The sequence below is a fragment of the Streptomyces sp. NPDC048191 genome (assembly GCF_040652655.1).
Classification (GTDB): Bacteria; Actinomycetota; Actinomycetes; order Streptomycetales; family Streptomycetaceae; genus Streptomyces.
Map to the genome: position 1 here is coordinate 37,867 of NZ_JBEZMO010000010.1, position 115,343 is coordinate 153,209.

Annotated in this window: 100 protein-coding genes and 2 pseudogenes (1 of these 102 running past the window's edge); 59 read left to right on the top strand and 43 right to left on the bottom strand. The window is 71.2% G+C overall.

The features are described from left to right. Positions 1-584: 584 nt before the first annotated feature. Entirely contained in the window at positions 585-851 is a 267-nt protein-coding gene (rpsT, locus tag AB0D93_RS18405) for a 30S ribosomal protein S20 (protein WP_061922887.1), read from the bottom strand. A gap of 227 nt (positions 852-1,078) precedes the next feature. Between rpsT and lepA the strand changes: the two genes are divergently transcribed. The 5 genes from lepA (at position 1,079) to AB0D93_RS18430 (ending at position 9,030) form a co-directional block, all read left to right on the top strand. Then, positions 1,079-2,953, top strand: coding sequence for a translation elongation factor 4 (gene lepA, locus AB0D93_RS18410; RefSeq protein WP_362120453.1), 1,875 nt, complete (start codon positions 1,079-1,081; stop codon positions 2,951-2,953). A 261-nt stretch (positions 2,954-3,214) separates the two neighbouring features. Next, a complete protein-coding gene (locus tag AB0D93_RS18415; protein WP_362120455.1) occupies positions 3,215-5,089 on the top strand; it encodes an AMP-dependent synthetase/ligase in 1,875 nt (624 codons plus the stop codon). Between the two features lie 165 nt (positions 5,090-5,254). Beyond that, entirely contained in the window at positions 5,255-7,075 is a 1,821-nt protein-coding gene (locus tag AB0D93_RS18420; RefSeq protein ID WP_362120824.1) for a SpoIIE family protein phosphatase, read from the top strand. Between the two features lie 27 nt (positions 7,076-7,102). Then, complete coding sequence (gene hemW / locus AB0D93_RS18425; protein WP_362120457.1) at positions 7,103-8,335, top strand: radical SAM family heme chaperone HemW; 1,233 nt, start codon at positions 7,103-7,105, stop codon at positions 8,333-8,335. A gap of 104 nt (positions 8,336-8,439) precedes the next feature. Beyond that, a complete protein-coding gene (locus tag AB0D93_RS18430; RefSeq protein ID WP_362120459.1) occupies positions 8,440-9,030 on the top strand; it encodes a Uma2 family endonuclease in 591 nt (196 codons plus the stop codon). Here AB0D93_RS18430 and AB0D93_RS18435 read toward each other — a convergent pair. Both AB0D93_RS18435 and AB0D93_RS18440 read right to left on the bottom strand, forming a co-directional pair. Continuing rightward, the gene (locus AB0D93_RS18435) at positions 9,008-9,880 is read right to left on the bottom strand and encodes a DUF3097 domain-containing protein (RefSeq protein ID WP_362120461.1); all 873 of its coding nucleotides are present in this window, start codon (positions 9,878-9,880) and stop codon (positions 9,008-9,010) included. The genes AB0D93_RS18430 and AB0D93_RS18435 overlap by 23 nt on opposite strands. A 34-nt stretch (positions 9,881-9,914) precedes the next feature. Next, positions 9,915-10,637, bottom strand: coding sequence for an MBL fold metallo-hydrolase (locus tag AB0D93_RS18440; protein ID WP_362120463.1), 723 nt, complete (start codon positions 10,635-10,637; stop codon positions 9,915-9,917). Between the two features lie 165 nt (positions 10,638-10,802). Here AB0D93_RS18440 and hrcA point away from each other — a divergent pair, with 165 nt between their 5' ends. The 10 genes from hrcA to AB0D93_RS18490 all read left to right on the top strand — a co-directional run bounded on the left by hrcA (position 10,803) and on the right by AB0D93_RS18490 (position 21,691). Beyond that, on the top strand, positions 10,803-11,819 hold the full coding sequence (gene hrcA / locus AB0D93_RS18445; RefSeq protein ID WP_270083888.1) for a heat-inducible transcriptional repressor HrcA: 1,017 nt from the start codon (positions 10,803-10,805) through the stop codon (positions 11,817-11,819). Continuing rightward, positions 11,820-12,956 (top strand): molecular chaperone DnaJ, encoded by a 1,137-nt coding sequence (gene dnaJ / locus AB0D93_RS18450; RefSeq protein ID WP_362120466.1) that lies wholly within the window; start codon positions 11,820-11,822, stop codon positions 12,954-12,956. Positions 12,957-13,144: 188 nt separating this feature from the next. After that, positions 13,145-14,221 (top strand): nitronate monooxygenase, encoded by a 1,077-nt coding sequence (locus AB0D93_RS18455; RefSeq protein WP_362120468.1) that lies wholly within the window; start codon positions 13,145-13,147, stop codon positions 14,219-14,221. Beyond that, positions 14,218-14,970, top strand: coding sequence for a 16S rRNA (uracil(1498)-N(3))-methyltransferase (locus AB0D93_RS18460; RefSeq protein WP_362120470.1), 753 nt, complete (start codon positions 14,218-14,220; stop codon positions 14,968-14,970). The genes AB0D93_RS18455 and AB0D93_RS18460 overlap by 4 nt, the downstream gene beginning before the upstream one ends. Positions 14,971-14,985: 15 nt before the next feature. Continuing rightward, entirely contained in the window at positions 14,986-15,378 is a 393-nt protein-coding gene (locus AB0D93_RS18465) for a VOC family protein (protein ID WP_362120472.1), read from the top strand. 157 nt (positions 15,379-15,535) lie between these two features. Continuing rightward, positions 15,536-16,084: a hypothetical protein gene (locus AB0D93_RS18470; protein WP_362120474.1), complete on the top strand. Its 549-nt coding sequence runs from the start codon at positions 15,536-15,538 to the stop codon at positions 16,082-16,084. A gap of 46 nt (positions 16,085-16,130) precedes the next feature. Then, entirely contained in the window at positions 16,131-19,349 is a 3,219-nt protein-coding gene (locus AB0D93_RS18475; protein WP_362120476.1) for a PDZ domain-containing protein, read from the top strand. 48 nt (positions 19,350-19,397) lie between these two features. After that, the gene (locus tag AB0D93_RS18480; protein WP_362120478.1) at positions 19,398-19,751 is read left to right on the top strand and encodes a histidine triad nucleotide-binding protein; all 354 of its coding nucleotides are present in this window, start codon (positions 19,398-19,400) and stop codon (positions 19,749-19,751) included. A gap of 6 nt (positions 19,752-19,757) precedes the next feature. Beyond that, a complete protein-coding gene (locus AB0D93_RS18485; protein WP_362120480.1) occupies positions 19,758-20,663 on the top strand; it encodes a ribonuclease Z in 906 nt (301 codons plus the stop codon). A gap of 20 nt (positions 20,664-20,683) precedes the next feature. Continuing rightward, on the top strand, positions 20,684-21,691 hold the full coding sequence (locus AB0D93_RS18490; protein ID WP_362120482.1) for an adenosine deaminase: 1,008 nt from the start codon (positions 20,684-20,686) through the stop codon (positions 21,689-21,691). On the opposite strand, the gene AB0D93_RS18495 is transcribed toward AB0D93_RS18490, so the two are convergent. Next, a complete protein-coding gene (locus AB0D93_RS18495; protein ID WP_362120484.1) occupies positions 21,640-22,869 on the bottom strand; it encodes an MFS transporter in 1,230 nt (409 codons plus the stop codon). The genes AB0D93_RS18490 and AB0D93_RS18495 overlap by 52 nt on opposite strands. A 277-nt stretch (positions 22,870-23,146) precedes the next feature. Here AB0D93_RS18495 and AB0D93_RS18500 point away from each other — a divergent pair, with 277 nt between their 5' ends. From AB0D93_RS18500 to AB0D93_RS18530, 7 genes are all read left to right on the top strand, one after another. Beyond that, positions 23,147-24,043: a 5-dehydro-4-deoxyglucarate dehydratase gene (locus AB0D93_RS18500; protein ID WP_362120826.1), complete on the top strand. Its 897-nt coding sequence runs from the start codon at positions 23,147-23,149 to the stop codon at positions 24,041-24,043. Beyond that, positions 24,040-25,329 (top strand): glucarate dehydratase family protein, encoded by a 1,290-nt coding sequence (locus AB0D93_RS18505; RefSeq protein ID WP_362120486.1) that lies wholly within the window; start codon positions 24,040-24,042, stop codon positions 25,327-25,329. The genes AB0D93_RS18500 and AB0D93_RS18505 overlap by 4 nt, the downstream gene beginning before the upstream one ends. An 82-nt stretch (positions 25,330-25,411) precedes the next feature. Further along, on the top strand, positions 25,412-26,536 hold the full coding sequence (locus tag AB0D93_RS18510; protein ID WP_362120828.1) for a PfkB family carbohydrate kinase: 1,125 nt from the start codon (positions 25,412-25,414) through the stop codon (positions 26,534-26,536). Between the two features lie 150 nt (positions 26,537-26,686). After that, positions 26,687-27,766: a PhoH family protein gene (locus AB0D93_RS18515; protein WP_362120488.1), complete on the top strand. Its 1,080-nt coding sequence runs from the start codon at positions 26,687-26,689 to the stop codon at positions 27,764-27,766. 12 nt (positions 27,767-27,778) lie between these two features. Continuing rightward, positions 27,779-28,276, top strand: a complete 498-nt coding sequence (ybeY, locus tag AB0D93_RS18520) for an rRNA maturation RNase YbeY (RefSeq protein WP_362120490.1) — start codon at positions 27,779-27,781, stop codon at positions 28,274-28,276. Between the two features lie 9 nt (positions 28,277-28,285). Further along, a complete protein-coding gene (locus AB0D93_RS18525) occupies positions 28,286-29,587 on the top strand; it encodes a hemolysin family protein (protein ID WP_362120492.1) in 1,302 nt (433 codons plus the stop codon). After that, positions 29,584-29,943 (top strand): MmcQ/YjbR family DNA-binding protein, encoded by a 360-nt coding sequence (locus AB0D93_RS18530; protein WP_362120494.1) that lies wholly within the window; start codon positions 29,584-29,586, stop codon positions 29,941-29,943. Before AB0D93_RS18525 ends, AB0D93_RS18530 begins: the two co-directional genes overlap by 4 nt. Before the next feature lie 48 nt (positions 29,944-29,991). On the opposite strand, the gene AB0D93_RS18535 is transcribed toward AB0D93_RS18530, so the two are convergent. After that, positions 29,992-31,434, bottom strand: coding sequence for an MFS transporter (locus AB0D93_RS18535; RefSeq protein ID WP_362120496.1), 1,443 nt, complete (start codon positions 31,432-31,434; stop codon positions 29,992-29,994). 148 nt (positions 31,435-31,582) lie between these two features. Here AB0D93_RS18535 and AB0D93_RS18540 point away from each other — a divergent pair, with 148 nt between their 5' ends. The 5 genes from AB0D93_RS18540 to AB0D93_RS18560 all read left to right on the top strand — a co-directional run bounded on the left by AB0D93_RS18540 (position 31,583) and on the right by AB0D93_RS18560 (position 36,033). Beyond that, positions 31,583-32,407 carry a helix-turn-helix transcriptional regulator gene (locus tag AB0D93_RS18540; protein WP_362120830.1) on the top strand — a complete coding sequence of 275 codons (825 nt, stop codon included), beginning with the start codon at positions 31,583-31,585 and terminating at the stop codon, positions 32,405-32,407. Between the two features lie 28 nt (positions 32,408-32,435). Next, entirely contained in the window at positions 32,436-32,789 is a 354-nt protein-coding gene (locus AB0D93_RS18545) for a cytidine deaminase (protein ID WP_362120498.1), read from the top strand. A gap of 203 nt (positions 32,790-32,992) precedes the next feature. Next, on the top strand, positions 32,993-33,469 hold the full coding sequence (locus AB0D93_RS18550; RefSeq protein ID WP_362120500.1) for a hypothetical protein: 477 nt from the start codon (positions 32,993-32,995) through the stop codon (positions 33,467-33,469). A 153-nt stretch (positions 33,470-33,622) separates the two neighbouring features. Next, positions 33,623-34,960, top strand: a complete 1,338-nt coding sequence (locus AB0D93_RS18555) for a beta-xylosidase (protein WP_362120502.1) — start codon at positions 33,623-33,625, stop codon at positions 34,958-34,960. A gap of 59 nt (positions 34,961-35,019) precedes the next feature. Continuing rightward, complete coding sequence (locus AB0D93_RS18560) at positions 35,020-36,033, top strand: DUF916 domain-containing protein (RefSeq protein ID WP_362120504.1); 1,014 nt, start codon at positions 35,020-35,022, stop codon at positions 36,031-36,033. On the opposite strand, the gene AB0D93_RS18565 is transcribed toward AB0D93_RS18560, so the two are convergent. Together AB0D93_RS18565 and AB0D93_RS18570 are read right to left on the bottom strand one after the other, a co-directional pair. Then, positions 35,927-36,265: a P-II family nitrogen regulator gene (locus tag AB0D93_RS18565; protein ID WP_351203089.1), complete on the bottom strand. Its 339-nt coding sequence runs from the start codon at positions 36,263-36,265 to the stop codon at positions 35,927-35,929. The genes AB0D93_RS18560 and AB0D93_RS18565 overlap by 107 nt on opposite strands. Next, on the bottom strand, positions 36,262-37,578 hold the full coding sequence (locus AB0D93_RS18570) for an ammonium transporter (protein WP_362120507.1): 1,317 nt from the start codon (positions 37,576-37,578) through the stop codon (positions 36,262-36,264). The genes AB0D93_RS18565 and AB0D93_RS18570 overlap by 4 nt, the downstream gene beginning before the upstream one ends. A gap of 151 nt (positions 37,579-37,729) precedes the next feature. On the opposite strand from AB0D93_RS18570, the gene era reads away from it, so the two are divergent. Both era and AB0D93_RS18580 read left to right on the top strand, forming a co-directional pair. Further along, the gene (gene era, locus AB0D93_RS18575) at positions 37,730-38,683 is read left to right on the top strand and encodes a GTPase Era (RefSeq protein ID WP_362120510.1); all 954 of its coding nucleotides are present in this window, start codon (positions 37,730-37,732) and stop codon (positions 38,681-38,683) included. Positions 38,684-38,773: 90 nt separating this feature from the next. Further along, positions 38,774-40,441: a helix-turn-helix domain-containing protein gene (locus tag AB0D93_RS18580; RefSeq protein WP_362120512.1), complete on the top strand. Its 1,668-nt coding sequence runs from the start codon at positions 38,774-38,776 to the stop codon at positions 40,439-40,441. A gap of 56 nt (positions 40,442-40,497) precedes the next feature. Here the strand turns inward: AB0D93_RS18580 and AB0D93_RS18585 are convergent, their stop codons facing one another. The 4 genes from AB0D93_RS18585 to AB0D93_RS18600 form a co-directional block, all read right to left on the bottom strand. Further along, entirely contained in the window at positions 40,498-41,778 is a 1,281-nt protein-coding gene (locus tag AB0D93_RS18585; RefSeq protein WP_362120514.1) for an MFS transporter, read from the bottom strand. Then, entirely contained in the window at positions 41,775-43,088 is a 1,314-nt protein-coding gene (locus AB0D93_RS18590) for a GH1 family beta-glucosidase (RefSeq protein WP_362120516.1), read from the bottom strand. The genes AB0D93_RS18585 and AB0D93_RS18590 overlap by 4 nt, the downstream gene beginning before the upstream one ends. 147 nt (positions 43,089-43,235) lie before the next feature. After that, positions 43,236-44,630: a glycosyltransferase gene (locus AB0D93_RS18595; RefSeq protein ID WP_362120519.1), complete on the bottom strand. Its 1,395-nt coding sequence runs from the start codon at positions 44,628-44,630 to the stop codon at positions 43,236-43,238. Further along, entirely contained in the window at positions 44,627-44,815 is a 189-nt protein-coding gene (locus tag AB0D93_RS18600; protein ID WP_362120521.1) for a hypothetical protein, read from the bottom strand. The genes AB0D93_RS18595 and AB0D93_RS18600 overlap by 4 nt, the downstream gene beginning before the upstream one ends. A 266-nt stretch (positions 44,816-45,081) precedes the next feature. Between AB0D93_RS18600 and AB0D93_RS18605 the strand changes: the two genes are divergently transcribed. Continuing rightward, positions 45,082-46,386, top strand: coding sequence for a UDP-glucose/GDP-mannose dehydrogenase family protein (locus tag AB0D93_RS18605; protein ID WP_362120523.1), 1,305 nt, complete (start codon positions 45,082-45,084; stop codon positions 46,384-46,386). A gap of 31 nt (positions 46,387-46,417) precedes the next feature. On the opposite strand, the gene AB0D93_RS18610 is transcribed toward AB0D93_RS18605, so the two are convergent. Continuing rightward, on the bottom strand, positions 46,418-46,684 hold the full coding sequence (locus AB0D93_RS18610) for a protealysin inhibitor emfourin (RefSeq protein WP_362120525.1): 267 nt from the start codon (positions 46,682-46,684) through the stop codon (positions 46,418-46,420). Positions 46,685-46,704: 20 nt separating this feature from the next. Next, positions 46,705-47,775, bottom strand: a complete 1,071-nt coding sequence (locus tag AB0D93_RS18615) for a M4 family metallopeptidase (RefSeq protein ID WP_362120527.1) — start codon at positions 47,773-47,775, stop codon at positions 46,705-46,707. Between the two features lie 339 nt (positions 47,776-48,114). Here AB0D93_RS18615 and leuA point away from each other — a divergent pair, with 339 nt between their 5' ends. From leuA to AB0D93_RS18645, 6 genes are all read left to right on the top strand, one after another. Further along, positions 48,115-49,836 (top strand): 2-isopropylmalate synthase, encoded by a 1,722-nt coding sequence (gene leuA, locus AB0D93_RS18620; RefSeq protein ID WP_362120529.1) that lies wholly within the window; start codon positions 48,115-48,117, stop codon positions 49,834-49,836. A 184-nt stretch (positions 49,837-50,020) separates the two neighbouring features. Then, the gene (locus AB0D93_RS18625; RefSeq protein ID WP_362120531.1) at positions 50,021-50,707 is read left to right on the top strand and encodes a TerB family tellurite resistance protein; all 687 of its coding nucleotides are present in this window, start codon (positions 50,021-50,023) and stop codon (positions 50,705-50,707) included. A 238-nt stretch (positions 50,708-50,945) separates the two neighbouring features. Continuing rightward, a complete protein-coding gene (locus AB0D93_RS18630; RefSeq protein WP_362120533.1) occupies positions 50,946-53,024 on the top strand; it encodes an MMPL family transporter in 2,079 nt (692 codons plus the stop codon). Positions 53,025-53,030: 6 nt separating this feature from the next. Next, positions 53,031-54,218, top strand: a complete 1,188-nt coding sequence (locus AB0D93_RS18635; RefSeq protein ID WP_362120535.1) for a histidine kinase — start codon at positions 53,031-53,033, stop codon at positions 54,216-54,218. A gap of 50 nt (positions 54,219-54,268) precedes the next feature. Further along, positions 54,269-54,880, top strand: a complete 612-nt coding sequence (locus AB0D93_RS18640; RefSeq protein WP_362120832.1) for a response regulator transcription factor — start codon at positions 54,269-54,271, stop codon at positions 54,878-54,880. 92 nt (positions 54,881-54,972) lie between these two features. Beyond that, a complete protein-coding gene (locus tag AB0D93_RS18645) occupies positions 54,973-56,109 on the top strand; it encodes a sialidase family protein (protein WP_362120834.1) in 1,137 nt (378 codons plus the stop codon). Here AB0D93_RS18645 and AB0D93_RS18650 read toward each other — a convergent pair. The 6 genes from AB0D93_RS18650 to AB0D93_RS18675 all read right to left on the bottom strand — a co-directional run bounded on the left by AB0D93_RS18650 (position 56,106) and on the right by AB0D93_RS18675 (position 64,186). Next, positions 56,106-57,032, bottom strand: a complete 927-nt coding sequence (locus tag AB0D93_RS18650; protein ID WP_362120537.1) for a dihydrodipicolinate synthase family protein — start codon at positions 57,030-57,032, stop codon at positions 56,106-56,108. The two genes, AB0D93_RS18645 and AB0D93_RS18650, sit on opposite strands and share 4 nt — an antisense overlap. A 1-nt stretch (position 57,033) precedes the next feature. Then, a complete protein-coding gene (locus AB0D93_RS18655) occupies positions 57,034-58,038 on the bottom strand; it encodes an ABC transporter ATP-binding protein (RefSeq protein WP_362120539.1) in 1,005 nt (334 codons plus the stop codon). After that, on the bottom strand, positions 58,035-60,011 hold the full coding sequence (locus tag AB0D93_RS18660; RefSeq protein WP_362120541.1) for a dipeptide/oligopeptide/nickel ABC transporter permease/ATP-binding protein: 1,977 nt from the start codon (positions 60,009-60,011) through the stop codon (positions 58,035-58,037). Before AB0D93_RS18660 ends, AB0D93_RS18655 begins: the two co-directional genes overlap by 4 nt. Further along, positions 60,011-60,967, bottom strand: a complete 957-nt coding sequence (locus AB0D93_RS18665; RefSeq protein WP_362120543.1) for an ABC transporter permease — start codon at positions 60,965-60,967, stop codon at positions 60,011-60,013. The genes AB0D93_RS18660 and AB0D93_RS18665 overlap by 1 nt, the downstream gene beginning before the upstream one ends. A gap of 4 nt (positions 60,968-60,971) precedes the next feature. Further along, complete coding sequence (locus AB0D93_RS18670; RefSeq protein WP_362120545.1) at positions 60,972-62,606, bottom strand: ABC transporter substrate-binding protein; 1,635 nt, start codon at positions 62,604-62,606, stop codon at positions 60,972-60,974. A gap of 218 nt (positions 62,607-62,824) precedes the next feature. Next, entirely contained in the window at positions 62,825-64,186 is a 1,362-nt protein-coding gene (locus tag AB0D93_RS18675) for an AMP-binding protein (protein WP_362120547.1), read from the bottom strand. A gap of 103 nt (positions 64,187-64,289) precedes the next feature. On the opposite strand from AB0D93_RS18675, the gene recO reads away from it, so the two are divergent. Genes recO through AB0D93_RS18690 form a run of 3 tightly spaced genes read left to right on the top strand, consistent with a single transcriptional unit; the run spans position 64,290 to position 66,500 of the window. After that, positions 64,290-65,039, top strand: coding sequence for a DNA repair protein RecO (gene recO, locus AB0D93_RS18680; protein ID WP_362120549.1), 750 nt, complete (start codon positions 64,290-64,292; stop codon positions 65,037-65,039). A gap of 17 nt (positions 65,040-65,056) precedes the next feature. After that, a complete protein-coding gene (locus AB0D93_RS18685; protein WP_362120551.1) occupies positions 65,057-65,905 on the top strand; it encodes an isoprenyl transferase in 849 nt (282 codons plus the stop codon). A 58-nt stretch (positions 65,906-65,963) separates the two neighbouring features. Further along, complete coding sequence (locus AB0D93_RS18690; RefSeq protein WP_362120553.1) at positions 65,964-66,500, top strand: YcxB family protein; 537 nt, start codon at positions 65,964-65,966, stop codon at positions 66,498-66,500. Positions 66,501-66,505: 5 nt separating this feature from the next. Here the strand turns inward: AB0D93_RS18690 and AB0D93_RS18695 are convergent, their stop codons facing one another. The 4 genes from AB0D93_RS18695 to AB0D93_RS18710 all read right to left on the bottom strand — a co-directional run bounded on the left by AB0D93_RS18695 (position 66,506) and on the right by AB0D93_RS18710 (position 69,629). After that, positions 66,506-66,922 (bottom strand): transcriptional repressor, encoded by a 417-nt coding sequence (locus AB0D93_RS18695; RefSeq protein ID WP_362120555.1) that lies wholly within the window; start codon positions 66,920-66,922, stop codon positions 66,506-66,508. Between the two features lie 63 nt (positions 66,923-66,985). Beyond that, positions 66,986-67,888, bottom strand: a complete 903-nt coding sequence (locus AB0D93_RS18700) for a metal ABC transporter permease (protein WP_362120557.1) — start codon at positions 67,886-67,888, stop codon at positions 66,986-66,988. Beyond that, on the bottom strand, positions 67,888-68,658 hold the full coding sequence (locus AB0D93_RS18705) for a metal ABC transporter ATP-binding protein (protein ID WP_362120559.1): 771 nt from the start codon (positions 68,656-68,658) through the stop codon (positions 67,888-67,890). The genes AB0D93_RS18700 and AB0D93_RS18705 overlap by 1 nt, the downstream gene beginning before the upstream one ends. A gap of 11 nt (positions 68,659-68,669) precedes the next feature. Continuing rightward, positions 68,670-69,629, bottom strand: coding sequence for a metal ABC transporter substrate-binding protein (locus tag AB0D93_RS18710; RefSeq protein WP_362120561.1), 960 nt, complete (start codon positions 69,627-69,629; stop codon positions 68,670-68,672). Positions 69,630-69,814: 185 nt separating this feature from the next. Between AB0D93_RS18710 and AB0D93_RS18715 the strand changes: the two genes are divergently transcribed. Next, positions 69,815-71,197 (top strand): glycine--tRNA ligase, encoded by a 1,383-nt coding sequence (locus AB0D93_RS18715; protein ID WP_362120563.1) that lies wholly within the window; start codon positions 69,815-69,817, stop codon positions 71,195-71,197. A 77-nt stretch (positions 71,198-71,274) separates the two neighbouring features. On the opposite strand, the gene AB0D93_RS18720 is transcribed toward AB0D93_RS18715, so the two are convergent. After that, a complete protein-coding gene (locus tag AB0D93_RS18720; RefSeq protein ID WP_362120565.1) occupies positions 71,275-71,697 on the bottom strand; it encodes a nuclear transport factor 2 family protein in 423 nt (140 codons plus the stop codon). A gap of 87 nt (positions 71,698-71,784) precedes the next feature. Between AB0D93_RS18720 and AB0D93_RS18725 the strand changes: the two genes are divergently transcribed. Further along, positions 71,785-72,351, top strand: a complete 567-nt coding sequence (locus AB0D93_RS18725; protein ID WP_362120567.1) for a TetR family transcriptional regulator — start codon at positions 71,785-71,787, stop codon at positions 72,349-72,351. Between the two features lie 13 nt (positions 72,352-72,364). Here AB0D93_RS18725 and AB0D93_RS18730 read toward each other — a convergent pair whose 3' ends face one another. After that, positions 72,365-73,411 carry a chitinase gene (locus AB0D93_RS18730; RefSeq protein WP_362120569.1) on the bottom strand — a complete coding sequence of 349 codons (1,047 nt, stop codon included), beginning with the start codon at positions 73,409-73,411 and terminating at the stop codon, positions 72,365-72,367. A gap of 175 nt (positions 73,412-73,586) precedes the next feature. On the opposite strand from AB0D93_RS18730, the gene AB0D93_RS18735 reads away from it, so the two are divergent. Then, a complete protein-coding gene (locus tag AB0D93_RS18735; protein WP_362120571.1) occupies positions 73,587-74,597 on the top strand; it encodes an aldo/keto reductase in 1,011 nt (336 codons plus the stop codon). A 26-nt stretch (positions 74,598-74,623) separates the two neighbouring features. Further along, positions 74,624-75,220, top strand: a complete 597-nt coding sequence (locus tag AB0D93_RS18740; RefSeq protein WP_362120573.1) for a TetR family transcriptional regulator — start codon at positions 74,624-74,626, stop codon at positions 75,218-75,220. On the opposite strand, the gene AB0D93_RS18745 is transcribed toward AB0D93_RS18740, so the two are convergent. From AB0D93_RS18745 to AB0D93_RS18755, 3 genes are all read right to left on the bottom strand, one after another. Continuing rightward, positions 75,201-75,635, bottom strand: coding sequence for a hypothetical protein (locus AB0D93_RS18745; protein WP_362120575.1), 435 nt, complete (start codon positions 75,633-75,635; stop codon positions 75,201-75,203). The two genes, AB0D93_RS18740 and AB0D93_RS18745, sit on opposite strands and share 20 nt — an antisense overlap. Positions 75,636-75,746: 111 nt before the next feature. Then, positions 75,747-75,968: a hypothetical protein gene (locus AB0D93_RS18750; protein WP_362120577.1), complete on the bottom strand. Its 222-nt coding sequence runs from the start codon at positions 75,966-75,968 to the stop codon at positions 75,747-75,749. A gap of 133 nt (positions 75,969-76,101) precedes the next feature. Next, on the bottom strand, positions 76,102-77,529 hold the full coding sequence (locus AB0D93_RS18755; RefSeq protein ID WP_362120579.1) for an MFS transporter: 1,428 nt from the start codon (positions 77,527-77,529) through the stop codon (positions 76,102-76,104). A 102-nt stretch (positions 77,530-77,631) separates the two neighbouring features. Here AB0D93_RS18755 and AB0D93_RS18760 point away from each other — a divergent pair, with 102 nt between their 5' ends. Continuing rightward, positions 77,632-78,522 carry a helix-turn-helix transcriptional regulator gene (locus AB0D93_RS18760; RefSeq protein WP_362120581.1) on the top strand — a complete coding sequence of 297 codons (891 nt, stop codon included), beginning with the start codon at positions 77,632-77,634 and terminating at the stop codon, positions 78,520-78,522. A gap of 52 nt (positions 78,523-78,574) precedes the next feature. On the opposite strand, the gene AB0D93_RS18765 is transcribed toward AB0D93_RS18760, so the two are convergent. Beyond that, complete coding sequence (locus tag AB0D93_RS18765; RefSeq protein WP_362120583.1) at positions 78,575-80,026, bottom strand: MFS transporter; 1,452 nt, start codon at positions 80,024-80,026, stop codon at positions 78,575-78,577. 117 nt (positions 80,027-80,143) lie between these two features. Here AB0D93_RS18765 and dusB point away from each other — a divergent pair, with 117 nt between their 5' ends. Next, positions 80,144-81,331 carry a tRNA dihydrouridine synthase DusB gene (gene dusB / locus AB0D93_RS18770; RefSeq protein ID WP_362120585.1) on the top strand — a complete coding sequence of 396 codons (1,188 nt, stop codon included), beginning with the start codon at positions 80,144-80,146 and terminating at the stop codon, positions 81,329-81,331. Here the strand turns inward: dusB and AB0D93_RS18775 are convergent, their stop codons facing one another. From AB0D93_RS18775 to AB0D93_RS18785, 3 genes are all read right to left on the bottom strand, one after another. After that, positions 81,332-82,900 (bottom strand): CDP-alcohol phosphatidyltransferase, encoded by a 1,569-nt coding sequence (locus tag AB0D93_RS18775; protein ID WP_362120836.1) that lies wholly within the window; start codon positions 82,898-82,900, stop codon positions 81,332-81,334. It abuts the gene before it with no gap. 348 nt (positions 82,901-83,248) lie between these two features. After that, on the bottom strand, positions 83,249-85,186 hold the full coding sequence (locus tag AB0D93_RS18780) for a glycogen debranching N-terminal domain-containing protein (protein WP_362120587.1): 1,938 nt from the start codon (positions 85,184-85,186) through the stop codon (positions 83,249-83,251). Further along, complete coding sequence (locus AB0D93_RS18785; RefSeq protein WP_362120589.1) at positions 85,183-86,721, bottom strand: hypothetical protein; 1,539 nt, start codon at positions 86,719-86,721, stop codon at positions 85,183-85,185. The genes AB0D93_RS18780 and AB0D93_RS18785 overlap by 4 nt, the downstream gene beginning before the upstream one ends. Positions 86,722-86,852: 131 nt before the next feature. Between AB0D93_RS18785 and AB0D93_RS18790 the strand changes: the two genes are divergently transcribed. Beyond that, positions 86,853-88,073 (top strand): ROK family protein, encoded by a 1,221-nt coding sequence (locus AB0D93_RS18790; protein WP_362120591.1) that lies wholly within the window; start codon positions 86,853-86,855, stop codon positions 88,071-88,073. Between the two features lie 422 nt (positions 88,074-88,495). Beyond that, positions 88,496-91,216, top strand: coding sequence for a pyruvate, phosphate dikinase (ppdK, locus tag AB0D93_RS18795; RefSeq protein ID WP_362120593.1), 2,721 nt, complete (start codon positions 88,496-88,498; stop codon positions 91,214-91,216). A 1,221-nt stretch (positions 91,217-92,437) separates the two neighbouring features. On the opposite strand, the gene AB0D93_RS18800 is transcribed toward ppdK, so the two are convergent. Further along, complete coding sequence (locus tag AB0D93_RS18800; protein ID WP_362120595.1) at positions 92,438-93,781, bottom strand: beta-propeller fold lactonase family protein; 1,344 nt, start codon at positions 93,779-93,781, stop codon at positions 92,438-92,440. Positions 93,782-94,473: 692 nt separating this feature from the next. Here AB0D93_RS18800 and AB0D93_RS18805 point away from each other — a divergent pair. From AB0D93_RS18805 to AB0D93_RS18855, 11 genes and pseudogenes are all read left to right on the top strand, one after another. Further along, a complete protein-coding gene (locus AB0D93_RS18805) occupies positions 94,474-94,662 on the top strand; it encodes a helix-turn-helix domain-containing protein (RefSeq protein WP_362120597.1) in 189 nt (62 codons plus the stop codon). Further along, positions 94,659-94,787, top strand: coding sequence for a hypothetical protein (locus tag AB0D93_RS18810; protein WP_362120599.1), 129 nt, complete (start codon positions 94,659-94,661; stop codon positions 94,785-94,787). The genes AB0D93_RS18805 and AB0D93_RS18810 overlap by 4 nt, the downstream gene beginning before the upstream one ends. Before the next feature lie 60 nt (positions 94,788-94,847). Continuing rightward, the gene (locus tag AB0D93_RS18815) at positions 94,848-95,087 is read left to right on the top strand and encodes a hypothetical protein (RefSeq protein ID WP_362120839.1); all 240 of its coding nucleotides are present in this window, start codon (positions 94,848-94,850) and stop codon (positions 95,085-95,087) included. Between the two features lie 265 nt (positions 95,088-95,352). Next, positions 95,353-95,727 carry a tyrosine-type recombinase/integrase gene (locus AB0D93_RS18820; protein WP_362120601.1) on the top strand — a complete coding sequence of 125 codons (375 nt, stop codon included), beginning with the start codon at positions 95,353-95,355 and terminating at the stop codon, positions 95,725-95,727. A 391-nt stretch (positions 95,728-96,118) separates the two neighbouring features. Then, entirely contained in the window at positions 96,119-96,757 is a 639-nt protein-coding gene (locus AB0D93_RS18825; RefSeq protein WP_362120603.1) for a hypothetical protein, read from the top strand. A gap of 372 nt (positions 96,758-97,129) precedes the next feature. Further along, positions 97,130-97,373, top strand: a pseudogene (locus AB0D93_RS18830) (transposase); the annotation flags it as partial. 134 nt (positions 97,374-97,507) lie between these two features. Further along, positions 97,508-101,092 carry a hypothetical protein gene (locus AB0D93_RS18835; protein ID WP_362120605.1) on the top strand — a complete coding sequence of 1,195 codons (3,585 nt, stop codon included), beginning with the start codon at positions 97,508-97,510 and terminating at the stop codon, positions 101,090-101,092. Between the two features lie 67 nt (positions 101,093-101,159). Then, positions 101,160-101,288, top strand: a pseudogene (locus AB0D93_RS18840) (transposase); the annotation flags it as partial. Positions 101,289-101,526: 238 nt separating this feature from the next. Then, on the top strand, positions 101,527-102,789 hold the full coding sequence (locus AB0D93_RS18845) for a sugar ABC transporter substrate-binding protein (protein WP_362120607.1): 1,263 nt from the start codon (positions 101,527-101,529) through the stop codon (positions 102,787-102,789). Then, a complete protein-coding gene (locus AB0D93_RS18850) occupies positions 102,786-103,688 on the top strand; it encodes a sugar ABC transporter permease (RefSeq protein ID WP_362120609.1) in 903 nt (300 codons plus the stop codon). Before AB0D93_RS18845 ends, AB0D93_RS18850 begins: the two co-directional genes overlap by 4 nt. Next, entirely contained in the window at positions 103,681-104,514 is an 834-nt protein-coding gene (locus AB0D93_RS18855; protein ID WP_362120612.1) for a carbohydrate ABC transporter permease, read from the top strand. Before AB0D93_RS18850 ends, AB0D93_RS18855 begins: the two co-directional genes overlap by 8 nt. Before the next feature lie 6 nt (positions 104,515-104,520). Here AB0D93_RS18855 and AB0D93_RS18860 read toward each other — a convergent pair whose 3' ends face one another. From AB0D93_RS18860 to AB0D93_RS18895, 8 genes are all read right to left on the bottom strand, one after another. Then, on the bottom strand, positions 104,521-105,288 hold the full coding sequence (locus tag AB0D93_RS18860) for a glucose 1-dehydrogenase (RefSeq protein WP_362120614.1): 768 nt from the start codon (positions 105,286-105,288) through the stop codon (positions 104,521-104,523). An 84-nt stretch (positions 105,289-105,372) separates the two neighbouring features. Beyond that, positions 105,373-105,957, bottom strand: a complete 585-nt coding sequence (locus AB0D93_RS18865; protein ID WP_362120616.1) for a TetR family transcriptional regulator — start codon at positions 105,955-105,957, stop codon at positions 105,373-105,375. 43 nt (positions 105,958-106,000) lie between these two features. Continuing rightward, a complete protein-coding gene (nirD, locus tag AB0D93_RS18870) occupies positions 106,001-106,354 on the bottom strand; it encodes a nitrite reductase small subunit NirD (protein WP_362120618.1) in 354 nt (117 codons plus the stop codon). Beyond that, positions 106,351-108,957 (bottom strand): nitrite reductase large subunit NirB, encoded by a 2,607-nt coding sequence (gene nirB, locus AB0D93_RS18875; protein ID WP_362120620.1) that lies wholly within the window; start codon positions 108,955-108,957, stop codon positions 106,351-106,353. The genes nirD and nirB overlap by 4 nt, the downstream gene beginning before the upstream one ends. Then, positions 108,957-110,171, bottom strand: coding sequence for an FAD-dependent oxidoreductase (locus tag AB0D93_RS18880; protein ID WP_362120622.1), 1,215 nt, complete (start codon positions 110,169-110,171; stop codon positions 108,957-108,959). The genes nirB and AB0D93_RS18880 overlap by 1 nt, the downstream gene beginning before the upstream one ends. A 191-nt stretch (positions 110,172-110,362) precedes the next feature. Continuing rightward, positions 110,363-111,001: a class F sortase gene (locus tag AB0D93_RS18885; RefSeq protein WP_362120624.1), complete on the bottom strand. Its 639-nt coding sequence runs from the start codon at positions 110,999-111,001 to the stop codon at positions 110,363-110,365. 166 nt (positions 111,002-111,167) lie between these two features. Beyond that, positions 111,168-111,674, bottom strand: a complete 507-nt coding sequence (locus tag AB0D93_RS18890; protein WP_362120626.1) for a hypothetical protein — start codon at positions 111,672-111,674, stop codon at positions 111,168-111,170. A 293-nt stretch (positions 111,675-111,967) separates the two neighbouring features. After that, a complete protein-coding gene (locus tag AB0D93_RS18895) occupies positions 111,968-113,620 on the bottom strand; it encodes a M4 family metallopeptidase (protein WP_362120628.1) in 1,653 nt (550 codons plus the stop codon). Positions 113,621-113,760: 140 nt separating this feature from the next. On the opposite strand from AB0D93_RS18895, the gene AB0D93_RS18900 reads away from it, so the two are divergent. Then, positions 113,761-114,195 carry a gamma-glutamylcyclotransferase family protein gene (locus AB0D93_RS18900; RefSeq protein ID WP_362120631.1) on the top strand — a complete coding sequence of 145 codons (435 nt, stop codon included), beginning with the start codon at positions 113,761-113,763 and terminating at the stop codon, positions 114,193-114,195. 1 nt (position 114,196) lies between these two features. Here AB0D93_RS18900 and AB0D93_RS18905 read toward each other — a convergent pair whose 3' ends face one another. Further along, positions 114,197-115,027, bottom strand: coding sequence for an arylamine N-acetyltransferase (locus AB0D93_RS18905; protein WP_362120633.1), 831 nt, complete (start codon positions 115,025-115,027; stop codon positions 114,197-114,199). A 56-nt stretch (positions 115,028-115,083) separates the two neighbouring features. Next, on the bottom strand, positions 115,084-115,343 hold the final stretch of the coding sequence (locus AB0D93_RS18910) for a molybdopterin oxidoreductase family protein (RefSeq protein ID WP_362120635.1). The gene runs 1,885 nt beyond the window's last position; only the last 260 of its 2,145 coding nucleotides appear in the window; its start codon lies beyond the right edge, outside the window — the gene reads right to left on this strand; the stop codon is at positions 115,084-115,086.

Sequence of the window (115,343 nt, forward strand, 5' to 3'; positions counted from 1 at the left end):
GCACTCCGCCCGGGGCGCCGTCCAGCGCTCTCTCCGGCCCCCGCTCAGCGCATGCTCCGCCCCCGCTCAGCGCTCTGCTCCGGCCCCCGCTCAGCACTCCGTCCCGCCCGGATCCCGTCCAGTGCTCTCTCCGGCCCCCGCTCAGCACTCCGTCCCGCACGGATCCCGCTCAGCACTCCGCCCGGGGCGCCGTCCAGCGCTCTCTCCGGCCCCCGCTCAGCGCATGCTCCGCCCCCGCTCAGCGCTCTGCTCCGGCCCCCGCTCAGCGCTCTGCTCCGGGCCCCCGCCCAGCGCTCCGTCCCTGGCTCCCACCTCCTCAGATCCCGTCCGGAAGCGGCCGGCGGAAGGGTGCGGTCCTGAAGCGGCCGGGCGGAAGGGTGCGGGCCGTGGCCGTATGCCGTGCTCATGCCGAAGGCCCCGGCGCTCTCCCTGGGGAAGGGGGAGCACCGAGGCCCTGGGTTCAAGCTGATGAGCCCGTACCCGCGTGGCGAACGCAGGCCGCGTACAGGCTCGGGGTGCCGGTCGGGAGCGGATGAGAGAGGGCCCGCTCTGGGTCCTTCCGGCGGTCAGATCAGAAAGGGGGTTCAGCCCTTGAGGGTCGCGACCTTGGAAGCAAGCGCCGACTTCTTGTTGGCGGCCTGGTTCTTGTGGATGACGCCCTTCGAGACGGCCTTGTCGAGCGCACGCGCGGCAGCGCGCTGCAGCTCGGTGGCCTTCTCGACGTCACCCGCGGCAGCGGCCTCACGGGCCTTGCGGATCGCGGTCTTCAGGGAGGACTTGACGGCCTTGTTGCGCAGCCGGGCCTTCTCGTTGGTCTTGATCCGCTTGATCTGGGACTTGATGTTCGCCACGAAGGAGCCTTTTCAGGTTCAGGTACCGGGCCGGGAAAGGTCCCGTACCGGTGATCCAAAATTTCTCTGACGCGCCTCGCGCTGAGAGGGCATGAGGCACAGCCATCTACAGTACCAGTGGCCCTGCGAGCGGCCCAAAACGGTCCCCGGTCGTTCCCCGTGGGACCATGGAGACTACGTATCGATCCGACCCGAGGCATAAGGCGCCTCAAGAGACAGGACCCTGCGTGCCCGCGACCCCTAACCATGTGCCCGAGCCGAGCCGTACCGACCCGGCTCAGATCCGCAATTTCTGCATCATCGCGCACATCGACCACGGCAAGTCCACGCTCGCCGACCGGATGCTCCAGCTGACCGGTGTGGTCGAGCAGCGGCAGATGCGTGCTCAGTACCTCGACCGGATGGACATCGAGCGCGAGCGCGGCATCACGATCAAGTCCCAGGCGGTGCGTCTGCCCTGGGCCCCCACTGAGGGCCCCGACCAGGGCACGACGCACATCCTCAACATGATCGACACCCCGGGGCACGTCGACTTCACCTACGAGGTCTCGCGGTCGCTCGCCGCCTGTGAGGGGACCATCCTCCTCGTCGACGCCGCCCAGGGCATCGAGGCGCAGACCCTCGCCAACCTCTACCTGGCGATGGAGAACGACCTCACGATCATCCCCGTGCTGAACAAGATCGACCTGCCGGCCGCCCAGCCGGAGAAGTTCGCCGAGGAGCTGGCGAACCTGGTCGGCTGCGACCCGGACGACGTGCTCAAGGTCTCCGCCAAGACCGGTCTCGGCGTGGACGCGCTGCTGAACAAGGTGGTCAAGGAGATCCCGGCCCCGGTCGGTGTCGCCGACGCGCCCGCCCGCGCGATGATCTTCGACTCGGTCTACGACTCCTACCGCGGTGTCGTGACGTACGTCCGTGTCATCGACGGTCAGCTCAACAGGCGTGAGCGCATCAGGATGATGTCCACCGGCGCCACGCACGAGCTGCTGGAGATCGGCGTCAACTCGCCCGAGATGCTGCCGGCCGACGGCCTCGGCGTCGGCGAGGTGGGCTATCTCATCACCGGTGTGAAGGACGTCCGGCAGTCCAAGGTCGGTGACACCGTCACCAGCCAGAGCAAGGGTGCGACCGAGGCGCTCGGCGGCTACAAGGACCCGAAGCCGATGGTCTTCTCGGGTCTGTATCCGCTGGACGGCTCCGACTACCCCGAGCTGCGCGAGGCCCTGGACAAGCTGCAGCTCAACGACGCCGCGCTGGTCTACGAGCCGGAGACGTCCGCCGCCCTCGGCTTCGGCTTCCGCGTCGGCTTCCTCGGCCTGCTGCACCTGGACGTGATCCGGGAGCGCCTGGAGCGCGAGTTCGGTCTCGACCTGATCGCCACCGCCCCCAACGTGGTCTACCGCGTGATCATGGAGGACGGCAGCGAGGCCACCGTCACCAACCCGAGCGAGTTCCCCGAGGGCAAGATCGACGAGGTCTTCGAGCCGGTCGTACGGGCCACGATCCTCGCGCCGACCGAGTTCATCGGCGCGATCATGGAGCTGTGCCAGACCCGGCGCGGCACCCTGCTCGGCATGGACTACCTCTCCGAGGACCGGGTCGAGATCCGCTACACGCTGCCGCTCGCGGAGATCGTCTTCGACTTCTTCGACCAGCTGAAGTCCAAGACCCGCGGTTACGCCTCCCTGGACTACGAGCCCACGGGGGAGCAGAGCAGCTCCCTCGTCAAGGTCGACATCCTGCTGCACGGCGACAAGGTCGACGCCTTCTCGGCGATCACGCACAAGGACCAGGCGTACGCGTACGGTGTGCGGCTCGTCGCCAAGCTCAAGGAGCTGATCCCGCGGCAGAACTTCGAGGTGCCGGTGCAGGCCGCCATCGGCTCGAGGGTCATCGCCCGCGAGACCATCCGCGCCATCCGCAAGGACGTCCTCGCCAAGTGCTACGGCGGCGACATCTCCCGTAAGCGCAAGCTGCTGGAGAAGCAGAAGGAAGGCAAGAAGCGGATGAAGATGGTGGGTTCCGTGGAGGTTCCGCAGGAGGCCTTCATCGCCGTCCTGTCCAGCGATGACAGCGCGGGGTCGGCCAAGAGCAAGAAGTAACCATCGGTAACAGCTGGCTGTGTCCGTAAACCGGACACACGGGGGCCTGTCATGCGAAAGCGTGGTGGGCCCCTACGCGTGCGTAGTGTCGCTCTCCGTGGAAAGTGACAGGCCGATGCCCCTTACGCAGCGGCCGGTCGCGGCTTACCCTGATCCCTGCTCGATAGTTACTCGCGAGTTAAACAACAGCACGAACCCCCACCGTGAGTTAACCCAGCCGCACCGAGTCAGCCGCACCGTCGCGGGCCCCCGGAGGATGTCGTGAGCGACACACAGACCTTGATCGAGAACCGTCCGCCGTCCGTGGCGGCCCTCTTCCTGGAGCGCGTGGCGGCCACACCGGACGCCGAGGCCTACCGCTATCCGGTGCCGCCCGCGTCCGGCCAGGGCCCCGACGACTGGAAGTCGCTCAGCTGGGCGCAGGCGGCCGAGCGGGTGTACGCGATCGCGGCCGGCCTCATCGAACTGGGCGTGCAGCCCGAGCAGCGGGTGGCGCTCGCCTCCTCGACCCGCGTCGAGTGGCTCCTCGCCGACCTCGGCATCATGTGCGCCGGCGGTGCGACGACCACCATCTACCCGCAGACCAACGCGGACGAGTCGGCCTTCATCCTCTCCGACTCCGAGAGCCGTGTGCTGATCGCCGAGGACGCCGCCCAGGTCGCCAAGGCCGTCGAGAAGCGCGCGGAGCTGCCCGACCTCCTCAAGGTCGTCGTCATCGACCCGGCCGGCGTGGAGACGGACGACTGGGTGACCACGCTCACCGAGCTGGAGCAGCGCGGCGCCGCCTTCCTGGACAAGCACCCCGAGCTGATCAAGGAGCGCGTCGGCGCCATCACCCGGGAGCAGCTCGCCACCCTCATCTACACCTCCGGCACCACCGGCCGCCCCAAGGGTGTGCGCCTGCCGCACGACAACTGGGCGTACATGGCGCGGGCGATCGCCGCGACCGGCCTGATCACCAGCGAGGACGTGCAGTACCTGTGGCTGCCGCTCGCGCACGTCTTCGGCAAGGTCCTCACCTCCGGGCAGATCGAGGTCGGCCACGTCACCGCCGTGGACGGCCGTGTCGACAAGATCATCGAGAACCTCCCGGTGGTGCAGCCGACGTACATGGCGGCCGTGCCGCGCATCTTCGAGAAGGTCTACAACGGCGTCGCCGCCAAGGCGCGCGAGGGCGGACCGGCCAAGTACAAGATCTTCCAGTGGGCCGCCGACGTGGCCCGCGAGTACGCCAAGGTCAGCCAGGACAACTTCCGCCGCACCGGTACCGCCGCCGTGCCCTTCGGCCTGGGCGCCAAGCACAAGGTCGCCGACACCCTCGTCTACGCCAAGCTCCGTGAGGCGTTCGGCGGCCGGCTGCGCGCCTGTGTCTCCGGCGCCTCCGCGCTCGCACCCGAGATCGGCTACTTCTTCGCCGGCGCCGGCATCCACATCCTGGAGGGCTACGGCCTCACCGAGTCCTCCGCCGCCTCCTTCGTCAACCCCGGCGAGGCCTACCGCACCGGCACGGTCGGCAAGCCGCTGCCCGGCACGGAGGTGCGCATCGCCGACGACGGCGAGATCCTGCTGCGCGGCCCCGGCATCATGGAGGGCTACCACGGGCTGCCCGAGAAGACCGCCGAGGTGCTGGAGAGCGACGGCTGGTTCCACACCGGCGACATCGGCGAGCTCTCGCCCGACGGCTACCTGCGCATCACCGACCGCAAGAAGGACCTCATCAAGACCTCCGGCGGCAAGTACGTCGCCCCGGCCGAGGTCGAGGGGCAGTTCAAGGGGGTGTGCCCGTACGTCTCCAACATCCTGGTGCACGGCGCCGACCGGAACTACTGCACCGCCCTCATCGCCCTGGACGAGCTCGCCCTCCTGGACTGGGCGAAGGAGAACGGGCTGGAGGGCAGGGCGTACGCGGAGATCGTCGCCGCGCCGCAGACGGTCGAGATGGTGGACGGGTACGTGCAGCAGCTCAACGCCGGGCTGCAGAAGTGGCAGACCATCAAGAAGTTCCGCCTGCTGCCCAGGGATCTCGACGTGGAGCACGGGGAGATCACGCCGAGCCTGAAGCTGAAGCGGCCCGTGGTCGAGCGGGAGTACAAGCACCTCATCGACGAGATGTACGCCGGGACGAGGGAGAAGTAGGGGTTCGGTGACCGGGGGCTGCGGGCCGTTCGCGGCTTGTCGCGCGGTTCCCCGCGCCCCCGGGTCAGTTGCGCCCACCGGCGTTCGAAAGTGGCCTTCTTCTGCCCACTTCCGTGACCCAGTGCTTATAGGCGCTCCCGGTCTGTCACCCTGGGCCGCATGGACATGGCGGCCATACCGACGCAGCGGGAGGGTGAGCCCCGGGCCAGGGAGGTCCGGGGGCAGGCCGCGCTGCCCGGAAGCCCTCTCGCGCCCGGCTCGGCCCGTGCGCTGGTGCGGGCCGCGCTGGCCGATGCCCCCGAGGTGACCGCCCGGCTCGCCGACGACGCCATGGCCGTCGTCAGCGAGCTGGTCACCAACGCCGTCGTACATGCCGGCACGGACGTGCAGGTCGACTGGCGGCTGGAGGAGAGCGGCGCGTTCGTCGTGGAGGTGAGCGACCGGCACCCCTCCCGCGCCCCGCGCGACGCCCTCGGCGGGGAGGGGATGTACGACACCCCCGAGTACGGGCGTGGCCTGCGCCTGGTCACCACGCTCGCCGAGTCCTGGGGCGTCACCTACCGCGCCGGCGCCAAGACGGTCTGGGCGCGGCTGCCCCCGGGCGGCATCGGGAACGCGGACGCGCCCGCGCCGGAAGCGGCTCTGGGGGTCGCCGAGGATCTGGCCCCGCAGCCGCACCGCGTCGGCGGCGACCGGGACTGGCTCGGCCGGGGCGCGCTGTCCTTCCTCGCCGAGGCCTCCGACCTGCTCGCCGGACAGCTGGACGAGAACCTGGTCACCGCCCTCACCGGCCAGCTCATCGTGCCCCGGCTTGCCGACTGGTGCGCGGTGTGGCTGGAGGACGAGGCCAGTCTGCGCGGCGGCGCCGGCGGCGGTCCCGACCGGGTCTGGCACGCCAGCGAGAATCACATCGAGGAGCTGCGCTGCGCCCTGGAGAAGGAACCGCCCTGCCCGGGCGAGGGGCTGCGCTCCGGCCCCGAGCCCTACCCGTGGCCCGGTCACGCCCTCGGCCCGCAGGGCGCCGACGGCACGGCGCTGGCGTACCGGCTGATCGCGGGCGGCCGGCCGCTCGGCACGCTGGTCATCGGCCGCTGCGGGCTCACCCGCTTCCCCGACGAGGTCACCGGGCTCGTGGAGGACCTCGGGCGCCGGGTGGCCCTCGCCATCGGCGCGGCCCGTCAGTACGCCCGCCAGGCCACCATCAGCGCCGTGCTCCAGCGCGGACTGCTGCCCGGCGCGGTCGCCGAGATCCCGGGCGTGCGCAGCGCGCTCGTCTACGAACCCTGCGACAAGGGCGGCCCCAGCGGCGACTTCTACGACCTGTTCCCGGCGGGCGACGGCAGGTGGTGCTTCGCGGTCGGCGACGTCCAGGGCAAGGGCCCGGAGGCGGCGGTCGTGATCGGTCTGGCCCGCCCCTGGCTCCGTCTCCTCGCCCGCGAGGGCTACCGCGTCGCCGACGTCCTCGACCGCCTCAACCAGCTGCTCCTGGACGACGCCACCGAGGCCGCCGACGCGGCCGCCCGCGCACTGGTCGCCGCGGGCGGCAGGCCGGTGGCCCCCGGCGACGGCCCGCAGACCCGCTTCCTGTCCCTCCTGTACGGCGAGCTGACCCCGCACGACGGCGGCGTCCGCTGCACGCTGGCCTCCGCCGGCCACCCGCTCCCGCTCGTCCTGAGCCCCGACGGCACGGTGCGCACCGCCGCCCGCCCGCAGACCCTGCTGGGCGTGGTCGAGGACGAGACCTACACCAGCGAGACCCTCGACCTCCGCCCCGGCGACAGCCTGCTGTGCGTCACCGACGGGGTGACCGAGCGGCGCTCCGGCTCCCGCCAGTTCGACGACGGCGACGGCCTCGCGCACGCCCTGTCGGGCTGCGCCGGGCTCGGCGCCGAGCTGATCGCGGAAAGGATCCGCCGCCTGGTGCACGACTTCGGCGGGGGCCTGCCCGAGGACGATCTCGCCCTGCTGGTGCTGCAGGCGGAGTAACCGCGCCGGTGCTGGACAATGGAGGGCATGCCTTCCGCACTCCCCGACGGCGAGCCCGTCCCCGCCGACGGCGCGCTGCCCGCGTCCGCGCTCGCCGGGGCCGCCGGACGCCCGCTCGGCTTCTACCTGCACGTCCCGTACTGCGCGACCCGCTGCGGCTACTGCGACTTCAACACCTACACCGCGACCGAGCTGCGCGGCACGGGCGGTGTGCTGGCGTCCCGCGACAACTACGCGGACACGCTGACGGACGAGATCAGGCTCGCCCGGAAGGTGCTCGGCGACGACCCGCGCCAGGTCCGCACGGTGTTCGTCGGCGGCGGTACGCCCACGCTGCTGGCCGCCGACGACCTCGTACGGATGCTGGGGGCCGTCCGCGACGAGTTCGGCCTGGCGCCGGACGCGGAGATCACGACGGAGGCGAACCCGGAGTCGGTGGACCCGGCGTACCTCGCCACGCTCCGGGAGGGCGGCTTCAACCGGATCTCCTTCGGCATGCAGAGCGCGAAGCGGCACGTGCTGCGCGTGCTCGACCGGACGCACACCCCCGGCCGCCCCGAGGCGTGCGTCGCCGAGGCGCGGGCGGCGGGCTTCGAGCACGTGAACCTGGACCTGATCTACGGCACCCCGGGCGAGAGCGACGACGACTGGCGGGCCTCGCTGGACGCGGCGATCGGAGCGGGGCCCGACCACGTCAGCGCGTACGCGTTGATCGTCGAGGAGGGCACGCAGCTGGCCCGCCGGATCCGCCGGGGCGAGGTCCCGATGACCGACGACGACGTGCACGCGGACCGGTACCTGATCGCGGAGGAGACCCTGTCCGCGGCGGGCTTCGACTGGTACGAGGTCTCCAACTGGGCCACCTCGGAGGCGGGCCGCTGCCTGCACAACGAGCTGTACTGGCGCGGCGCCGACTGGTGGGGCGCGGGGCCCGGGGCGCACTCGCACGTGGGCGGGGTGCGCTGGTGGAACGTCAAGCATCCGGGGGCGTACGCGGCGGCGCTGGCGGCGGGGAAGTCGCCGGGGGCGGGTCGTGAGCTGCTGTCCGACGAGGACCGGCGCGTGGAGCGGATCCTGCTGGAGCTGCGGCTGCGGGAGGGGGCGCCGCTGTCCTTGCTGAAGGTGGAGGGGCTTGCGGCGTCCCGGCGCGCGCTGGGGGAGGGGCTCCTTCAGGACGGGCCGTACGAGGAGGGGCGGGCCGTGCTGACGCTGCGGGGGCGGCTGCTGGCGGACGCGGTGGTGCGGGACCTGGTGGACTGATCACTCCCGCGAGTGAATCCCTCCGGAACGCCGGTTCGGTCCCTAACCTGGTTCGTAGGCTGCCGCCGTAATTGCACGGTGGCGGAAACCGGAGGGCTGCGGAGATGACCGCTGTGGACGACCGACCGATGACCACCGGCATGGTGAAGATCTTCGAGGAGCTTGAGCCTCCTGAGGGCGTCAAGATGGAGCTTCTCCGGGGGGTAATCGTGATGATGGCCAGCCCTGACATCGTGCACAACATGATCGTCGCCGATGTACAGGACCAGATCCCGCGCCAGCGTTGGTCTCGCCTTCAGACTCAGGACGTGGACATCCTGGACGAGGCCAGCGAGCCCGTACCGGACCTGGTGGTCGTGGCGCGAGACGCGCTACCCGATTCGGGCCGTCTGCTGCCCTCCAAGCTGGTCACGATGGTCATGGAGGTCGTCTCCAAGTCCAGCATCCATCAGGACTACGTGGTCAAGCGCTCGATCTACGCGGCAGGAAGGATCCCTGCCTACCTCGTCCTGGACCCGATCATGGCGCACTGCGTCCTGCTGACGAAGCCTGCGGGCCAGGGCGAGGACGCCGACTACCTGAGCCAGGAGATCGTCAAATTCGGCGATCCAGTCCCGGTGGACGCTCTGGGATTTGAACTGGACACCACCGAGTTCGGAACGTTCCCCAACGTCAGGCCCCACCGCTACCCGTGACGAAGTCGATCAGCTCCTCCACCCGCCCCAGCAGCTCCGGCTCCAGGTCCCGGTAGGACCCCACCCGCTTCAGGATCGCCTGCCACACCGCCCCGGTGTTCTCCGACGGCCAGCCCAGCGCCCGGCACACCCCCGTCTTCCAGTCCTGCCCCCGCGGAACCGTCGGCCAGGCCTCGATCCCCAGCGCCGCCGGCTTCACCGCCTGCCAGATGTCGATGTACGGGTGGCCGACCACCAGCGCGTGCTCACTGGTCACCGACTCCGCGATCCGCCACTCCTTCGTGCCCGGCACCAGGTGGTCCACCAGGACGCCCAGCCGCGCGTCCGGACCCGGTGCGAACGACGACACGATCGACGGCAGGTCGTCCACGCCCTCCAGGTACTCCACGACCACGCCCTCGATGCGCAGGTCGTCGCCCCAGACCTTCTCGACCAGCTCGGCGTCGTGCCGGCCCTCCACGTAGATGCGCCCGGCGCGGGCCACGCGGGCGCGGGCGCCGGGGACGGCGACCGAGCCGGAAGCCGTACGGGTGGGCCGTACCGGAGCCGACGAGGACGGTCGTACGAGCGTCACCACCCGGCCCTCCAGCAGGAAGCCCCGGGGCTCCAGCGGGAACACCCGGTGCTTGCCGAAGCGGTCCTCCAGCGTCACCGTGCCGGCCTCGCAGCGGATCACCGCCCCGCAGAACCCGGTGCCGGGCTCCTCCACCACCAGGCCCGGCTCCGCCGGCACCTCCGGCACGGACTTCGGCTCCTTCCACGGCGGGGTCAGGTCGGGGGAGTACGAACGAGGGCGCGGGCCCGAGGGGCCCCCGTTGGAAGGGCGGTGGCGGGAGACGGGTGGGCGCATTCGAGTGACGATAGGAGAAGCCGTACGGCCGCGCCTACGACACGCCGAAACGCGCCGCCAGCTCATCGCGCTGCCGCCGCACGAACGCCGCGTCCACCACCGCTCCGTGACCGGGCACGTACAGCGCGTCCTCGCCGCCCAGCGAGAGGAGCCGGTCCAGGGCGTCCGGCCAGCGGGACGGGAGCGCGTCCGGGCCGGCCTGGGGCTCGCCGGACTCCTCGACCAGGTCGCCGCAGAAGACCACCTCCGGGGAGCCGGGGACCAGGACCGCGAGGTCGTGTGCCGTGTGACCCGGGCCCACGTTCGCCAGCAGCGCCTGGCGGCCGGTGCCGAGGTCCAGTGTCCACTCGCCGGAGACCAGGTGGCGGGGCGGCACCAGCGCGTCCACCGCCTCGTCGGCGTCCGCCACCGGGAGCCCGTTGCGCATCGCGTCCAGGCGCAGCTCGGCGCGTTCGCGGGCGAACACCGCGTCGACGCCCACCGCCGCGTACACCTCCGCCCCCGCGAGGACGGGCGCCCCGAAGACGTGGTCGAAATGGGGATGCGTGAGCGCGAGATGGGTCACACGGCCGTCGGCCAGTTCCTCGGCCTGCGCCCGTAGCCGCGCGCCCTCGGCCAGGCTGGAGCCGGCGTCCACCATCAGCGCCGTACCCTCCCCGAGGACCAGCCCGACCGTGCAGTCCCAGCCGGGCAGCCGGCACCGGCCGGCCCCGGCGGCCAGCCGCTCCCACCCCAGCTCTTCCCAAGTCACCGTCATACCGCGACGCTAGCCCCAAGTGCCGCCGCGACCGCACCGACCTTGCCCTGGGTGTACCCGACAGCCGTACACTGGGCCCGGGAACGCTGGCACTCGCATGCGAAGAGTGCCAAGCGGACGAATCGCGGGACAGAGGGGACGACGACGTGCTGGAGGTGCGCGCGAATGCTGAGTGAACGCAGGCTCCAGGTACTGCGCGCCATCGTCCAGGACTACGTCGGCACCGAGGAGCCGGTCGGGTCGAAGGCCCTGACCGAGCGGCACAACCTCGGGGTGTCCCCGGCGACGGTCCGCAACGACATGGCGGCCCTGGAGGACGAGGGGTTCATCGCGCAGCCGCACACCAGTGCCGGGCGCATCCCCACCGACAAGGGCTACCGGCTGTTCGTGGACAAGCTGGCGGGCGTCAAGCCGATGACGGCGCCCGAGCGGCGGGCGATCCAGAACTTCCTGGAGGGCGCCGTCGACCTCGACGACGTCGTGGCGCGGACCGTGCGGCTGCTCGCGCAGCTCACGCGGCAGGTCGCCGTCGTGCAGTACCCCTCCCTGACCCGGTCCACCGTCCGGCACGTGGAACTGCTCTCACTCGCCCCCGCGCGCGTGATGCTCGTGCTGATCACGGACACCGGCCGGGTCGAGCAGCGGATGGTGGACTGCCCGGCGCCGTTCGGGGAGGCGTCGCTCGCGGATCTTCGCGCTCGGCTGAACAGCCGGGTCGCGGGGCGCCGCTTCACGGACGTGCCGAAGCTGGTCGAGGACCTCCCGGACGCCTTCGAGCCGGAGGACCGCGGTACGGTCTCCACGGTGCTCTCCACACTCCTGGAGACACTCGTGGAGGAGAACGAGGAGCGGCTGATGATCGGCGGTACCGCCAATCTCACCCGCTTCGGACATGACTTTCCCCTCACGATCCGGCCCGTCCTGGAGGCACTGGAGGAGCACGTCGTGCTCCTCAAGCTCCTCGGCGAGGCGAAGGATCCGGGCGTGATGGTGCGCATCGGGCACGAGAACGCCCACGAGGGACTCAACTCCACCTCCGTCGTGTCGGTCGGCTACGGTTCGGGCGGCGAGGCGGTTGCCAAGCTCGGCGTGGTCGGACCGACCCGCATGGACTACCCGGGAACGATGGGAGCGGTACGCGCAGTGGCACGGTACGTCGGACAGATCCTGGCGGAGTCGTAAGTGGCCACGGACTACTACGCCGTTCTCGGCGTGCGCCGCGACGCGTCGCAGGATGAGATCAAGAAGGCGTTCCGTCGGCTCGCGCGCGAGCTGCACCCGGACGTCAACCCGGACCCGAAGACCCAGGAGCGGTTCAAGGAGATCAACGCCGCTTACGAGGTGCTGTCGGACCCGCAGAAGAAGCAGGTCTACGACCTCGGCGGCGACCCGCTCTCGCAGGCGGGCGGCGCCGGCGCGGGCGGCTTCGGGGCCGGCGGCTTCGGCAACTTCTCCGACATCATGGACGCGTTCTTCGGTACGGCGTCGCAGCGCGGCCCGCGCTCGCGCACCCGGCGCGGCCAGGACGCGATGATCCGCATCGAGGTCGAACTGGACGAGGCGGCCTTCGGGACCACCAAGGACATCCAGGTCGACACGGCCGTCGTCTGCAACACCTGCAACGGCGAGGGCGCGGCTCCGGGGACGACCGCGCAGACGTGTGACATGTGCCGGGGCCGCGGTGAGGTCTCGCAGGTCACCCGGTCCTTCCTCGGCCAGGTCATGACGTCGCGCCCCTGCCCCCAGTGCCAGGGCTTCGGCACCGTGGTCCCGACCCCGTGCCCGGAGTGCGCCGGCGACGGCCGCGTCCGCTCCCGGCGCACGCTCACCGTCAAGATCCCGGCCGGTGTCGACAACGGCACCCGGATCCAGCTCGCCGGTGAGGGCGAGGTCGGCCCCGGTGGCGGTCCCGCCGGTGACCTGTACGTCGAGATCCACGAGTTGCCGCACCCGACCTTCCAGCGGCGCGGCGACGACCTGCACTGCACGGTGACGATCCCGATGACGGCGGCGGCGCTCGGCACCAAGGTGCCGCTGGAGACGCTGGACGGCATGGAGGAGGTCGACATCCGGCCCGGTACCCAGTCCGGCCAGTCGATCCCGCTGCACAACCGTGGTGTCACGCATCTGCGCGGCGGCGGCCGGGGTGACCTGATCGTGCACGTCGAGGTGCAGACCCCGTCCAAGCTGGACCCGGAGCAGGAACGGCTCCTGCGCGAGCTGGCCAAGCTGCGCGGCGAGGAACGCCCGCAGGGTCAGTTCCAGCCGGGGCAGCAGGGGCTGTTCTCGCGGCTGAAGGACGCCTTCAACGGACGCTGACGTCCGCTGGCGGGTGACCGGGGGTCCGGGGGGTGGCCCCCGGGCGGGCACGGTCAGCCGGGGCGGCAGGGGCTGTTCTCGCGGCTGAAGGACGCCTTCAACGGACGCTGATCTCGGGTATTGCACCTGGCATAGGCCGGGGGAAGCCCGGATTCGGACTTGTTCGGAGGACGTGACAACATGCGGTCATGTCCTCCGCACTGACCGATCTCTTCCCCCACCCGATCGTGCAGGCCCCCATGGCGGGCGGTGTCTCCGTCCCGCAGCTCGCCGCCGCCGTCTCCGAGGCCGGCGGCCTCGGGTTCCTCGCCGCCGGATACAAGACCGCCGACGGCATGTACCAGGAGATCAAGCAGCTGCGGGGGCTCACCGGCCGCCCCTTCGGCGTGAACGTGTTCATGCCCCAGCCCGAGTATGCCGAGTCGGGGGCCGTCGAGGTCTACGCCCACCAGCTGGCCGGCGAGGCCGCCTGGTACGAGACCGAGCTGGGCGACCCCGACAGCGGCCGGGACGACGGCTACGAGGCGAAGCTCGCCGTGCTCCTCGACAACCCGGTGCCGGTGGTCTCCTTCCACTTCGGAGTGCCGAGCCGGGAGGTGTTCGACAAGCTGCGCAGGGCCGGCACCCTGACCCTGGTCACCGCAACCACCGCCGAGGAGGCCCGCGCCGTCGAGCAGGCCGGGGCGGACGCCGTGATCGCGCAGGGCGTGGAGGCCGGCGGCCACCAGGGCACCCACCGCGACCTGGCCGAGAACGACGGTTCCGGTATCGGACTGCTGTCGCTGGTCGCGCAGATCCGCGAGGCCGTGGGCATCCCGGTCGTCGCCGCCGGCGGCATCATGCGCGGCGGCCAGATCGCCGCGGTCCTCGCCGCCGGCGCGAGCGCGGCCCAGCTGGGCACCGCCTTCCTCGCCACCTCCGAGTCCGGCGCCCAGGCCGTGCACAAGCAGGCGCTGACCAACCCCCTGTTCGCGCGCACCGAGTTGACCCGCGCCTTCTCCGGCCGCCCGGCGCGCGGACTGGTCAACCGCTTCCTGCGCGAGCACGGGCCGTACGCCCCCGCCGCCTACCCGGAGATCCACCACCTCACCTCGCCGCTGCGCAAGGCCGCCGCCAAGGCCGGCGACGCGCAGGGCATGGCGCTGTGGGCGGGCCAGGGACACCGGCTGGCCCGGGAGCTGCCGGCCGGGGAGCTCGTGGCGGTGCTGGCCGCCGAACTCGACGCCGCCCGGACAGCGTTGTCGGCCAAGGGCGGCCCGCGATGACCGCGCCGGTGTTCGTCGTCGACTCGCTCGAGGGCGTGGGCCCCGGCTCGCTGGTCGACGTGCGGGGCCCCGAGGGGCGGCACGCGGTCTCCGTACGGCGGTTGCAGCCCGGGGAGAACGTGGTGCTGACGGACGGCAGGGGGCGGGGCGCGGCCGGCGTCGTCGTGGGTGTGCCGGGCAAGGACCATCTGGTGGTCGAGCCGTTCGAGTTCCCGGTGGAGCCCGAGCCCAGTCCCCGGATCACCGTCGTCCAGGCCCTGCCCAAGGGGGACCGCGGCGAGCTGGCCGTGGAGACGATGACGGAGACCGGCGTCGACGCGATCGTGCCCTGGCAGGCCGCCCGGTGCATCACCCAGTGGAAGGGCGAGCGGGGCCTGAAGGCGCTCGCCAAGTGGCGGGCCACCGCGCGCGAGGCCGGCAAACAGTCCCGCCGGCTGCGCTTCCCGGAGGTCGCGGACGCCGCGACCACCAAACAGGTTGCCGCACTTCTCGCCAAAGCCGACTTCGCCGCGGTGCTGCACTCCGACTTCGCGCACGAGAGCCTGCCGCTGGCGAGCGCCGAACTCCCTTCCGAGGGCGAGATCGTGCTGGTCGTCGGGCCCGAAGGGGGCGTCGCCCGGGACGAGTTGACGCTGTTCGAGGAGGCGGGCGCGCGGGCGTACGTGCTCGGTCCTACCGTGTTGCGCACATCAACCGCCGGCACCGCCGCGGCGGCCCTGCTGCTGGGCCGTACCGGCCGCTGGTCCTGACACCTGGGGGACACCGTGGAACTCGCCCAAGTCCGGCTCCTGGTCACCGACTTCGCCGCCTGCTACCGCTTCTACGCCGACGTCCTCGGCCTCAAGCCGCAGTCCGGGGCGACCGAGGGACCGTACGAGAAGTTCAGCCCGCACACCGGCTCCGCCGGGATCGCGCTGCAGGACCGTTCGATGATGGCCGAGGTCCTGGACGAGCTGGGCGAGACCGCCACCGGGCACCGCTCCCTGGTCGTCCTGCGCGTCGACGACCTGGACGCCTACTGCGCACGGATCACCTCCCGCGGCGCGACCCTGCTGCACGGCCCGGCCCCCATGACCGACCGCATGCGCGTGGCCCACCTCAAGGACCCGGAGGGCAACCTGGTCGAACTCCAGCAGTGGCTGCTGCTGCGAGGGTGACGGCGAAGGCCCTTACGACGCCGGGCCGGTGCGGATCGACGGCAGTCCCGTCGCGGTCGGCGGCCAGGCGCTCCGCGGGGTGCCGCCCCGTGCCCGAACGGATGAGTGGCCGTAAGCGGCCTTCCCCGCCGTCCGGTCCGGTGGCACTCTGCCCTGCATGGGGGTTTTGAGGCGGAATCGTCGTGGGGTGCGGCGCGTGGTCGTCGCGGGACTGGTCGGTGTCGCCGGGGCGGCCGTGGTCGCGTGCCAACCCGGTGATCTCAGTACCGCCGGGGCCGCCTACACCACCGACACCACCGCGACGGCGGAGCTCGAGCGGCAGCACGTCGACGTCAGTTGGCTCACCTGCACCGGCGCCTACGGCAGCGCCGGCAGGGCGGCGGGCAGGACGCCCTCGCCGAGCGAGACCACCGTCGTCTCCGTCGACTGCCGGGGCGAGACCAAGGACGGGCGGAAGATCACCGTCACCGGGAGGGTGACCAAGGCCGTCGACGGGGCCTGTGTGCGCGGGGACCTGACCGCCAGGGTCGGCGGCAGACAGGTGTTCCACGTCGACGGGCTCGGGGACTGCGATGCCACGCCCGGGCCCACGTACCGGCCGCCCACCCACCACCCCGGGGGCGGGCAGCCGGCCGTGACCGTCACCGTCACCCGGACCCTGTGGTGCAAGGGCGACCCGACCTGCTGGCCCGTCCAGGGCAAGTGATCGGAACCGGGAGCGGGGCACACCCGTCGCTGCGTACAGTGACGGGGTGACTCAGGCCGCTGCGACGCGAACCACGACGTCTTCCGCCTATCTCCGGTTCCCCCATGTTCACGGCGACCTGGTGGCGTTCGTCGCCGAGGACGACGTGTGGCTCGCGCCGCTCGACGGCGGCCGGGCCTGGCGGGTCAGCGCCGACAACATGCCGGTGACCACGCCCCGGATATCCCCGGACGGACGGTTCCTCGCCTGGACCTCCACCCGCGACGGCGCGCCCGAGGTGCATGTCGCCCCCGTCGACGGCGGCCCGGCCGACCGGCTGACCTACTGGGGCAACCGCCGTACCGAGGTGCGCGGCTGGACCGCCGACGGCCGGGTGCTGGCGCTCGGCGCGCACGGCCAGGCCAGCTTCCGGCGCACCTGGGCGCACGCCGTCCCGCTGGACGGCGGCCCCGCCGAGACCCTGCCGTACGGCCCGGTGGGCGCTGTGGCCCACGGCCCGGCCACCGTGCTGCTGTCCGCGCCGATGGGCCGTGAGGCCGCCCACTGGAAGCGCTACCGGGGCGGCACGGCGGGCAAGCTGTGGATCGACCGGGAGGGGAGCGGGGAGTTCGTCCGGCTGCACGACGACGTCGACGGGAACATCGAGTGCCCGGTGTGGGCCGGCGACCGGATCGCCTTCCTCTGTGACCACGAGGGCACGGGCGCGCTCTACTCCTCCCTCGCCGACGGCTCCGACCTGCGCCGGCACACCCCGATCGACGGCTTCTACGCCCGCCACGCCTCCGGTGACGGCACCCGGGTCGTCTACGGCTGTGCCGGTGAACTGTGGCTGCTGGACGACCTGGAGGGCGCCGAACCGCGTCGGCTGGACGTACGCCTCGGCGGGCCACGGGTCGATCTGCGCCCCCGTCCGGTGAACGCCGCCCGCTGGTTCGGCGAGGCGTCCCCCGACCACGCCGCGCGCGGCAGCGCCGTCTGTGTGCGCGGCGGAATCCACTGGGTCACCCACCGCTCCGGCCCCGCCCGCGCCCTCGCAGCCACGCCGGGCGTCCGTGCCCGGATGCCGCGCGCCTTCCGCGCCGACGGCGAGGAATGGGTGGTGTGGGTGACGGACGCGGAGGGCGAGGACGCCCTGGAGTTCGCCCCGGCCACCGGCACCGTGCCCGGTGCGCCCCCGCGCCGGCTCGCCGCCGGACAGCTGGGCCGGGTCCTGGAACTGGCCGTGGCCCCCGACGGCAGCAGGGCCGCCGTCGCCGCGCACGACGGACGCCTGCTGCTCGTCGAGCGCGAGACCGGCGAGGTCCGTGAGGTCGACAGCAGCGACGACGGCGAGGTCTCCGGCCTCGCCTTCTCACCCGACTCCGCCTGGCTCGCCTGGGCCCACCCCGGCCCCCGCCCGCTCTCGCAGCTGCGCGTCGCCCACACCACCGACCTGTCGGTCACCGAGGCGACCCCCCTGCGCTTCCAGGACTACGCCCCCGCCTTCACCCTCGACGGCAAACACCTCGCCTTCCTCTCCAACCGCGCCTTCGACCCGGTCTACGACGAGCACGTCTTCGACCTCGCGTTCGTGGTCGGCGCCCGCCCGCACCTGATCACCCTGGCCGCCACCACACCCTCGCCCTTCGGCCCGCAACGGCACGGCCGTCCCTTCGAGACCTCCGACAAGGACGAGACCCCGGACGGCGAGGGCACCCCCGCGACCCGTATCGACCTCGAAGGCCTCGCCGACCGCATCGTGCCCTTCCCGGTGGAGGCCGGCCGGTACTCCGCCCTCCGTGCCGCCAAGGACGGCGTGCTCTGGCTGCGCCATCCCGTGCACGGGGTCCTCGGCACGGCCCGCGCCCACCCCGAGGACCCCGATCCGCACACCGAGCTGGAGCGCTACGACCTCGCCCAGCGGCGCCTGGAGCACCTGGCCTCCGACGCCGACCACTTCGAGGTCAGCGGCGACGGCAAACGCGTGCTGCTGTGGACCGACGGCCGGCTCCGGGTCGTCCCCAGCGACCGCCGTACCGGCACCGACGACGATGGTGACACCAGCGTCTCCGTCGACCTCGCCCGGATCCGGCAGACCCTCGACCCGGCCGCCGAGTGGCGGCAGATGTACGACGAGACCGGGCGCCTCATGCGCGACCACTTCTGGCGTCCCGACCTCGGCGGCGCGAACTGGGCGGGCGTCCTCGACCGCTACCGCCCCCTCCTGGCCCGCCTCGCCACCCACAGCGACCTCGTCGACCTGCTGTGGGAGGTGCACGGCGAACTCGGCACCTCGCACGCCTATGTCATCCCCGCCGGCGGCTCCGGCGGCGGCGCCCGGCACGGACTGCTGGGCGCGGACATCTCCCGGCACCCGGACGGCAGTTGGCGGATCGACCGCATCCTGCCCGCGGAGACCTCCGACCCGGACGCCCGCTCCCCGCTGGCCGCACCCGGTGTCGCCGTCCGCCCGGGCGACGCGATCATCGCCGTCGCCGGGCATCCCGTCGACCCGGTGACGGGACCGGGTCCGTTGCTCGTCGGCACGGCCGGCCACCCGGTGGAACTGACCGTCTCCCCGGCGGGCGGCGGCGAACCCCGGCACACGGTCGTCATCCCGGTCGCCGACGAGGAACCCCTGCGGTACCACGCCTGGGTGGCCGACCGGCGCGCCCACGTCCACGCCGCCTCGGACGGCCGGCTCGGTTACCTGCACGTGCCCGACATGCAGGCGCCCGGCTGGGCGCAGATCCACCGGGACCTGCGCGTCGAGGTCGCCCGCGAGGGGCTCGTGGTCGACGTCCGGGAGAACCGCGGCGGCCACACCTCCCAGCTGGTCGTGGAGAAACTCGCCCGCCGCGTCATCGGCTGGGACCTCCCGCGTGGCATGCGCCCCACCAGCTACCCGCTCGACGCCCCGCGCGGCCCGGTCGTCGCCGTCGCCAACGAGTTCTCCGGCTCCGACGGCGACATCGTCAACGCGGCGATCAAGGCCCTCGGCATCGGCCCGGTCGTGGGCACCCGCACCTGGGGCGGCGTCATCGGCATCGACAGCCGCTACCACCTGGTCGACGGCACCCTGGTCACCCAGCCGAAGTACGCGATGTGGCTGGAAGGCGTGGGGTGGGACGTGGAGAACCACGGGGTGGATCCCGACGTGGAGGTCGTACAGCGCCCGCAGGACTGGGCGGAGGGCCGCGACACCCAGCTGGACGAGGCGATCCGGCTCGCGCTGGAGGCCCTGGCGTCGGTGCCCGCGAAGACACCGCCGGGTATGCCGACTTGAGCGACTACGATGCACCGGTACTGATCACCAGCGTGAGGAGGCACACGCATGGCCGGCGAACCGCAGGACGACTGCCTGTTCTGCAAGATCGTCGCAGGGCACATCCCGGCGACCATCGTCCGTGAGACGGACACCACCGTCGCCTTCCGGGACATAAACCCCCAGGCCCCCACCCACATCCTGGTGATCCCCAAGGCCCACTACGAGAACGCGGCCGCACTCGGCGCCGGCGCCCCCCAGCTCGCCGCCGACGTCCTCGCCGAGACCCAGGCCGTGGCCGACGAGGAGAAGCTCGACAGCTACCGCGTCGTCTTCAACACGGGCAGCGGCGCCGGCCAGACCGTCTGGCACGCCCACGCGCACGTCCTCGGCGGCCGTGGCCTGGAATGGCCTCCCGGTTAAGTCACCATGTCGGTCCGCGAATTCGTCGTACTCGGCACCGCCAGTCAGGTCCCGACCAGGCACCGCAACCACAACGGCTATCTGCTGCGGTGGGACGGCGAGGGCGTGCTGTTCGACCCCGGCGAGGGCACCCAGCGGCAGATGGTGCGCGCCGGGGTCGCCGCCCACGACCTGAACCGGATCTGTGTCACGCACTTCCACGGTGACCACAGCCTGGGTCTCGCCGGTGTCATCCAGCGGATCAACCTGGACCAGGTGCCGCACGAGGTCACCGCGCACTACCCGCGCTCCGGGCAGCGCTTCTTCGACCGCCTGCGGTACGCGACGGCGTACCGGGAGACGGTCGGCATCACCGAGGCGCCGGTCGCCGCCGACGGCATCCTCGCCGTGACGCCGGCGTACATCCTGGAGGCGCGCAGGCTCTCGCATCCGGTGGAGTCCTACGGCTACCGCCTGATCGAACCCGACGGCCGCCGGATGCTGCCCGACCGGCTCGCCGCGCACGGGATCAAGGGCCCGGACGTCGGCCGGCTGCAGCGCGAGGGCCGGCTGGGGGACGTCACGCTGGAGGACGTCAGCGAGGTGCGGCGCGGGCAGCGGTTCGCGTTCGTCATGGACACCCGGCTCTGCGCCGGCGTACACGCGCTCGCCGAGGGCTGCGATCTGCTGGTCATCGAGTCGACCTTCCTGGACGACGACGTCGAACTGGCCGTGGAACACGGTCACCTGACCGCGGGGCAGGCCGCCGCCGTCGCCCGGGAGGCGGGCGTACGCCATCTCGTCCTCACCCACTTCAGCCAGCGCTACTCGGAGCCCGAGGAGTTCGAGCGGCAGGCGCGGGCGGCCGGCTTCGAGGGTGAGCTGACCGTGGCACACGACCTGCAGCGGGTGCCGGTTCCGAAACGGCGGTGAAAGATCCGTACGATGCTTTGATGCCCCTCCCGAAAGCAGAACTGCACCTCCACATCGAAGGCACCCTGGAGCCGGAGCTGGCGTTCGAGCTGGCCGCCCGCAACGGCGTGACCCTCCCGTACGCGGACACCGACGAGCTCCGCAAGGCGTACGACTTCGAGGACCTCCAGTCCTTCCTGAACCTGTACTACGAGCTCATGGCCGTCCTGCGCACCGAGCGGGACTTCGCCGACCTGGCCGACGCCTACCTGACCCGGGCCGCCGCGCAGGGCGTCCGGCACGCCGAGATCTTCTTCGACCCGCAGGCCCACCTCGCACGGGGCGTGTCCATGGGCACGGTCGTGGAGGGGCTGTGGGGGGCGTTGGGAAACAGCCGGCGCAGCCACGGGATCTCCACCAGGCTGATCCTCTGCTTCCTGCGGGACGAGTCGGCCGAGTCGGCCATGGAGACCCTGGAGGCCGCCCGGCCCTACCTCGACCGGATCACCGGCGTCGGCCTGGACTCCGCCGAGGTCGGGCATCCGCCGGTGAAGTTCCGCGAGGTGTACGAGGCGGCCGCCGCGCTCGGGCTGCGCCGCGTCGCGCACGCCGGTGAGGAGGGGCCGCCGGAGTACATCGGCGAGGCGCTGGACGTGCTCGGCGTCGAGCGCGTGGACCACGGGCTGCGCTGCATGGAGGACCCGGCACTGGTCGAGCGGCTGGTCCGGGAGCGGGTCCCGCTGACGCTCTGCCCGCTGTCCAACGTCCGGCTGCGGACCGTGGACACCCTCGCCGACCACCCGCTGCCGGACATGCTCGACGCCGGACTGCTGTGCACGGTCAACTCCGACGACCCCGCGTACTTCGGGGGGTACGCGGGCGACAACTTCGCGGCCGTGCACCGGACCCTGGGCCTGACCGAGGACCGGCTGCGCGAGCTGGCCCGCAACTCCTTCCTCGCCTCCTTCCTGGAGGACGACGAGGAGCTGCGGGCGCGTTACCTCGCCGAGGTCGACGCGTACGAGTTCGCCGGCGACGCGGTGTCGTAGTCGCTCTGCGCGGGCACGGCGGGCGTCTCCACCGGGAGTTCCACGACCGGGAGGGGCCGCCTGCCCGCCCGCAGCGCCACCGCCGTCATCGGTACGGCGATCAGCAGCAGCCCGGCGCCGAGGACCGTCCCCATCGTGGGGAAGCCCGCCCACCCCGCCAGCACGCTCCCCGTCAGCGGTCCCGCCGCCGTTCCCAGCGAGGACGCCGAGCCGACCAGCACCGCCCAGCGGCCGCGCGGGTCCAGGGAGGCGGCGAGGCCGATGACGTACGACAGGACGACCGGGTAGAGCAGGTTCCAGGAGATCTCGCCCGCCGCGAAGGCCCGCAGACCGGTTGCCGAGGCGCTGAGCGCGATGCAGCCCGCGATCAGGGCCGTACCGGCACCGATGGGCAGGGCGAGGCCCAGCCGGGGGCCGAGCGCGCCCGCGCCGAGGACCCCGACGAGCCCGGCGCCGAGCGCGAGGGCGAACACCGCGCCGACGGTGACCTCGGTCAGGTGGGCCTGGTCGAGTCCGATCCGGCCGCTGACGCCCCACAGGGAGTTCTGCGCGAGCGACCAGCAGGGCATGGCGGCGGCCAGCAGCAGTCCGGCGCGCGGGCGGGGGAGGCGGCCGCGGACGGCGGCCGTGCGGGCCGGTGCGGTACGGCCGGACAGGCGGCCGGTGAGCGGGAGGACGGCGAGCGCGGTGAGCGCGATGGCCGCCAGGGGCAGGCCGTGGCCGGGGCCGAGGTGCGGGATCGTCAGGTACAGGGCGCCGGCGAGGGCGGAGACGCCGAGCAGGCCGAGCGTGGTGACCCGGTGCGGGTCGGGCTGTGCGGCGATGCCGCTCGCGGCGACCGCGGTGACCGTGCCGGACCCGAACCCGCCGACGACGGCGCCCGCGACGACGGCGGGCACGAAACCGGTGAGGGCGGCACCGCCGTAGCCGAGGACGGCGAGGGCGAGACCGAGCCGGGCGAGCGCGCGGGGGCCGAGGCGGTCGACCCGGGAGGCCAGCAGGAAACCCGCCGTCGCCGAACTCAGCAGCAGGGCACTGCCGATGGCCCCGGCCTGCGTGGCGGTGAGCGGAAGCGCGGAATCGAGCCGGCCGACGGTGGTCGGCAGCAGATAGGGCGCGAGGTACCCGGCCGTGAAAAGGGCGACGAGGGGCCAGGGCAGGGGGCGGGGGGCGGACACGGGCGTTCCCAGGGCAGGCGAAAGGAAGGGTGCGGAGAAGGGGGGAGGGGCGACGACCGTCGACGGACAGGAACGCGCAAGGAAGTTGTACCAAGCACGCGGATTCCGGAAGAAGGTCACCAGGTGCGATCTGCGTCACTTTTCGGTTTGCGTCGTGGGCGCTCGGGTAGGAGGCGCTAAGCTGCGTTCGCATATGTAGACGCCATTCACAAGAGGAGATGATGAAGTGGGCGGCGATCCGAGTCCCGGGGATGTGGTGCGGCGGCTGCGCGAGGGCATGGAACGCGGTGTGCTGTCCTTTCCGCTCACCGCCTTCCGGGACGACGGCTCCCTCGACCCCGACGGCCTGCGCTCCCATGTCGCGGGCCGGCTGGCCGCCGGGCCCGGCGCCGTCTTCCCGGCCTGCGGCACCGGCGAGTTCTTCTCGCTGGACGAGGAGGAGTACCGGACCGTCGTCCGGATCACCGCCGAGGAGGTCGCCGGCCGGGTGCCGGTCGTGGCCGGGACCGGATACGGCTGGGCGCAGGCCGCCCGGTTCGCGCGGATCGCCGAGGAGGCCGGCGCCGACGCCCTGCTCGTGCTGCCGCACTATCTGGTCGACGCCCCGCAGGACGGTCTCGCCGCCCAGCTGGAGCGGCTCGCCGAGCGCACCCGGCTGCCGCTGATCGCCTACCAGCGCGGCCAAGTCGCTTATGGCGCGGACACCTTGCAGCGCATCGCGCGCATCCCGAACGTCGTCGGCCTCAAGGACGGCCACAGCGACCTCGACCGGCTCCAGCGCCTCACCCTCGCCGCCCCCGACGGCTTCCTCTTCTTCAATGGCGCCGCCACCGCCGAGATCCAGGCCCGCGCCTACGCCACCGTCGGCGTCCCCGCCTACTCCTCCGCCGTGCACGCCTTCGCACCCGAGATCGCCGGCGCCTTCTTCACCGCCCTCCGCGACGGGGCGCAGGGAACGCTCGACAAGCTGCTCCGGGACTTCTACGTCCCCTTCGTTGAGCTCCGCGACCGCGCGCCCGGGTACGCCGTGTCCCTGGTGAAGGCGGCGGCCCGGCTGCGCGGACAGCGCGTCGGACCCGTGCGCGCCCCGCTCGCCGACCCCGGGCCGGCCGACCTCGCCGACCTCAAGGCCCTGCTCACCGCCGGACTCGACCTCGTAGGAGCCTCCCTGTGACCCGTGACCTGACCATCGCCGAGGTGCGGCTGACACCGATCCTGGTCGCCGACGCGCCGCTGCTCAACACCCAGGGCGTGCACCAGCCGTACACCCCGCGGCTGATCGTGGAGATCGTCACCGCCGACGGGACCACCGGCCTCGGCGAGACCTACGGCGACACCAAGTACCTGGAACTGGCCGGCCCGCTGGCCGAGCGGCTCCCCGGCCGGTCGGTCATGGACGTGAACGGACTGTTCGCGATCGACCTCGGCGTCGACGAGTCGCGGGTCCAGGGACAGGTGGACGCCGGCGGGCTGCGCGGTGTGCAGAGCGCCGACAAGCTGCGGTTGTCCGTGCTGTCCGCCTTCGAGGTCGCCTGTCTCGACGCCCAGGGCAAGGCGCTCGGACTGCCCGTGCACGCGCTGCTCGGCGGCAAGCTGCGGGACACCGTCGAGTACAGCGCCTACCTGTTCTACAAGTGGGCAGGACACCCCGCGGGCGTCCCGGCCGAGCCCGACGACTGGGGAGCCGCCCTCGACCCGGCCGGAGTGGTGGAGCAGGCACGGAGGTTCAAGGAGCGGTACGGCTTCACGTCCTTCAAGCTCAAGGGCGGCGTCTTCCCGCCCGACCAGGAGATCGCGGCCGTACGGGCCCTCGCCGAGGCCTTCCCCGGGCACCCGCTGCGCCTCGACCCCAACGGCGCCTGGTCCGTCGGGACCTCGCTGAAGGTGGCGAAGGAACTCGGGGACGTCCTCGAGTACCTGGAGGACCCGGCGCTGGGCACACCCGCGATGGCGGAGGTGTCGGCGGGGACCGACGTGCCGCTCGCCACCAACATGTGCGTGACCACCTTCGGGGAGATCAGGGAGGCGTTCACCCGCGACGCCGTGCAGGTCGTGCTCTCCGACCACCACTACTGGGGCGGGCTGCGCAACACCCGCGAACTCGCCGCGATCTGCGCCGCGTTCGGGGTCGGGATCTCGATGCACTCCAACACGCACCTGGGGATCAGCCTCGCCGCGATGACCCAGGTCGCGGCCACCGTCCCCGGCCTTCACCACGCCTGCGACTCCCACTATCCCTGGCAGTCCGAGGACGTCCTCACCGAGCGGCTCGCATTCCGGGACGGCAGGGTCGCGGTCTCCGACGCACCCGGCCTCGGCGTCGAGCTCGACCGGGACGAACTGGCCCGGCTGCACCGGCGGTGGGCCGAGGACGACGGCTCGCTGCGGGACCGCGACGACGCGGCGGCGATGCGGGCCGGCGAACCGGGCTGGCGGCAACCGGTGATGCCCCGCTGGTAAGCCCCTGCGCGACGGGCCGATTGGTGCACACTGGCCAGACCCGCACCACGCCAGGGAGCGCACCGTGACCCCGTCGCACACGATCCTCGGAGAGGAACCGGAACACCTCACCACCGCCGCGCGCTGTCAGGCCCAGGTCGACCCGCTCGCCGCGCTGCGCGCGCCCGGTGATCCGCCCTGGGACGTCTATCTGACGGGCACGGTCTTCCTCGACATCATCTTCACCGGCCTGGACTCGGCGCCCGTGCGCGGCACCGAGTCCTGGGCCCGGGGCATGGGATCCAGCCCCGGCGGGGTCGCCAACATGGCCACCGCTCTGGCCCGGCTCGGCCTGAGGACCTCCCTCGCGGCGGCCTTCGGGGACGACCACTACGGCGAGTACTGCTGGGACGCGCTCGAACAGGGCGAGGGCATCGATCTGGCGGCGTCACGGACCGTGCCCGGGTGGCACTCCCCGGTGACGGTGTCCATGGCCTACGAGGGCGAGCGGACGATGGTGTCCCACGGGCACGAGCCGCCGCCGGAGGAGACGGCCCCGGACTGCCCGCCCCGCGCGCGTGCGGCCGTGGCCTCGCTGACGCCGGGCACGCGTGCGCCGTGGATCGCCCAGGCCGCGCGGGACGGGGCCCGGATCTTCGCGGACGTCGGCTGGGACGACACCGGGGCGTGGGATCTGGCCGGGCTCGCCGACCTGGAGCACTGCGAGGCGTTTCTGCCGAACGCGGAGGAGGCGAAGCGGTACACCGGGGCCGACTGTCCGCGGGTCGCCGCGCATGCCCTGACCGAGTACGTGCCGGTGGCCGTCGTGACCCTGGGGCCGGAGGGGGCGTACGCGGTGGACCGGCGGACGGGGGAGGCGGCCGAGGTGCCGGCGATCGCCGTGGAGGCGCTGGATCCGACGGGCGCGGGGGACGTGTTCGTCGCCGGGTTCGTGACGGGGTCGCTGGCGGGGTGGCCGCTGGCGGACCGGCTGGCCTTCGCCGGGCTCACGGCGGCCCTGTCGGTGCAGGAGTTCGGGGGGTCGCTGTCGGCGCCGGGGTGGTCGGAGATCGGGGCGTGGTGGCGGCGGGTGCAGGCCCTTCCGGGGCAGGAGCCGATGGCATTGCGGCGGTACGAGTTCCTCGAGGGGCTGGTGCCGGAGGAACTGGACCGGCCGTGGCCGTTGCGGCGGGCCGTGCCGACCATCGGTTTCCGCCGCTCCGGCTGAACCACGGGCGTCGGCCCGGGACCGGCCCGGAGGCCGCCCCTGGAAAAGTCCTACGGGCTTGTCAGTGCACCGTCGTACTCTGGAATCGCGAGGCCGCCCTCAGCTACGCGGCCGTGACGAGGAGGAAGCGCAGGCCTTCAGCGCCGGCCCATGACACAGACACCCACAGCTCACACCCCCGCGCAGGAGCAGGCGAGAGCGCAGTTCACCGTCCCCGCCCAGCACCCCATGGTGACCGTGCTGGGTTCCGGCGACTCCCTCCTGCGTGTGATCGAGAGGGCCTTCCCGGCGGCCGACATCCATGTCCGGGGCAATGAGATCAGCGCGGTCGGCGACCCCAGCGACGTCGCCCTCATTTCGCGCGTGTTCGACGAGATGATGCTGGTGCTCCGCACCGGGCAGCCGATGACGGAGGACGCAGTGGAACGCTCGATCGCCATGCTCAAGGCGAGCGAGAACGGGACGAGCGACGGCCCGGAGACCCCGGCGCAGGTGCTGACGCAGAACATCCTGTCCTCGCGGGGCCGGACCATCCGCCCCAAGACGCTCAACCAGAAGCGGTACGTCGACGCGATCGACAAGCACACCATCGTGTTCGGCATCGGCCCGGCCGGTACCGGAAAGACCTACCTGGCCATGGCCAAGGCCGTCCAGGCCCTGCAGTCCAAGCAGGTCAACCGGATCATCCTGACCCGGCCGGCGGTGGAGGCGGGGGAGCGGCTCGGGTTCCTGCCGGGCACGCTCTACGAGAAGATCGACCCCTACCTGCGCCCGCTGTACGACGCGCTGCACGACATGCTCGACCCGGACTCCATCCCGCGGCTCATGGCCGCCGGGACCATCGAGGTCGCGCCGCTCGCGTACATGCGTGGCCGCACGCTCAACGACGCCTTCATCATCCTGGACGAGGCCCAGAACACGAGCCCCGAGCAGATGAAGATGTTCCTCACCCGCCTCGGCTTCGACTCGAAGATCGTGATCACCGGTGACGTGACGCAGGTCGACCTGCCGAACGGCACCAAGAGCGGTCTGCGGCAGGTGCAGGAGATCCTCGAAGGGGTCGAGGACGTCCACTTCTCCCGGCTGTCCTCCCACGATGTCGTACGGCACAAGCTGGTGGGCCGTATCGTCGACGCGTACGAGTTGTACGACAGCAAGCACGGCACCGAGAACGGCACCCACAAGGGCGGCCACGGCAAGCCCGGTGCCAAGGGCTCCAAGGGGAAGTAGACCAGCACGACCATGTCGATCGACGTCAACAACGAGTCCGGCACCGAGGTCGACGAGCAGGCGATCCTCGACATCGCCCGCTACGCACTCGCGCGGATGCGCATCCACCCGCTCTCCGAGCTCTCGGTGATCGTCGTGGACGCCGACGCCATGGAGCAGCTGCACATCCAGTGGATGGACCTGCCGGGCCCCACCGATGTCATGTCGTTCCCGATGGACGAGCTGCGGCCGCCGTCGAAGGACGACGACGAGCCGCCGCAGGGGCTGCTCGGCGACATCGTGCTGTGCCCGGAGGTCGCCGCCAAGCAGGGCGCCGAGGCCGAGACTCAGCACTCCATGGACGAGGAGCTTCAGCTGCTCACCGTCCATGGCGTGCTGCACCTGCTCGGCTACGACCACGAGGAGCCCGACGAGAAGGCCGAGATGTTCGGGCTCCAGGCCGCCATCGTCGACGGGTGGCGGGCCGACCGCGGGCTGACCGGGCCCTCGCCGGCGCCGACCGTCTCGTAAGCGGCCGGCATGTCCCCGCAGATCGTGGTCGGCGCGATCGCGCTGGTCGTCGTCGCCTGGCTCGCCGCCTGCGCGGAGGCGGGCCTCGCCCGGGTCTCCAGCTTCCGCGCCGAGGAGGCCGCCAAGTCCGGCCGGCGCGGCAGTGCGAAGCTCGCGCAGATCGCCGCCGACCCCACCCGCTACCTGAACGTGGCCCTGCTGGTCCGCGTCGCCTGCGAGATGGCGGCCGCGGCCCTGGTGACCTACGCCTGCCTGGAGGAGTTCACCGACACCTGGCAGGCCCTGCTGGTCGCCATCGGGGTCATGGTCCTGGTGTCCTACGTCGCCGTGGGGGTCTCGCCGCGCACCATCGGCCGGCAGCACCCGCTCAACACGGCGACCGCGGCGGCCTACGTCCTGCTGCCGCTGGCCCGCATCATGGGGCCGATCCCCTCGCTGCTGATCCTCATCGGCAACGCGCTCACGCCCGGCAAGGGCTTCAGGCGCGGACCGTTCGCCTCCGAGGCCGAGCTGCGCGCGCTGGTGGACCTCGCCGAGCAGGAGTCGCTGATCGAGGACGAGGAGCGCCGCATGGTGCACTCGGTCTTCGAGCTGGGCGACACGCTGGTGCGCGAGGTCATGGTGCCGCGCACCGACCTGGTCACCATCGAGCGTTTCAAGACCATCCGGCAGGCCCTCACCCTCGCCCTGCGCTCCGGGTTCTCCCGGATCCCGGTCACCGGCGAGAGCGAGGACGACATCGTCGGGATCGTGTATCTGAAGGACCTGGTCCGCAAGACGCACATCAGCAGGGACGCCGAGAGCGAACTGGTCTCGACCGCCATGCGGCCCGCCGTCTTCGTGCCCGACACCAAGAACGCCGGCGACCTGCTGCGCGAGATGCAGAAGGAACGCAACCACGTCGCCGTCGTCATCGACGAGTACGGCGGCACGGCCGGGATCGTCACGATCGAGGACATCCTGGAGGAGATCGTCGGCGAGATCACCGACGAGTACGACCGCGAACTCCCGCCCGTCGTCGACCTCGGCGACGACCGCTTCCGGGTCACCGCCCGCCTCGACATCACCGACCTCGGCGAGCTGTACGGCCTGGAGGAGTACGACGACGAGGACGTGGAGACCGTCGGCGGACTGCTCGCCAAGGCCCTCGGCCGCGTGCCCATCGCGGGCGCCTCGGCCGAGGTCGAACTGCCCGACGAGCGCCGGCTGAAGCTGACCGCGGAGGCCGCGGCCGGACGCCGGAACAAGATCGTGACGGTGCTGGTGGAGCCCGTCCCCGTGCCGGCCGCCGAGGAGGCGAACCCCGAGTGACCCCCGAGGAGCTGCGCGCCTTCTGCCTGTCCTTCAACGCGGCCGTGGAGGACTTCCCGTTCAACCCCGAGACCTCGGTCTTCAAGGTGCTGGGCAAGATGTTCGCCCTGACGAACCTGGGCGCACGGCCTCTCACGGTCAACCTCAAGTGCGACCCGGAGGACGCGGTCCGGCTGCGCGGCGAGCACGACGGCCTGATCATCCCCGGGTACCACATGAACAAGCGGCACTGGAACACGGTGACGGTGGACGGCGGGCTGCCGGCGCGGCTGGTCCGCGAGCTGGTCGAGGACTCGTACGACCTCGTGGTCGCGGGGCTGCCCCGGGCGGAGCGGCTGCGGCTGGACCGGCCGTAACGGCGCGCGCGGCCGTGTGGTGCACACGGCCGCGCGGGGCGAGATCGTTCAGGCCTCGGACCGGACCCGGCTCCGGCCCTGGCGCAGGCCCAGTGCGACCAGGACCGCGGCGGCCAGGACGATCGCGGCGTCCAGGGCGAGGACCGTGTGGACGCCGGCCATCAGGTCGTGCGAGGTGGTGGCCAGCACGCCCAGCAGCGGGATGCCGACCGTGATGCCGACCTGCTGGGTGGAGGTCACCAGGCCGGTGGCCAGGCCCTGCTCCTCGTCCGGGACACCGGAGGTGACGGTCAGGCCGTAGGAGATGATCGCGCCCAGGTGGCACATGCTGGCCAGGGAGACCGCGGCCGTGGCGATCCAGACCGACCAGACGTGCGAGTTCAGCAGGAGCAGCGTCGCGATCAGCGCGCCCTGGCCGGTCAGCGAGCCGACCAGGGTGCGGCGGGCGCCGAAGCGGCCGATCACCTTCGGGGCGAGCGTGCCGGCGACGGCCGACAGCACGCCCTGCACGCCGAAGACCAGACCCGTCTCGAAGGCCGACAGGCGCAGGATCTCCTGCAGGTACAGGGTCAGCACGAAGATCACCGTCGACATCATCGAGAAGGTGACCAGACCGCCCACGTTGCCCCAGGCCACCGTGCGGCGGCGCAGCATGGGCAGGGAGACGAGCGGGGCGGCCGTGCGGGACTCGACGAGTGCGAACGCGGCCAGCAGGAGCAGGCCGGCGACCAGGGTGACGAGGACGTCCGGGCGGCCGAAACCGTGGTCGGCGGCCGTGGACAGGGCGTAGATCAGCGACAGCAGACCGGTGGTGACGGTGACCGCGCCGGGCACGTCCAGGCGTGGCCGCTCCGGGGTGCGCGACTCCGGCAGCAGGCCCGGGGCCAGCGGCAGCACGAGCAGCGCGAACACCGACAGCAGGGCCATCGTGGAGCGCCAGCCGAGCGCGTCCGTCAGCACGCCGCCCGCGACCATGCCGACGGTGAAGCCCAGCGACAGCAGGGTGCCGGAGATGCCGAGGGCGCGGTCGCGGGCCGGGCCCTCCGGGAAGGTCGTGGTCAGCAGGGACATGCCCGTCGGGACGATCGCCGCCGCACCGAGGCCCTGCAGGGCGCGTCCGGCGAGGAACGACGCCGGGTCCCAGGCCAGGGTCGCCAGCAGCGAGGCCGTGCCGAACAGGGTCAGGCCGGCCAGGAACAGCTTCCGGCGGCCGTACAGGTCGCCGACGCGGCCGAAGAGCAGCAGGAATCCGCCGGACGGGAGCGCGAACGCGGTGACCGCCCACTGCAGGGCCGAGCGGCTCATGCCGAGGTCGGAACCGAGCTCGGGCAGGGCCACGTTCAGGACGGAGAAGTCCAGCGCGACCATGAACTGGGCCGCGCACAGCACGAAGAGGACGAGCTTGTCACGCGTCGACAACCGGGGTGCGCTGGTGTTGTCGAGTGGTGTGCCCGTGGAGGTGGTGGTCTGGGTGGTGGTGTCGATCGCCATGCCTCGAGCTTCGGGTCGGCGGAATACCGGTGGGGAGTCGGAACTTATGGTGGTGGTGGCACCACCAGACACGACGGGGGAGGAGCGGTACGTGCCTGCTGCTGAGGCGACGAGGAGTCAACGGCGCGAGGAACTGCGGGAGTTCCTGATGAGCCGGCGGGCCCGGGTCAGTCCCGAGGAGGCCGGGCTGCCGGTCGGGGGCGGCCGGCGCCGCACGCCGGGACTGCGCCGGGAGGAGGTCGCCGTGCTCGCCGGTGTGGGCGCCTCCTGGTACCAGTGGCTGGAACAGGGGCGGGAGATCTCCGTGTCCCCGCAGGTGCTGGACGCCGTGGGCCGGGTGCTGCGGCTGAGCGACGCCGAGCGCCGGCACCTGTACCTGCTGGCCGGGATGAACCCGCCGGCGCCCGAGGTCGCGCCCGAACAGAAGCGGGCGAACTGCGAGGGGCTGCGGCGGCTGATCGACACTTGGATGCCGTATCCGGCGCACATCATGGACCCGTACTACAACTGCGTGATGTACAACGACGCGGCCGCGATCGTGCTCGGCATGCGGCCGGACATCACCCAGAACTGTCTCATCGACTTCTTCGTCGACCCGCTGTACCGGTCGCGCAGCCACAGCTGGGAGCGGAACGCGCGTACGGTCGTCGCGCAGTTCCGGGCGGCGTGTGCGGCGCGGCCGGACGACGAGGGGTTCCGGGCGGTGCTCGCCGAGGTGAGCGAGGCCAGCGCCGAGTTCCGGGACATGTGGGCGGAGCGGGACATCGAGGACCAGGGGCAGATCCGCAAGGAGCTGGAGCATCCGCTGGTCGGGCTGCTGGTCGTGGAGTCGACGGTGATGAAGGTGCCGGCCCGGCCCGATCTGATGATCGTGCTGCACACTCCGCTGGACGAGGCGAACACCGCGGCGAAGCTGGAGTGGCTGGCGTCTCCGGAGGGGCGGCGGGGCGCGATGTACCCCGTGGCGGGGTGAACGGGCCCGGGCTTCGTATGCTCGGGGCATGACCGAGAGCAACGCGCTTGATCCCGAGGACCGCAAGATCGTGACCCTGGCCCGTTCCGCACGGGCCCGCAACGGTGTGCCGGAGGGGGCGGCCGTACGGGACGAGACCGGGCGCACGTATGTCGCCGGGTCGGTCTCGCTGCCCTCGCTGCGGCTGAGCGCGCTCCGTACCGCCGTCGCCATGGCGGTGGCGTCGGGGGCGGCCTCGCTGGAGGCGGCGGCGGTCGTGAGCGAGGCGGAGTCCGTGACCGGCGAGGACCTGGCTGCCGTCGCCGACCTCGGCGGTGCGGGGACGCCGGTGCTGCTGGCCGGACCCGACGGGGTCGTGCGGGTCACCGTTCCCGCCGGCTGAGGGCCGGCACCGGCCGAACGAAAGGTCGGCCGGAATTCAACCTTGTTGTGTTCCTGCCCTTGCGCATCAATGAAGCCGTACGTTCCGACGGGCCGTCAGATCCGCACCGCCGACGCAGGTGTCCGCACCCGCCCGCCCAGGCCTCCCCGCCCGTCGGCGTCCCCCCACACGGCACTCCCCACACGAAAGGGAAGCGGATCCCCATGAGAGGCAAGCGCACGGCAACAGGTGCGGCGCTGGTCGCCGGGGCCCTCGCGGTCACCGGACTCGCCCTCGCACCCTCCGCGGCCGCCGTCACCCCACAGTCGGCGACCATCACCGCGAGCTGCGGCATCTTCGGCGGCGGTACGGCCGCCCTCACCGCCACCCAGAGCGGTACCTCGGCCACCATCACCCTCACCTCGTCCGCGATCACCGCGCCGGTCGCGGTGGCGCAGGACACCATCTCCTCCACCCTCACCCTGGCCAAGGCCGGCGGCGGCTCCGTGGTGTTCAGCGGGACCAAGAACCCCGCCATGAACACCGGCGACGCCGTCAGCGTCGGCCCGCTCCCCGGCACCGTCGCCTCCGGCGACAGCCTGGACGCCTACGGCGGCTCGCTGAAGATGGTGATCTTCGGGGTCACCGTCACCTGCACGGCGAGCGGTCCGCAGGCGCCCGGCCCGTTCGTGTTCGACTGAGCGATCTGTTCCGGATGCCGTGGAAAGCGACGGGATCTGATGATCCGTCAGTTTTCTGCGGCATCTCCATTGACTTCTCACCCCCGCTCCACATCAATGCCCCCTGTCGGCGCAGATGAGCCGCTGCGCCCGCAACCCTCAGGAGGGGGCCCCATGGGTTCGACACCCCCAAGACCACGAAGATCCCGACGGTGGCGCTGGGCGTCCCTGTTCGGGGCGACCGCGCTCGCGGTCACCGCGGGCGGCGCGCTGGCCTGCCCGGCCGGCGCCGCCGGCACCGCCGTGGACTTCGCCACGCACTGCATCCCGCCCGCCGTCGCGGGCATACCGCCGATCGACGGCACCACCACCGCGAGCGTGTCGGTGGACAACGCCAGCCCGAAGGTCGGCGACACCGTCACCGTGACCTACACCGTGGTCACGGCCGCCGCGTCCAACCCCACCGACCTCGCCCTGCCGGCCGACATCATGACCCCGACCGGCAAGGTCACCCTCGGCGGCGCCCAGACGGGGGACGTGACCGTCGCCGGACCGAAGAAGAACCCGCCGGTGCCCGGAAAGGCCGCCTTCCCGTCCTTCTCGATGACCGGCACGTTCACCGTCACCAAGGCCGGGCAGATCACCCTCTCGCCCGGCGACTACAACATCCACACCAGCTACATCCTGGAGCTGGACACCCCCTGCACGGTCACCAACCCGCCGGCCCCGGTGTCGCAGACCGTCACCGCGAGCGACGGTACACCCGCCAACACCCGGGCCATCTCGCTGGGTTCGGCCTCGGGAGACCCCGGTGCCGGCGTCACGGTCAACGGCACGAACTTCACGCCGGGCGCCACCGTCACGCTGGCCGGCCGGTCCGGCGGCACCCAGACCGCGGACACCGCCACCGTGACCGCGAACGCCCAGGGGTCCTTCAGCGGTTCGCTGGTCGTCAACGACAAGACGACGACCGGGATCGTGGCCTACGAGGGCGGCTCCTGGAGCGCGGACAAGGGCGCGGGGCCCGCGGCCTACGCCGTCAACGACAACACCCCCGTCCCGCCCGGCAGCCAGAAACTGACGGCCACCGTCAAGGCGGGCACGCTGTCCATGTCCCAGGCCGGGGACTCCGTCGCGCTGTCGTCGGTGGACTTCGGCAAGGGCGGGGCCTCGACGGGCAAGCTGCAGACCGTGACGGTCCAGGACTTCCGCGGCGGGCCCGCGGGCTGGTCCCTGACCGGCAAGGTCACCGACTTCACCGGCCCCGGCGGCAGGATCGACGCCGGGAAGCTGGGCTGGACCCCCGCGTGCGCGACCAAGGCGGGCAGCCCCAGCACCTGCAAGGCCGGGTCGGCGGGCACCGTGGGCGCCTCGGGAGCGACGCTCGCGTCGACCTCCGATGGCACGCTCACCGGCGGTCAGTTCACCGTCGACGCCGGACTCTCCCTGGACGTACCGGCGTTCACGCCTCCGGGCTCGTACTCCGGCGTGCTCACGCTGACGCTCACCTGAGCGTGCGGGCGTCCGCACCCGCCCGTTCCCTCGTCTCTCCTCCGTGGGGGTCCGCACCCATGCGCAAGCCGTACGTCCTCCTCCTGGGCCTGCTGCTGGCATGGCCGGCCACACCGGCCCGCGCCGCCGACAACGGCAGCTGGTCCGTCTACCCGGTCGCCTCGAAGATCGCCGCCCGGCCCTACTTCTACCTCTCCGCCGACCCCGGCCAGACCCTCACCGACAAGGTCGCCGTCCAGAACAAGACCGGCAAGCCGCTCACCTTCCGCCTCTACGCGGCCGACGCCTACAACACCGCGCGGGACGGCGGATTCGCCGTACGCACGCTGCAGGAACCGATGCGCGGGGTCGGCGCCTGGGCGAAGCCCGCGAAGTCCCGGATCAGCGTCCCGGCGCACACAACCGTCACCGTGCCCTTCACCCTGCACGTCCCGGACGGGGCCGGACCGGGTGATCACCCCGGCGCCATCGTGGCCCTGGACATGCGGAGGGTCGCGCCCGGCAGCGGACGGCTCGCGCTCGGGGTGCGGCAGGCCGTCGGCGCCCGGGTCTATCTGCGGGTCAGCGGGCCCACGCTGCCCGCGCTCTCCGTCGGGCAGCTGCACATCAGCCACCACCAGCCCCTGATCCCGGGGCTCGGCACCGGCACGGCGACCGTCACCTACACCCTGCGCAACACCGGCAACGTCACCCTCGACCCGAAGGTCGAGCTGAAGGCGCGCGGGCTGTTCGGCCGTACGCTGCTCGACCGCGAGCTGAGCCGGGTGCCGTCCGAGCTGCTGCCGGGACAGCGGGTCCGGCTCACCGAGACCTGGCGCGGGTCGCCCCAGCTGGACCGGGCGGACGTGACGCTGACCGCGAGCGCGCCCGGCACCCGGCAGTCGGCGAGCGCCTCCTTCGTCGCGCTGCCCTGGCTGGTCGCGGCGCTGGTGTTCGTCGCGGGCGTGGCGAGTGGGGTACTGCTGGTCAGAGCGCGTCGGGGCCGCGTTCGCCGGTCCGCACGCGTACGACCGTCTCCACGGGTACGGCCCACACCTTCCCGTCCCCGATCTTCCCCGTCTGCGCGGCCCTGACGATCGCGTCGATCACGGGCTCGGCGTCCGCGTCCTCCACCACGACCTCGATCCGCGCCTTCGGCACCAGGTCGACCCGGTACTCGGCCCCCCGGTACACCTCGGTGTGGCCGCGCTGCCGGCCGTAGCCGCTCGCCTCGGTCACGGTCAGACCGTGCACACCCAGTTCCTGCAGGGCGGTCTTGACCGCGTCCAGACGGTACGGCTTGACGATCGCGGTGATGAGCTTCATGCCTGGGTGTCGACCTTCTGCGTGCTGGTGGCGGTGAGGACGGAGTGGGAGACCGGGGCGCCGTGGCCCAGGACGCCGTGATCGTATGCCGTCTCGGCGTGCACCGTAAGGTCCAGGCCGGTGTGCTCCTGCTCCTCGCTCGCGCGCAGGCCCAGCGTCCTGTCGAGCAGTTTGCCGAGACCGTACGTCACCGCGAAGGCGTACAGCGCGACGACCACCACGGCGAGCAGCTGCCTGCCGAGCGGGGCGAGTCCGCCGCCGTAGAAGAGGCCCTCCGTGCCGCCGGTCATCGCCTTCTCGGCGAACAGGCCGATCAGCAGGGTGCCGATGATCCCGCCGACCAGGTGGACGCCGACGACGTCCAGGGAGTCGTCGTAGTTCAGCTTGAACTTCCAGCCCACCGCGTAGGAGCAGACGACACCGGCGGCGAGGCCGACGACGAGCGCGCCGAGCAGGGAGACCGTGCCGCAGGAGGGCGTGATCGCGACGAGACCGGCCACGGCGCCGGAGGCGGCGCCCAGCGTGGTGGGGTGGCCGTCGCGCTTCTGCTCGACGAAGAGCCAGCCGAGCAGGCCGGTGCAGCCGGCGGCGAGGGTGTTGAGGAAGGCGGCCGCGGCGAGGCCGTTCGCGCCGAGCGCGCTGCCCGCGTTGAAGCCGAACCAGCCGAACCAGAGCAGACCGGCGCCGAGGATCACCATGGGCAGGTTGTGCGGCCGCATGGCGTCCTTCTTGAAGCCGAGGCGCGGGCCGAGGACCAGGCACAGGGCGAGCCCGGAGGCGCCGGAGGTGATCTCGACGGGCAGACCGCCGGCGAAGTCGAGCGCGCCGAGCCCGTCCGCGATCCAGCCACCCGGGCCCCACACCCAGTGGGCGACCGGAACGTATACGAGGAGCGTCCAGACCGGCACGAAGACCAGCCACGCCGAGAATTTCGTCCGGTCGGCCACGGCGCCGCTGACCAGCGCGGCCGTGATGATCGCGAAGGTGAGCTGGAAGGTGGCGAAGAGGAGGGTGGGGACCGTGCCGTGCACGCTGTCCGGCCCGAGCCCGCTCATACCGGCGTGCCGCAGCCCGCCGAGGAGACCGCCGCCGATGTCGTCGCCGAAGGCGAGGGAGTAGCCGGCCGCCAGCCACACCACAGTGACCAGGGCGATCGACACGAAGCTCATCATCAGCATGTTGAGGACGCTCTTCGTGCGGACCATGCCGCCGTAGAACAGGGCCAGGCCCGGGGTCATCAGCAGGACGAGGGCGGTGGCGGCGAGCAGCCAGGCGGTGTCGCCGGTGTTCAGGTGCGCGGCGGCGAGGGTCACGGGCGTCTCCAACGGTGTGGGGGCTCGTCAGAGGGTCACCGGTGTGCGTTTCCGTCCGTGTACGGGTGTGTTTCCGTGACGTTTCATTGCCTGAGGGTTACCGGAACCTCACGGTGCGGGCGGGCTCCGTGGATCAGGGACAATGAACGGCATGAGCGTTCGTACCCCGTCATCCGAAGAGTCGGCCGAGTCCGTCCACCGCGCCGGCTTCGCCTGCTTCGTGGGCCGCCCCAACGCCGGCAAGTCCACCCTCACGAACGCTCTGGTCGGGCAGAAGGTGGCGATCACCGCCAACCAGCCGCAGACGACGCGGCACACGGTCCGCGGGATCGTGCACCGGCCGGACGCCCAGCTGATCCTGGTGGACACGCCGGGACTGCACAAGCCGCGCACGCTGCTCGGTGAGCGGCTCAACGACGTCGTACGGACGACGTGGGCCGAGGTCGACGTGATCGGCTTCTGCCTGCCGGCGAACGAGAAGATCGGTCCCGGCGACCGCTTCATCGCCAAGGAACTGGCCGGGATCCGCAAGACCCCCAAGGTCGCCGTCGTCACCAAGACCGACCTGGTCGACTCCAAGACCCTGGCCGAGCAGCTGATCGCCATCGACCAGCTGGGCAAGGACCTGGGCATCGAGTGGGCGGAGATCGTGCCGGTCTCGGCGGTCGGCGCCAAGCAGGTCGACCTCCTGGCCGACCTCCTGATCCCGCTGCTGCCCGAGGGCCCGGCCCTCTACCCCGAGGGCGACCTCACGGACGAGCCCGAGCAGGTCATGATCGCGGAGCTCATCCGCGAGGCCGCCCTGGAGGGGGTCCGGGACGAACTGCCGCACTCCATCGCCGTGGTCGTGGAGGAGATGCTCCCGCGCGAGGACCGTCCGGCGGACCGTCCCCTGCTGGACATCCACGCCAACGTCTACATCGAGCGCCCCAGCCAGAAGGGCATCATCATCGGGCCCAAGGGCAAGCGGCTGAAGGAGGTCGGGATCAAGTCACGCAAGCAGATCGAGGCGCTGCTCGGTACCCCCGTCTTCCTCGACCTGCACGTCAAGGTGGCCAAGGACTGGCAGCGGGACCCGAAGCAGCTGCGCAAGCTCGGCTTCTAGTTCTTCCCCTCCCCGCCTGCCCGAGGCGTCCTTCCCGCGTCCCGGACGCCGTGGGATGCTGACGGGCGGGGCGAGACATACGGGGAAGTCATGGACAAGTCGGGGGACTTGAGCCGGTTGGCCGTCATGCTGTCCGCGCTGAAGGAACGCAGCGGGCTGAGCTACGCCGAGCTGGCCCGGCGGTCGTACACCACCAGTTCGTCGCTGCACCGGTACTGCACGGGGAGATCCGTCCCCCGCGACTACGGCACGGTGACCGCCGTCGCCCGGGCCTGCGGGGCCGACGCCGAGGAACTGCGGCAGCTGGCCGTGTGCTGGGCCGGCGCGGCGGCCGACGCCCACGGCACCTCCTCGGACGCCCACGGCACCTCCTCGGACTCCCGCGGCGACGGCCCCGGCGCCGCGGTTCCGGTACCGCGTCCGCGGCGCCTTCGCCCGCGGGGCTGGTCCTGGTACGGGGCCGCGGGGCTGGTCGCGCTGGTGCTCGCCTGGGTGCTCTTCGCCGACACGGGCGGGCCGGGTGCGGGGTCGCCGTCCGCGGGGGCGACGGCGGCCGACGGCGGCGACACCTGGACGTGGGCTCCCTGGCCCGTGGGCACCGCGGAGTTCGGGGTCACCGTGAACAGCAACACCGGGGCGATGCCCGGGTTCACGGTGGGCAGGGTGCGGCTCTGGGACAGCGGCACCCGGTGGGCGGACCTGGAGCCGCGCCGGGGAAGGTACGACTGGAGCGCCCTGGACCGGCTGGTCGCCGGGGCCCGGCGGGCCGGCCGTCCGGCCCTGCTGACCCTCGGCGGCACCCCCGCCTGGGCCGCCCCGGACGGCCCCAAGTCGCTGTACGCCGACGAGTCCCGCACCGCGCCCCCGGACCGTCCGGCCGACTGGGACGCCTTCGTGCGCGCCCTCGCGACCCGCTACCGGCGTCGCCTGGAGGCGTACGAGCTGTGGGACACCGTCACCGACCGGCACTTCTACTCCGGTTCGGCGCGCACGATGGCGGAGATGGCGCGCCGGGCGGGCCGGATCATCCACGCCGTGGACCCGGGCGCACGGGTGGTGTGCCCCGCCATGGGCCGGCTGCGTACCCCGGGTGGCCCGGCGTTCCTGCGGGACTTCGCGCGGTCCGGCGGCTACCAGGAGTGCGACGTGGCCGCGGTGAAGGTACGTCAGGCACCCGCCGCGCAGGTGCCGGAGGCGATGGACGCCGAGGTGGAGAACGCGAGCCGGGCGCTCCACACCGCCGGTGTCGGCGAACCGGTGTGGATCACCGGGCCGGACTACGACGTCAGCACCCAGCCACAGCTGCACGGCGACCGGGCCCGCGACTACGCCGTCCGCTCCTACCTCGTGGCACTGTACGAGCGGCGGTTGCACGTCGACCGGTTCTACTTCTACGACTGGGGCGGTACGCGCGTCCCCGTCGTGCTGCAGCCGGAAGGGCAGGCACCGACGGCGGCGGCCCGCGGGATCGAACTGCTGCAGCGCTGGCTGGCCGGGTCCCGGATCGCGGGCTGCGACCGTGGGGCCGCGGCCGGGCTGCCCGGCGCCGTCTGGCAGTGCCGGTTCACCGGGGTGCGCGGCGCGGCCCCCGGCGGGCGGGCGGTGATCGTCTGGACCGCGGCCGGTACCGCCTCCGTGCCCGCGGGCACGGGCGGTGCCGTCGTCCGCCGGCTCGACGGCACGAGGCTGACCGTGCCCGGCGGCGGTTCGGTGCCGGTCACCGGCCGGCCGGAGCTCGTGGCCCGGCGTGGCGGCTGAGACGTACGGGAGCGGGCGCCAATCGTCCGCGCCGTGGGACGCGGGAGCCCCGTGTCCTACTCGACGCCCCGGATCCGCCTCACCAGCACCGCTCCCGCCAACCCGATCACCGCCGACACCAGGTACAGCACCCGGTAGCCGCCCAGGTACGTCACGATCGGGGCGGCCAGGGCGGGGGCGGCCACCTGGGGGAGGGCGTTGGCCACGTTGATCACACCGAGGTCCTTGCCCCGGTCCAGCGCCTTCGGCAGGACGTCCGTCATCAGGGCGAAGTCGACGGAGGTGAACACGCCGAAGCCGACGCCGAGGACGGCCGCCGCCACGATCGCGCCGGGCCAGGTCTGCCAGCCGGCCAGGGCCGCCGTCGCCACCGCCATCAGCACGCCCGACCAGACGACGAACGGCTTGCGCCGGCCCACCCGGTCCGACCAGACGCCGCCCGCCACGACGGTCGCCATCAGCGTCAGGCTGTTGACGGCCGTCAGGACCAGCACACCCCGGTCGGGGTCGGGGCGGTGGAGCCGGTCGCGGAGGTAGTAGAGGAGGTACAGCAGGACGAGGGAGTTGCTGAGGTTGATCAGGAACCGGGTCAGCCAGGCCCAGCCGAGGTCGGGATGGCGGCGCGGGCTGAGCCAGAAGCCCGCCAGGAAGCCGCGCCAGGACCAGGGCGGGCGGTCCTCCGGGGGCAGCCGCAGATCCTCGTAGTGCAGGACGTACGGCAGCACGCCGACCGCCGTGAACACGGCGCACGCCGCATACCCGGCCCCGGTCCCGCCCGCCACGGTGGCGAGGCCGGTGCCGCCGACGACGCCCAGGATCTGCGCGGCCCCCAACCAGCCGCCCACCGCGCCCCGTTGGAGCCGGGGCACCCGGTCCGGCACGGCCGCCGTCACCGCCGCGAACGCCGCGTTCAGCGTGAGCTGCACCAGGCACCACCCCGCCGCCATGGACCACACCCCGCCCGCCCGCGCGAGCAGCAGCAGGGACAGCGCCCCGCCCGCCGACCCGGCCACGATCCACGGCGTACGGCGGCCGGGAAGGGCCGTCGTACGGTCGGACAGGGCGCCGAAGAACGGGTTGGCGAACAGCGAGACCACCGCGCCGGCGCCGGTCACCCAGGCCAGCATCGCCTCCTTGGACATCCCGGAACCGGGTGCGAAGTCCCCCGCCTGGGAGGCGAGCAGGATCTGCAGCGGGCCGAACCAGCCCACCCAGATCGCCCCGTTGGCCAGGGCGAGGGCCGCCGTCCAGCCCCGGCCCACCGGTTCGACGGGGTCGGCCAGCGCGGCGGGGGCGCGGGCCGTGACGCGCTCCGTACCGTCGTCCCGCGCCGTCATCCCTGGGCCCGGAGCATGTCCCGGAACCAGTGGTAGGAGGCCTTCGGGGTGCGCTTCAGCGAGGCGTAGTCGACGTGCACCAGACCGAAGCGGCGCCGATAGCCCTCGGCCCACTCGAAGTTGTCCATGAGGGACCACACGAAGTAGCCGCGCACGTCCACGCCGGCCTCCAGCGCGGTGTGCAGGGCGCGGAGGTGGGCGTCCAGATAGGCGATGCGGTCCTGGTCGTCGAGGCCCTCGTAGGAGCAGCCGTTCTCGGTGATGACGATCGGCGGGAGCTTGTCGCCGTACGTCTCGCGGAAGCCGCACAGCAGCTCGGTGAGGCCCTCCGGGACGATCGGCCAGCCGAAGTCGGTGACCGGACGGCCCTCGATCTCCCGCACGGAGAAGGGGAGTTCGGCGGGCAGGGCGAGACCGCCGTACTCGGTGTCGGTGCCGCCGGGCGCTCCCACCCGGGTCGGCGCGTAGTAGTTGATCCCGTACCAGTCGACGGGCTCGGCGATGACCTTCAGGTCCTCCTCCACGTCGCCCGGCATCAACGCGCCCATCCCCTCCGGGTACGCGCCGAGGATGACCGGCTCGGCGAACAGGCGGTTGAGCAGGACGTCGTAGAAGCCGGCCGCCTCCACGTCCGCCGGTTCGGCGGAGGCGGGCCAGGTGGGGCCGTGGGAGTTGGCGATGCCGACGTCCGTCGCACCGGCGGCGCGCAGCGCCCGTACCGCGAGGCCGTGGGCGAGGAGCTGGTGGTGGGCGACCGGGAGCGCGTCGAAGAGCAGTTGTCTGCCGGGGGCGTGGGCGCCGAGGGCGTGGCCGAGGAGGGTGTGCTCCGCGGGCTCGTTGAGGGTGATCCACTTGGTCACGCGGTCGCCGAGCCGCGCGGCCACCACGGACACGTGGTCGGCGAACCGGGCCGCGGTGTCTCGCTGGAGCCAGTCGAGCGAGGCCGGCAGGTCCCAGTGGAAGAGGGTGGGCACGGGCCGTACGCCCGCCGCGCAGAGCTCGTCCACCAGGCGGTCGTAGAAGTCCAGGCCGCCGGGGGAGTTGACACGGGGCCAGGAGACGGAGAAGCGGTAGGCGTCCACGCCGAGGCCGGCCAGGAGGGCGACGTCCTCCTGGTAGCGGTGGTAGTGGTCACAGGCCACCGCCGCCGTCGAACCGTCCTTCACCCGCCCCGGTTCGGCCGTGAACACGTCCCACACGGATTGCTCGCGCTCCCCGGCGGCCCCTTCGATCTGGTGGGCCGAGGTCGAGACACCCCACACGAAGTCGTCCGGGAAGCGGGGCATCTGCTCGCCTGTGTCAGTCGCCATGGCCGGATCATCCTTACCCGCGGTAACCGAAGTCAATGGTCGGTTGAGGGGAGGTTCGACCGGCGCCCGCGCCGTCGCTTCGGTCAGTACGCCGGGACGCCCGTCCCGCGTGGGACGGGCGTCAGGCGGCCCTTTGGGACGACGAGGTCACGCCGAGCCGGTCGGCACGGCGTCGGCGAGGGTGACCTCGGCGCCGTTCTGCCGGGTCCCCCATCCGGTCTTGGCACAGGTGAGGATGCCGTACCAGCGCAGCCAGCGCAGGACGGTCCAGGCCAGGACGATGGCGGCAGGCATGGCGAGCCAGGTCAGGGCGCGGGAACGGATGCGCTCGTCGGACCTGATGATGCTGAGGTAACGCAGCCCCTGGGCCCAGCCGATGAGGAACGGCACGACCAGCATGCTTCTGGGCGGCAGGTTGCCGTAGGCGAGCGGCTCGACGACGAGCATCCAGAGGGTGACCATCTGGGTGAGGACCATCTGGATCCAGCGCATGGTGTGCAGCCAGAACGCTGGGCGACCGGGGGTGAGGTAGCGCATGCGCCAGATGGAACGGATGGTGGAGCCGCGCATCCACCGCAGGTACATGCGGTTGAAGTGGGACCACTTCTCCGGCATGGCGGTGAAACAGATGGCCGAGGGTTGCTGGACGGTCAGTCCACGTTCCTGGGCGTAGAGGGTGAGCATGCTGTCGTCGGAGAAGTTCACGGGCCGCCCCATGAACGTCTCGTTCAGGTAGCCGTCCAGGTTGTCGCGGATGATGTCCGCCCGGTAGGCCGCCAGCGGACCGGAGTTGACCATGACGGCGCCGACCGCGGACTGACCGGAACGGTCGACGAGTTGGCAGACGACGAACCACAGGTCGGTGATGCGTACGAGCCAGTTCGCGCGGTTGTTGGTCGCGATGACGATGCCTGCCACCGACTGGACCCGCGGCCTGGAGAAGGGGACGAGGACTTGCTCCAGAGCGGCGGGCGCGAAGCAACTGTCGCTGTCGCAGGTGATGTAGATGTCGGCTTCGGGGCTGACCCGGACGGCGTGCGCCTGGGCGTGGCGCTTCCCGCCGTTCGGCACGCGCTGCCAGGTGGTGGCGATACCGGCGTGCTGTGCGGCCCGCTCCCACCAGAGGCGGACATCGGCGTAGTCGGTGTTGGTGGAGCCGTCGTCGACGATGTGCACGGAGTCGGGCCTGCGGGTCTGGCGCAGGAAGGACTCGAGGCCCAGCCGGAGGTAACCTGGGTCCTCGTTGTAGACCGGCACCAGAATGGCCACGTGCAGGGCATCCAGCTGCCGGGCGATACGCGGGCTGAGCTTGCGCGGACGCTCGAGGTGATACATGAACGTCTGCAACAGGAAGATCAGGAACAGCGACACCCATACGACGGTCAGCCGATTCTGGCTCCGGCCGTCGCGCGCGAACGTGCCGAGCGCGTGGTAACCCGCCCAGGCGGCGGCCGCGAGCATGACGACGATCCCCATCAGGATCGTTGCGGACCGGTGCTGATGGGCCGACAGCACCGGTTCCGTGGTGTGGCGAGCGCTCACCGGTCGCGACGAGAGGAACGATTCTGCATCGCGCCTCCCTGCCCGACGGCGCCCTGACCGGCCGCCAGGTCGCGGCGATAGCGGACGCGCACCACGAGGATGGCGCCGACCACCACGGCGACGGCGGCGGCGACCATCCAGCCCCCCAATGGATAGGTGATGCCGCCGATGACGAGGGCGGGCATACCAGTCTGCGCAAGCTGACCGTGTCCGGACATAACTCCCCCCAAGGAGACGAGAGAACATCAGTGCAGGAGGTGTGAAGATCCTGTAAGAGATGTGTATAGCATGTAAGTAATTGAAAGTGGTACTTGGTCACGGGGAGATCACGCGGAGACAAGCCCGCAGGTAACGGCGATGTGAGTATCCGTAAGCTCCATCGCCACGTGTCCGAGACGTCCGGCCTCCCCGCCTCAGCCGTACCGCCCTCTTACTGTTCTGGAGCCTGATCATGCAGGGCAGCGCCCGCAACATCGCCGTCTTCGGCGCCGGTTACATCGGCCTGGTCACCGCCGCCTGCCTCGCCCGTCTGGGGCACCGCGTCACCGTTCGCGACATCCAGCCCGAACGTGTACGGCTGCTGCAGGCCGGGGACGTGCCCATCTACGAGCCCGGCCTCGGCGAACTGCTCGCCGACAACAAGGAGTCGCTGACGTACACCCTGGACGCGGAGGAAGCGGTCCGCGACGCGCACGTCGCGTACATCTGCGTCGACACGCCTCCTACCGCTTCGGGCGACGCCGACCTGTCCCGCGTCTGGTCCGTCATCGACAGCCTTCGCGGCGCCACCCATCTGGCGGCGGTGGTGGTGAAGTCCACCGTTCCCGTCGGCACCGGAGCCCGCATCCGCACCGCACTGGACAACGCGGGCCTGCCGCACGTGGGCTACGCCTCGAACCCCGAGTTCACCGCGGAAGGCCGGGCCGTCACCGACTTCCTCCGACCGGACCGCATCGTCATCGGCGCCGACGATCCCGGCACCGCCGAGCTGGTCGCCGGCCTGCACATCGGCATCGACGGGCCTGTGCAGACGATGGACGTCGCCTCTGCCGAGATGGTCAAGCTCGCCTCCAACGCCCTGCTGGCCACGAAGATCACATTCATCAACGAGATCGCCACGGTCTGCGAGGCGACGGGAGCCGACGTCACGCGAGTCGCCGACGCCGTCGGCCTGGACCATCGCCTGGGCCGCCACTTCCTCAACGCCGGTCTCGGGTACGGGGGCTCCTGCTTCCCCAAGGACTCCCGCGCCCTGCGCGCCATGGCCAGCAACTCCGGCTACTCCTTCCAGCTCCTCAACGCCGTCATCGAGGTCAACGACCTCCAGCCCCGCCGCGCCGTCCAGCGCTTGAAGACCGAACTCGGAACCCTGCGCGACAAGCGTGTGGCCCTGCTCGGCATGACCTTCAAGCCGGGCACCGACGACATGCGAGAAGCCCCCAGCACGGTCCTCGCGTCCCGCCTCCTCGCCGAGGGGGCCACGCTCACCTGCTGGGACCCGATGGCCCGGCCGGCCGACACCGCACCCTGGAACCAGGCCGAGCGCCGGCCCAGCGTTCTTGAAGCCCTCACCGGCGCCGACGCCGCCGTCATCGTCACGGAATGGCGCGACCTGCTCGACACCGACTGGGCAGCGGCCCGAAGCCTCATGTGCACCCCCGTCCTCTTCGACGGACGCAATCTGCTCGACCCTTACACCCTGGGGCAGCTCGGTTACACCTGCATGAGCGTGGGGCGCGCCACGATCCGGCCGTGAAAGGGTCCCGGTCGCCCGTCCGGGACGGCCGCTAGGCCCCCTCCTTCAGCACCCGGGACACCAACTCCCGCTGTTCCTCGGTCAGCCGGGGGTCGGCCGCGTACACCGTGCGGCCGTCCACGGTGATCTCGTACCGGAAGCCGTCCGGGACGCCGACGGGCGGGGTGCCCTGGCCGGACGCGAGGACGCGTTCGGCCAGGGCGTGCCACGTGGAGGCGTCGGGCCGGCCCGAGGTGTCCACCTCGGCCCGGCGCTCGATGCCCGCGAAACCGCCCGTGCGCCGTACTTGGATACGCATGGGGACTGTCTAGTACGGAACTACAGCGTCCGCACCCCGACCTGTTCCCATGCCTTCTGCACGGCCTGGGGCTCGTCGCCGGCGCCGTACCGCTCCCGTGCCGCCTTCACCGTCAGCGTGGCGAAGTCGGCGAACAGCGCGTCCGACTTCAGCGCGCCCCCGGTCAGCACGTCGTACCAGATCTGCCCGGCCTTCTCCCAGGAGTTCCCGCCGATGGCCGTCGCCACCAGGTAGAAGGCGTGGTTCGGGATGCCCGAGTTGATGTGCACGCCGCCGTTGTCGCGGCCGGTGCGGACGTAGTGGTCCATGGACGCCGGCTGCGGGTCCTTGCCGAGGTTCGGGTCGTCGTACGCCGTTCCCGGCGCCTTCATCGAGCGCAGCGCGGTGCCGTGGACGTGGGGGGCGAGGAGGCCCGCGCCGATCAGCCAGTCGGCCTCGGCGGCGGTCTGGCCGAGCGTGTACTGCTTGATCAGCGAGCCGAAGACATCGGAGACCGACTCGTTCAGCGCGCCGGACTGCCCGAAGTACTCCAGGTTCGCGGTGTGCTGGGTGACGCCGTGGGTGAGCTCGTGGCCGATGACGTCGACCGGGATGGTGAAGTCGAGGAAGATCTCGCCGTCGCCGTCGCCGAACACCATCTGCTCGCCGTTCCAGAAGGCGTTGTCGTAGTTCTGGTCGTAGTGCACGGTGGCGTCCAGCGGCAGCCCGTTGTCGTCGATGGAGTGCCGGCCGTACGCCTTCAGGTACAGCTCGAAGGTGGCGCCGAGACCCGCGTAGGCGCGGTTGACGGTGGCGTCGGAGACCGGGTCGGCGCCCTCCGCGCGGACCTGTGTGCCGGGCAGGTCCTGGGTGTGGTGGGCGTCGTAGATCGTGCGGTGCGGCTGGTCGGCGGCGGCGCCTGCCGGAGCGGCGACGGAGGGCGCGCCGATCACCGTGGTCAGACGGCGCTTGGTGCGCTGGAGGGCGTCGTGTTCCAGGGACCGGCGGGCCGGGCCGGAGAGCGCGGGGTCCTCGGCGCGGGCGAGCTTGTCGAGGACGTGCGGCGGCACGATCGTGCAGAAGACGGGCTCGAAGCCCCCGTTGGTCGTCATGCCCCGCACCATTGCACTCCGTGATGCCGGTGTCACTAGGGGCCACCATGATTGGTGAAATACCGGGACAGGGAACGCCACGCTCCGTGACGATGTGGTACGGCGCACTTTTTGTCCCTTTTGCTCCCACGGTCCCGCATACTGGAACGCGTCCCCGCGTCCGGGGCGGCTCGGCTAGGCTGCGACGCATCATGCGTTTCGGGCTGCTTCTTCTTAGCTGCCGCGGCGAGGGCCTGTAGTCACGAGGCCGACTCCCTCCCCGCGGAGCTTTGGCGTTGTGTCGTCGGCCGTCCACCCGGACATCCGGATCTCCGGACACCCCAAGGAGCCCACGCCCTCATGGCCAACCGCCAGCAGCCCAGTTCCATGCCGATCCACAAGTACGGCCGCTACGAGCAGGTGGACATCCCGGACCGCACCTGGCCGGACCAGCGGATCACCGCCGCCCCCCGCTGGCTCTCCACCGACCTGCGCGACGGCAACCAGGCACTGATCGACCCGATGTCGCCCGAGCGCAAGCGCCGGATGTTCGACCAGCTGGTCAAGATGGGCTACAAGGAGATCGAGGTCGGCTTCCCCGCCTCGGGCCAGACCGACTTCGACTTCGTGCGCTCGATCATCGAGGAAGAGGGCGCGATCCCGGACGACGTCACGATCTCCGTGCTGACCCAGGCCCGCGAGGACCTGATCGAGCGGACCGTGGAGTCCCTGAAGGGCGCCAAGCGCGCCACGGTCCACCTGTACAACGCGACGGCTCCCGTGTTCCGCCGGGTGGTCTTCCGCGGCTCCAAGGACGACATCAAGCAGATCGCGGTGGACGGCACCCGCCTGGTGATGGAGTACGCCGAGAAGCTGCTGGGCCCCGAGACCGAGTTCGGCTACCAGTACAGCCCCGAGATCTTCACCGACACCGAGCTGGACTTCGCGCTGGAGGTCTGCGAGGCGGTCATGGACGTCTACCAGCCGGGCCCCGGCCGCGAGATCATCCTCAACCTGCCCGCCACCGTGGAGCGTTCGACCCCGTCCACGCACGCGGACCGCTTCGAGTGGATGAGCCGCAACCTCTCCCGCCGCGAGCACGTCTGCATCTCCGTCCACCCGCACAACGACCGCGGTACGGCCGTGGCCGCGGCCGAGCTGGCCCTGATGGCCGGCGCCGACCGCGTCGAGGGCTGTCTGTTCGGGCAGGGCGAGCGCACCGGCAACGTCGACCTGGTCACCCTGGGCATGAACCTGTTCTCCCAGGGCGTCGACCCGCAGATCGACTTCTCCGACATCGACGAGATCCGTCGTACGTGGGAGTACTGCAACCAGATGGAGGTCCACCCGCGCCACCCGTACGTGGGCGACCTGGTCTACACGTCCTTCTCCGGCTCCCACCAGGACGCCATCAAGAAGGGCTTCGACGCCATGGAGGCCGACGCGAAGGCCAAGGGCGTCACGGTCGACGACATCGAGTGGGCGGTGCCGTACCTGCCGATCGACCCGAAGGACGTCGGCCGCTCCTACGAGGCCGTCATCCGCGTCAACTCGCAGTCCGGCAAGGGCGGTGTCTCCTACGTCCTGAAGAACGACCACAAGCTGGACCTGCCGCGCCGGATGCAGATCGAGTTCTCCAAGCTCATCCAGGCGAAGACGGACGCCGAGGGCGGCGAGATCACGCCGAAGGAGATCTGGGCGGTCTTCCAGGACGAGTACCTGCCGAACCCGGACAACCCGTGGGGCCGCATCCAGGTCAGGACGGGTCAGTCGACGACGGACACCGACGGCGTCGACAGCCTCACGGTCGAGGCGACGGTCGACGGCGAGGACACGGTCCTGACCGGTACCGGCAACGGGCCGATCTCGGCCTTCTTCGACGCCCTGCAGTCCATCGGCATCGACGTACGCCTGCTGGACTACCAGGAGCACACGATGAGCGAGGGCGCCTCCGCGCAGGCCGCCTCCTACATCGAATGCGCGATCGACGGCAAGGTCCTGTGGGGGATCGGCATCGACGCGAACACGACGCGTGCGTCGCTGAAGGCGGTCGTCTCCGCGGTGAACCGCGCGACCCGCTGACCTCTCTGACCGGGCATTTCGCCGCCCTGGCCGCTGCGTACGGCGGCCAGGGCGGCGTCGTTTCTCGGCCATCGAACGCCCGAGGTCACGGAAAGGTCTCTTACGAGGTACTGACTCAGCCTTGGTGATGTGGCTAACATCACGCCAATGCGGCGATGTTGCCGCGCGGTTACGGAGGTGCGACGTGCTGCCAGTACGGGGACGAGACGGCCGGGCCCTGCGCTTCCTGGGTGCGCGTACCGCATGGACACCCGTCGGGGACGGGGAGTTCTACTGCCCCGGTTGCGGAGGCGACCGCAACTACCAGCGGCTCACCGGCCGCCGACGGCTCACCCTGCTCGGGGTGCCACTGTTGTCGCGCGGAACGGCCGGACCGGTCGTGGAGTGCGCCTCCTGCCGCCACCACTACGGCACCGACGTCCTGGACCACCCCACCACCCGCCGCTTCTCCGCGATGCTCCGCGACGCCGTGCACACCGTCGCCCTCGCCGTGCTCGCCGCGGGCGGCACCTCCTCCCGTACGGTCCTGGAGACCGCCGCCGGCGCCGTGCGCGCGGCCGGCTTCGACGGCTGCACCGAGGAACAACTGGCCGCTCTGGTCGACGCGCTCGCCGCCGACACCGGCCGGGTCCTCGGCGCCGAGTGCGGCACGAGCCTGACCATAGAGCTGCACGAGGCCCTGGACCCGCTCGCCCCGCACCTCGCCCCCGCCGGCCGCGAGTCCCTCCTCCTCCAGGCCGCCCGCATCGCGCTCGCCGACGGCCCCTACACCCCGGCCGAACACGACGCCCTCGCCACGGTCGGCGCGGCCCTGACGATCCGCGCCGACGACGTCTCCCGCCTCCTGGCAGCGGCCCGGACGCCGTCCTGATCCGCGGGGCCGCCGGGCGCGAGTCACTGCTGTCCGGTGTGTGTCCCGCCCGTGGCGGGGTGGTGTGAGGGCGGGCGCCTCCAGACGTGCGCCCCGGTACTCCCCGGGGAGTAACGCCAACCCGACACCGCCTCGGGCAGTACCCGTGAACTCGCTCCCGCGTCCGACGTTTTCCGGCCACTTCGCCGGAAGTCTGGAAGCCGATCCAGACATCCGCAGCGGAGGGGAGGCCCGATCCATGGGATCCGTGGGGGCCGTGACAACACGGAGGGGCCGGGGGCTGCCCTGGCTGGTCGTCGGACTGTGGGCGGTGCTGCTGGCCGTCGCCGGGCCGTTCGCCGTCAAGCTGGGCGACGTCCAGCACGACCGGGCCACCGACTACCTGCCGGCTTCCGCCGACTCCACCCAGGTCGCCGAGCTGCAGGACCGGCTGCCCGGCGGCGAGACCACCGAGCTGGTCCTCGTCTACCACCGGGCGTCCGGTCTCACCGCCGCCGACCGGACCACCGCACGGACCCAGCTCGCCGGGATCGCCGAGCACCACCGCCTCACCGCCCGCACCCCGCGGGGCGTCCCGTCCGCCGACGGCACCACCCTGATGTACCCCGTCTCCAGCAACGAGCCCGGCACGGACGAGAAGAAGCGGAACGACTTCGTCGACGACGTACGCCGCCTCGCCCACGGCCAGGGAGGGCTGAGCGTACGGGTCGGCGGGCCGGCCGCCCTCGCCACCGACGCCTCCGGCGTCTACGCCTCGCTCGGCGGGCCCCTGCTCTACACCACGGTCGCCGTGGTCGCGATCCTGCTCGTCCTCATCTACCGCAGCCCCCTGCTGTGGCTGGTCCCGCTCGTCGTCGCGGGCCTCTCCGACTTCCTCGCCCGCGCCGCCGCCTACGGCCTCAACCAGGCCTTCGGCACCACCGTCTCCGGCCAGAGCGCCGGCATCATGACCATCCTCGTCTTCGGCGCCGGCACCGACTACGCCCTGCTCCTCGTCTCCCGCCACCGCGAGGAACTGCGCCGGCACGAGCGCCCGTACGACGCGATGCGCGCCGCCCTGCGCGGCTGCGGGCCCGCCGTCCTCGCCTCCTCCGGCACGGTCGCCGCCGGACTGCTCTGCCTGCTCGCCGCCGACCTCAACTCCAGCCGGGGCATGGGCCCGCTCGGCACGGTGGGCGTGCTGTGCGCGCTCGCCGCGATGCTGACCCTGCTCCCGGCCGTCCTCGTCCTGCTCGGCCGCCGCGTCTTCTGGCCGCTCGTACCCGCCCACGGCAGCACGCCCAAGGCCCGCCGTTCCCTGTTCGCGGCGATGGGCTCCTCCGCCGGGCGCCGCCCGCTGACCGTCCTCGCCTCCGGCACCGTGCTGCTCGGCGCGCTCGCGCTGGGCGCCCTCGGCCTGCCCGGCGCGATCAAGCAGCTGGACACCTTCGTGGACCGGCCCGAGTCCGTGACCGCGATGGAGACCGTGGCCAGGGCCTACGCGGAGCGGTCCGCGCAGCCCATCGAGATCATGACCCCGGCCGGGCGGGCCGACGCCACCCTGGCCGAGGCCAAGGGCACCAGGGGCGTGGCGGACGCCCGCGCGGGCCGTACCGGCGGGGGCTGGACCGAGATCACGGTGTCCGCGTCCGCCCCGCCCCAGTCCGCCGCCGAGACCGCCACCATCGAGGCGCTCCGGCACCGGTTGCCCGGCTCCCACGTCGGCGGACCCAGCGCCCAGCAACTCGACCTGAGGGACACCGGCGCCCGGGACCGCGTGGTCGTGGTCCCGCTCGTCCTCGCCGCCGTCCTGCTGATCCTGGTCGTCCTGCTGCGCTCCCTCGTCGCCCCGCTGCTGCTGGTGGCCGCCGTGGTCGCCGTCTGGGGCGCCGCGCTCGGCCTCGGCGGGCTCGCCTTCGGGCCGCTGTTCGGCTTCCACGGCACCGACCCCGGCCTCGGCCTGCTGTCCTTCGTCTTCCTGGTCGCCCTCGGCGTCGACTACGGCATCTTCCTGATGCACCGGATGCGGGAGGAGGCACTGCGCGGGGCGGCGCCCGGCGACGCCGCCCTCACCGCCCTGCGCACCACCGGCGGGGTCATCGCCTCCGCCGGGCTGGTGCTCGCGGCCACCTTCGCGGTGCTGACGAACATGGGCCTGGTGCCGCTGGTCGAGCTGGGCTTCGTCATCGCCGTCGGCGTCCTGCTGGACACCTTCCTGGTCCGCACCTACCTGGTGACCAGCGCGAGCGTCGCGCTCGGGCGCAGGGTGTGGTGGCCCGGCCGGCTGTCCCGCCCGGTCCCGGACCCGGCCCGCGTGCCCGAGCCCGTGGACGCGTAGCGGAAGATGAGTCCCGTGCAGGCACCCGTCACCGCGTCCCGGCCCGGCCGGACCCTCGCGTCCCTGGATCCCCAGCGCCAGGACGCGCTCCTGGCCGCCGCCCTCGCCGCGCTCGCGTCCGGCATCGCCGTCACCGTCGGCAGCGGCCGGCACCCGGACGCGCTCGGCTGGGCGCTGCTGCTCGGCCTGCACGTCCCGCTGGTCTGGCGCCGGCGGGCCCCGCTCGCCGTGCTGGCCGTCATGATCACGCTGATCGCGACCTACCACCAGCTGGACTACAACCACTCGGCGCCCACCGCCGCCTCGATGGTCGTCCTCTACACGGTGGCGGTGACCCACGGCCCCCGGCGCACGGCCCTGATCGGCGCCGCCGTCGTCCTGCTGATGCTGCTCCTGAAGATCCGCCACGGCATGGCCGGGGTCCAGGTGAGCTTCCAGATCACCGGCTGGATCGTCTCCATGCTGGTCCTCGGCGGGTACCTCCGCGTCCACCGCGAGAACGCCGCCGCCGCCGTGGAACGCGCCGAACGCGCCGAACGCACCCGCGAGGAGGAGGCCCGGCGCCGGGTCGCGGAGGAACGCCTGCGCGTCGCCCGTGACCTGCACGACCTGCTCGCCCACACCATCACCCTCATCGGTGTGCAGACCTCGGTCGCGGCACACGTCCTGGAGGCCGACCCCGAGCGCCTGGACCGTACGGCCGTCGCGAAGGCCCTCGACGACATCGCCGAGACCTGCCGCACGGCCCGCGGCGAGCTCCGTACGACCCTGGAGGTGCTGCGCGACCCCGGCGCGCCGGACGCCCGCGGCCCCCTGCCCGGTCTCGAAGGCCTCGCCGAACTGGCGAAGTCGACGGGCGCCCGGGTGGAGCTGACCGTCCGGGGCGACGGGGTGCCGCCGGCCGTCGGCGCCGCCGCCTACCGGATCGTGCAGGAGGCGCTCACCAACGCGGTACGGCACGGCGGCCGGGCCGACCTGACCGTGCGCGTGGGCGTGTACGAGGAGGAGAGCGCCCTGCGTGTCCACGTCGTCGACGACGGCACGGGCGGCGCCGGCGACGGTCCACCCGGCTTCGGGCTCGCCGGGATGCGGGAGCGGGCCCGCAGCGTCGGCGGCACGGTCGACGCCGGACCCCGCGTCGACGGCCGGGGCTTCCAGGTGAGCGCCGTACTGCCGCTGCGGGAGACGGCGTGATCAGAGTGCTGCTCGCCGACGACCAGACCCTGGTGCGGGCCGCGTTCGCGATGCTCGTGGAGTCGGCGCCGGACATGGAGGTCGTCGGACAGGCGGGCACCGGGCGCGAGGCCGCCGACCTCGCCCGGACCGGGCGCGCCGACGTGGTCCTGATGGACATCCGCATGCCCGGTCTGGACGGCATCGAGGCGACCCGGCTGATCGCCGCCGACGAGGACCTCGCCGGGGTCAGGGTCCTGGTGCTCACCACCTACGACACCGACGAGCACGTGGTGGAGGCGCTGCGGGCCGGTGCCTCCGGATTCCTGGTGAAGGACACCCGGCCGGCCGACCTCCTCGACGCGATCCGTACGGTCGCGGCGGGGGAGGCACTGCTCTCGCCGGGCCCCACGGCACGCCTGATCGAGCGGTTCCTGCGCAGCCCCTCGGTACCCGTGACCGGCGGCCCCGAGTGCCTCTCGGACCGGGAGCGTCAAGTGCTGACCCTGGTCGCGCGCGGCCTCAACAACGCGGAGATCGCCGACGTGTTGGGGCTGAGCCCGCTCACCGCCAAGACCCACGTCAGCCGGATCATGGGCAAGCTCGGCGCCCGGGACCGCGCCCAGCTGGTGATCGCCGGCTACGAGTCGGGGCTGGTGGTTCCGGGGAACATGGGCGGGTGACACCGAAGCGCCGCACCCTGCTCGCCGTCCTCGCGCTCCTCACCCCGCTCGGCGCCTGCCTGCGCACGGCGGGCTCCGCCCAGGCGCGCCCCCTGACCGCCCGGGCGGCCACCGCCCACGCGGCACCGGCGCGCGCGTACCCCGGCTGCGTCTCCTCCGTCCCGTACGTCTCGGGGCGCGGCGGGTACGCCGTCTACCGCATCCCCGCGGTCGTGAAGACGCGGCACGGCACCGTGCTGGCCTTCGCCGAGGGGCGGCGGGACGGGGCCGGCGACAGCGGGGACATCGACGTGGTGCTGCGCCGCTCCACCGACGGGGGCTGCACCTGGGGACCGCTCACGGTGGTGGCCGCGGGGCGCGGGGACACCCGGGGCAACCCGGCACCGGTCGTGGACCCGCGTACCGGTGCCGTCGTCCTGGTGACCTGCGCCAACAGCGGAAGGGCGACGGAGGAGCAGGTCCGGCGCGGGGAGGCGGACCGCCGGGTCTTCGTGCAGCGCAGCTGGGACGACGGCCGCCGCTTCACGCCCCCGGCGGACATCACGGCACAGGTGAAGCGGCCCGGGTGGCGCTGGTACGCCACCGGTCCCGGCCATGCGGTGGCCCTCACCCGGGGCCGGTACGCCGGCCGCCTGCTCGTCCCCGCCAACCACTCCGTCGCCCCGACCGCCGGTTCCGCCGGACGCGGACCCCGGTACGACGGCGGGCACGCGCTCTACAGCGACGACGGCGGCCGCACCTGGCAGCTCGGTTTCGTGACCGGCACCCACAACGGCGTGACCAACACCAACGAGACGACGGCCGCGCAACTCCCGGACGGCAGGCTGTACTTCAACGCACGTGACCAGTACGGCACCGCCCCCGGCAACCGCCTGGACTCCTACTCCGGTGACGGCGGCCGGTCCCTGGACCGGCCCTACGCGGTCCAGCCCACCCTCAACGACGTGCCGGTCGTCCAGGGCAGCGTCCTGCAACTCCGCGGGCCCGGAGCCCCGTTGCTGTTCTCGGCGCCCTCCGTGCCGACCGCCCGCCGCGCCCTGGCGATCTGGTCCAGCACGGACTTCGGCCACACCTTCGCCCGGCTGCTCACCCTGTCGAACCGGCCCGCCGCCTACTCCGACCTCGTACAGCTCGGCCACCACACGCTCGGCGTCCTGTACGAGACGGGCACCGCCCACAGCTACGACACCCTGGAGTTCCGCAGACTGTCCCTGACCGGCAGGCCTTAGAGCAGCCCGGCCGCCGCCAGGAACTTGCCGACCCGTTCCGTCTCCTCGCCGGACAGCGGCACCTGCGGTTCGGCCGTCACCGGGCAGTCGATGACGCCGCGCAGATGCAGCGCGGCCTTGAACGCGCCCAGCGCCGACGAACTGCCGCCCATCCGCGCCGGATCCCCGGCCGTGACCATCCCGAACAGCGCGCACAGCCGCTCCTGCTCGAGCCGTGCCCCCTCCCAGTCCCCGGCACGGCACATCCGGTACAGCCGGACGTATCCGTGCGGGTCGACGTTGGCCAGCCCCGGCACCGCCCCGTCGGCGCCCAGCGCCAGCGCGGAGTCCACGACCAGTTCGGAGCCGGTGAGCACGCTGAACCCGGAGTGCGTGCGGGCGCCGGTGACGATCTCGCGGAAGGCGGCCAGATCCCCGCTGGAGTCCTTGATCCCGGCCAGCACCCCGTCGGCGGCCAGGCCCAGCACCACGTCGGCGGGGAGCTTGGTGTGCACGGCGACGGGGATGTCGTAGGCGATGACCGGCACCGTGGAGGCGGCGGCGATCCTGCGGTAGTGGTGGACGATCTCGGAGCGGTGGGTGCGGGCGTAGAAGGGCGCCGTGACGACCACGGCCTCCGCTCCGGCCGCCGTCACCGCCCTGACGTGGTCCAGGACGCGCGGGGTGGTCATGTCGATGGCGCCCGCCAGGACCGGCAGCTGTCCGCCGACATGGGCCACGACCGCCTCCACCACCTGCCTGCGCTGGCGGTCCGTCAGGAACGCTGCCTCGGACGTCGACCCGAGCAGGAACAGCGCGTGCACCCCGCCCTCCACCAGATGGCCGACCAGCCCGAGCAGCGAGGGGACGTCCACCTCGCGTTCCGGTGTCAGGGGCGTGCAGACGGGCGGGACGACACCGGTGAGCGGGGCGGGGAAGGGCATGTCAGGGCTCCTGGCGTGCTAGGTCGCGGGTCGATTCCTCCTCCTGGACAGGATGGTGGCACCGGTAGCGGTGTCCGGGCCGTGACGCGGCCGAGAAGTCCGGCATCACCTCGGCGCACACCTCGTCCGCCTTCCAGCACCGGGTGCGGAACGGGCAGCCGCTGGGCGGCCGGGTCGCCGAGGGCACCGGCCCGGTCAGCGGGATCGGCTCGATGGGGTCCAGCAGACCGGGCGTGGCCGAGAACAGGGCGCGGGTGTACGGGTGCCGGGCGGCGTCGGTGACCCGGTCGGCCGGGGTCTCCTCCACGATCCGCCCCAGGTACATCGTGATCACCCGGTCGCTCATCCGCCGTACCGTCTGGATGTCGTGCGAGACGAACACCAGGGCGAGACCGAGCCGTTCCTTCAGGTCCAGCAGCAGGTTGAGGATCTGGGCGCGGACCGACACGTCCAGGGCGCTGGTCGGCTCGTCGGCGACGACCAGGGCCGGGTCCAGGGCGAGCGCGCGGGCGATGGCGACGCGCTGCCGCTGCCCGCCGGAGAGCTGTCCGGGCAGTGCGTCGGCGAGGGCCCGGGGCAGGCCGACCAGGGCCATCAACTCACCCACCCGGTCCTCCCGTTCGGTGCCGGTCCCGCGGCCGTGGACGTCCAGCGGGTCGCGCAGGATCCGGCGTACCGTCAGCCGCCGGTTCAGCGCCGTGGACGGGTCCTGGAAGACCATCCCGACGCCCGCGCCGACAGTGGCCCGGCGCTCGGCGGCCGGCATCGTCCACAGGTCACGGCCCTGGAAGGCCACCGTTCCGGAGGCCGGCCGCTGGATGCCGACCAGCACCCGTGCCAGCGTCGACTTCCCGCACCCCGACTCGCCGACCACGCCCACCGTCTCCCCGGCGGCGACGGTGAGGCCGGCGCCGGTCAGGGCGTACACCCGGTCGCGGCTCAGCAGGCCGCCGCTGCGTGCCTTGTGCACCACATGCGCGTCCCGGACCTCGACGACAGCGGTCACTGCAGCGCCTCCTCGTTCTCCGCCGACGCGGGGCGCACCGCGGGGTGGTGGCAGGCGGCCGTGTGGGTGGCCGTACCGGTGAGGACGGGAGCGGCGACGTGGCACACCTCGGTCGCCAGCGGGCAGCGGTCGGCGAAGCGGCAGCCCGCCGGGAAGTCGGCCGGGGCCGGTACGACGCCCTTGATCTGCGTCAGCCGTTCCTCGGCCGACTCCAGCGACAGCACGCTGCCGAGCAGACCGCGCGTGTAGTGGTGGGCCGGCGCCGCCACCAGGTCGGCGGTGACCCCGCTCTCCACGATCTGCCCGCCGTACATCACCACCACCCGGTCGGTGACGTCGGCGACCAGCGCCAGATCGTGCGAGACCAGGATCAGCGCGAAGCCCAGCTCCGCGCGCAGCCGCAGCAGCAGTTCCATCACCTGGGCCTGCACGGTGACGTCCAGGGCGGTCGTCGGTTCGTCGGCGACGATCAGCCGTGGGTCGCGGGAGAGAGCCATGGCGATGAGCACGCGCTGACGCTGGCCGCCGGACAGCTCGTGCGGATAGCTGCGCAGGGTGCGGTCGGGGTCCAGGCCGACCAGCTCCATCAGTTCACGCGGACCGCGCCGGCCGCCGCGCCGGACGAGCTGCTTGAGCTGGGCGCGGATGGTCATCGCCGGGTTCAGTGAGGACAGGGCGTCCTGGTAGACCATCGCCATCTCGTGCCCGAGCAGCCGCCGCCGCGCCCGCACCGGCTCCGCGAGCAGGTCCCGCTGCCGGAAGCGGACCTGGCCGCCGATGCGCGCGCCCCTCGGCTGGAGCCCCATGACGGTGAGCGCGGTCAGCGACTTCCCACACCCCGACTCGCCCACCAGGCCGAGCACTTCCCCGGGGTACACCTCGAAGCCGACCTCGGCGACGATGTCCACGCCACGGTGCCGGTCCGGGAAGCCGATGGTGAGGTTCTCCACGGCGAGCACCGGCTGCCCGCCGCGGCCGGGCAGCGGCCGGGCCCGGGACCGCAGCCGCCGGGCGGCCTCGGTCAGTCCGGGCAGCCGCAGCACCTCACCGCTGCCGGGCTCCGGTGCCTGAAGCCGGTCCGCGGGTGCCCGCACCTCCCTGGGCGCCGGTGCGGCCCACGCGTCGGAGACGCCCTCGGAGAGGATGTTCAGCGACAGCACGGTCATGAGGATCAGCAGACCGGGGAAGACGGTCGCCCACCAGCCGCCGGTCAGCACCATGTTCTTGCCGTCGGCGATGACACTGCCCCAGGACGGGTCCGGCGGCCGGACACCGGCGCCGATGAAGGACAGCGACGCCTCGAACACGATCGCCTCGGCGACCTGGACCGTGCAGAACACCAGCACCGGGGCGGCGCAGTTGACGGCCACGTGCCGCAGCACGATGTGCGGGGTGCGGGCGCCGATCACCCGTTCCGCCGTGACGTAGTCCTCGCCGTACTGGTCGAGGACGTTCGCCCGTACGACCCGCGCCACCGGCGGCGTGAACAGGAAGGCGATCGCGCAGATCAGCACCCCGATGCCGCCGCCGAACACGGCGACCAGGACGGCCGCGAGCGCGATGCCCGGGAACGCCATGACCACGTCCAGGCAGCGCATCAGCGTCTCGTCGACCGCCTTGCGGGAGGTGGCGGCCACCGCTCCCGTGACGGCGCCCACGACCAGGGCGAGCGCCGTCGCCCCCAGCCCGATCGCCAGCGACCACCGGGCGCCGTACATCAGCCGGCTCAGGATGTCCCGGCCGAGGCTGTCCTGCCCGAGCCAGTGCGCGGCGGACGGATGCCCGCTGCCGCCCACCGGGTCCTGCTGGTCCAGCGGATCGTCCGGGGCGAGGACCGGGGCGAGTACGGCGACCAGCACCACCACGGCCAGCAGACAGACGGCGATCTTCGACAGCGGTGGCAGCCGGCGCCAGCCGCGCAGCCGGACGCCGGGCCGGGTGAGCCGTTCGGCAAGACGCGCACGCGTGACCATCAGGCCGCCCTCAGACGTGGGTTGACCAGCAGATACAGGATGTCGATGACGAGGTTGACGACGACGAACCCGGTGGCGGTCGTCAGGACCACCCCCTGCACCACCGCCGGGTCGCCGTTCTGCACCGCGTCGATCATCAGCTTGCCCATGCCGGGCAGCGAGAAGATCGTCTCGATGACGACGGCACCGCCGAGGAGGTAGCCGACCCGCAGCCCGAGCACCGTCAGCGGATTGACGAGGGCGTTGCGCAGGACGTTGCGCCCGACGACGACGCGGGGCGGAAGCCCGCTCCCGACGGCCGTGCGGACGTAGTCCTTGTCCAGTTCCTCCACGACCGAGGTGCGGACGATCCTCGTCAGCTGCGCGGCGACCGGCAGGGACAGGGCGAAGGCGGGCAGCGCCATGGTCTTCAGCCAGCCGGTGACCGAGTCGGCCGGGTTGATGTAGCCGCCGGTCGGGAACCAGCCCCGGTCCACGGCCAGGTACTGGATCATCAGCAGTGCCAGCCAGAACCCGGGCGCGGCCACCCCGACCAGCGAGACGACCCGGATGACCTGGTCCGGCAGCCGGTCCCGGTACACGGCCGCCGTCACCCCGCCCGCCAGCGCCAGCACCACCGCGACGGCGAGACCGAGGAAGGTCAGCTGGAGGGTGAGCGGCAGCGCGGTGGTGACCTGGTCGGCCACCGGCGCCCGGGTCAGGGCGCTGGTGCCGAGGTCGCCGTGGAGCAGAGCGCCGACGAAGTGGACGTACCGCACCGGGAGCGGGTCGAGCAGGCCGTTGCGCTCCCGGAAGTCGTGCAGTTGCTGCGGGGTCGGGTTGGCACCCTGGAAGAACGCGGACGCCGGGTCGACGTCCGAGAACCGCATCACCAGGAACACGAACAGCACGATCCCGAGCATCAGGGGCACGAGCAGCGCGATCCGGCGGAGCAGGATCCGTGCGACGGCCGTCATGCCGTCAGACCCACTTGGCCTGGAGGAGGTTGATGCCCGGGTAGGGCTGCGCCCTTATACCCGTGAGCTTACGGGCGTCCCAGGCCGTCATCAGCTCGTTGTGCACCACCGGGTACAGCACGGCCTGCTCGGCGACGACGTCGATGTAGTCCTGGATGATGGCCTTCTTCCTCGCCGCGTCCGGCTCCCGGGTCGCCCGGTCCATGTCCTTGAAGAGCTGCTTGGCGACGGGGTTGTCGGCCCACCGGGTGTAGCCCATCCACAGGTTCTGCGGCCCGTAGTTGTAATGCATGATCAGGTCGGCGTCGAGCCCGAACTGGTTGGGGTTGGAGGCGGCGGCGACGACCTGGTAGTCCTGCTTCTGGTCCATCTTCGTGAAGACGGCCGTGGTCTCCTGCGGCGCGAGGGTCGTCCGTACGCCGATCGCGTCCCAGGAGGACTTGATCGTCGGCAGACAGTCCACGATCCAACTGACGTTGACGGCAAGGATGTTGACCTTGAGGTTCGTGACGCCGGCCGCCCTCAGCAGCGCCTTCGCCTTGTCCGGGTCGTAGTCGTAGACGGTCTTGGCCCGCCGGTAGGCCGGATTGCCCTCGTTGAGGAAGGAGGAGGCGGGCTTCCCGTGCCCCTTCAGGGCGACCTGCACCATCTTCTCGGTGTCGATGGCGTAGTGCAGCGCCTGCCGCACCCGGACGTCGTCGAAGGGCTTGTGCCGGGTGTTGAACATCAGGAACAGGTTGTTCATCCCGGCCCCGCCCGCGACCTTCAGGCCCTCTTGCTCCAGCCTCGCGATGTTGGCGTACGGGATGTTGTCCGAGATCTGCGCCCCCGCGTCGGACCCGGAGATCTTCGCGACGCGGGGGGCGGCGTCCACGATGGTCAGCCAGTTCATCCGCTTGAAGGCGGGCCTGCGGGGTCCGTTGTAGGCGGCGAACGCCTCGAAGGTGGTGTTGGACTTCGGGTGGTGCGCGGTCTGCCGGTACGGCCCCGAGCCCACGGCCAGCCCCTTGATGGCGTCGTCCCAGCCGCCGGGCCTGCCGAAGACGTGCTTCGGCATGATCTTGGCGAGGGTGAGCCGGGAAAGCCCGTCGGGGAAGGGGAACTTGAGCACGAGCTCCACGGTGCGGGAGTCGGCCTTGCGGACGCCGTCCAGCCAGCTCGCGAAGAACCCCTTGGCGAGCGTCGCGGTCTTCGGGTCGAGGATCCGGTCGAAGACGAACACCACGTCGTCGGCGGTGACGGGCTTGCCGTCGTGGAAGGTCGCGCCCGGGCGGAGCGTGAACCGCCAGGTGGTGGCGTTCGGGTCGCCGGGGATCGCGGTCGCGAGGGCCGGATACGGCACCCGGGTGATCGGATCGGTGTCGAGCAGCCCCTCGTAGACATGGTTGTTGGCGGCCATGCAGAACGCCGACGCCGTCTGCGTCGGATCCCAGCTGCCGTCGTTGCCGTACCCGATCACCGCGGTCAGCGTCCGGTCCTTGCCGCTGCCGCCGCTCCCGGTGTCGTTCGTGGACTCCGGTCCTGCGGAGCAGCCCGCCAGCACGGGCGGCAGCAGGGCGGCCGCGCCCAGCGCACCCGTGTACTTCAGGAACGACCGGCGGCGCGGTGCCGGTACGGCGGGGTTCACGTCGTCACGCACGGGTCCTCCAGCAAGTCGTCGGGGAGGGTGGGAGATACGACGTCCTACGTCCTACGTCCGGTCGGTAGCGCGACCATAGGAGGGGGCGTGGGGGTGGTCAAGACGGCGCACACGAATGGACCAGCCGCCAGAGGGCGTACCAATGTCGGCCCGGCGGTCCTGGTGGTCGTGCGGCCTCGCCACCCCCGCCGAGCGGCTGAGCGCGGCGACCGCCCACGTCAACGTCCGTGGCCGTGCGCAGGTGTGCCGGCCGGGTCCTGGCCGAGTCCGGCGTCGCCCTCCACGACCAGGTTGCCCTCCGGGGTCAGCCGGGCCGGGCTCCCGGTGCGGTGGAAGCCGTCCGGGGTGAAGGCCGAGGCGTTGTGCTCGGGGGACTTGTAGTAGCCGCGCGGGGTGCAGGGCCCGCGGACGAGGAGTTCGCCGGTCCCTCCCTCGGGGGCGTCGATGTGGATCTCCTCGGCCGGGGAGACGGGGCGGCCCTGCGTCGTGAACACCACCTCCCGCGGGTCGTCCAGGCGGGTGGCGGTGAGCGGCCCCTCCGCCCTGCCGTACACCCGCTGGAGCCGGCAGCCGAAGCCGGGCTCGATCCGTGCGGCCAGGCCCGGGTCGAGGCGGGCGCCGCCGAGCTGCAGCACCCGCAGGGAACCGAGGCCCGCGTCGACGCCGTTCAGGGCGTCCAGCCACCGCGCGGCCGTGCCGGGCACCGTCGAGGTGACGGTCACCCGTTCCTGCTCGATCGCGCGGAGGACCGTCGCCGGCGCCGGATCGTCGAGCAGGACCACGGTGCCGCCCACCGCCAGCGTGCCGAGGATGCCGGGGCAGCCGAGGGTGAGGTGGAACTCCGCGGGGAGTGCCGCCAGATAGACGTCCTCGGGGCCGAGGCCGAGCGGCTCGGCGGTGGCGCGGAGTTGGCAGGCGTAGTCGTCGTGGGTGCGGCAGACCAGCTCGGGCGGTGTCGTCGTACCGCCCGACAGCAGGAGGAACGCCACGTCGGAGGCGTCCAGGTGGCGGTCCGGCACGGGTGCCTCGTCCACCGTGTGCAGCGGGAAGGCCAGACAGCCGCCCGGCAGCAGCGAGAAGCCGCCCGCCTGCTCACCGGGCGCGGCGAGGGTGAAGATCCGCCGCAACGTCGTCGAACCGGCGGCGATCCGGCCGGCCATCTCCGCGTGGTCGAAGCCACGGTGCACCGACGGGCCGATGTGGGCGACGGCCTCGGTCGCGGCGACCAGGCGGGCGATGTCCGTCTCCCGGTGGGCCGTCGGCGCGATCACGGGAATCGCCCCGGCCCGCATCAGGGCGAAGAGTGCGACGACGAACTCCGGGGTGTTCGGCAGCTGCACCACGACCCGCTTGCCGGGCTCGACGCCGCGCAGGCGCAGCCCCGCGGCCATCCGGCTCACCCGCCGGTCCAGCTGGAAGTACGTCAGCCGGGTCGTGCCGTGCACGAGCGCGGTGCGCGGGCCGTGCTCGCGCACCCAGTCGTGCAGCAGCCCGGGCAGGGGGCGGCCCCGCCAGTGGCCGGCGCGGCGGTAGGCGAGGGCGGTGTCCTCGGGCCAGGGGGTGAAGCCGTCGAGAGGCACGGGCTCTCCCGTCTTCCAGTCTTCCGAGATCGTGGTCGCTGCCCGGCTTCAACATATTGTTTAACGGTCCTGGCGGGGGAGAGCTTGGGTGAGAATGGTGTCCATGAGTCTGTTCCGCGACGACGGCATCGTGCTGCGGACCCAGAAACTCGGCGAAGCGGACCGGATCATCACGCTGCTCACGCGCGGTCACGGGCGTGTGCGGGCCGTGGCGCGCGGGGTGCGCCGGACCAAGTCGAAGTTCGGGGCCCGGCTGGAGCCCTTCTCCCATGTCGACGTGCAGTTCTTCGCGCGGGGGAGCGAGCTGGTCGGGCGCGGGCTGCCGCTGTGCACGCAGAGTGAGACGATCGCGCCGTACGGTGGCGGCATCGTGACCGACTACGCCCGGTACACCGCCGGGACGGCCATGCTGGAGACCGCCGAGCGGTTCACCGATCACGAGGGCGAGCCGGCCGTGCAGCAGTACCTGCTGCTCGTGGGTGCCCTGCGGACACTCGCCCGCGGGGAGCACGCGCCGCATCTCGTCCTCGACGCCTTCCTGCTCCGCTCCCTCGCCGTCAACGGGTACGCCCCGAGTTTCACCGACTGCGCGAAGTGCGGCATGCCCGGACCGAACCGGTTCTTCTCCGTGGCCTCCGGCGGCTCCGTCTGCGCCGACTGCCGGGTGCCCGGCAGTGTCGTACCGTCGCCGCAGACCCTGGTGCTCCTCGGCGCGCTGCTTACGGGAGACTGGGAGACGGCGGACGCGTGCGAGGCGCGGTACGTCCGGGAGGGCAGCGGGCTGGTGTCCGCCTACCTGCACTGGCATCTGGAGCGCGGGCTGCGCTCGCTCAGGTACGTGGAAAAGTCGTAGAGGGAGACGAGGAGCACATGGTGGTACGCGGGATCCTTGGGCGCCAGCGGCGCGAGTACAAGGCGCCGGAGCCGCACCCGTCCGGTGCGCGCGCGCCGAAGCTGCCCGGTGAACTCGTCCCGAACCACGTGGCGATCGTGATGGACGGCAACGGGCGGTGGGCCAAGGAGCGCGGGCTGCCCCGCACCGAGGGGCACAAGGTCGGTGCCGAGCGGGTGCTCGACGTGCTCCAGGGCTCCATCGAGATCGGTGTGCGCAACATCTCCCTGTACGCCTTCTCCACCGAGAACTGGAAGCGTTCGCCCGACGAGGTCCGCTTCCTGATGAACTTCAACCGGGACTTCATCCGCAAGACGAGGGACCAGCTCGACGAACTCGGCATCCGGGTGCGCTGGGTGGGCCGTATGCCCAGGCTGTGGAAGTCGGTCGCCAAGGAGCTGCAGGTCGCCCAGGAGCAGACCAAGGGCAATGACCTGCTCACGCTGTACTTCTGCATGAACTACGGCGGCCGGGCCGAACTCGCCGACGCGGCGAAGGCGCTGGCCGAGGACGTGCGGGCGGGGCGGCTGGACCCGTCCAAGGTCACCGAGAAGACCATCCAGAAGTACCTGTACTACCCCGACATGCCCGACGTGGACCTGTTCCTGCGCCCCAGCGGGGAGCAGCGCACCTCCAACTACCTGCTCTGGCAGAGCGCGTACGCCGAGATGGTCTTCCAGGACGTGCTGTGGCCCGACTTCGACCGCCGTGACCTGTGGCGGGCCTGCGTCGAGTTCGCCTCCCGCGACCGGCGGTTCGGCGGCGCCGTCCCGAACGAGGAACTCCTCGCCATGGAGGCCGCCATGAAGGGTGACTCCCCTTCGTAGTCCTCGGGCGGGCACGCGCGCGGGCACCGGGTGATCGGCTTATGTACGATCCCGCCTCATGGTCATGGACATGGGGCGGGGCGCGGTGCAGGAAGTCGTGGAACTCAGATACCGGCCGGAGGTCGCGGACCTCACCTCGGCGCTGCGGGCGCGGCTGCGGGTGAGCCGGGTGGGTCGGGTCCATCGGTGGATGCCCTACGTGACGGGGTTCTTCGCCCTGGTGGAGATCGTGTCGCTCGCGCGCGGGGACAAGCACTTCTCGCCCGGCGTGCTGGTGTCGATGGTCGTGGCCACCGCTGCGCTGGCGCTGTCTCCGTGGTTGCAGGCCCGCGCTTTCCAGCGGCTGGCCGAACAGCGGGGGGTGTTCCGGGCGACGGTCACCGAGAGCGGCGTGTCCGTGGCGACCGACCACACCACGGCGTCGGCCGCCTGGGCCGCACAGCCCCGCTACCGGGAGACGGCGCGCGTGTTCGTCCTGTTCAGCGCCGACAAGAACGCCACGACGTTCACCACGCTGCCCAAGAGCGGCCTGTCCGGCCCCGCGGACGTGGACCGGCTGAGGGCGATCCTGGACCGCCACCTCAGCCGCGTGTAGGAACGTCAGCAGTTCCGCGCCGCGCAGTCCGCGCAGGTGCCGAAGATCTCCACGGTGTGGGCCACGTTGACGTAACCGTGCTCCGCCGCGATCGCCTCCGCCCACTTCTCGACGGCCGGCCCCTCGACCTCGACCGCCTTGCCGCAGGCACGGCACACCAGGTGGTGATGGTGTTCACCGGTGCTGCAGCGGCGGTAGACGGACTCGCCTTCAGACGTGCGCAGGACGTCGACCTCGCCGGCCTCGGCGAGCGACTGCAGCGTGCGGTAGACGGTGGTGAGCCCGACCGAGTCGCCCTTGTGCTTGAGCATGTCGTGCAGTTCCTGCGCGCTGCGGAACTCCTCGACCTCGTCCAGGGCCGCCGCCACGGCTGCACGCTGGCGGGTCGCGCGGCCCTTCACGGGCGGTCCAGCGGTCGTCACCGTTGTCTCCTCACGTCTCGCTTCTGCCCGGGCGGCCATTGTGCCAGCCCGGGCTGTCAGCGGTCAGACGCCGATCTTGTCGTCGGCCTCTCTGGTGGCCGGAACCGAGCACTCGGCCGGGTCCCCGGCGGGCCGTGCGGCGGCGGCCGCGCGGGCGCGTCGGCGGGCCAGTGGCGTGGCCAGGGCCGTCAGCGCGACGAACGCGCCGATGGTCAGCAGGACGATCGTCGCGCCGGGCGGAACGTCCTGGTAGTACGAGGTGATCGTGCCGCTGACGGTCACGGCCACCCCGATCACGACGGCGATCACGAAGGTCGCCGTGAAGCTGCGGGTGAGCTGCTGGGCCGCCGCCACCGGCACCACCATCAGCGCGGACACCAGCAGCAGGCCGACCACGCGCATGGCCACCGTGACCGTGACCGCCGCCGTCACCGCCGTGAGCAGGTTCAGCGCGCGCACCGGCAGGCCGGTGACCCGTGCGAACTCCTCGTCCTGGCTGACCGCGAACAGCTGGCGGCGCAGGCCCAGGGTGACCAGCACGACGAGCGCGGCGAGCAGGCAGATCGAGACCACGTCCGACTGCGAGACCGTGGACAGGGAGCCGAACAGGTACGTCGTCAGGTTCGCGTTGGACCCCGTCGGCGCGAGGTTGATGAACATGACGCCGCCGGCCATACCGCCGTAGAAGAGCATGGCGAGGGCGATGTCGCCGCGCGTCCTGCCGTACCAGCGGATGAGCTCCATCAGGACCGCGCCGAGCACCGACACGGCCGTCGCCATCCACACCGGGGAGGTGGAGAGCAGGAAGCCCAGGCCGACCCCCGTCATCGCCACGTGTCCGATGCCGTCGCCCATCAGGGCCTGGCGCCGCTGGACGAGGTGGATGCCGACCGCGGGCGCCGTGATGCCGACCAGGACGGCGGCGAGCAGCGCCCGCTGCATGAAGGCGTAGTTCAGGAAGTCCATCAGCTCAGCAGTCCCGTCCGCAGAGGTTCGGTGCCCGCCGGTGCGTGCGGGTGTACGTGGTCGTGTCCGGGCAGGGCATGCTGGCCCACAGCCTTCGGCGGTGGTCCGTCGTGCAGGACACAGCCGTCGCGCAGGACGACCGCCCGGTCGATCAGGGGCTCCAGGGGACCGAGTTCGTGCAGGACGAGCAGGACCGACGTGCCCCGCTCGACCTGTTCGCGCAGGGTCCGCGCGAGGATCTCCTGGCTGGCCAGGTCGACGCCCGCCATCGGCTCGTCCATGATCAGCAGTTCCGGCTCGGCGACGAGGGCGCGGGCGATCAGGACGCGCTGGTGCTGGCCGCCGGAGAGGGCGTTCACCGAGTCCTTGGCGCGGTCGGCCATCCCGACCAGCTCCAGGGCCCGGTGCACGGCCTCCCGGTCGCTCCTGCGGAAGAGGCCGAAGCGGGTGCGGGAGAGCCGGCCGGACGACACGATCTCGGTCACCGTCGCGGGTACGCCCCCCGCGGCCGTCGTCCGCTGCGGTACGTAGCCCACGCGCGCCCAGTCGCGGAAGGCGCGGCGCGGGGTGCCGAACAGCTCGACGGTGCCGCCGCTGACCAGGACCTGGCCGGTGATCGTGCGGATCGCCGTGGACTTGCCGGAGCCGTTGGCGCCGAGCAGCGCGACGACCTCGCCGCGGCCGACGGTGAGGTCGATGCCGCGCAGCACGGGACGCGCGCCGAGTTCGGCGCTCACCCCGCGCAGGGACACGACGGGTTCGCTGGTCATCTCGTGTCCCCTCACTTCGCGCCGAGGGCCTGCTGGAGCGCCTTGAGGTTGGCCTCCTGGACGGAGAAGTAGTCCTTGCCGCGGGACTTGGACGTGATGCCCTCGATCGGGTCCAGGACGTCGGTCTTCAGGCCGGCGTCACCGGCGATGGTCTTCGCGGTCCTGTCGCTGACGAGCGTCTCGTAGAAGACGGTGGAGACGCCGTCCGCCTTGGCCATCGTCTCCAGGTCCTTCACGCGCGCGGCGCTGGGCTCGGACTCGGGGTCGAGACCGTTGATGGCCTCCTCGGTCAGGCCGTAGCGCTCGGCGAGGTAGCCGAAGGCGGCGTGGGTGGTGATGAAGACCCTGGTCCTCGTGTGTGCCAGGCCGTCCTGGAACCGCGTGTTCAGGCCGTTCAGCTGCTCGACCAGGGCCGCGGTGTTCTTCTTGTAGTCGGCCGCGTGCTCGGGATCGGCCTTTTCGAAGGCCTTGCCGACGCCCTCGGCGACCTGGGCGTAGCGCACCGGGTCGAGCCAGATGTGCGGGTCCTTGGCGCCGGCCTCCTCGCCCTGGTGGGTGTCGTGCGCGGCGGCGTGGCCGCCGACCTCGTTGCCGTGCTCCTCCAGCGTGGTCAAAGAAGCCGCGTCGATCTTCGTCCGGACCGGGGACTGGGCCACCGCGTCGTCGACGGAGGGCTGGAGGTTCTTCAGGTACAGGACGGCGTCGGAGTCCTGGAGCGAGCCGATCTGCCGGGGGCTGAGCTCCAGGTCGTGCGGCTCCTGCCCGGGGGCGGTGAGACTCGTGACGTGGACGTGGCTCCCGCCGATCCGCTCGGCGAGGAAGGCCATGGGATAGAAGGACGCGACGACGTCGAACCTGCCGGTGCCGGTCGCGGCCGCGCTGTCGCCGGAGCAGGCGGAGAGGGTGCCGGCCCCGAGGGCGGTGACCGCGGCGAGCGCGGCGGCGGGTATGAGGCGTCGTCGTACGTTCATGACAGTCATTTTCAACTGACATGGAAACCGTTGTCAACAAGCCTGGGTAAGGGGCCGGTGAGGGCACGGGCGGAGGGTCTTCAGGTGGGGGGCGATTTGGCTGAGGGGGAGCCTGCGCCGGTAACCTGAATCATTCGCTGGAAGCATCTCGCTTCAACGCCCGTCGTCGTAATGAAGAGAGCACCGTGGCCGCCGACAAGATCGACACCATCGTCAGCCTGAGCAAGCGCCGTGGCTTCGTTTTCCCCTGCAGTGAGATCTACGGCGGACAGCGTGCCGCCTGGGACTACGGACCGCTGGGTGTCGAGCTCAAGGAGAACATCAAGCGCCAGTGGTGGCGCTACATGGTGACGTCGCGCGAGGACGTGGTCGGTATCGACTCGTCCGTCATCCTGGCCTCCGAGGTCTGGGTCGCGTCCGGCCACGTCGCCACCTTCACGGACCCGCTGACCGAGTGCACCGCGTGTCACAAGCGGTTCCGCGCCGACCACCTGGAAGAGGCGTACGAGGAGAAGAAGGGCCACGCCCCGGCGAACGGCCTGGCCGACATCAACTGCCCGAACTGCGGCAACAAGGGCCAGTTCACCGAGCCCAAGCAGTTCTCCGGCCTGCTGTCGACGCACCTCGGCCCGACCCAGGACTCCGGCTCCGTCGCCTACCTGCGCCCCGAGACCGCCCAGGGCATCTTCACCAACTTCGCCCAGGTGCAGACCACCTCGCGCCGCAAGCCGCCGTTCGGCATCGCCCAGATGGGCAAGTCGTTCCGCAACGAGATCACGCCGGGCAACTTCATCTTCCGCACCCGCGAGTTCGAGCAGATGGAGATGGAGTTCTTCGTCAAGCCGGGCGAGGACGAGAAGTGGCACGAGTACTGGATGGAGCAGCGCTGGAACTGGTACACGGGCCTCGGCCTGCGCACTGAGAACATGCGCTGGTACGAGCACCCGAAGGAGAAGCTCTCCCACTACTCCAAGCGCACCGCCGACATCGAGTACCGCTTCCAGTTCGGCGGCAGCGAGTGGGGCGAGCTGGAGGGTGTCGCCAACCGCACCGACTACGACCTGAAGGCCCACTCCCAGGCCTCCGGCCAGGACCTCGCCTACTACGACCAGGAGGCCGGCGAGCGCTGGACGCCGTACGTCATCGAGCCCGCGGCGGGTGTCGGCCGGACCATGCTGGCCTTCCTGCTCGACGCCTACGTCGAGGACGAGGCGCCGAACGCCAAGGGCAAGATGGAGAAGCGCACGGTGCTGCGTCTGGACCACCGCCTCGCCCCGGTGAAGGTGGCCGTCCTCCCGCTGTCCCGCAACCCCGAGCTGTCCCCGAAGGCCAAGGGGCTCGCCCAGGCGCTGCGCCGGCACTGGAACATCGAGTTCGACGACGCCGGCGCCATCGGCCGCCGCTACCGCCGCCAGGACGAGATCGGTACGCCGTACTGCGTGACCGTCGACTTCGACACGCTCGAGGACAACGCGGTGACCGTGCGTGAGCGTGACTCGATGAAGCAGGAGCGGGTGTCTCTCGACCAGATCGAGGGCTACCTCGCCGGGCGTCTGCTGGGCTGCTGACGCCTGCGGCGCCCGAGCCGTCCCCGCCCACCCACCCGCCCGGGATTCCTGGGGCCGGGTGGGTGGGCCTTTTGCGTTCACGGTCTGGCGCCCGTGACCCCCGCGCCGTCCATGTAGTCCCGTACCCGCGTGAGCAGTCCGTCGTGGACGTGCAGGACCAGGAGTCCGGGGACGCTGAAGCAGGTGCCGGTGGCCGGCAGTGATCCCCGTACGACCTGCTCGGCGACGACGACCCCGGGGCCGGCGGTGTCGTGGATCGCGATCTGTTCGATCTCCTCCACCCGCGCCGGGCCGCCCCAGGCCGCCCGGTATCCCGCGCGCACGGCCTCCCGGCCCTCGAAGCGCGCCGGGAAGCCCGGAGAGGTGAACGGGAACTCGTGCACCGCGTCCACCGCGTACAGATCGGCGAGGTCGTCCGCGGACTTGTCGAGCATGGCCCGGTGGTGGCGGGCCAGTACCTCGCGCGGGGTACGGGCGCCGGGTGACCGAAGGTCCGGCACGGGAATCCCTCCATTCGCTCAACAGCTGTTGAGCGAAACACTCCAGGAGCTCTCCGGACGTTCGGTCAACGGCTGTAGAGTGAACGCGTGCCCGCCACCCACCGGTCCCGCGCCGAACGCCGCCGAGCCACCGAGGCCCGCATCCTCGACCGCGCCCGGGAGCTGTTCGCCGAGAAGGGATTCGACCGCACGACCATCCGCGCGGTGGCGACGGCGGCCGGTGTCGACCCGGCACTGGTCATGCAGTACTTCGGTTCAAAACGCGAGCTGTTCACCCGGGCCGTGCAGGCGGTCCCCGCGTTGCCGGCGGCCAGCGACGCCGACGCCCTCGTCGAGCAGCTGCTGGCCACGCTCGGCCTGAAGCTGGGCGGTCTTCCCGAGGGCGCGCTGGCGATGATGCGCTCCATGCTCACCGACCCGGCGGCCGGCGAGCAGGCCCGCGCCGCCCTGGGCCGGCAGATCGACGGCGTCGGCGCCGCGCTGCCCGCGGCCGAGGACCGGGAGCTGCGCGCCGCCCTGCTCGTCGCCACCTTGCTGGGCGTCACCATCGGCCACCAGCTCCTCGGCCTGGCCCCGCTGTGCGACGCCCCGGCAGAGCGCGTCGCCGCCCTGCTCCGGCCGGCGATCAGGGCCCTTGCGGAGCCGGTGGGCTGACGCCGGGCGTCGCTCAACGGCCCTGCAGCGCCTTCACGTTGTCGCCGAAGGTCCAGTTCTTCGAGCCGTCCCAGTTGATCGACCAGGTCATCAGGCCCTTGAGCGAGGTGCCGTAGTGCTTCCAGGCCTGGGAGACCAGGGAGGGTGACATGTAGCCGCCGCCCGCGCCGGGCTGGGCGGGCAGACCCGGTACCTGTTTGTCGTACGGCACCCTGATGGTCGTGCCCTGGACCACCAGGCCCTTGTTCAGGCAGTCGGTCTGGGCGGTGAAGCCGGCGACCGTGCCCGCCTCGTAGGAGTCGCCCGAGCAGCCGTACATGCTGCCGTTGTAGTACTGCATGTTCAGCCACCACAGCCGGCCGTTGTCGGCGTACTTCTTGATGATCGGCAGATAGGCGCCCCAGATCGAGCCGTAGGTGACGCTGCCGCCGGTGACGTACGCGGTCTCGGGGGCCATCGTCAGGCCGAAGCCGGACGGCATCTGCGCGAGGACACCGTCGATGACGCGGATCAGGTTCGCCTGGGACGTGGACAGTTGGCCGATGGTGCCGCTGTTCGTCAGGCCGGTCTCGATGTCGATGTCGATGCCGTCGAAGTTGTACTTCTTCAGGATGGGGACGATCGTCTGGACGAAACGGTCGGCCACGGCGGTCGAGTTGAGGTCGATGCCGGCCGCCGCGCCGCCGATGGAGAGCAGGATCGTCCGCCCGGACGCCTTCGCCGCGCACATCTCCGCGGGCGTCGCCACCTTCACCCCCGTGTCCATGCCGTCCTCCCACAGCGCCGTGCCGTCGGAGCGGATGACGGGGAAGGCCGCGTCGATCACGTTGTAACCGTGCGCGGGGATGCGGGAGTCGGTGATCGGGGTCCAGCCGAAGGGCGGGTGGACGCCGTTGGCGGAGCCGTCCCAGTTCTCCCAGTAGCCCTGGAGCACCTTGCCGGCGGGCCGGGACTTCACCGCGCAGGTGTCGGCGGCGGAGGCGGTGGGGGCGGCCGGCAGCTGGGCGAGACAGGCGGTGGCGAGCGCGGCGGCGAGCAGGGACAGCGTGCGGCGGAGCATGCGGGCCTCCCGGTGGGGGTGCGGTGAGGTGACGTAGGCATGACAGTTCGCGTGCTACGACGGTGCTCTGGTCCAGACCTTTCGTCAAGAGGTCTGGACCGCCACCTGCCCAGCTGCTTACAAAGTTGGAGTGACAGATATTGAAATCTGTCAGCTGTCATGGCATCGTGAAGGCATGACGATGCGAACCCGAACCCTCGGAACCACCGGACCCCAGGTCTCCGCCCTCGGCCTCGGCTGCATGGGCATGTCCGCGCTCTACGGCGACGCCGACCGCGCGGAGTCGATCGCGACCATCCACGCCGCTCTGGAGGCGGGCGTCACCCTGCTCGACACGGGTGACTTCTACGCCATGGGGCACAACGAGATGCTGATCGGCGAAGCCCTGCGCACCGCCCCGGCCGCCCTCCGCGAGCAGGCCCTGACCAGCGTGAAGTTCGGCGCCCTGCGCGACCCGGAGGGCAACTGGAGCGGCTACGACGGCCGCCCGGCCGCCGTGAAGAACTTCGCCGCCTACTCCCTGCAGCGCCTGGGCGTCGACCACATCGACGTCTACCGGATCGCCCGCCTCGACCCGGACGTGCCCATCGAGGAGACCGTCGGCGCGATCGCGGAACTGATCGAGAAGGGGTACGTCCGGCACGTCGGCCTGAGCGAGGTCGGCGCCGAGACCATCCGGCGGGCCGCCGCCACCGCCCCCGTCGCCGACCTCCAGATCGAGTACTCGCTGATCAGCCGGGGTATCGAGCGGGACATCCTGCCCACCACTCGCGAACTGGGCATCTCGGTCACCGCCTACGGAGTCCTGTCCCGGGGCCTGATCTCCGGCCACTTCTCCCGCGACCGGCAGCTGGCCCCGACCGACTTCCGCGCCCACTCGCCCCGCTTCCAGGGCGAGAACCTCCAGCACAACCTGAACCTGGTCGAGGCCCTGCGCAAGATCGCCGAGCAGAAGGGCGTCACGGTCGCGCAGATCGCCATCGCCTGGGTGCTCTCCCGGGGCGAGGACATCGTGCCGCTGGTCGGTGCCCGCACCCGCACGCGGCTGCGCGAGTCGCTGGGCGCGCTGGACGTCACCCTGGAGGCAGCCGACCTGGCGGCCATCGAGGAGGCCGTACCGCAGGACGCGGCGGCCGGCGACCGCTACCCCACGGCGCAGATGGCGCACCTCGACAGCGAGCGCTGACCGTGGCGCCGGGTACGGTCTAGGGCATGGCACCGCCCACCGAGACACTGACCGCCGAGCGCATCCTCGAAGCGACCGAGGAGGTGCTGCGCCGCCACGGCCCGGCCAAGGCCACCGTGGTCGACGTCGCCCGCGCGCTCGGCGTCAGCCACGGCAGTGTCTACCGGCACTTCCGCACCAAGGCGGCGCTGCGCGAGGCGGTCACCAAGCGGTGGCTGGACCGGACCGCGGAGAAGCTGGCCGTCATCGTCGCCGGCGACGGCGCTCCCGAAGAGCGGCTGCGGGCCTGGCTCGCGGCGCTGTTCGAGGCCAAGCGGCACAAGGCGGGCGACGATCCCGAACTCTTCGCGACCTACACGGTGCTGACCGACGAGGTGGGCACGGTGGTCGGCGAGCACATCGCCGACCTGACCGCACAGCTGACCCGGATCATCACGGAAGGGGCCGGGTCAGGCACCTTCCCGGTGTCCGACCCGGCCGCCGCGGCCCGTGCCGTCTTCCAGGCCACCGGCCGTTTCCACGACCCCTGTCACGCCCGGGAATGGACCGCTCCCGGTGTCGACGAGGAGTTCACGGCCGTCGTGGACCTGCTGATACGGGGACTCAGCTCACCGTCACCATGACGGTCGGGGAGTAGACCCTCCCGGACATGGTCGCGCTCGCCACCCGCAGGGTGTGCGTGCCCTTCTTGTTGAGCTTGGTCGTGACCGCGTACGAACTGCCCGTCTTCACCTTGCCGGTGGCGCGCAGCGGTACCCACTTGCCGTTCATCTTCTGCTGGAGCACCAGCGGGGAGCCGACCTTCAGGCCCTTGGTGCGTCCGGTGAACAGCACGGACTGTCCGGCCTTCACCGAGGTCGGTTTCGCTGTGAGGGTGATCGAGGCCATCGCGGCCGTGGGGCTGGTCCGCGGTGAGGCCGTGGGCGTGGGGGTGCCGGTGGCGGCGTAGGCTCCGGCCGTTCCGCCGGAGAGCAGTGCCACGGAGAGCGCACCCGCGCCGAGCACGAGGCCGTAGCGATGGCGGAGTACCGAGGTCATGTTTCTCTCCTGTCGCTCGAAGAACCTCTACAAGGCTGGACCGGGTTCCCGGAACCGGCCACTCGAGCGGGCAAGAGCGCAGGTCAAGTGCCGTACAGCGGCCAGGCGTCGCTACCTCGACGGCTGCCGGGCCGCCGGATCGACCGTCGCCTGGTGGGCCTCGGCCAGATGTTCCTCCGCCTTCAGCCACGGCAGGAACTGGGCGCCTCTGCGCCAGCCGCACGTGTCGCACCTGATCGTGCGCTGCACTCCCGTGCGTTGCACCCGTACGACGTGCTCCCGGCCATGCTGGTCCCAGCGGCTGACCTTGCTCGTGCTGTTGCCCTGCGGCATGACCCTCACGCCTCCTCGCGTCCACAACACCCCGGCCGGGACAGGAGTGTGCAGCAAGACGAACATCAACAGGGGGAGCTTCCCGTGGAGTTGTCCAAGCTGTGCCCACGGGCCGGCCGGGGCCGGCCCCGGCTCAGCCGATCTCGCGCGGCAGCCGCAGGCTGAGCAGCCCGGTCAGCACGACCCCGGCCAACTGCACCAGCAGCGTGGTGACCAGCGCGTCCCGCATGCCCAGGCGCGGTACGAGGGTGAGGAACAGGGTGCCGAGCGTGGCCACGCCCAGCGCGAGCGCGGACTGCTGGGTGGTGACCATCACACCGCTGCCGACACCGGCCCGGGCGGGCGGCACCTCGGACATCACGATCCGGAAGACGTTGGGCAGTTGCAGCGCCTGCCCGGCACCGGCCACGGCGGCGCCCGGCAGCAGCGAGCCGAAGTCGAGGTGCGGCCAGTCGCGCCAGGCCGCCAGCACGATCAGCAGCACGCCCACGCCCTGGAGCACCGAACCCGCGGTGACGACCCGGGTGCCGTAACGGCCGATCAGCCGCGGTCCGGCGAGGGAGACGAACAGGAACACCACGGCCATCGGCGCGAGCGCGAGCCCGGCCGGCACCGGACCGAGTCCGGCGCCCTGCTGCAACGCCAGCGCGATGACGAACATGAACCCGCTGAAGCCGACGGAGAACGGCAGGATCAGCAGCAGACCGCGCCGCAGCGAGGCCAGCGCCAGCAGACTCGGCGGCACGAGCGGGGTCCGCCCCGCCCGGTCGGCCCGCCGCTCCACGGCCCAGAACGCGCCGGCCGAGAGGGGGAACGCGGCCAGCGACAGCCACGTCCACAGCGGCCAGCCCGCCGCCCGGCCCTCGGTGAGCGGGGCGAGCAGCGTCAGCAGGGACACGGCGAGCAGAACGGTGCCGGGCCCGTCGACGGGCTCGGGGTGCTGCGACCGGGTCTCGGGCACCACCCGTACGGCGAGCAGCAGGCCCAGGGCGACCACGGGCACGTTGACGAGGAAGACGGCCCGCCAGCCGGTGCCCGCGACATCGGCGGCGACGAGCACGCCGCCGAGTATCTGCCCGGCCACCATGGACAGCCCGGCGGTGGCGCCGTAGAGGCTCATGGCTTTCGCGCGGCGGGCACCGCGCGTGGTGGACTGGATGGTGGCCAGCACCTGCGGCAGCATCGCGGCGGCCGAGGCCCCCTGCGCGACCCGCGCCGCGACCAGGCTCCAGGCGTCCGGTGCCAGACCGCAGGCCAGCGAGGTCAGCCCGAACGCGGCCATCCCGCCCAGGAACAGCCGGCGCCGGCCGAACAGGTCCCCGAGCCGCCCGCCGAGCACCAGCAGCACGGCGTAGGCGACCCCGTACCCGGCCACGACCAGCTCCAGTACGGCCTCGCCCGCGGCGAGGTCGGAGCCGATGGCGGGCAGGGCGACGTTGACGATGAAGAAGTCGACCAGCGGCAGCGCCGCGGCCAGCAGAACGGTGAACAGCCCGAGCCCGCCGAGTGCGGGCGGCGCGACCGTCGCACGGACGGCCCGGGTGGTGACGGTTTCACTCATGCCCCCGAGCCTGCGCCGCCGCCCAGACTGGTACCAGAGTGTCCTCATCCTGGTAGAAGAACTACCTGGCAACAGGATGACGGAGACGGCACCCTGGGAGACATGACCACCACGGCCCAGGAGACCGCCCCGCAGCCGACGCGCCGGGGCTCGGCGATCCGGCGAAACGAGCTGGCCGCGTTCCTGCGCAGCCGCCGTGAGCGCATCAGCCCCGAGCAGGTCGGCCTGCCGCGCGGGACCCGGCGCCGTACGCCCGGACTGCGCCGCGAGGAGGTCGCGCAGCTCTCCGCGGTCGGCGTCACCTGGTACACCTGGCTCGAACAGGCCCGTGACATCCAGGTCTCCGTGCAGGTCCTGGACGCCCTGGCCCGCACCCTGATGCTGGACGCTAGCGAGCGCGCCCACCTCTTCCAGCTGGCCGGCGCCACGGATCCGACGCCCGCCGCGAGCTGCCCGAGCGTCACCCCGGCCCTGCGCGAGATGCTGCGCCAGCTGGAGCCGATCCCGGCGTGCATCCAGAACAGCCGGTACGACATCCTCGCCTACAACCGCACCTACGGCCGCCTCCTGACCGACCTGGACGCGCTGCCGCCGGAGGACCGCAACTGCATGCTCCTCGTGCACACCAACAAGGAGTGGCAGGCGTCGGTCGTGCACCTGGAGGAGAGCCAGCGCCTGATGGCCGCCCGCCTGCGCGCCTCGCTCGCCGGCCACCTCGGCGAGCCGGCGTGGAAGATGCTCCTGAAGCGCCTCGAGTCGGAGTCGCCCACGTTCCGCGAGAACTGGGAGCGCTACGAGGTGGTCGGCAACCGCTCCAAGACCAAGGAGTTCCTCAACGCCCACGTCGGCCACCTCAGACTGGAGCACACCGACCTCTGGCTGGGCCCCGAACTGGGCGCCCGCATGGTGACGTACACCCCGGTCGACGAGGAGAGCCGGGAGCGGCTGGAGAGGCTGTACGCCATCGCCCGCGAGGCCACGGCCAGGGCCTGAGGCGCTTCACCGGGCGCGGTGTCCGGGCCCGGGCCTCGGTGCCGTCACCGCGCTAGCCGCGCTCCGACGCTCCCACGGCCTGCCGTACCTCCGGTGACTGCAGGGACTCGGCCGTGCGTTCCGCGGTGCGGTGGGCCCAGCGGCCGCTGGTGAGCAGGCCCAGGGCGAGGACGACCAGGCCGCAGGCGGTGAGGATCCACCAGCCGGGGCGGGCCGCGGAGACGAAGGTGTCCCGGTAGGCGGTGGAGTGGATGCCGGAGGCCAGGACCGCGCCGACCACCGCGACGCCGAGCGTCTGGCCCAGTTGCCGGCTCGTGGAGGCGACCGCGGCGGCCACCCCGGCCTGGGCGCGCGGCATGCCGGAGACGGCCGTGTTGGTGATCGGCGCGTTCACGAAGCCGAAGCCGATGCCGAAGAGGACGTACCCGAGGAACAGGGTGGTGTTCGACGTCTCCGCCTCGAAGGCCGCGAAGAGGACGCCGCTCGCGGTCATCGCCGTGCCCGCCACCAGGAGCGGGACGCGCGGGCCCCGGCTGCCCACCAGGCGGCCGGAGAGCGGGGCGCACAGGAAGGTCGGCGCGGCCATCGGCAGCATCCACAGGCCGGCGTGCAGGGCGTTGAGTCCGCGGACGTTCTGCAGGTAGAGCGTGGACAGGAAGAGGAAGCCGCCCAGTGCCGCGAACGCGCTGATCGCGATCACCGTGGCCCCGCTGAACGGAGCCGAGCGGAAGAAGCGCAGGTCGATGAGGGGCTCGGCGCGGCGGGGCTCGTACCGGAGCAGGGCCAGGAGGGCCACGAGGGCGATCGCCGCGAACGGCGTCACCGTGGCCGCGCCCGAGTCCGGCGCCTCGATGATCGCGTACGTCAGCGAGCCGAACAGGGCGATCACCAGGAGCTGGCCGACCGGGTCGGGGCGGCGGGCCTTGGGGGCGCGGGACTCGGGGACGAAGCGGAGGGTGAGCAGGAGGGCCACGAGGCCGACCGGCAGGTTGATCCAGAAGATCGAGCGCCAGCTCACCGACTGGACGAGCAGACCGCCCACCAGCGGGCCCGCCGCCATGGATATGCCGACGACCGCGCCCCACACACCGATCGCGCGGGCCCGCTCGCGGGCGTCGGTGAAGGTGTTGGTGATGATCGACATGGCGACCGGGTTGAGCATCGAGCCGCCGATCGCCTGCACCATGCGGAACACCACCAGCAGGGACAGGTTCGGTGCGAGCGAGCACAGCAGCGAGCCGACGGAGAAGACCACCAGGCCGGTGATGAAGACCCTCTTGCGGCCGATCCGGTCGGCCGTCGAGCCGGCGAGCATCAGCAGCGAGGCGAGTACCAGTGTGTAGGCGTCGATCGTCCACTGCAGGCCGGAGGTGGTGGCGTGCAGATCGCGCTGCATGGACGGCAGCGCCACGTTCAGCACGGTGTTGTCCAGGCTCACGATCAGCAGGCTCATACAGCAGATCGCGAGCACGAGCAGACGGCGGCGGGGGCTCAACTCGGGCATGGTTCCATCGTAAACGAATTTCAATAGTGCGTCTAACTAATTACTGGTACACGATACGGAGGTGGTGTTGTCCACAGGCCGGGGAAGTCACCGCTCCCCGTACAGGACAATGGAGCAATGTCCACGCTCGAGTCCCCCCTGCAGATCGGTCCTCACCCGGTTCGGCCGCCCGTCGTGCTCGCACCCATGGCGGGCATCACCAACGCGCCGTTCCGCACCCTGTGCAGGCACTTCGCCGGAGGCGGAGCCCTCGCCGGAGGCGAGGCGAAGGAGGGAGCCTCCGGCGGCAAGGGCCTGTTCGTCAGCGAGATGATCACCACCCGGGCGCTGGTCGAGCGCAACGAGAAGACCATGCAGCTGATCAGGTTCGACGCGAGCGAGCGGCCCCGTTCGATCCAGCTGTACGGCGTCGACCCGGCGACCGTCGGCAAGGCCGTCCGCATGATCGCGGAGGAGGACCTGGCCGACCACATCGACCTGAACTTCGGCTGCCCGGTCCCGAAGGTGACCCGGAAGGGCGGCGGCTCGGCCCTGCCGTACAAGCGGAACCTGCTGCGGGCGATCCTGCGTGAGGCGGTCAGCGGCGCCGGTGACCTCCCGGTCACGATGAAGATGCGCAAGGGCATCGACGACGACCACATCACCTACCTCGACGCCGGCCGCATCGCCGTCGAGGAGGGCGTCACGGCGATCGCCCTGCACGGCCGCACGGCCGCCCAGCACTACGGCGGCACCGCCGACTGGGACGCCATCGCCCGCCTGAAGGAACACGTCCCGGAGATCCCCGTGCTCGGCAACGGCGACATCTGGTCGGCCGAGGACGCGCTGCGGATGGTGCGGGAGACGGGCTGCGACGGGGTCGTGGTCGGGCGCGGCTGCCTGGGGCGGCCGTGGCTGTTCGCGGACCTGGTCGCCGCCTTCGAGGGGCGGACCGGTGATTTCCAGCGGCCGGCGCTGCGTGAGGTGGCCGACGTCATGGTGCGGCACGCGACCCTGCTCGGCGAGTGGATCGGGGACGAGTCCAAGGGAGTGATCGACTTCCGCAAGCACGTCGCCTGGTACCTGAAGGGCTTCGCGGTCGGCTCCGAGATGCGTAAGCGGCTCGCGATCACGTCGTCGCTCCAGGAGCTGCGGGCCGGGCTGGACGAGCTGGACCTCGACCAGCCCTGGCCGGCCGGCGCGGACGGGCCCCGCGGCCGTACGTCCGGCAACAACCGGGTGGTGCTGCCGGACGGCTGGCTGAAGGACCCCTACGACTGCGCGGGCGTGAGCGAGGACGCGGAGCTGGACACCTCCGGAGGCTGATCAGCCCTTCTTCGGGTGCGGCGTCGAGCCGTACGCCGTCAGGAAGCGGTCCCGGAACGCGCTCATCTTCCACACCGGGGCGTTGTGGGCGGGGCGCAGGCCGTCCGTCCACCCCCACCCGGAGATCTTGTCGAGGACCTTCGGGTCCTTGGCGACGATCGAGATCGGCACGTCACGGCTGGCGTGGTTGCCGCTGACCCGGGCGATCGGCTGGTGGTCGCCCAGGAAGACCAGGACGGTGTCCTTGCTGCCGTAGCGCGTGAGCCACTGGGTCAGCGCGGTCACCGAGTACTGGATCGACTTGCCGTACTCCTGGCGGGACTTGGTCGTGTCGGCGATGACGTCGGCCGGCTTGTTGCCCGCCGCCTGGATGCCCTTGAAGACGGAGCCGTCGCCCAGCTGGTCCCAGCCGACCATCTTCGGGATCGGCGCCCAGGGCTGATGGCTGGAGGTGAGGATCAGCAGCGACATCCGCGCCTTGCCGTCGGCGGGCCTCTTGCTGTGCACCCGGTCCTGGTACTGCTGGAGCGCGTACTGGTCCGGCATGGTCGACCAGCTGAACTTCGGTCCCTTGTAGCCCAGTTGGAAGGCGTTGTAGACCTTGTCGAGGCCGTACCACTTCTGTTCCGGCCACCCCTTCTGCACGCCCGGCATGACACCGACCGTGTCGAAGGCGCCGGTCTTCTTGAACGCGTCGGTCAGGCTCATGTGGTCGCTGGCCATGACCGTGCGGTAGCGCTGCTGGTTGCTGATCCACAGACCCGACATGGTGGTGGAGTGGCCGAGCCAGCTGCTGCCGCCGTAGGTCGCCGAGGTCAGCCAGCCGCTCTTGGCGTGGAAGCCGGCCTTGGCCAGGGCCTTGGTCCGGGCGTCGAGCGTGCTGTCGACGCCGGGCGCCATGATCGGGTCCTCGACCGCGCTGCGGCCGTAGCTCTCGATGAACGTGAAGATCATGTCCTTGCCGCGCAGATCCGGGACCAGCTGGCTGCCCGGGGTGTCACCGAAGGCGTCGACCCTGGCGACCTTCCGGAACTCCGCCTCGTCCTTGAGGGTGGCCGAGATCAGGTGGGCCTGGGCCTTCAGCGCGGTCGCGGTGTTGTCGGAGGCGAGGGGTACACCGAACGCCTGCAGGCCGAGGGAGGAGCAGGTGATCCAGACGACGCCGGCGACCAGGGTGCCCCGGGTCGCGACGCCGGTGTGCCGGGCGAGCAGATTGCTCAGCCGGACCATGGACAGCGCCAGCAGCACGAACAGGAGCAGGACGGCGGTGATCACACCGGCCACGGCGGCAAGGGTCTCCGTGCGGCCGAGGGAGTCCTCCAGATACGACTCCGCGTCGCCGAACAGACTCCAGTCGAGAACGACGTTGAAGCCGCGGCCGAGGTACTGCTTGAAGCCCATGTCGAGCGCGTTCAGCACGGTCATCGCGCCCAGCGCGACTCCGGACACGGCCGCCAGCACCACCCGGGGCCGGCGCGGCAGGGCGATCATCACGGCCGCCCCGATCACGGCCTCCGCCGGTATGCGGATGAATTCCGAGGGTCCCAGCCGGACGACGGTGTTCGGCATCACGAGCGCTGCGACGACGAGGGCGGCGGCGAGGACGGTGACGGAGACCGACAGCACCTGGGCGGCCGTCGGATGCTCCTCCCGCCATCGCCGCACCCACGCCGAGCAGGCCGTCCAGGGGCGCGGGAAGGGGCGGCGTGGGCCGGGTAGGGAGGCGGCCGGCTGCTCCGGCTCCGCCTCCTCGGCTTCTGCTGCGGCTGATTCGCGCGTGCTCATGTCCTGGGACACCCGGCGTCCTTCCCTGCGAGACCCGATCTGCCGTCCCGTACGGCGACTTCACGGCCCCTGTTCACAACACCGGGCAAACACCTGGCAAACGTCGCCCCCGCCTACCTCCCGGCAACGGCGCTACACACCCCCGACCGCCGTCAGCAGAGCGAGCGGCGCCGCGGCCGACCGCGACTCCCGCACACACGCGTGCGGATACGGCACCGGCTCCGGATGCGTGTCCCGCCCGTACCCCGCCAGCACCTCCGGCAGCCGGTGACCCGCCACCGCCGCCGCGTCGACCAGCCCGTGCGCCACCGCACGGGCCTCGTCGTGCAGTCCGTACCGCGCCAGACCCAATGTGATCAGGGCGTTGTCATGGGGCCAGACGGACCCACGGTGATAGGACAGCGGATGGTACGCCGCCTGTCCCGAGGCCAGCGTCCGCACACCCCACCCGGAGAAGAAGTCCGGCTCCAGCAGCCGCCGGCCCACCACCTCGCCGTACTCCTTGTCCAGCAGCCCCGACCACAGCAGATGCCCCGCGTCGGAGGCCAGCGCGTCGATCTGGCGGCCCTCCCCGTCCAGCGCGAGCGCGGGGAAGGAGTGCTCCTCCATCCAGAAGTCCCGCTGGAAACGGTCCCGGAGATCGGCGGCGGCCTGTTCCAGCAGCGCCCCGTACGTCTCGTCGCCCCACGCCGTGCGCGCCAGCCACGCCGTGCGGCGCAGCGCGTCGTACGCGTACCCCTGCGCGCCCGCCGCCATCACGGCGCCGCTGGGCCGGGTGCCGTCGGCGCAGCAGATCGCGCCGGGGGAGTCCTTCCAGTTCTGGTTGGCGAGGCCGCCCTCGTCGGCGCGGTAGACGAGATAGCCGCGCGAGGTCAGACCGCCGTGGTCCAGCATCCAGCCGACGGCGGCACGCGCGTTCTCCTCCAGGCGCCGGGCCGGACCGGTGTCCCCGGTCTGCTCGACGTACGCGCCGAGCAGGACCAGGAACAGCGGGGTCGCGTCGACCGAGCCGTAGTACCGGGCGAACGGCACCTGCCCGAAGTGGGCCAGCTCGCCGTGGCGTACCTCGTGCACGATCTTGCCGGGCTGGGCGACCGGGAACGGGCCGGTGCCGGTCGCCTGGGTCACGGCGAGCGCGGGGAGCGTGGCGGCGGCCAGCTCCGGGCGGTACGGCAGCGCGAACAGGGAGGTGAGCAGGGCGTCCCGGCCGAGCAGGGTCAGGAACCACGGGGCGCCGCCGGACGGGACGCGCAGTTCCTCGCCGTCGGGTCCGCGCGCCGGCACCTGGAGCGCGGCCAGGTCGGCGAGGCCCCGTGCGCAGGCCGCCGCCAGTTCCGGCCAGCCGGTGGGGAAGGCCACACCCTCCACGAACTCACCCTCCAGCGCGAGGAGTTGCTCGTGCACGGACGCCGGGTCGCGGGGCACGCGCAGGGCGCGCATCTCGCCGTGCGGGCGGGCGATCACCCGGAGCACCAGCTCGGCCGTGCCGTGCGGGGCCAGGTCGAGGGCCCACACCAGGCGGCGGGCGCCGGTGCCGGTCTCCTCCACGGCGTCGGGGGCGGGCTCGGCGGTGATGGTCGTACAGGACCGCCATTCGGCGCGCCGGTAGCTGAACTCGATGCCGTCGTCCAGGACTTCGCGGGAGCGTACGGCGCCGGCCTTGGCGTAGGTGCGGTGGTCGGAGCGGAGTTCGAACTGGTCGGTGAAGTCGGCGTCGACGGTGATGGCGAGCCGGATCGTGGTCGGCACCGGGCGGTTGCTGGTCACCCGGAGGGACTCGACGAACGAGCTGTCCGCGACGGCCTGCCGGCGGAAGAGGGTGTGCGCCGGCGGCTCCTGCCGGCCGCCGCGCGGGACCAGCACGCAGCTTGCCGTGTCGTCGTCGGTGACCGGGGTGAGCACCTCGGGCACGGCGCCGTCGACGGTGAGCTGCCAGCGGCTGAGATGCCGGGCGTCCCGTACGAACAACCCGTCCGGGGAGCCGCTGCCCCGGACCCCGCTGATGTCGCCCCGGTCGCCCACGGCGGCGAACGTCGCCCCGTGCACGAGCAGATGATGCCGGTCCGTCATCCCCGGTCGCCTCCTTCTTCACTTCTGTCGAACGTGCCGGTGGCCGCCTCGGTCACGCCCTCGCGGGCGCCCTTGAGAAGGTCTTTGTGCAGCTCGTGGTGCAGGTCGAGGGCGAGCGCGGCGGTCCAGCCGAAGCCGGTGGCGCCGCAGGCCTCGCCGCTGTACGGGTCGACGTACTCCGCGAAACCGGTGGCTTCGGCGAGGTGCAGCACGGCCGCGCGCAGCGCGTCGGCCCGCTCCCGCTCGCCGTGCACGCGCAGCCCCCGCTCCAGCAGCCAGCTCGTGTTGAACCAGGCCGGTCCGCGCCAGTACCGATGCGGATCGAAGGCCTCACCGAGGAGGTCGTAACTGGGTACGAGCCGACTGCGCCCACCGAACCCGAAGTGCGGCCCGCACAAGGTACGGACGACGGCGTCGACCACGTCACGCGGCAACCCCGGAAGAATGAGCGGCACCAGCCCGGAAACACCCCGCTCGGGGATCAGCCCGGAGCCGCCCGGCTCGTGGCTCGGCCCCGACGCACCCCGCTCGTGGGTCGGCCCCGACACGCCCCGCCCGTGGGTCCGTTCGTCACCTCCTCCGCGCAGGTCCCGGCACAGGAACAGGCCGGCCGTCGGGTCCCACAGGCGCTCCACCAGGGTCGCCGTCAGTCGTTCGGCGCGGTCGTGACGGGCGGTGCCGGATGCGCCCAGTTCCCCGGCGATTCGGGCCAGCGCGTGCTCGGAGGCGATGAGGAGGGCGTTGAAGGACGGGTCCTCGACGGCGAACTCCCGGTCCTGGTCGGCGTATCCGGCATCCCGGTAGTCGGCGGCCAGCCGCACGTACCGCCCGTAGTCCAGATCCGTCGGCCGGTCCTCGGGCGCGCCGTGGGCGAGGTCGGCGCGGCGGAAGGAGCGGGCCGGGGCCGGGCTGATCCGGGCCAGCGGGGCGTCCCAGCAGGGGCTGTTGTCCATGCCCTGCTCCCAGGGGTGGACCACGGACACCAGCCCGGCGCCGCCCAGGTCCCGGCGGTGCAGCAGATAGCGGTGCCAGGCGGCGAGCCGCGGGTACGTCCGGGCCAGGAAGCCGCGGGCGCGCGACAGCCCGGGGTCGGCGCGGTGCACCAGCCAGGCCGCGAGCGCGTGGACCGGTGGCTGCACGATCCCCGAGGTCTGTACGGTGCGCGGGGCGCCCGCCGCGCGACCGGCGGTGGAGGAGCGCCAGAAGTCGGGGCTGGGGAAGTAGGCGTCGAGGGGGACGGAGGGGTTGAAGACGATGTGCGGGACGCGCCCGTCGGCCCACTGGGCGGCCAGCAGCGTCTCCAGCTCGGTCTGGGCCCGCAACGGCGAGATGTGCCGCAGGCCGATCGCGATGAACGCCGAGTCCCAGGACCACTGGTGCGGATACAGGCTCCGGGAGGGGACCGTCGAGCCGCCCGTCCAGTTCGCGTCGAGCACCTGGGCCGCTCTGACGTGCAGGGACGTGCCCGAGGACGGAGGATCGTATGCGATCTCGCACGGCGCGGGACGGACGGTGAGCTGCGTGCTGTGATCCACTCGGGGCTCCCCGAAGACGAAGGCACCCGGCCTGACCGACCAGGTTTGGTGGTAACCGTCGTAGAGTTACGTCTATTTAACACGCAAAACTCAATATGTAATGCAGGCTTGGGAAGCACAAGGGGGTGCGCATGACCGAACATCCGGGAAGGGCTGTCAGAGCCGGCGGTCAGGCCGGCGCCGGAGAGCTGCTCGAACTGGTGCGCAGCGGACGGGCCGTGACGCGCGGCGCGCTCCAGCAGGCGACCGGACTGTCCCGCGCGACCGTCGGCCAGCGCCTGGACCGGCTGTTCCGGGCGGGCTGGCTGCGCGAGGGCGCCGGCGGCCCGGTCGACTCGCCGCTCGGCGGCCGCCCCTCCATCACCCTGGAGTTCGACGACGCCCACGCGGTCGTCCTCGCCGCCGACCTGGACACCCGGCACGCCCGCGCGGCCGTCCTGTCGCTGACCGGCGAGATCCTCGCCGAGCACTCGGGCGCCCTGGTCGTCGAGGACGGACCGGAGGCCGTGCTCGGCGAACTCGGCGACTGGTTCCACCGGTTGCTGGAGAAGGCCGGGCGCCCGGCGGCGGACGTCTGCGGCATGGGCCTCGCCGTGCCCGGCCCGGTGGACACCGGTACCGGCCGGGTGGTGCAGCCGCCGATGATGCCCGGCTGGGACGGCTACGACACGACGGGCCGCCTCTCCCGCGCCTTCACCGAACGCACCGGCGCCCCCGCCGTCCCCGTCCTGGTCGACAACGACGCGAACCTCATGGCCTACGGCGAACAGCGCGCCGGGCACCCCGGCTGCGCGGCCTTCGTCCTGGTCAAGGTGTCCACGGGCATCGGCGCCGGGGTGGTCCTGGACGGCGCGATCTACCGGGGGATCGACGGCGGCGCGGGCGACATCGGGCACATCCGGGTCGGCGCGGACGCGCTGTGCCGCTGCGGCTCGTACGGCTGTCTCGCGGCCGTCGCGAGCGGGGGCGCCGTGGCCCGGCGGCTGGCGGAGAGCGGGGTGCCGGCCGCCTCCGGCTCGGACGTGCGGGACCTGCTGGCCGCCGGGCATCCGCAGGCGGCGGCGCTGGCCCGGGAGGCGGGCCGCCGGGTCGGGGACGTCCTGGCCACGGTCGTCACCCTCCTCAACCCCGGCGTACTGATGATCGCGGGCGATCTGGCCGGAACGCCCTTCGTCACCGGCGTACGCGAGCTGCTGTACCAGCGGGCGCTGCCGCGCTCCACGGCCCACCTGGACGTCGTGACCTCCCGGCTGGGGGAGCGGGCGGCGCTCATCGGAGCGGGGGCGCTGGTGGTGGAACACCTCTACGGACCGGAGCGGGCGGAGGAGCGGCTGCGGGCGCTGGGTGTCTGAGGTGACTGTGTGACGTGGGTGTTTCCGGGTACCGGGAAGCGGTCCGCATGGTGAAATCCGGCGGGCTGTGACAGCGTGATTCTCGCCACCCTTGATAAGGGTTGCGCTCAGATGAGCGGATCATGGGCGACTGCACTTCTCCAAGGGGTGGCACTGGGTGCCACCCCTTGATCGTTCATCGATCGAAATCAGACGTGCAGGATCTCTGCTCATCTGAGCGGAAAACCCGCCTCTGGGGAGGTGTTGCATTCAAGAAGTGAACACATCTGGGCGCGTCTGCTTGCCAAGCTTTGACTTTCGATCCGCTGGCGGACGCCTGGTTACAGGCGCATGACGCACAAGTGGACGTACCCATGCGCCTTCGATCTGGGTATGTTCCTCGCCGTCAGGGCAGCCACCGTGGCCTCAAGGAGTCGAGACCCGTGTCGGAAAACAAAGAACCCCACGTAGTGAAGTTCGTCTACGACTTCACCGAGGGCAACAAGGACCTCAAGGACCTCCTCGGCGGCAAGGGCGCCAACCTCGCCGAGATGACCAACCTCGGTCTGCCGGTCCCTCCCGGCTTCACCATCACCACCGAGGCCTGCAAGGTCTACCTGGACAGCGGCGAGGAGCCCGCGGCACTGCGTGACGAGGTGAGTGCGCACCTCGACGCCCTCGAGTCGCGCATGGGCAAGAAGCTCGGCCAGGCCGACAACCCCCTCCTGGTCTCCGTCCGCTCGGGCGCCAAGTTCTCCATGCCGGGCATGATGGACACGGTCCTGAACATCGGCCTCTCCGACAAGTCGGTGCAGGGCCTGGCCAAGCAGGCCGGCGACGACCGCTTCGCCTGGGACTCCTACCGCCGCCTGATCCAGATGTTCGGCAAGACCGTCCTCGGCGTCGACGGCGACCTCTTCGAGGAGGCCCTCGACAAGGCCAAGGAGGCCAAGGAGGTCGCGGTCGACACCGACCTGGAGGCCGCCGACCTGAAGAAGCTGGTCACCACCTTCAAGAAGATCGTCAAGAAGGAGGCCGGCCGGGACTTCCCGCAGGACCCGCGCGAGCAGATGGACCTCGCCATCAAGGCGGTCTTCGACTCGTGGAACGGCGACCGCGCGAAGCTCTACCGCCGCCAGGAGCGCATCCCGCACGACCTCGGTACGGCCGTCAACGTCTGTTCGATGGTCTTCGGCAACCTGGGCCCGGACTCCGGCACCGGCGTCGCCTTCACCCGTGACCCCGCCTCGGGCCACCAGGGCGTCTACGGCGACTACCTGCAGAACGCGCAGGGCGAGGACGTGGTCGCGGGCATCCGCAACACCGTCCCGCTGGCGGAGCTGGAGTCGATCGACAAGAAGTCGTACGACCAGCTGATGCAGATCATGGAGACGCTGGAGAACCACTACAAGGACCTCTGCGACATCGAGTTCACGATCGAGCGCGGTCAGCTGTGGATGCTGCAGACCCGCGTGGGCAAGCGCACCGCGGGCGCCGCCTTCCGTATCGCGACCCAGCTGGTCGACCAGGGTCTGATCGACGAGACCGAGGCGCTCCAGCGCGTCACCGGCGCCCAGCTCGCGCAGCTGATGTTCCCGCGCTTCGACGAGCACGCGAAGGTCGACAAGGTCGCGCGCGGCATCGCCGCGTCTCCCGGCGCCGCGGTGGGCAGGGCGGTCTTCGACTCCTACACGGCCGTCAAGTGGTCCCGCTCCGGCGAGAAGGTCATCCTGGTCCGCCGGGAGACCAACCCCGACGACCTGGACGGCATGATCGCGGCGGAGGGCATCCTGACCAGCCGCGGTGGCAAGACCTCCCACGCCGCCGTGGTCGCCCGGGGCATGGGCAAGACCTGCGTCTGCGGCGCGGAGGAGCTGGAGGTCGACACCAAGCGCCGCCGGATGACGGTCCCCGGCGGCCACGTGGTGGAGGAGGGCGACCTGATCTCCATCGACGGTTCGAGCGGCAAGGTCTACCTCGGCGAGGTCCCGGTCGTCCCGTCCCCGGTGGTGGAGTACTTCGAGGGCCGGATGCACCCCGGCGCCGACGACGCCGACGAGCTGGTCGAGGCGGTCCACCGCATGATGGCCTTCGCCGACCGCAAGCGCCGGCTGCGCGTGCGCGCCAACGCCGACAACGCCGAGGACGCGCTGCGGGCCCGCCGCTTCGGCGCCCAGGGCATCGGTCTGTGCCGCACGGAGCACATGTTCCTCGGCGACCGCCGTGAGCTGGTCGAGCGCCTGATCCTGGCGGACACGCAGGCGGAGCGCGAGGAGTCCCTGAAGGCCCTGCTGCCCCTGCAGAAGAAGGACTTCGTGGAGCTCTTCGAGGCGATGGACGGCCTCCCGGTCACGATCCGCCTCCTCGACCCCCCGCTGCACGAGTTCCTGCCGGACATCACGGAACTCTCGGTCCGTGTGGCCCTGGCCGAGTCCCGCCAGGAGCCGCACGAGAACGACCTCCGCCTGCTCCAGGCGGTGCACCGGCTGCACGAGCAGAACCCGATGCTGGGCCTGCGCGGCGTGCGCCTCGGCCTGGTCATCCCCGGTCTGTTCACCATGCAGGTCCGCGCGATCGCCGAGGCCGCGGCCGAGCGCAAGTCCTCGAAGGGCGACCCGCGCGCGGAGATCATGATCCCGCTCGTCGGTACGGTCCAGGAGCTGGAGATCGTCCGCGAGGAGGCCGACAAGGTCGTCGCGGAGGTCGAGGCGGCGACGGGCACGCAGCTCAAGCTGGCCATCGGCACGATGATCGAGCTGCCGCGCGCCGCCCTGACCGCCGGCCAGATCGCCGAAGCGGCGCAGTTCTTCAGCTTCGGCACGAACGACCTGACGCAGACGGTGTGGGGCTTCAGCCGGGACGATGTGGAGGCTTCCTTCTTCACGGCGTACCTGGAGAAGGGCATCTTCGGCGTGTCCCCCTTCGAGACGATCGACAAGGACGGCGTCGGCTCCCTGGTGCGGTCGGCGGCGGAGGCGGGCCGGCGTACCCGCCCCGACCTCAAGCTCGGCGTCTGCGGCGAGCACGGCGGTGACCCCGAGTCCGTCCACTTCTTCCACGAGGTCGGCCTGGACTACGTCTCCTGCTCCCCCTTCCGTATCCCGGTCGCCCGCCTGGAAGCGGGGCGTGCGGCGACGAACTCGGCGGGCAGCGACCACCGCTAGGCCCTCGCGGGCCACTTGACCCCGGAGCCGCCGCTGGTCCCCGACCCTCACCGATCGGCGGCGGCTCCGGCGCACGAAGAGGAGAGGCGGCACCCTGTGCGGGGGTGCCGCCTCTCTGTGCATCATCTGCGGTGACTGTCAAGCTAAGTCGCTGGCCAGGCAAAACGCCGTTTGTTGGCGTTGGTTGCCGTCGGGCCGGTCCGAAGCCGTTGTGCCCGCGTTGTGCCCTCCAGATGCGGCTAGCTCTGCCGACGCGGTAGCCCCGGCGGTGGCGGTGCGGCCATCTGCTGCCCCGTAGTGATGCCACACGTGTCTCGCCGCGTTCCGCGTACCGGTCTCGCTCACCGCGGCAGGAGTACCGCTGAGGTGTCGGCGTTGATCATCATTGAGCGCCCTTCTACGGCCCCAGGACGGCCCGGTAGGGCGCTCTTGCGTGAGCACCGCTTCAGGAGTTCGGTCCGACCGCCTGTCCACCCGTGCTGCGCGGGGCGGCCGTGGCCGTGTCAGACCGCACCGCGCCGCCGCTCTCCGCTGTCGTTGATATCAGCCATGGATGTCACCTCACACCGGCTGGGGTCACTTGCGACGCTTGCGTGTCTTCGCCTTGCGTGCGGCTTCCTTGCGCTTCTCGATGGTGTACGACGACCACTCGCCACGGTGCAGGTTGCATCGCGACGCACTGACCATCGCCAGCCGCCGGCACCGAGTGCCCTTCTCCGTGAGCGCTCCACACCTGGACTGCGTACGAGCCACGTCTCCCACCCCCGGTCTCGACGTCGTGCGGACCAGTGCAGGATTGCCAGGTACATGTCCTCTGTGGAAGGCGCACTGCTCCGCGCAGTGGTGCACGGCGGCCCAAGGAGGTTGCTCGGGGGCGCAGACTTTCCAAGTCTGTTGGTAGGGGGGAGGGACGCGGCCGTCGTTCACCTGCGTTCATGGGCGAAGGGCCGGGCTGTTCGCTGGCGATGGACCCGTCTGTAGGGCGGTGAACGTAGCTGAATGAGACGAAAACTGAGACGGCCTGGCACGGGGCCAGACCGTCTCTACCAGGCGCGACCTTCTGGTTCGTGGCTCTACACAGATCGGTCAACGAGGGTCATAGAGGCCGCCATCCCGTCCGTCAGAGTGGCCGTTGCTCATAGTCGGTTGCTGAGGTTGCTGTACAGCAGCGGCGGTGACCACCCGCATCAGGGTCCGCTGGCTCTGCCGGCCAAGGTTTGGTCAGGACTTGTCATCCCCGTAGCCGTGCGGCGGCGGCGACGCCACGCCGCGCGTGATGGTGGTGACGTCAGTAGCGGTGTGGGTGGCAGTGTCGCCGCCTCCGGTGACCGTGACGGTGTTTGTCACTTGGGAGGGAGTGAAGCCCACCACGCGGACGGTGAGTGAGATGGGCGGGTAGCTGTCCCCGGCACGGAGGGCGTTGCTGCGGGTACAAGTCAGGGTCGACAGGGTGCACTGCCATCCGGAGCCGGTGATGCTGCGGGCGATGAGTCGTCTCGGAAGGGTGTCGTGGACGGTCACCCTGGTGCCGTTGGTCGGTCCAGGCCCATTGTTGCCGACGGTGATGGTGTAGGTGCCCAACCTTCCTACGGCGAAGTTCCCGGTGTGGTGCTTGGTGATGGTCAAGGAGGGCTTGCTGACCGGGGTGATCGCCACACCCAGCGGGGTTGTGCCGACGGGGACGGTGGCGACGACGGTGTTGCTGGAGGTGTTGATCACCGACACGTTGTTCGAGTTTTGGTTGGTGACGTAGGCGCGTGTGCCGGCGGGGGTGATCGCCACACCAACCGGGAAGCTGCCGACGGGGACGGTGGCCACGACCGTATTGCTGGCGGTGTCGATCACCGAGACGTTGTTCGAGCCCTGGTTGGTGACGTAGGCGCGTGTGCCGTTCGGGGTGATCGCCACACCAGCCGGACCGCCGCCGACGGGGACGGTGGCCACGACGGTGTTGCTGGCGGTGTCGATCACCGACACATTGTTCGAGAGGACGTTGGTGACGTAGGCGCGTGTGCCGTTCGGGGTGATCGCCACACCCTGCGGGTTCGTGCCGACGGGGACGGTGGCCGTGACCGTGTTGGTGGCGGTGTCGATCACCGACACATTGTTCGAGAGGATGTTGGTGACGTAGGCGCGTGTGCCGTCCCGGTTGATCGCCACACCGAACGGGTCGTTGCCGACGGGGACGGTGGTTGCGACCGTATTGCTGACGGTGTTGATCACCGAGACGTTGTTCGTGGCCTCGTTGGTGACGTAGGCGAAAAGGCCGTTCGGGGTGATCGCCACACCGGCCGGGGCGCCGCCGACGGGGACGGTGGCCACGACGGTGTTGCTGGCGGTGTTGATCACCGACACATTGCGCGAGAGGAAGTTGGGGACGTAGGCGCGTGTGCCGTCCGGGGTGATCGCCACACCGAACGGGTTTGTGCCGACGGGGACGGTGGCCGTGACCGTGTTGGTGGCGGTGTCGATCACCGACACATTGTTCGAGCGGATGTTGGCGACGTAGGCGTTCGGGCCTGGCGCGGCCCAGGCCGGCGATGAAGCCAGGGCCGGCAAGGCCACTCCCGCCAGCATGGCCAGCCCGGCCACGCAGGCCCGCAGCCACGCCCATGACCATGACCATGGTCGCTGTCGAAGCTGGCCTTTCCTGTGCCCCGGGGCATAGTCGGACCCAGTCTGCTTGCTCTTTCCTCTGAACACCGGCACCTCCGCCTCACGAACCGGAGCAGCCTTCGCCAGGCACGCCGCTAGCGCCGTCTGACGGACCGCAGATCACTCACTGTGATCGCGAGAGAGCTTAGTGATGATGAGGTTTTTGTGCCGCTATGACGCGTTTCTTCAAATTCATCCGATTAACAGGCACTTGGGGGCGCGTCTCCGGTGCGGGGCGTAGACAGGAGCGCAGGCTTGGCCGGGGGCCGGGCCGCGCGCGGGGAGCGGAGCGAGCCGCCTTGACGAGGTAGAGAAGGTCCCATCAAGCCAACGGGTCGGCGGAGTGTCTTGTCTCGGTTGATGCTTGACGTTGTGGCTTCACCTGATGCTTGCCCCCACCCTGTGACACGCCCCGAACCGCCCGCGTCACCGCATAGCAGCAGGTCAGAGCCGCAAATGACGTGCCTGACGCAATGACGCAGAAATCCGCACGTAGGACACACGCAGCCCACCGCCCCGAAATCAACGTGCTTCCGGCGCTCGCTCATGAAGCCAGATTCGGGGCGATGACTGGGCGTACTCGTTCGCCACCGAAGGACGTCATGAAGAAGTACCTGACGACCGCCGAAGTCGCCGGGCGCTACCGCACGTCCCCCTCAACCGTCCGCTACTGGCGCTACGCCGGAACCGGCCCGCAGTGCTTCATCAGGCGCGGGCGGCATGTTCTTTACGACGCCGAAGCGCTCGACAAGTACGACGCCGAAGAGATCGGAGGCCGATGCGCAGCATGACTCGAAACGGCGACGAACCCCACCACTCACGCGCCGCCAAGGTGAAGGCTGAACTCGACGGCGGCACGTTCGTGAACCGCGAGCTCGGCAAGCAGAAGTTCAAGGCTGTCGCTGAGCGCTGGTAGGAGACGGCCGTACATCGCGAGCGGACCGAGACAAACGTCGAGCGGGCCCTATGGCTGCACATCTACCCGGCGTTCGGTAACCGGCAGATCGGCAGCATCCAGCGGGCAGACGGCCAGAAGTGGATTAAAGATCGGTCCGCGGTCATCGCCCCGTCGACGTTCGCGACGCCCTGGAACGTCTGCACCAGCATCCTGAAGATAGCCCATCAAAAGAGCATCATCCCGAAGTACCCATGGGAGGGCCTCAAGCCGCCCGAGTGTTCTATCCGGAGATTCACCCGCTCGACCCGGAGGCGGTGAGGGCGCTGATTGTCACCGCGTCCCCGCGATATCGGGCGCTGGTGCGGCAGGCGGCTTCCACGGGACTCCGCCAGGGCGAGCTGTTCGGCCTGGAAGACGAGGAGCCGGCCAGGACGGTCACGGTCAAGCAGCAGCTGATCGGCCCGGACAAGGGCGTGCCGTACCTGGGTGAGCCGAAGACCAAGCAGAGCTACAGGGCGGTTCCCAGGGGCAGTCTGTTGTCGACGAGATCAAGCGGTACCGGAAGGATTTCCCGCCCAAGGTCGTGTACATCGAGGATCGGACAAACCCGCGTAAGCCCGTGTGGCGCCCTGCTCGGCTGCTGTACACGAGCGAGACGGGCGGGGCGATCCGGCGCGGTAGCTGGGCGAAGGTGTGGGCCCGCAACATCAAGCGGGCGAACGCCTACCTGGCGAAGTCCGGCAGCAAGGTACGCGTCCCCGAGGGCACTACGCTTCACGATCTGCGCCACTTCTACGCCTCCGTGCTGATCAAGAACGGGGCGACGCCGAAGCAGGTTCAGATGCGCCTCGGTCACGCTAAGCCATCGATCACGCTGAACGTCTACACGCATCTGTGGGAGACGGAGGCGGATCGGACGGCCGACATGATGGAAGCCGTCCTGAGCGATGTGCCCTGAGAGTGCCCTGAGGGCATGAGAAACGGCTGACTTCCCAGGCAGGGAAGTCAGCCGTGCACCCTGTGCGGGGGTGCCGCCTCTCTGTGCACGGCGCGACAGCCGGGGCGCCGGCCTGCCATGGCCGGACGGGGAAACAGAAACGGCCTGCCGGACAAACCGACGGGCCGCCATGTCAATGTGAGGGGATTACTTTATCGCCTGGTCTCCAGAGGCGCCATCGGCGCTGAGCCACGTATCGCAGACATGTGAGCGTCTGGCCTAAAACCGCAGGTCGAACCGTTATTCCAGGCAGTTCGCACGGGAAGTGTGATCACGCTGGATGCGGCTCAACGCTTGCATCCTCGAACCCATCGGACAGTTCCCTCGGCTATGCGAGGAGAGAGGACGCAAGATGCTCCCCAAGCGCAAGGTGATGCGCAACTGGCGCCCGGACGAGGACACTCCCTCGCGGCGTGCCCGACTGAATGCGAGGGCGGCGGCCCTGATCATGCTCGGCAGCGGGGTGGTAGGTCTCTCGGCAGCGCCCATGGCGCACGCCGCAGGTCATGATTCGCTCAGGACCTTCCGCTCGAACAGTGCTCTGACCGCCTCCGGGCATGGTGCGCACGCCGACGCCGACGAAGCTGCCGACGACCTGCCGGACCTCAAGGATGACGCCGACGCGGCTGCCGATGAGCGGGCGGACCTCAAGGAGGACGCCGACGAAGCCACCGCTGAACAAGCGGAGTTCAAGGACGACGCCGACGCCGACGAGACCGCCACTGACCAGGCGGACTTCAAGGACGACGCCGACGCCGACGAGACCGCCACTGACCAGGCGGACTTCAAGGACGACACCGACGCCGACGAAACCGCCACTGACCAGGCGGACTTCAAAGACGACGCCGACGAACTGATGGACTACGTCGACGACGACGGGCTGCGGGTCACCGTCATCGTGAACAACAACAACAACAATGCCGCCGGAAACAACAACAACAACAATAACAATGTCGGCGGCCGCACGAACAACAACAACAATAACAACTGATTTCAGGGTCCGGGCGGATGGGAAATCCATCCGCCCGGACCGTGAATTCCCTTCAGTAACGCGGCATGTACGGCCGTGCCGGACTCCGCACGCCTGACCGACGCGACACCCTGCGCGGGGGTGGCGCCTCTCTGTGCCGGCCGTACTGCGCCCACAGAATTCGACAGAGTCGCAGCCCTGACGGCCCCGGATCGCGTCCCGTGAAGGGGTGTAGCCGGGCGGGGTCCCGGAACGCGCGGGTGTCTGCCCAGGGCGTGCATCCGCTGGCGGTGCATGCTCCCTGAACAAGGGCAGGCCATCGCGCAAGTCTCCCTGGTGAACGGGCAGTTCGACCGGAGGAGCACGCGATGGGCCTTGTGCCGGTCTGAGCAGATGCGGCTGCTTGAGTCACTACGTCGGGCCGACGGAGTTGAAGCAATGAGGGTCGCGTGCGAGCGCATCCTGCAAGAGCTGATCGAGGCCGAGGCCACCGAGGTGATCGGTGCCGCGCCCCGCGAGCACTCCGAGACGCGCGGACAGCGGGATCTCCAGGTCCGAGGTCTCCCGCATCTGCGGTGAGCTGGACGAGGAACTGACCGCATTCAAAGAGCGGCCGCTGAACCACACCGTCTTCCCCTAGTGCCCCAGGCAGGTGGCTCGAACGCGAACCGTCCTGTTACAGCGAGTTTCCAATTGGATGCACATGGTAATCCGCGGGTCTGTTCTCCCGCGCCCTAGGTCAGTTGATGCGTTCGAAGCCTTAGGAGAGTCATGGCGACAGGGAATGATCAGGGCGTGAGGCACCAGAATCATCTGCCTCCGTTTGAGCAGCGGAACCGGGAACTGGAGTGGAGAGCTCGCTGGTTCACCGCGACACGATCAGACGACCTGGTGGCGCTCGCGGAGGCACGGGACGCGTCGTTCGCCCACAAGCTGCGTCTTGTTGAAGCGTACGGACGGGAGTCCGGGGCGATCGCTGGGTACGACCCAGCAGGGAGCGGTTCACCGTGGTATCCCCTGGGCCCGCGGAACGTCAACGGACGGGTCAAGGCGCTTGCCGTGCACCCGACGGACCCGGAGACGGTGTATGCCGGCGCGGCCAGCGGCGGTGTGTGGAAGAGCATCGATGGGGGCCAGACGTGGGATCCGCTGTGGGACATGCAAGAGTCGCTCGCGATTGGGGCGATCGGTATCGCTGCGAGCAATCCGGACATCCTCTATGTCGGCACGGGGGAGTACACGCCAGGCTATGGGGCGAGCTACGCCGGTGCGGGCGTGTACGTCTCCGCGGACGGCGGTGCGACGTGGAGTCGTCGGGCTGCGGTGAGATCGCGTTTCATCGGCAAGCTCGTTGTGGACCCCGGCGATAGTCAGCGTTTGTGGGTGACCGGGAACGCCGGACTGGAACGTTCCGAGGACGGCGGTCAGAACTGGACGACCTTGCGGACCGGCACAGTGACGGACATCGCGCTGGATCCCGCGAACCCAGGCACGTTGTTCATCGCGGTCGCCAACAGCGGCTTCTACAAGAGCACGGACAGGGGAACCACCTTCACGCTGTTGCCCGGATCGCCGACCGGTACGGGTGTGGTGTGGCCACAGCTCGCGATCGGTGCCACGGGTGCTCACGGCCACGACTTCATCGTGATCAAGATGGGTGCGACGGTGCAGCAGAGCACTGATGGCGGCTCCACGTTCACGGCTGTGTCCGGCACTCATGGCGTTTTCCATCCCGGCTGGTGCGACGTCATCGCCTGCGCCCCAGACGACGAGAATGTTCTGTTCTGGGGCGGAGCCGACCTGGACCGCACTGCCGACGGCGGCGCCACCTGGAGTGGGCTGCCCGTACACGCCGACCAGCACGCCGTGGTCTTCGCACCGTCGAACTCAAACGTCGTCTATATCGCCAACGACGGGGGCGTATGGCGCTCCGACGACAAGGGAGCGACCGTCCGTAAGGTCAGTAACGGGCTGGTCATCACGCAGTTCTACAACATCAACTTCTGGCGCGGCTTGAGCAACGTGCTCGGTGGCGGTGCCCAGGACACCGCCACCAACTACACCACCAGCGGCCTGACGTGGCGCCCGGTCTGGGCAGGCGACGGCGGCTGGTTCGTGATCGATCCGACAGACCCGCGTGTGATGTACGCGGAAGCCCAGAACGCGTATCTGGTCAAGAGCACGGATGGCGGCAGCACCTGGGTTGCCAAGACGGCCGGCATCGTGGGTTCGACCCCCTTCGAAGGGGTCTTGACCATGGACCCCAACGACCACCTGCGCCTTTACTACGGAACCGACCGAGTGCTGCGCACCCTGGACGGCATGGCCACAGCATGGACTTCCTGCAGCCAGGTCCTCACCGGTGAGGTCAGCACGATCGCGGTCGCCCCGTCGGACTCCGGGCGGGTCTACGCAGGCACCGCCAGCGGCCACCTCTACCGCACCGATGACGGGGGCACGACCACCAACTGGGCGGACAAGACAGGTTCACTCCCAGCGCGAGGCATCAGCAGCATCTGGGTGGACCCGGCAAACGCAGACCACCTCGTTATCAGCCTCGTCGGTTTCGGCAGCGCAGCCGGTGCGGCACAGTCGGTTTGGGGTTCCACCAACGGAGGCTCTGCCTGGACCGACCTCTCCGGCGACCTGCCACAGGTCGTCGCAAATTCCGTCGTGGTCGACCCTGCATCGTCGAGCACGCTCTACCTCGCCACCGACACCGGGGTCTATCGCAGCACAGACAGCGGAGCGCACTGGATGCCCTTCGACAACGGCATCCCCAACGTGCCCGTCTCCGATCTAGTAATCGACTCCGCCAGCCACATCCTCTATGCCGGCACCATGGGACGCGGCGCCTTCAAACTCGACATCACCCCCGGCGTCACCAAGCCGCCCGTCGACCTCTACCTGCGCGACGACGATCTCGACACCGCCGAACGGTTCCCGACGCCCACCGGCCTGCCCGATCCGCTCTTCCCGGCACCCGCCACCGCCGACTGGTGGACAAGCCCGGACATCAAGGTCAACCACACGCCGTACTTCACACCGCCAGGTGTCTTCGACGGAGTGGACTTCGACGCCACCCTGATCCATCAGGACCCGTACCGCGGACGAACCAACCGCTTCTACATCCAGGTACACAATCGCGGCTGGCAGACGACTCAGAACGTCTCCGTGCGCGCCTTCGTCGCCGACGCCTCAGCCGGCCTCCCCAACCTGCCCAACGCCCTGACCCCGCCCGCATTCAACCTGACCAGCACCACAAACTGGCAGCCCGTCGGCGCCAGCCAGACAATCCCCGAACTGCACCCCAACCGCCCCGTCGTCCTCACCTGGGACTACCTCCTGCCAGCCGGGACCGCAACGCACAGCTGCTGCCTGGTGGTGGCCTCCTGCTCCGACGACCCGTTCACCAGCAGTGTGGTCGACATCCCCACCTTGGTGACCAGCAACAAACACGTGTCGCTGAAGAACCTCCATGTCATCGACCCAGGCCCCGAACCGCGGCCGATCCTCGTGGGGATCGACTTCCACAACGCCGGCAAACGCAGGGTGCTGGCCGATCTCCTCGTGCGGCCCGCCGGCTTCGCGAACGGCACCATCGGCCTGCTGCTGCCGCCCATCGAGCCACGAGAACTCGTCGGTGTCGTGCGCGAGCCGCTCGCGGAAGACGACAGCGTCGGCACCTGGTACAACCCCGGCTGCAACAACACGAACGGACTCGAGAGACGCTGGAAAGAAGTAGACCGCAGCAGCATCTGGCTGTTCGACTCCATGCGCGTAGCCGAGCTGCGCGGCGTCGAGATCGCAGGGAACTCCTCTCTGACCGGCATCATGGTCCTACAGGCGAAATCCGATCCTGCTGCCACCCCACGGCCACGCGTTGCCATCACGCAGTGCCAGAACGGGGAAGTCGCCGGCGGCAGCACGTTCCAGATCGGCTATGACCTCCCACTCGGCCTCACCTACCCCGCTGCTCGACGGATCCGCATCGATGCCGAACGCATCGCCTTTCTTGATGACACCGTCCGCTCGGGCACCAGCGCCCTGTGGTCGAAGATCACTGTCGACGACGACCCGGATCGCAGCTACGCACGCCTCATCTCCGACAGCCACGGGCCGAACGAACGACGGGTGTGCCTTTTCGACGGCCTCCTCATCGACGGTGCCCCGCTTACGCTGGAGGTCATCGCAGCCGACCACCCGAGCGCCGAACGCACCGAACGTCTCTACATCCAACGCTTCGACGGCGGACTGGCCAGCTGGCTCGGCGAACACAAGGGCAGGAACGGCCTGCTCCACCTGGACTACCGCATCCAGGAGATCCTGCCCACTGCCCTGTCCGACACAGATTGACCGGCTCATCGCGATCCTTGCCCGCGGGCATCGGTGCGACAGCGAAGCCACGACGGCGCTCGCGATCTGCAAGGACCGGGCCAACCACCGGATCGCCTCCCAGGCCGTGGTCATCGCCACCGGGATCTCCGCCACCGGGCACCGCGAGATCCTCGGGCTGATGGTCGGCGACAGCGAGTCGAAGCCGTTTTGGACCCGGTCCCGCAAGCGGTGACGTCGCACGGAGCGACGGTCGACCATGTGTCGGTCCCCAAGGCGGGGGCGCCGGCGGGGGCGCCGGAGTTGGATGCGTCCCGCGGCGAAAAAGTTGTGCTCTCGCTGCTGCCCGAGGCGGTCGCCGCGAGCGGTGCCCGAAGGGGGCCCTCTTTCGTAATCGACGCGCATGGTTGATCGTTGGGCCGTGCATCGATGACGAACGTCAGGGGGCACAGACGATGACGATGAGCCGCAGGGCGCTGCTGGCCGCGGGAGCCGGCGCGGGTGCCGGGTTACTCGCCGCGTGCGGGTCCAACACCGGGCGTGGCGGCGGCGGTTCCGGGACCGGGCTGTCGCAGTGGTACCACCAGTACGGCGAGACCGGCACCGAGCAGGCCGTCGAGCGGTACGCCGCCGGCTACAAGAAGGCGCGCGTCAAGGTGCAGTGGCGGCCCGGGAACTACGACCAGCAGACCGCCGCCGCGCTGCTGACCGACTCCGGGCCGGACGTCTTCGAGGTCAACGGGCCGACACTCGACCAGATCCAGGGCGGTCAGGTCGTCGATCTCACCGACCTGCTGGAAGGCGTCAAGGACGACTTCAATCCGGCCGTCCTCACGCCCAAGACGTACGACGGACGGATCTGGGCCGTCCCGCAGGTCATCGACATGCAGCTGCTCTACTACCGCAAGAGCCTGTTGAAGGACGCCGGGGTCGCGCCGCCCACCACGCTCGACGCCCTCGTGGACGCGGCACGCAGGCTCACCACCGGCAAGGTCAAGGGCTTGTTCCTGGGCAATGACGGGGGAGCCGGTGTGCTCGGCGGCACGCCCCTGTACGCCGCGGGGCTCCGGCTGGTCACCGAGGACGGCCAGGTCGGTTTCGACGACCCCGCCGCCGCCCGCACCCTCGGCAAGCTGCACCAGCTGTACTCCGACAGGTCCCTCCTGCTCGGGGCGCCCGCCGACTGGTCCGACCCGTCCGCCTTCCTCCAGGGGCTGACCGCGATGCAGTGGTCCGGGCTGTGGGCGCTGCCGCAGGTCCAGAAGCAGCTGGGGGACGACTTCGGTGTCCTGCCGTTCCCCGGGGACGGTGCTTCCGGGAAGCCCTCCGTTCCCGTCGGGGCCTACGGCGCCGCCGTCAGCGCTCGCAGCAGGCACAAGGAGGCCGCCAAGGAGTTCGTGCGGTGGTTGTGGGTCCAACGGACCGACTACCAGGAGGACTTCGCACTGTCCTACGGCTTCCACATCCCGGCCCGGATCTCCCTCGCCAGAAAGGCGGCCAGGCTGCGGTCGGGCGCCGCCGCCGACGCCGTGCGCCTCACCACCGAGCACGGCTACGCCCAGCCCCTGCTGTGGACGCCCGCGAGCCAGACCGCCTACCAGGACGCGCTCAGCCGGATCATCAGGAGCGGGGCGAGTCCGGAGAGTGAACTGCGGGGCGTCGTACGGAAGGTGGCCGACGAGCTCGACCGGGTGAAGAAGGCGAAGAAGACGTCGTGAGGCGCCGCAGGACCCTCTGGTTCTGGGTGTTCGTGGGGCCGTTCGCGCTCGGGCTCGCCCTGTTCACCTACGTTCCGCTGCTGTGGAGCGTGGGCCTCAGCTTCTTCGACGCCCACAACACCGTCACGCCCACGCACTTCGTCGGGCTGGACAACTACACGGCGATGCTGAAGGACGACGCGTTCGTCGGCAGTCTGCGCACCTTCCTCGTCTTCACCGCCTTCATCGTGCCGGTCACGTACCTCCTTTCCCTCTCTCTCGCCCTGATGGTCAACCGCCTGAAACACGCTCGCGCCGTCTTCCGGTCGGTCTTCTTCCTGCCGGCCGCCTGCAGTTACGTCGTCGCCGCCCTGGTGTGGAAGATGTCGATCTTCAACGGGGTGCGGTTCGGGCTGGCCAACACCGTGCTGGGGTGGTTCGGCGGTGATCCCGTCGCCTGGCTGTCGACCACGTCCCCGCCCTGGTACTGGCTGGTCATCGTGACCGTACGGCTGTGGCTGCAGGCCGGTTTCTACATGATTCTCCTGCTCGCCGGGCTGCAGCGGATCGACCCGGTGCTCTACGAGGCGGCCGCCGTGGACGGGGCCCGCCCGGGCTGGACGGTGCTGCGGCACATCACCCTGCCCCAGCTGCGGGCCACCTCGGTGGCGGTGGTGCTGCTGCTCGTCGTCAACGCCTTCCAGGCCTTCGACGAGTTCTACAACCTGCTGTCCGACGCGCGGGGTTATCCGCCGTACGCCCGGCCGCCGCTGGTCTACCTCTACTACACCGCCCTCGGCCAGGGGCAGAACCTCGGGCTCGGCAGCGCGGGCGCGGTGATCCTCGCGCTGATCATCGCGGTCGTCACGGTGGGACAGGCGCGGTGGCTGCGGCTGGGAAGGACGGACGCCGATGGATGACGCCCTGGTGCGGGCCGGGCGGGCGCTCAGGCTGGTCCTGCTGATCGCGCTGGCCCTGCTCTTCCTCATCCCCTTCTACCTGCTCCTGCGCAACGGGCTGTCCAGTGAGCAGGACATCACCTCGCCCGAATGGACCTTCTTCCCGGGCGAGTTGAGGTGGGGGAACGTCCGCGAGCTGTTCGACGACCCCTCCGTTCCGTTCGCGCGCTCGCTGCTCAACTCCGCCCTGATCGCCGTCGCGACGACGCTGGGCACCCTGCTGCTCGCCTCCCTCGCCGGCTACGGCCTCGCCCGCATCCCCTACCGGCACGCGAACAAGGTCTTCTACGGCATCCTCGGCACCCTGCTGGTCCCGGCCGCCGTCACCTTCGTACCGAGCTTCGTCCTGGTGTCGACGCTGGGCTGGGTCTCCACCCTGCGCGGGCTGATCGTCCCGACGCTGTTCCCGGCGTTCGCCTGTTTCGTCTTCCGCCAGTACTTCCTCGGGTTCCCGCGGGAGCTGGAGGACGCGGCGCAGGTCGACGGGCTGGGGTACTGGCGCACGTACTGGCTGGTGGTCGTGCCGAACGCGCGGCCGGTGTTCGCGGCGGTCGGCACCATCGTGTTCCTCGGGGCGTGGAACTCCTTCCTGTGGCCCCTGGTGATCGGGCAGGACCAGAGCGCCTGGACCGTCCAGGTGGCCCTGTCGTCCTTCACGACGTCCCAGGTGATCCGGCTGCACGAGCTGTTCGTCGCGGCCGTCGTGTCCGTCCTTCCGCTGCTGGCGGTGTTCCTGTGCTTCCAGCGGTGGATCGTGGCGGGGGTGGAGCGGTCGGGGATCGACTGAACCGGGTCAGGCCGTGGAGCCGCCGTCCACCACCAGATCGGTGCCGACGACCGAGGCCGCGTCGTCCGAGGCCAGGTAGAGCACGGCGGCGGCGATCTCCTCGACGGTGCAGACCCGGCCGAGCGGCACCTCGGTGCGCATCCGGCCGGCCCGGTCGGCCTCGGTCTCGCCGGGTTTGAAGGACATGTCCGTGGCGGTGGGGCCGGGGCTGACGGCGTTGATGCGCACGCCGTCGGCGATGTGGTCCAGGGCGGCGCTGCGGCTGAGCACCGAGACGGCCGCCTTGGTGACGGCGTAGCCGGTGGTGCCCCGCAGCCGGCTGTGCACGCCGATCCGGGAGGCGATGTTCACGATGGCCCCGCCGTTCGGCTGGGTCCGCATCCGGGCGACCTCGGCCTGCAGGGCGAGCAGGACGCCGGTGACGTTGGTGTCGAGCATCGTCCGCCAGTCCTCCTCGGCCAGGTCCGCCGCGGGCCGTCCGCGCCCGGTCAGGACGCCGGCGTTGTTCACCGCCACGTCGAGGGAGCCGAACCGGTCCACGGCGGCGGACACCAGGGCCCGCAGGTCGCCGGCGCCGGTCACGTCCGCGGTGACGGCCAGCGCCTTGGCGCCCGCCCGCTCGATCAGCGTCACCGTCTCCTCCAGCGGCTCCCTGCGGCGCCCGGCGACGACCACGTTCGCGCCCTCGTGGGCGAAGGCGAGGGCGATGCCCCGCCCGATGCCGGTACCGGCGCCGGTGACGAGGGCCGTCCGGCCGGTGAAGCGACGCGTCATGACGATCTCCTTTTACTTGACTGATCGATCCAGTATTCGGGCGGGGAAAAGGCGCACCCGTCGTGGGTGCGCCTCGGCTGCGCCTCAGTCCAGAAGTGCCAGTGCCTGCTCCGCCGCGTCCCGGACCCTGGCGGCGTCCGGTGAGGCCTTGCCGACCACCCGCAGACCCTGGAGCAGTACGAGCAGCATGCGCGCGAGGGCGAGCGGATCGCGGTCCGCGGCCAGTTCACCCTGCGCTCGCGCCCGGGCCAGGGCGGAGTGCAGGAGGGTCTCCACGTGGTCCCAGCTCTGCTCCACCCTGCGGGCGGCGGCCGCGTCGTGCGGGGCCAGTTCCACCGCGGTGTTGGTGACCAGGCAGCCGTGTTCCCGGCTCGCTCCGGCCGTGGCCTCGGCGGCGAACCGCCGGACCACCGCGCGTACGGCCGGCAGCACCGGGCCGGGCCGGGACAGCTCCCGGGTCAGCCGGGGGTTCTGCGCCTGCCCGTACCGGTCGAGTGCCTTCAGGTACAGCTCGTGCTTGCTGCCGAACGTCGCGTACAGGCTGGCCCGGCCGATCCCGAGGTGCTCGACCAGGTCGGCCACCGACGTCGCCTCGTACCCGCGCCGCCAGAACAGCTCCAGGGCTGACTGCAGCGCGGCGTCCGGGTCGAATTCCTTCGTTCTGGCCACGGCCCGCAGCCTAGGTATTTCTGGAACGACCAGTCAAGCAGGATCAGGCGCTGCGTACCTCGTACGCCGCCACCCGTACCTCCCCGTCGTCCAGGCACTGCCCGCTGATCAGGTCGAAGCGCTGCTTCAGCAGGGGAGAGGCCACGAACGGGCGGTCCCGGTGGGTGCCGGTCAGGCCGCGGGAGAGGACGGCCGCGCCGGTGAAGGGGTCGCGGTTGTCCACGGCGTACAGCCGGTCGGCGCGGTCCCGGAAGAGGGCCACCTGACGGCCGTCCGGCAGCAGCGCGGCCACCCCGCGGCCCGGGGTGAGCACGCTCAGGTCGCAGGTCGTGAACCAGTCGTCGTCGGCGAGCCGGAGCTGGACCTTCAGGTCGGTGGTCTCGACAGCCAGGGTCATCGGGCGCTTCCTTCCAGGACGTCGTCGGCGGGCCGCATGCCGATGTTCAGCAGCGGCAGGTCGGGCTTGATCTGGTCGCGCTCGGGTACGAAGGCGACGACCGGGTCCGGGGTGTCCGGGGCGTTCACGAAGGACACGAACCGGGCGAGTTTCTCGGGGTCGTTGATGGTCTCGGCCCACTCGTCGCGGTAGTGGGCCACATGCGCCCGCATCAGCTGCTCCAGCTCGTCGCAGATGCCGAGCGAGTCGTGCACCACCACGTCCCGGACGTGGTCCAGGCCGCCCGGGATCCGCTCCAGCCAGGTCGAGGTGCGCTCCAGGCGGTCGGCGGTGCGGATGTAGAACATCAGGAACCGGTCGATCAGGCGCACCAGTTCGGCGTCGGAGAGGTCCTGGGCCAGCAGGTCCGCGTGGCGCGGGGTGGCGCCGCCGTTGCCGCCGACGTACAGGTTCCAGCCGTTGGCGGTGGCGATCACGCCGAAGTCCTTGGACTGGGCCTCGGCGCACTCGCGCTGGCAGCCGGAGACCGCCGACTTCAGCTTGTGCGGGGAACGCAGTCCCCGGTAGCGCAGCTCCAGGTCGATCGCCATCCTGACCGAGTCCTGGACGCCGTAGCGGCACCAGGTGGAGCCCACGCAGGACTTCACCGTCCGCAGCGCCTTGCCGTAGGCGTGCCCGGACTCGAAACCGGCGTCCACCAACCGGGCCCAGATCAGAGGGAGTTGCTCCACCCGCGCGCCGAACATGTCGATCCGCTGGCCGCCGGTGATCTTCGTGTAGAGGCCGAAGTCCCGGGCGATCTCACCGATCACGATCAGCTTCTCGGGCGCGATCTCACCGCCGGGGATCCGCGGCACCACCGAGTACGAGCCGTTCTTCTGCAGGTTGGCCAGGAAGTGGTCGTTGGTGTCCTGCAGGGCCGCCTGCTCGCCGTCCAGTACGTAGCCGCTCGCGCCGATCGCCGGGGCGAGGGAGGCGATGATGGAGCCGACGGCCGGCTTGCAGGTCTCGCAGCCCTCGCCGCCCCGCGCGGCCTCACGGCCGTGCCGGTCCAGCAGCTCCCGGTACGACGTGACGCGCAGCGCGCGGACGATCTCGTACAGCTCCTCGCGGGTCTGGGAGAAGCAGCCGCACAGGCCCTTGTCGACCTCGACGCCGGACGCCTCCAGCTCGGCGTTGACGAGCTGGCCGAGCACCTTGACGCAGGAACCGCAGCCGGTGCCGGCCTTGGTGCACTTCTTCACCTCGGGCACGGTGGTGCACTTGTGCTCCGTCACCGCGCCCCGGATGGTGCCCTTGCTGACGTTGTGGCAGGAGCAGATGACCGCCTCGTCCGGCAGGGCGGACGGGCCGAGCTGGGCCCCCGAGTCGGCTCCGGCGGGCAGGACGAGCGACTCGGGGGAGACGGGGGGCACCGAGCCGGTCAGGGCGCGCAGGGTGCCGTAGGCCTCCGCGTCGCCGATCAGGATGCCGCCGAGCAGCGTGCCGTCGGCGCCGATGACCAGCTTCTTGTACAGGCCGGCGCGGGAGTCGGAGTAGACGACGTCCAGGCAGTCCTCGGTGGTGCCGTGCGCGTCGCCGAAGGACGCCACGTCCACGCCGAGCAGCTTCAGCTTGGTGGACAGGTCGGCGCCGGTGAAGGACGCCTCGTCGGCGGCGATGGTGGCCGCGGCCGTCTCGGCCTGCTCGTAGCCGGGTGCCACCAGGCCGTACACCCGGCCGTCCGCGGCCAGCGCGCACTCGCCGATCGCGAAGACGTGCGGGTCGGTGACCGTGCGGCACTGCTCGTCGACCGTGATGCCGCCGCGCTCGCCGACCGTCAGGCCGCAGTCCCGGGCCAGCTGGTCGCGGGGCCGGACACCGGCGCTGAACACCACCATGTCCACCGGGAGTTCGGAGCCGTCGGACAGCTTCATGCCGGTGACGGCACCCGCGGCGTCCGTCACGATCTCCTGCGTGCCCACGCCCGTGTGCACGCTCAGGCCCATGCCCTCGATGGTGCGCAGCAGCGCCGCGCCACCGCCCTCGTCGACCTGCACCGGCATCAGGCGCGGCGCGAACTCCACGATGTGGGAGGTGAGTCCGAGGCCCTTCAGGGCACCCGCCGCCTCGAGTCCGAGCAGTCCGCCGCCGACCACGGCACCCACGGTCGCCCTGGTCTTCGCGTACGCCTCGATGGCGAGCAGGTCCTCGATGGTGCGGTAGACGAAGCAGCCTTCGGCGTCCTTGTTCGGGACCGGCGGCACGAAGGGGTACGAGCCGGTGGCCAGGACGAGGGTGTCGTACGCGAACACCTTGCCGGACCTGGCGGTCACCGTCCTCGCCTCGCGGTCGACCGTCTCCGCCGGGTCGCCGACGTACAGCTCGATGCCGTGGTCGTCGATGAACCCCATGTCGGTCATGGAGAGTTCCTCGGCGGTCTTGCCCGAGAAGTACGAGGTGAGGGCGACACGGTCGTACGCCGGGCGCGGCTCCTCGCACAGCACGACCACGCGGTGCGTGGCGGTCAGGCCGCGCTCGGCGAGCGCCTCCAGGAAGCGCTGGCCGACCATGCCGTGGCCGACGAGCACGATCGTGGGGGTGGCCCCGGGGGCGGTGGTCATCAGGAGCCTCCATCGTTGGTGAGCAGGTGGAGCAGGGGGCCCTCGTCGGGGAGCGGCTCTGCTCCCTCCCAGGCCCGGGCGAGCGCGCCGACGGTGCCGAGTTCGCCGACGAGGACCCCGCCGACCAGGCGGTCGTCGCGGACGACGACCTTGCGGTAGGTGCCGCGGGTGGCGTCGGCGAGCCGTACGACGTCGTCGCCGGGGCGCGCCTCGGTCTCGCCGAACGCGGCCAGGTCGAAGGGGGAACCCGGGCCGGTGAGGGTCAGCCGGGTCAGGGAACGGGTGCCCGCGTACCGGGCGCCGGGGTCGCCCGCGAGCAACTCGGCCAGCGCGTCGGCCTGTTCGAGGGCGGGAGCGGCCAGGCCGTAGACCGTGCCGTCGTGCTGGACGCAGTCGCCGACGGCGTGGATGTGCGGGTCGGAGGTGCGCAGTTCGTCGTCGACGAGGATGCCCCGGTGGACGGCGAGACCGGCCTGCTCGGCGAGAGAGGTGCGCGGACGCACCCCGCAGGCGACGACCACGAGGTCGGCGTCGAGCGCGTACCCGTCGGCCATCTCCACCGAGCGGACCGCGCCCGCGACACAGCGCACGTCCCGCACCCGGCACTCGGTGTGCACCTCGACGCCCAGGCCGGTGAGGTGCCGCAGCACCAGCCGGGAGGCGTCCGGGTCGAGCTGGCGTTCCATGAGGCGTTCGGCCTGCTGGGCGAGGACGACCTGCGCGCCGCGCACGGCGAGCGCACGGGCGGCGGAGACGCCGAGCAGCCCGCCTCCGACGACCACCGCGCGCACACCCGGCCGGACCGCCTTGGCCAGGCCCAGGCAGTCGTCCATCGTGCGGAACGCGTGGACGCCCTCGGGCAGCTGGTGGTCGGGCGTGAACAGCCCGCGCAGCGGCGGCAGCACCGGATTGGACCCCGTGGCGAGAACCAGCGTGTCGTATGCGATCGACGAGCCGTCGGCGCACTCGACGGTCCGGGCGCCCCGGTCGATGCCGGTGACCCGGCCGCGCAGCAGGCCCGCCGGCGCCGGCAGGCCGATCACTTCAGGGGCGTACCGGCCGGCCAGCACCTCGGCGAGCAGCACCCGGTTGTACGGCGGGTGCTCCTCCTCGCCGACGAGCAGCGCGGGCGTGCCCAGCTCGCCGAGCCGCCGGGCGAGCCGTACGCCCGCGAGGCCGGCGCCGATCACCACCACACGCGTATTCGAGGTCATGCCCTTGAGCGTGCGGTCCCGAGGTTACCCGGCCGCATCACGTCTGTTTCCCGTGAGGAACGCTGCCCTCAGCTGCCGCCGGCCCGGCGTGTGAGGTCCGGGGCGGGGCCGGTTCCCGGCTGCGGCGCCGTCGGGGCCGCTCGCGCCCACGTGCTCAGGCCGCACATCGGTACGGCCCCGCGGCCCTGCTCTCAGCGGCTCCCGGTCAGATGCGCGAACACCACCACGTTGCCCAGGTACCCCGAGGTCTTCGAGTAGCCGCCGCCGCAGGTGATGACGCGGAGCTCGGGGCGGGACGCGGCGCCGTACACCTTGTCGTCGGGGAAGTTGTTCGCCGCGTACACCTCCACCGCGTCCACGGTGAACACGGCCACGGAGCCGTCCCGGCGGTCCACCTCGATGCGGGCGTCCCGCTTGAGCGCGCCCAGGTCGTAGAAGACGGCCGGGCCCTCGGCGTTGTCGACGTGGCCGGCGACGATCGCGGTGCCCGTCTCGCCGGGCATGGTGCCGGCCTCGTACCAGCCGGCCAGGTTCTTGTTCTGGGCGGGCGGCGCGTCCAGGCTGCCGGAGCGGTTGAGGGCCAGGCCCGTCAGCGGGGCGTTCACGCGTATGGAGGGGATGCGGATGCGGGTGGGCGCCGACGGGACGAGGGCGGGGGCCGCGCGCCGCGCACCGCCGGGCTCGGGGCGGCCCTCGGCGGCGGCCGGCTGCGGCGGCGCGTGCGTCCCGGTGCCACCGCCGAGCAGCCACACCCCGGAACCGAGGGCCACTACGGTGACCGCGGCTATCGCGGTGTCGCCGAGCCTGTCACGCCTGGCTCTCCTGCGCATACGAACCCGTTTCCCTTCAGGCGGACCCCCGGGGACCCGGAGGCGGACCCCCGAAGTCCCGGAGGCGGACCCCCGAAGACCCCCTCCCCCTCCGGGTCACGAGGGGCATCGGACCCGGAGGGGGCGGGACGTGCGGTACCGGCGGACGGACAGCGGAGGGTGTCCGTCAGATCCCGTCGCCTCTCGCCCGGCGATGCAGGAGCCAGGTACCGCCCGCGGCGGCGACGGCCAGCGCCGCCACACCCGCCGCGGTCTGCACGGGGTCGGTGCCGAGTGCGCCGCCGACCCCCGTCTTCATGCTTCCCCGCGGCTGCACCTGCTCGTGCGCCGCGCTCAACGCGACCACCAGGTCGCCCGTCACCTGCCGGCCGCCCTCGGCGCACTTGGCGACGATCTCGTACGTCCCCGGCTGCGCGCTCTCCGGCACCTGGAACTGGCCGATCGCCTCGCCCTCGTGCGCGCTGGGGGCCAGCGTGAAGGTGCCGGCGCCGACCGCGCCCGCGTCACCGATCGCCGAGCCCTTGTCCCCGCACGCGGCGGTGTTCGCCGTGACCTGGCCGCCGGGCGCCACGGTCGAGGGGTACACGTCCAGGGTGCCGGACCCGGCCGAGGCGGGCGCGGCGGCTGCCACGACGAGCGCGGTACCGGCCAGCAGACGGGCGATGCGTCGCATGGTGCCTCCCTGGAGTCGCGCCTCGGTCTGTCCCTACCGAGGTAAGCCGCAGTCGGGGAGTCCTGCTTCTTGATGGTCCGTCAGAAATGCGATGAACGGGTGTTCTCCCCGCCCCCCGCACGGCCTAGTCCGCCGACGGTTTGGGCAGGTCACGGGCCCACGCGAAGTCGATGGGAGAGATAAGTATGAAAAGCACTCAAATGGAGCGATCTCTGTCATGGAGTGGATGACAGGCGCGCGAGGCGGCCGCCCCGATGCGGGATCGTGGCGGCCGCCGGTGCGCGACTCGAGCGTCAGTTCACGTTGACGGCGCTCCAGGACGCCGCCACCGCGTTGTACTCCGTGCTGCCCGCGCCGTACAGGTCCTTGGCGGCGTTCAGGGTCGCCGTGCGGGCCCCGGCGTAGTTCGTCGAGGAGGTCATGTAGACCGTGAGCGCCCGGTACCAGATCCTGCCGACCTTGTCCCGGCCGATGCCGGTGACCGTGGAGCCGTTGTACGTCGGCGAGTCGTAGCTGACGCCGTTGATGGTCTTCGCGCCGCTCCCCTCCGCCAGCAGGTAGGCGAAGTGGTTGGCGACACCGGAGGAGTAGTGGACGTCCAGGTTGCCGACCGAACTGCTCCAGTAGTCCGCGGAGTTGCCGTCCTTCGACGGCTTGTCCATGTAGCGCAGGGCGGTGTGGCCGAAGCCGGGCTTCACGATCTTCTCGCCGATGAGGTAGTCACCGGGGTCGGAGGAGTTGTTCGCGTACCACTCCACCATCGTGCCGAGGATGTCCGAGGTGGCCTCGTTGAGCCCGCCGGACTCGCCCGAGTAGGTCAGCGCGGCCGTCTTGGAGGTGACGCCGTGGGTCATCTCGTGCCCGGCCACGTCGAGGGCGACCAGCGGTCCGAAGGTGGTCCCGTCACCGTCGCCGTACGTCATGCAGAAGCAACTGTCGTCCCAGAAGGCGTTGTTGTAGTTGCTGCCGTAGTGGACGCGGTTGTACGAGCCCTTGCCATCGCCACCGATGCCGTTGCGGCCCTGAACGTTCTTGTAGTAGTCCCAGGTCTCGTTGGTGCCGTACTGGGCGTCGACGGCGGCCGAGGCGCGGTCGGAGTTGCTGCCCGTGCCCCAGTGGTTGTCGGCGTCCGTGAACAGGTCGGCGGGCGCCCGGCTGAAGCAGATGCCGAGGAAGCACAGATCGGTCTTGCCCTCGGCGTCACCGGTGTAGGTGTTGCCGCGCGTCGGGTCCTTGAGCTGGTACGACGATCCGGACTGGGTCGTCTCCAGCGGCACCGTCCCGCTGTAGAGGGACTTGCCGTCGCCGGCGGCGGTCTCGATGCTGTCCCAGGCGTCGATCTGGTGGCCGGTGCGGGCGTCGGTCAGCACGGTCCGGGCGACCGGGTTGCCGAGCGAGTCCAGGCCGACGGCGTTGGTGCGCCAGGCGAGCTTCGGGGCGCCGTGCAGGGCGTCGACGATCAGCTCCGGCTTGGCCTTGACCTGCTTCAGCGTGTTGCCGAGGTTGACCGCGCGCAGCGCGTTCACGGCGAGGTCGGCGGCCTTGGCGGCCGGGATCTTCGGGAGGACCGAGGCGAGGGATATCCGGCTGCGGGTGGCCCGGTTCGCGCTCCGGTAGGTGCCGTCCGGGGTCAGGTGGACCACGAAGTCGCCGCCCAGCACGGGCAGTCCGTGGTAGGTGCGGTCGTAGCGGACGTGCTGGGTGCCGTTCCGGTCCACGATCACGTCGCGGACGCTGGTGTTCTCGGCGGAGGTGAGACCCAGGCTCGCGGCATGTTCCAGGAGTGCCGACGCCGCGTTCTGGATCGCGGTGGCCCGGGTCGGTCTCGGGTCGGCGTGGGCGGCGGGGGAGAGGGCCACGGTGAGCAGGGTCGCGGTGGTGACGGCGACGCCGGCGGTGGTGGTGAGACGACGGGAACCTCGGACGTGCGGCCGTATCCGGCTCATCTGTCTCCTCGGGGGAGGCGCCAAACTAGGCGTGGGGGCGGCGCTGATGTCCCCAGAGATTTAAGGGGCCATGACATGTCATGTCCATAGGGCCTTCATGGAGATGTGTGAGGAGGCGAAGGGGGTAGAGAATCGTTTCCGTGATCGCTTCCGAACCGGGGACCACGTTGCCCTTCTTCGTCTACGGCACCCTGCGCCCCGGCGAGGTCAACCACGACCTCTTCCTGCGCGGCCGCACCGCGGCGGAGGAACCCGCCCGGCTGCCCGGCGCGGCGCTCTACGACGGCCCCGGCTACCCCTACGCCGTCGAGCGGCCGGGCGGCGAGATCCGGGGCGAACTGGTCACCGCCCGGCCGGAGGCGTACGACGAACTGCTCGCCGCCCTGGACCGCCTGGAGGAGTACGCACCGGGCGACCCGCGCAACCTCTACGAACGCGTCGCCCGGAACGCCGTACGCACCACCGACGGCACCCCCGTGCGGGCCTGGGTCTATCTGGCCGCCCCCCGCGTCGCCGCCGGCCTGCGCTCCACCGCCACCCCCATCGAGGGCGGCGACTGGGCGGCCCGGCGCTGAGTCAGCCCAGCAGCCGCAGCCCCTCGGGCACGTCGATCCCGAACTCCCGCGCCACCACGCGCCGCGCCTCCGCCTCGTCCGTCAGCTGCCGCTCGGTCACCGTGCCGTCGGCCCGGGTCTCGGTCAACCAGGCGCCGTCCAGGGAGAGATGGCGTTCGGCGGTGGTCCGCTGGAGGTAGGGGCGGCGAGTGAACGGGGAGCGGGGACTGGTGCCGACGTACCAGTTGAACACCTCGAAGTCCGGTGTGGCGAACGGCTCCAGTGTGAAGGCGTACTGGCCGGCCCACTCCCGAGCCCGGCCGTCGTACGCCTGCAACTCCCACAGTTCCAGCGGTCCTTCGTGCGGCAGCGGCGTCAGCCGGTGGCAGCGTCCGGCACCCTCGAACCGCTCGCCGGTCACCAGCGGCACCGGCACCAGCAGCGCGCCCTCGGCACCGAAGCCGACGTCCGCGAGATACGGCCGCCGCTCGCCCGGCACCGAGACCCGCAGCATCGCGTGGGTGCGCGGCCGGCTCTCGGGCGTCTCGGCGCCCAGCACCACCCGCCCGGCCAGCGGCGTCACCCCGAACCCGAGCGCCTGCAGCGCCAGCCGGAGCAGCGTGTTGTGCTCGTAGCAGTAACCGCCGCGGCGGCCGTGGATCATCTTGGCCATCAGATCGGCCGGGGCGAGCGACGGGGCCCGGCCGGACACGGCGTCCAGGTTCTCGAACGGCAGGGACAGCGCGTGCGCCAGGTGCACCCCCCGCAGCGTCTCCAGATCGGCCCGCCGGCCGCCCTGCCACCCGACGCGGTCCAGGTAGGCGCCGAGGTCGAACTGCTCGAAGTCGGACATGCGTCGAACCTACGCGGCCCTGCCGGTTCCCGCCGCAGCCCACGGACCGATCCGCCCTACTCCGGTGGCCCTACGACCTCGACCCGCACGGCGCACGACTTGAACTCCGGCATCCGGGACGTCGGGTCCAGGGCCGGGTTGGTGAGGGTGTTGGCGCGGCCCTCGCCCGGCCAGTGGAACGGCATGAAGACGGTGTCGGGGCGGATGGCCGCGGTGATGCGGGCCGGGGCCACGGCACGGCCCCGGCGGGAGACCACCGCGACCCGGTCGCCCTCGGCCGCGCCCAGGCGGGTGGCGAGGCGCGGGTGCAGTTCCA

What these genes read in the sequence shown, in the direction of transcription:
- AB0D93_RS18735 (WP_362120571.1), top strand. Translation starts at nt 73,587, where the DNA reads ATGACGATGCGAACCCGAACCCTCGGAACCACCGGACCCCAGGTCTCC.
- AB0D93_RS18555 (WP_362120502.1), top strand. Translation starts at nt 33,623, where the DNA reads ATGGGTTCGACACCCCCAAGACCACGAAGATCCCGACGGTGGCGCTGG.
- AB0D93_RS18760 (WP_362120581.1), top strand. Translation starts at nt 77,632, where the DNA reads ATGACCACCACGGCCCAGGAGACCGCCCCGCAGCCGACGCGCCGGGGC.
- AB0D93_RS18730 (WP_362120569.1), bottom strand. Translation starts at nt 73,411, where the DNA reads ATGCTCCGCCGCACGCTGTCCCTGCTCGCCGCCGCGCTCGCCACCGCC.
- dusB (WP_362120585.1), top strand. Translation starts at nt 80,144, where the DNA reads ATGTCCACGCTCGAGTCCCCCCTGCAGATCGGTCCTCACCCGGTTCGG.
- AB0D93_RS18845 (WP_362120607.1), top strand. Translation starts at nt 101,527, where the DNA reads ATGACGATGAGCCGCAGGGCGCTGCTGGCCGCGGGAGCCGGCGCGGGT.
- AB0D93_RS18480 (WP_362120478.1), top strand. Translation starts at nt 19,398, where the DNA reads ATGGCCGGCGAACCGCAGGACGACTGCCTGTTCTGCAAGATCGTCGCA.
- leuA (WP_362120529.1), top strand. Translation starts at nt 48,115, where the DNA reads ATGGCCAACCGCCAGCAGCCCAGTTCCATGCCGATCCACAAGTACGGC.
- AB0D93_RS18805 (WP_362120597.1), top strand. Translation starts at nt 94,474, where the DNA reads ATGAAGAAGTACCTGACGACCGCCGAAGTCGCCGGGCGCTACCGCACG.
- AB0D93_RS18545 (WP_362120498.1), top strand. Translation starts at nt 32,436, where the DNA reads ATGACCGAGAGCAACGCGCTTGATCCCGAGGACCGCAAGATCGTGACC.
- AB0D93_RS18650 (WP_362120537.1), bottom strand. Translation starts at nt 57,032, where the DNA reads ATGCCCTTCCCCGCCCCGCTCACCGGTGTCGTCCCGCCCGTCTGCACG.
- ybeY (WP_362120490.1), top strand. Translation starts at nt 27,779, where the DNA reads ATGTCGATCGACGTCAACAACGAGTCCGGCACCGAGGTCGACGAGCAG.
- AB0D93_RS18740 (WP_362120573.1), top strand. Translation starts at nt 74,624, where the DNA reads ATGGCACCGCCCACCGAGACACTGACCGCCGAGCGCATCCTCGAAGCG.
- AB0D93_RS18560 (WP_362120504.1), top strand. Translation starts at nt 35,020, where the DNA reads ATGCGCAAGCCGTACGTCCTCCTCCTGGGCCTGCTGCTGGCATGGCCG.
- AB0D93_RS18665 (WP_362120543.1), bottom strand. Translation starts at nt 60,967, where the DNA reads ATGACGGCCGTCGCACGGATCCTGCTCCGCCGGATCGCGCTGCTCGTG.
- AB0D93_RS18690 (WP_362120553.1), top strand. Translation starts at nt 65,964, where the DNA reads ATGGTCATGGACATGGGGCGGGGCGCGGTGCAGGAAGTCGTGGAACTC.
- AB0D93_RS18790 (WP_362120591.1), top strand. Translation starts at nt 86,853, where the DNA reads ATGACCGAACATCCGGGAAGGGCTGTCAGAGCCGGCGGTCAGGCCGGC.
- AB0D93_RS18500 (WP_362120826.1), top strand. Translation starts at nt 23,147, where the DNA reads ATGGAACGCGGTGTGCTGTCCTTTCCGCTCACCGCCTTCCGGGACGAC.
- AB0D93_RS18460 (WP_362120470.1), top strand. Translation starts at nt 14,218, where the DNA reads ATGACCGCGCCGGTGTTCGTCGTCGACTCGCTCGAGGGCGTGGGCCCC.
- AB0D93_RS18420 (WP_362120824.1), top strand. Translation starts at nt 5,255, where the DNA reads ATGGCGGCCATACCGACGCAGCGGGAGGGTGAGCCCCGGGCCAGGGAG.
- AB0D93_RS18825 (WP_362120603.1), top strand. Translation starts at nt 96,119, where the DNA reads ATGCTCCCCAAGCGCAAGGTGATGCGCAACTGGCGCCCGGACGAGGAC.
- AB0D93_RS18435 (WP_362120461.1), bottom strand. Translation starts at nt 9,880, where the DNA reads ATGCGCCCACCCGTCTCCCGCCACCGCCCTTCCAACGGGGGCCCCTCG.
- AB0D93_RS18525 (WP_362120492.1), top strand. Translation starts at nt 28,286, where the DNA reads ATGTCCCCGCAGATCGTGGTCGGCGCGATCGCGCTGGTCGTCGTCGCC.
- AB0D93_RS18630 (WP_362120533.1), top strand. Translation starts at nt 50,946, where the DNA reads ATGGGATCCGTGGGGGCCGTGACAACACGGAGGGGCCGGGGGCTGCCC.
- nirD (WP_362120618.1), bottom strand. Translation starts at nt 106,354, where the DNA reads ATGACCCTGGCTGTCGAGACCACCGACCTGAAGGTCCAGCTCCGGCTC.
- AB0D93_RS18490 (WP_362120482.1), top strand. Translation starts at nt 20,684, where the DNA reads ATGCCCCTCCCGAAAGCAGAACTGCACCTCCACATCGAAGGCACCCTG.
- AB0D93_RS18750 (WP_362120577.1), bottom strand. Translation starts at nt 75,968, where the DNA reads ATGCCGCAGGGCAACAGCACGAGCAAGGTCAGCCGCTGGGACCAGCAT.
- AB0D93_RS18470 (WP_362120474.1), top strand. Translation starts at nt 15,536, where the DNA reads ATGGGGGTTTTGAGGCGGAATCGTCGTGGGGTGCGGCGCGTGGTCGTC.
- AB0D93_RS18705 (WP_362120559.1), bottom strand. Translation starts at nt 68,658, where the DNA reads ATGACCAGCGAACCCGTCGTGTCCCTGCGCGGGGTGAGCGCCGAACTC.
- AB0D93_RS18635 (WP_362120535.1), top strand. Translation starts at nt 53,031, where the DNA reads ATGAGTCCCGTGCAGGCACCCGTCACCGCGTCCCGGCCCGGCCGGACC.
- AB0D93_RS18605 (WP_362120523.1), top strand. Translation starts at nt 45,082, where the DNA reads ATGCAGGGCAGCGCCCGCAACATCGCCGTCTTCGGCGCCGGTTACATC.
- AB0D93_RS18485 (WP_362120480.1), top strand. Translation starts at nt 19,758, where the DNA reads ATGTCGGTCCGCGAATTCGTCGTACTCGGCACCGCCAGTCAGGTCCCG.
- AB0D93_RS18540 (WP_362120830.1), top strand. Translation starts at nt 31,583, where the DNA reads ATGAGCCGGCGGGCCCGGGTCAGTCCCGAGGAGGCCGGGCTGCCGGTC.
- AB0D93_RS18430 (WP_362120459.1), top strand. Translation starts at nt 8,440, where the DNA reads ATGACCGCTGTGGACGACCGACCGATGACCACCGGCATGGTGAAGATC.
- AB0D93_RS18550 (WP_362120500.1), top strand. Translation starts at nt 32,993, where the DNA reads ATGAGAGGCAAGCGCACGGCAACAGGTGCGGCGCTGGTCGCCGGGGCC.
- AB0D93_RS18585 (WP_362120514.1), bottom strand. Translation starts at nt 41,778, where the DNA reads ATGACGGCGCGGGACGACGGTACGGAGCGCGTCACGGCCCGCGCCCCC.
- AB0D93_RS18535 (WP_362120496.1), bottom strand. Translation starts at nt 31,434, where the DNA reads ATGGCGATCGACACCACCACCCAGACCACCACCTCCACGGGCACACCA.
- AB0D93_RS18810 (WP_362120599.1), top strand. Translation starts at nt 94,659, where the DNA reads ATGACTCGAAACGGCGACGAACCCCACCACTCACGCGCCGCCAAGGTG.
- AB0D93_RS18440 (WP_362120463.1), bottom strand. Translation starts at nt 10,637, where the DNA reads ATGACGGTGACTTGGGAAGAGCTGGGGTGGGAGCGGCTGGCCGCCGGG.
- AB0D93_RS18590 (WP_362120516.1), bottom strand. Translation starts at nt 43,088, where the DNA reads ATGGCGACTGACACAGGCGAGCAGATGCCCCGCTTCCCGGACGACTTC.
- AB0D93_RS18685 (WP_362120551.1), top strand. Translation starts at nt 65,057, where the DNA reads ATGGTGGTACGCGGGATCCTTGGGCGCCAGCGGCGCGAGTACAAGGCG.
- AB0D93_RS18610 (WP_362120525.1), bottom strand. Translation starts at nt 46,684, where the DNA reads ATGCGTATCCAAGTACGGCGCACGGGCGGTTTCGCGGGCATCGAGCGC.
- AB0D93_RS18905 (WP_362120633.1), bottom strand. Translation starts at nt 115,027, where the DNA reads ATGTCCGACTTCGAGCAGTTCGACCTCGGCGCCTACCTGGACCGCGTC.
- hemW (WP_362120457.1), top strand. Translation starts at nt 7,103, where the DNA reads ATGCCTTCCGCACTCCCCGACGGCGAGCCCGTCCCCGCCGACGGCGCG.
- era (WP_362120510.1), top strand. Translation starts at nt 37,730, where the DNA reads ATGAGCGTTCGTACCCCGTCATCCGAAGAGTCGGCCGAGTCCGTCCAC.
- AB0D93_RS18890 (WP_362120626.1), bottom strand. Translation starts at nt 111,674, where the DNA reads ATGCGACGCATCGCCCGTCTGCTGGCCGGTACCGCGCTCGTCGTGGCA.
- nirB (WP_362120620.1), bottom strand. Translation starts at nt 108,957, where the DNA reads ATGACCACCGCCCCCGGGGCCACCCCCACGATCGTGCTCGTCGGCCAC.
- recO (WP_362120549.1), top strand. Translation starts at nt 64,290, where the DNA reads ATGAGTCTGTTCCGCGACGACGGCATCGTGCTGCGGACCCAGAAACTC.
- hrcA (WP_270083888.1), top strand. Translation starts at nt 10,803, where the DNA reads ATGCTGAGTGAACGCAGGCTCCAGGTACTGCGCGCCATCGTCCAGGAC.
- AB0D93_RS18600 (WP_362120521.1), bottom strand. Translation starts at nt 44,815, where the DNA reads ATGCCCGCCCTCGTCATCGGCGGCATCACCTATCCATTGGGGGGCTGG.
- AB0D93_RS18775 (WP_362120836.1), bottom strand. Translation starts at nt 82,900, where the DNA reads ATGCCGAACACCGTCGTCCGGCTGGGACCCTCGGAATTCATCCGCATA.
- AB0D93_RS18885 (WP_362120624.1), bottom strand. Translation starts at nt 111,001, where the DNA reads ATGCGCAGGAGAGCCAGGCGTGACAGGCTCGGCGACACCGCGATAGCC.
- AB0D93_RS18755 (WP_362120579.1), bottom strand. Translation starts at nt 77,529, where the DNA reads ATGAGTGAAACCGTCACCACCCGGGCCGTCCGTGCGACGGTCGCGCCG.
- AB0D93_RS18855 (WP_362120612.1), top strand. Translation starts at nt 103,681, where the DNA reads ATGGATGACGCCCTGGTGCGGGCCGGGCGGGCGCTCAGGCTGGTCCTG.
- AB0D93_RS18660 (WP_362120541.1), bottom strand. Translation starts at nt 60,011, where the DNA reads ATGGTCACGCGTGCGCGTCTTGCCGAACGGCTCACCCGGCCCGGCGTC.
- AB0D93_RS18765 (WP_362120583.1), bottom strand. Translation starts at nt 80,026, where the DNA reads ATGCCCGAGTTGAGCCCCCGCCGCCGTCTGCTCGTGCTCGCGATCTGC.
- AB0D93_RS18455 (WP_362120468.1), top strand. Translation starts at nt 13,145, where the DNA reads ATGTCCTCCGCACTGACCGATCTCTTCCCCCACCCGATCGTGCAGGCC.
- AB0D93_RS18710 (WP_362120561.1), bottom strand. Translation starts at nt 69,629, where the DNA reads ATGAACGTACGACGACGCCTCATACCCGCCGCCGCGCTCGCCGCGGTC.
- AB0D93_RS18580 (WP_362120512.1), top strand. Translation starts at nt 38,774, where the DNA reads ATGGACAAGTCGGGGGACTTGAGCCGGTTGGCCGTCATGCTGTCCGCG.
- AB0D93_RS18565 (WP_351203089.1), bottom strand. Translation starts at nt 36,265, where the DNA reads ATGAAGCTCATCACCGCGATCGTCAAGCCGTACCGTCTGGACGCGGTC.
- AB0D93_RS18700 (WP_362120557.1), bottom strand. Translation starts at nt 67,888, where the DNA reads ATGGACTTCCTGAACTACGCCTTCATGCAGCGGGCGCTGCTCGCCGCC.
- AB0D93_RS18780 (WP_362120587.1), bottom strand. Translation starts at nt 85,186, where the DNA reads ATGACGGACCGGCATCATCTGCTCGTGCACGGGGCGACGTTCGCCGCC.
- AB0D93_RS18640 (WP_362120832.1), top strand. Translation starts at nt 54,269, where the DNA reads ATGCTCGTGGAGTCGGCGCCGGACATGGAGGTCGTCGGACAGGCGGGC.
- AB0D93_RS18880 (WP_362120622.1), bottom strand. Translation starts at nt 110,171, where the DNA reads ATGACCTCGAATACGCGTGTGGTGGTGATCGGCGCCGGCCTCGCGGGC.
- AB0D93_RS18515 (WP_362120488.1), top strand. Translation starts at nt 26,687, where the DNA reads ATGACACAGACACCCACAGCTCACACCCCCGCGCAGGAGCAGGCGAGA.
- AB0D93_RS18895 (WP_362120628.1), bottom strand. Translation starts at nt 113,620, where the DNA reads ATGAGCCGGATACGGCCGCACGTCCGAGGTTCCCGTCGTCTCACCACC.
- AB0D93_RS18835 (WP_362120605.1), top strand. Translation starts at nt 97,508, where the DNA reads ATGGCGACAGGGAATGATCAGGGCGTGAGGCACCAGAATCATCTGCCT.
- AB0D93_RS18745 (WP_362120575.1), bottom strand. Translation starts at nt 75,635, where the DNA reads ATGACCTCGGTACTCCGCCATCGCTACGGCCTCGTGCTCGGCGCGGGT.
- AB0D93_RS18860 (WP_362120614.1), bottom strand. Translation starts at nt 105,288, where the DNA reads ATGACGCGTCGCTTCACCGGCCGGACGGCCCTCGTCACCGGCGCCGGT.
- AB0D93_RS18615 (WP_362120527.1), bottom strand. Translation starts at nt 47,775, where the DNA reads ATGACGACCAACGGGGGCTTCGAGCCCGTCTTCTGCACGATCGTGCCG.